Below are 115,343 nucleotides of genomic sequence, written 5' to 3' on the forward strand. Positions count from 1 at the left end.
TCGCGGCATATCTATTCCAAGCGTGTGCTGTTTCTGGACGAAGACAGCTGGGGCGCCGCACTGGTCGATCAATATGACGGGCGAGGGGAGTTGTGGCGGGTGTCGATGGCCTACCTGAAAAACTTCTACGACCTGCCGACCACCTGGAGCGCGCTGGACGTCTTCCACGATTTGCAGGCGCGCCGCTACTACGTGCAGAACCTGGATAACGAAGAGCCGGCCACCGTGGACTTCACCCAGCCAGTACCGGAAGACGCGTATTTCATGCCCTCGGCATTGCGTCAGCGCGGGACGCGGTGAGTGGGGCACAATAGCCGGCGTTTTCATTGATTGCAGGAGGCATCATGGCCAGCATCACGATTCGAAACCTTGACGACCAGATTAGCGAACAACTTCGTATGGCCGCCGCCCACCATGGGCATTCGATGGAAGAGGAGGCGCGCCTGATTCTGGAAAAAGCGTTGGCAACTGTCGACCGCGCAGGAGGACTTGGAAGCCGGATTCGCGACAGATTTGGCGCAAGTGGCGGTGCTGAGCTCAATCTGCCTTCGCGAGAAGAGAAAGCAACTGCTGCGGTGGCTTAAATAGCCTTCGTGAGAAGGCTCGCACATAGGGCCGGCGTCGACTACATCGCCGTGGTTGACGCCAATCAGTGGGGGCGTTACTCCGGCATCGAACGGAGGATGTCCGCCAAATCGTCCTTGGTGATTTGATTGGCTTTTACGGCGCCAGCGACATCTTCCTTGGACAGGGGGAAGCGCTTGAACATGTCCTTCAACGTGTCGGCATCGATATTCGATAGCCAAAGCGGATCAATCAACGCGCCACCGTACTCTGGCTTCATCGGCACTTCTTCGTGGGCGATAACGCCTTTGTGATTCAAATAAACCAGATAACGATCGAATCCATCGGGGTGGCTTTTATCGTAATAGAGCGTTGTTCCGAGGGGCAGCACGTAGTCATGTTCATCGCCGTTGCGCCCTTCGATCAGAAGAGGCTCGGTGGTTTTGATCATTTGCCGGCCATAGGCGCTCGATACATTGCTCAGCACAACAGCTGCCAGCACGGCCACATTCACCAGCACCAATACGGCCAGCCCTAGAAAGATTCGCTTGTTGGTAGACAGTCTTTTTGTCATGTAGCGCCTCGGGATTTTCTTCGAGCTTAGCGGGTGCCGGGCGGAGGGAGGTAATCGTCGGGTTTGATGTTGGCCGTCAGGGCCTCTTCGCGGGCAAGCCTCGCTCCTACAGGATTCGCGTCGACCACGCTGGTCGTTCCCACGCTCCGCGTGGGAATGCAGCCCGTGACGCTCTGCGTCACATTCAAAAGCGGACGCAGAGCGTCCATTGAGGCATTCCCACGCGGGAGCGTGGGAACGATCAGACGGTGAATGTCAAACGCGGAAGTGGCTGACCATCTGCTGCAGCTGACCACCCAGGCGTGCCAGTTCAACGCTGGACGCGGCGGTTTCGTCGCTGGCGGCGGCGGTCTGTTCGGAGACGTCGCGCACGTTGATGATGCTGCGGCTGATCTCTTCGGCCACGGCGCTTTGCTGTTCGGCAGCGGCGGCGATCTGCTGGTTCATCGACTGGATGTTGGACACCGTGCGGGTGATGTTTTCCAAGGACACGCCGGCCTTGCGGGTCAGGGCGACGCTGCTGTCGGTCAGGGCGCGGCTGTTGTTCATCACCGCTGACACTTGTTGCGTGCCGTTCTGCAAGCCAGCCACCAGGCCTTCGATTTCTTCGGTGGATTTCTGCGTGCGTTGGGCCAGGCCACGGACTTCGTCGGCGACCACGGCAAAACCACGACCGGCTTCACCGGCACGGGCCGCTTCAATTGCAGCGTTGAGCGCCAGCAGATTGGTTTGTTCGGCCACGGCCTTGATCACGTCCATGACGCTGCCGATCTTGTCGCTTTCCTGTTGCAGCACGCTCATGGCTTCAGTGGAACGCGCCACTTCGGTGGCCAGGCGTTCGATCTGGGCGATGGCTTCGTTGACCACCTTGTCGCCGGCGCGGGCTTCGCTGTCAGCGGCGGCGGCTGCCTGGGAGGCTTCTTCGGCGTTGCGCGCGACTTCCTGCACCGTGGCGGTCATCTCGTGCATCGCAGTGGCCACCTGATCGGTTTCGATCTTCTGGCTGTTGACCCCGGCGCTGGTTTGTTCGGTCACGGCGGACAACTCTTCGGCGGCGCTGGCAATCTGGGTAACGCCGTCGCGGATGCCGCTGATCAAGTCCCGCAGGGTCACGCCCATGCGGCCGATGCCTTGCTGCAACACACCGAGTTCGTCACGGCGGGTGACTTTGACGTCCTGGGACAGGTCGCCGCTGGCGATACGGTCGACCACGGTCATGGTTTCGCGCAGCGGGCCGGTGATCTGACGGGTGATGACCACGGCAGCAATCACGCCTACCAGCAACGCCAGCAAGGTGCTGATCAGCTGAAAGGTGCGGGCTTGAGTGCTTTCGATGTCACGACGGTCGAGCTGGAACTGGTAGAGCTTGTCGCTCAGGTCGACGATGGCGGCGCCCTGGTCGGTCATGTCCTTGCGCACCCGCACGGCGTCGGCGGTGGCGCTTTTAAACGCCAGCAAGGCGCTGCGGTAATTGGTCAGCGCAGTGTCCAGCTGGCGCAGGGCGTCTTGCTGGGTGTCGGCGAAATGCACGTTCAGTGGCTTCAGGCTGGCGATGGCCGCGTCCAGTTGGCCGACGGCTTTTTGCTCGGTCTCGGCATTGGTGGTGGCGGTGTAGCCGCGCACTTCGTAGCGGGCCAGCATGAACGCTTCCTTGGCCGCCGTAACTGCCTGGAACTGTTCGAAACGCTGATCGCTCAGGGGCATTTCCTGAACCCGTGTGCTGATCGTATTGATCAGCGTGTTGGCGGCTTCGGCGTTTGCGCCCATGGCGTCGCGGGCGCTGTTACCGGTGCGGTAAGCGTTGCGCATTTCCTTGAGCGAGGCCTGATAAGCGGCGATGACCGCGGCCTGCTCTTTAAGCATTTTGACGTTTTCAGGGTTTTTGAAGCTGCCCATCAGTGCGGTTTGTTGCGCCGCGAAACTGTCGAGGGTGGTCTGCACATTCTGCGCGGCGGTTTCGTCGCCGTTGGTCAGCATGTATTGCAGGCGCACCACGCGCAGCTTGGTCAGGCCGGCATTGAGCTGGGTGATGTCGCTCATCCAGTTGCTGCGGTCGATCAAGCCGCCCAGGCTGGTCCAGCCGGTGAGGGCCAGGACGCAGGTCAGTGCCAGGACCAGGCCGAACCCCAGGCCCAGTTTGAGGTTTACGCTGATGTTGCCGAACCAGCTATTCATCACAATTCCTCCAGGAACGTTGTGTTTCTTTATCGTCAGTTGGCTGGAAGATTGTTGTTTTTAGGTGCCAGCAAGGTGTGTTGCAGACCTGTATCGGCCGCAATCCCGAGAGCTGAAAGGATTTTGTCGGACAGAACCTGTAACAAGGTATTGGGAGGGGTTTAAGCTTTTTTTCACATGGGTTTCACTCGTTGGGGACGCTTGTCTCTCTACCCTCGCGGCATCTAGTGACAGGTGCGACATGCCGGCGAGGCGGCTTGATGTGGAATTGAGACTGAGTCTGTTCGGGATAAAACGCTCGATTGATCTGAGCCGTTTTGCCCGTTATCGCAACGCATTGGTGGTGCTCGCCTCGGCGCTGTTGGTCATTCCGCTGACCTTCTGGCTGCTGGCGCCCACCGCCGTGCCGGACCTGGCCCATGGCAACGTGGCTGGCGCCAAGGCGTTGATGTCTGGCTGGGCCAAGGGCGACATGATCGTACTGGTGCGCCACGTCGAGCGTTGCGATCACTCCAGGGCCGCCTGCCTGAGCGGCAACGATGGCATCACCGATCGCTCCCGTGGCGTCGCGGTGGCCGTCGGTTCACACTTCGAACGCCTGGGCCTGGCCAAGGCGGATATCTACAACAGCCCGATGGTGCGTACGGCTCAGACTGCCGGCTACATGTTCAATTCGGTTGGCGCTGGTGAAGACTGGTTGATCAGTTGCAAGGGCACCATGCTGCGCGATGCTCTGGCGCACAAAGTGCCGGGCCGCAACCTGATCCTGGTGACCCACAGCGAGTGCATGACGGAACTGGAAAAAAGCATGAACGTTTCGACGGACACGCTGGGTTATGGTGCTTCTCTGTTCGTTTCCACAGAAACACCTCAAGCGCCCACCATTCTTGGCTACATTGAGGCCTCCGACTGGCACTCGGTGACGACCCGATAATTTCCCTGACTCAGGATTTACGATGCAGACAGCTTCCTCTAATCGCTTTTACTGGGTGAACTTCGGTATTCCGCTGGCCTGCGCGGCGGTGGTGTTCCTGATGTTCGACATGACCAAAATCGACATCGCCTTCAGCAATCTGCTGTTTGACCCGGTCGCCCAGATCTTCCCGCTCGACAAGGTGCACTTCTTCGAGAAACTGACCCACAAGTGGGCGCGGATCATCCCGAACTGGACAGCGGAAATAGCCCTGATCGGCGCGATGCTGTCGTTTGTCTGGCCGCTGGTCAACCCGCAGAAGCACCCGCGACTTGGCGGTTTTCTGGAGCGCAGCAAAGCCGCACCCGTGCTGCGCTTTGCCAACGATCATCGTCGCGATTTTCTGTTCGTGGTGTTCGCGTTTGCCATTTGCACCGGGGTGATCCATTTCCTCAAGGCCCACACCAGCGTCTATTGCCCGATTGAAACGACCCTCTATGGCGGAAAACTGGCCCACGTGGAGTGGTACAACAACTTCCAGCTGTTCAAGGAAGCGGGCGACGGTCGCTGCTGGCCGGGTGGGCATGCCTCGGGCGGGTTCACCATGCTCGCGCTGTACTTCGTGGCCCGACGCTACCGCTGGCGCTTCTCGAAAGCCGTGATGTGGGGTTCGTTGCTGCTCGGTTTCATCTACGGCACCGCCCGGGTCCTGCAGGGCTGGCACTACATGTCCCACACCTTCTGGGCCGGGATCTTTGTGTGGCTGGCGTGTTTGCTGACGGCGCTGGCGTTTTATGGGCGGGTGCGGCTGGAGAAGCCGGTGCTGCAAAAGCTTGAGCGAGCTGAACAGGTTGCGCAGCCGCAGGTTGCTGGTTGATTTAGAGAGCCTTGAACGACAAAACCCGCCAGCCCTGATCCAGGGTGGCGGGTTTTTTGTTGTCTGGCTTGGGAGCAGGCGGTGGCTGGGAGATTACCTTCGCGAGCAAGCTCGCTCCCACAGTGGATCTTCGGTGTTCATGCGATCAGTGTGGGGGTGAGCTTGCTCGCGATGAACGATTACGCGGTGTCACTCCCCGACGAAGTAATACGGCTGCCGCCCGACCATCATGATTTTGAGCACCTTCAGCGGCGCGGCCGGTTCGCTTTCGCCAGACATCACCGCCACGTTGGTCGGCGATGCCTTCAGAAACTCATGCAACTGCGCCTCGGTGTCCAACCCCTTGAGCACCTTCTGCGTATAGAACACGGTGGCACCGCCGACCCGTTCATTGGCCTGGAACAAGGCGACTTGCTGCCCGTTGGCCTGTAGCGTCTGAATCTGCTCGGTCAGCGGCAGGAAGGACAACGCGACGTCAGCCCGGGGCATTGCCCATTGCGCGGCTGCCAGGTAGCTGGCGATCACCACCGCGAGCAAACCCGCGGCCAAGCCTTGTCGGTGTCGGGCGATACGGCCGACCAGGGTAGAGGCACCCTCGCGGGCCTTCAGCCTTTCAAGCAGGACACGGGCATACTCCGCCGCAATCACTGCCGCCGCAGGCGTCATCGACATCAAGTACACCGTGCGCTTGCTCGACGCCAACGTCAGCATGACGAACTGCGCCAGGATCCACAGGGTGAAAAACAGCAAGTAACGATTGGCCATCAGGCTTTTGCGAAAGTGCCACAACCCCAGGTACACCAGAATGTTCCAGGGCAGGAACGCTTCCGGCAACTTGGCCAGGTAATAGTAGAACGGCTCGTAATGTCCGGCTTCGACGAACGAACCGTTGAAACGACCGACGCTGTTGGTCAGCAGTACTTCGCCTACGGCATGTGCGCCGCCGCGTTGATAGAGCACGGCGAGCCAGATCATCAGCGGGATCAGCCCCACCAGCGTCAACAGGCCGGGACGTAGCCAGTCGGTGATTTTCAGGCGTTTGTCCATCAGGCTCTCGGCCAGTAAAAACGCGAAGATCACCACGCCGGGCATTGCCAGTCCCAGCACGCCTTTGCTCAGGGTCGCAATGGCAATCCCGACAGCGAACAACAAGGCGTTGCCCACCGTGGAATGCCGCTGTCCCTGAAAAAAAGCCAGCAGTGCCATGGTCACACCGAGAGCGAGCAAGGCGTCTTCACCGACACCACGCACGTTGCTCCAGTAACTGGCCATGGTCGCCAGCAAAATCCCGGCGGTCCAGGCAATGGCCTTAGGCCGACCAAACCGGCGCAGCATGCCGTACAACACCATCACGCTGAACAGCCCGGCAAATGCCGAGGCCAACCGCACTGCCCACGGCGTGCCGCCAAAGGCACGGATCGCCCCGGCATCGAGCCACAGGCTCAGGGGCGGTTTCTCCAGGAAAGGTTCGCCGAACAGGCGTGGCGTCACCCAGTCATCATCCAGGTGCATTTCCATAGCGATCCCGGCGACCCGGGCTTCGGTGGAGCCTTGCAGTTGATGATTGCCCAGGGCGAAGAAAAACAGCAGGACGGCCAGCAGAAACAGTGAAGAGGCGGCACGCGACATAGGCTTCTGTTACCGGACAAGGAAACGGGAAGCCCGAGCATACGGGGCGAATGCTTAACAAATTGTGAACGGATACGACTATTACGTGAGCGGTCGGGACCAGCGCTGTTCCAGGGCTTCAAAGCGCTCATTGATCAACGCTGTCAGCACATGATCCTGCCAGCGCCCGGCGATACTCAGGTAGGCCTTGGCGTAGCCCTCACGTTCAAATCCCAGGCGATCGAGCAACCGCGCACTGCGTTCATTGCCCGGGATGTAATTGGCCATGATCCGGTGCAGTTGCTGCTCTTCGAACATGTAGCGGATGCCCGCTTCCAGGGCTTCCTGCATCAAGCCCCGGCCCTGATGGGATTCGTCGATGTGGTAACCGAGATAGCAGGCCTGGAACGCCCCACGGGTGATACCGCTGAAATTGCAGGCGCCGATCATCTGGCCGTTGTCCGGGTCCAGCAGCGCGAAATGTACTGCCAGGCCGGCGGCAAGAGCGCTGGCTTGCACTTCAAGACGTGGGCGGATGCGTTCAGGGCTGTGGTAATCGGCGGGGCGAATCGGGGACCAGCGGGCGAGGTGCCTTTGATTGCGCCGGTAGAAGTCGCTTTCCAGTGCCGCCTGTTCAGGGTCGAGCACCGCCAGCGTCAGGCGTTTGCAGGGCAGGGACAACAGCGGCATACAGCGCTCCGGTTCGCGGGGATCGTCGCGCAAGCATTACGTGGCCAGCGGAAAAATTCAAACCACCAGCGGCAATGTCACGATAAAGGTACTGCCCTGGCCATCGCCGTCGCTCATGCCGACGACGGTGCCGCCATGGGCTTCGACCAGCTCGCGAACCACCGTCAGACCGATGCCCAGGCCGGCGCCGTTGAAGCCGATGGCATGCACGTCTTGCACAAATGGCTCGAAGATAAACGGCAAGGCCTGGGCGGAGATGCCGATGCCGTCATCGTAAATACTCATCTCCAGCACATCGGCTGTGGCCGTGACCGACAGCGTGACATGACCCCCGGGCGGTGTGTACTTGGCCGCATTACCCAGCAGGTTGCCGAGGATCTGCGTGAGGCGCACCGGGTCGCCGTCCACCGTCAGCGCGCACGAGGGCAGCACGGCGTTGAAATGCAGCTGTCGGGTGTTCATCACCGGGCTGCACACTTCGATAGCCCCCTGGATGATCTTGACCATGTCGACGATCTGGCGGTCGAGGCGCAGTTTACCGGTGCTGGCGCGGGACACGTCGAGCAAGTCGTCCACCAGCCGCGACATGTGCTGCACCTGGCCTTCGATCAGCGCCTGCATGCGCGGCAGCTCTTCGCTGGGTACCCGCACCAGCCGGCCGGCAATCATGCTGATGGGCGTCAGCGGGTTGCGCAGCTCATGGGCCACCAGCGTGAGGATGTTGCGTTGCTGCGCCAGCGTGTGTTCGGCCGAGGCTTGCAGGTTTTGTGCGCTGAGGGCGGCGATCACCAGCTGTGAGTTGGCCTCGCGCATCTCCAGGAACAGCCGTTGCTCCTCTTTCGAACGCAGGGGTTTTTCTGCGTCCGATTGCGCCAGGAGAATCGCCAGCACCAATTGCTGATTGGCTTCAACCAGTTGTTCGATTTGCTGGGCGTCCACCAACCGATTGTTGGTGTCGCTCATTTCTTTTTGCAGCGCCGCCAGCACCGCGCGCGCTTCGACGGTTTTCTGGCCGATCAGGAACAACTCGCGAGCGGCTGTCGCCATCGCTTGTGCGTTCGTGCCAGTGGCCTCAGTCATAGTCCTTGTTTACACCTTGTCTTGGCTGGCGAGCTGCCGTGTGGGGCGGCCCCCGAGCAACCCTTCCTGATCCGGCAACATATCACCGACTTGCAGGCCTTTATCGTCGATGCTGTAAAGGCGCAGTTCATCGGAGTGAGCGCTGGCGCGCACCTTGACCACGGCCATGATGCGCAGCAAACGGCTCTCTACTTCAATATAGCGCTGAACGATGATGGCGTCGGTCAGGAACGCCGTGCCGTAAGGGCTGAAACGCAAGTCGGTATAGCGGTCTTCCAGCTCCGACGTCATCAACACGCTGACCCCGGCACTGGTCAGTGCAGTGACCATGCGCGACAGCGACTCGCGGAAGTCTTCGCGGAAGGTCGGCGCCAGTGCCAGTTCGAAGCCCGACAGCGAATCGATCACCACGCGAGTGGCTTTCAGTCGGCTGATTTCGCTGAGCAGCAACTGGACGATTTCGTCGATGGACAGGTCCGGCGCGCGGCTGTCTACCAAACTGACCTGACCACTCTGGATCAGGTTGGCCAATGTGGCGTTTTGCGAGTGGTTGGGGCGTTGTTCGAACACCGCGATCACACCGGTTTCGCCATTGCGTGCGCCTTCGGCGAGGAAGGTCGCCGCCAGAATGCTTTTGCCCGAGCCCGATGGCCCTGCGACCAGCAACGAATAACCCCGGGGCAGACCGCCGCCGAGCATTTCGTCGAGCTGCGGCACGCCCATTTTCAGGCGTTTGATCGGGAATTCCAGCGGCGCTTCAACCAGGTTGAAGGGTGCTGGCGCAAAGACCTTGATCCCCGACGTGGCGATGCGGAAGGTGTGCAGCCCCGGCAATGTCGGCTGGCCGCGCATCTTCATGATTTCCATCTTGCGCACCATCGAGTTGCGCTGGACGCTCTGGCGCAGCCAGATCAGGCCGTCGGCCACGGTGAAAATCGGGTTAGTGTCGGTTTCGGTGAAATATTCGCCAATCAGGAAGGTCGTCGCCTGCCAGGTGGTCATCAACATGCCCAGTTGCTGAACGAACTGCGGCAGGTTGTTGTTGGGGTTGTCCTGGGTCTGGCTGGCCAGCACCACGGAGCGGAACGAGTCGACAAAGACCAGTGACGGAGAGTGAGCCTCGACCTCACTGACGATGCGCCGCAGCACCTCATCCAGATCCCCGGCCAGGGTATCGTCGGCCAGGTTGACGTAGCGAATCGACTGGTTGATCGCTTCGCTGTCGAAAAAGTCGAATTGCTGCTGGTAACGCAGCATCTTCAGCGGCGGCTCGCCGAGTACGGTAAAGAACAACGCCGGGCGTTCAGGCGTTGCCAGAGCAAACATCATCTGATGCGCCAGGGTGGTTTTGCCGCAGCCTGGGGGGCCGGCAATCAGGTTGAACGAAAACTCCGGCAAACCTCCGCCCAGCACCTCGTCCAGTCCTGGCACGCCGGTAGCCAGTCGGTTGATAGTCACTTTGGTGCTCATGGCGAATTTTCCTGCGAAAGGGTGTCGCTCAAAGAAGGTTCCCACATGCCACGAAGCAAACGTGCGGTGAGCGAAGGCCCGATCAGCGTTGTCAGTAACTCGTAAAACGTGGTCAGCAGTACTTCACCGAAGAACAGTGCTTCGACTTCGCTTTGCTCGACGAGTACGGATTTGAGGGCAATCAGATCCAGCGCGGCCTGCACACTGTCATAGGTGCCGGCCAGACGCGGATGGGTGGAGACGCAGAGGTGGAGGCTGCGACGAAAGAGCGCGACAACCCCTTGCTGGCCGATGATAGGCGTGAGGGCTGTGTTCATATCCTGCAAGGTGGAAACGATCGCCTGGGCGATTCTTGCAGTGTCAGCGTTGGGACCAACACGGTGCGCCAGAGAAGCTACGATCTGGCGGCTCTCTTCGCTTAGCGTGGACATGGCTAACTGATATCTGATTGACAGGTACTGATGGTACACCCTATGGAGGGTGGGGGAGTGATTTGCATCAGTGATTGCGCAAAGGTGGGTAAATCGGGCACTTCCAGGCTGTGGATCTATAAAATCCACGGATTTACCGCACAAACCTTTGAATCTCGTCGTGGTGGGCGAGCATGGAGGCTGTTTTAAGGATGAACATGGATTTTTCGTTTGCTACAGACCAGCCCCTGATGAGTTTGAGGGCGCCGGATCCCGCGTTGTATCGACTGAAACACTCGTAGGAGCTGCCGAAGGCTGCGATCTTTTGATCTTGATCTTAAAAAAACCAGATCAAAAGATCGCAGCCTTCGGCAGCTCCCATCGGGGGGCAATCGCCAGGCAAAAAAAAGCCCGCGGGAGGGCGGGCAAACCGTAGTTTCTTGAATGAGCGAGGGCACTGTACCGGTTGGCGCGGGGCGATTGGGTGAAGAAAAATTCATCTGCTGGGGCCCATCGCAATGTTTATGGCAAATGATCCGCCGCAAAGTCCGCCTCCGAGCGCGCCTGCAAGCGCCCCTTGCGACAGGCCTTCTGAAAAAGCTCGAAGTCCTGCTCGTTCTGTCGGGTATAGCCTTTGGCGTACTTGAACAGCGCATCGGCCAGCGCATCGCTTTTGCCGATGTAACCGCTGACCTGCGCGGCGTGCCCTGACGATTTGGCGTGGGCCCGGGCCAGGGCGCGGCCACAGGTCCGTCCGTAGGCGGCGAAGGTTTCTGCGTCGAACGTCTCGATTTCCGCCGAGACTTTCATGTCCCGAAGTTGGCGCACATAAAAGTGCCGACCACTGGGCCCGGTGGTCCAGCCGAGAAACAGGTCACTGGCCGATTGCATCAACCGTTGGCCATTCACCACGCGCTGACCCTCGTGCTGCCCCCGCGACTTGGTCTTGATGTAACCGGCGAGCACTGAGCGTCGTGCTTCCTTGAATTGCAGGAACAGCGGGTTCTCCTGTTCGTCGGTCAACAGCGCCACCAGGCAACGCGTGCCGACACTGCCCACGCCCACCACTTTGAACGCCATATCGTGGGCATGAAACCGCGACAACAACTCACGCCGATCCGCTTGCAGGGTGCCTCGATAGTCGCCCATGAACGTCTCGAAAAGCGGCTTCCAGTCCGAGAGTCGCAGCCAGTCATCATCGGCATCCAGCAGCGTGGTGTTTTTATGCAGGTGGAAGATTTCCGGCAAGTCATCGCGAATCGTCAGACGGCCATTGGCGTCACGCTCGCAGATTTTTGGCAGCAACTCGGCGTGGGTGCGTCGTTCGGCTTTCTCTATGGCCCGCTCCACATGTTCCAGCGTGGCTTTGCTCGCTTGCTCCAGCAAATCGTCATAGCTGATGGACTCGTACCAGGTTTCCATGGCGCTCTGCTCAGCGCACTCGGCCATGGTCTTTTGATAGGCCGCGACCACTTGGCGGCAGACCTCTTCCTCGACCGTGTCGCCGTGCCGCAGGTCCTTCGCCGCTATCAGGAAACTCGCCACCAACCTTTTAAGATCCCACTCCCAGTGCCCAGGGTACGCTTCGTCGAAGTCATTGAGGCTGAACAGCAGATTGCGCTCCGGCGTGGCGAAACCGCCGAAGTTCATCAAGTGACTGTCACCGCAAATGGGTGATATCAGCCCCATGCTGGAGGTCCCGGCCAGGTCGTGAGCCTGGAGCAGGGCGTTGCCACGATAAAAGGTGAAAGGCGAAACCAACATACGGCCGTAGCGCAACTCGATCAGCGACTTTATACGGCCCTCGCTGGACACCTTGATCAATGGCAGCGGGTCGCGGTTGATGTTGCCGAGGGACGACTGGGTGTTGCGGGGGCAGTTTTTCCGCGCGTCCTTGCCTTGCTTGAGGCGGTCTTTGAGGGTGGTCATGGGGGGCTCATCGGTTTGCGTTTTGGGGGCGGATGCGAAGTGAGTGTAGAAGGGCTTCAGGTGTTCATCCGAAGAGATGCTGCCTGAATCCCATATTCTTGATTTGGAGCCATTCCTGATCTGAAAGACCAATGGCGTTTGCAGTGACTCAACGATAAGTTACATTAAGTGAAACCTTCTGTAGGGTCATCGGCATGCAGCCACATTCAAACTCTAGTCAGCCAATGGGGCGCCTATTCCGCAAGCTGACCCATCTGGCCAGTGATGAACGGTATTTGTTCACTCCAGATGATCTTCGGGCGTTGGTGTCGGACATTTCCGATGGTGCCTATAAAACCTTGCTGAGCCGTGCGGCCTCGGAAGGTCATCTGACGCGAATATGTCGAGGGCTCTATTTGTTCGAAGCGGCCAAGCCTTCCAGCGGTCTGGTGCTGTTTCATGCGGCGGCGAGGCTGCGTGCCATGCAGTTCAACTACATCAGCCTTGAAACAGCATTGAGTGATAGCGGCGTCATCTCACAAATCCCCATCAACTGGATCACGCTCATGTCATCCGGGCGCAGCAGCACCATTTCCTGTGGGCGATGGGGCACCATTGAATTCGTACACACCCGTCAGCAACCTCAGAATCTGGTGGGACAGGTGCACTATGACGCTCGTTGTCGATTGTGGCGGGCAACACCGCAACAAGCATTGCGAGACATGAAAGTCGCGAAACGGAATATGGATTTGATCGATTGGAGTGTTGCCAATGAGTTTGTTTGATGAACTGGTAGATGAAGCATTAAAGAACCAGCAGGTCCTGGCGCCATTGCGAGTCGTGGTGGAAAAGGAATTGCTGCATCACGACATCATGCTTGCACTGAGTGCTGCGGGAATGCTCGCCAAACTGACGTTCATCGGTGGCACCTGTTTGCGCGCCTGTTATGGCTCCAATCGTTTGAGTGGAGACCTGGATTTTACCGGCGGCGCTGATTTCAATCGCGAAAGCCTGACTGAGCTTGCCCATGTATTAGTCACCACCCTTAAAACCAAATATGGTCTTGAGGTTGAAGTGAGTGAGCCTGTTCGTGAGGAAGGTAATGTCGATACCTGGAAGCTGAAGATTCAAACCCGCCCGGGACGCAAAGACCTCCCGGCACAGCGCATCAACATCGACGTGTGTTCTATACCCAGCTATCAACCCCAGCCTATGCAGTTGCTTAACCCGTATGGAGTAGACATGGGTACGAGTGGTCTGATCTTGCAGGCAGAATCCCGAGAAGAAATTTACGCTGACAAAATCGTGGCATTTGCCCTGCGTCCTGACCGGATCAAGAACCGTGATCTCTGGGATATGGTCTGGCTGCGTCAGCAAGGCATAACACCGCATTTGGATCTGATCGCCAAAAAGCTGATCGATCATCATTGCGAGCAGGTCGAGTTCCTGGCGTTGTTCAAGGCGCGCTCAACACAGCTTGATGCTGACCCGAAAGTGGTCGTCGAGTTTCGCAAGGAGATGAGTCGGTTCCTGCCCGGCGAGTTAGTGGCGCAAACCGTGAATGAACCGACGTTCTGGACGTTCCTGGTTGGGCATATCCATGCTTTGTATGTGATCACAGAGAAAGCGCTGCGGGGCGATGAGCGTGTTCAGGGCTTTGAATTCAAGATGTGACGCGCGATGTAGAAATCAAAAATGGACGACCTCGGTGAGGTCGCCCGCTCAGTGTCAGACCGGTCTGATCCTGGATTCAGGCGTGCCGATATTTTTCAGCGCTTGATTGACCAACAACTCTGCCAAAACAGCCAGCCGCTGAATCGCCAATGCCTTGTTGCGATGTGGACCTTCGAGCTGGGCGGCCAGATCGGTGGACATGGCTTTCATTGAGGCCAGGTTTTGACTGGCGTAAGCGAGCAGGGTAGGTGCGTCGACGTCGGGGTTAACCGCGAAAATACTTCCTGTTGGAACAGATCGTTTCGGGTCGCTCAAGCGAGCGCTGACGCGGCGTTGGATTTCCTCGGACAACTGGGTCAGATCGAGAGCGTCCGATGCTGGAGGGTTCGGATTTTTAATCAAGGTCAGGCGGGGCTTTTTCATGGAAGAACTCCGGAAGGTTGGGTGTCCCTATGCTTTACGGCCTGTCAAACCGTTCGCCGGGTTGCAACACAAATGGGAGGTTATCCACTCAGACCGCTGCTCGATACTTCATGGAGTTCGACAGAACTTGAGGGAAATGTCCTAGGACGTGGTGAGTAGGCCCCATCCACAGGGGTGGAACAGCAGCCCCATGTCAGCTTGACGTTGATTGCAACTCACTCGATCTCACCGTGTGCTTGAAATGATGCTCCCAAAGCCGCACCCCCAACCCACCCGTCCGATCCAGCGACGACCCCACGGTCAAATCCGTAATCAACGTCGGCTGCAACCCCGCATCGAACAACGCAAACCCCGCTGCCAGGCAACAGGTCTCGGTCTGTAGTCCGCAGACCAATACCCGATCCACTTTCAGGCTTTTCAGATATTCGATGGTTTCCGGCGACGGCGCATAACCGTGCTTGATGAAGATGCGATCAGCCTGGATCAGGCTGTCGTCGTCCGGCGCAGGGTGCCAGCCGAGCTGCCTTTGGAACGGGGTTTTGGATTCGTCGTGGCGCTCGACGGTGGCGACGCTGGGCAAGGTGCCAACGAGTGTCTGGATGCCGTCGATGAGCCATTGGGGTGGGGCGAAGCTGGGTTGGACGTCGATGATGAGGAGGGCTTGGTACATGGCTTCTCCGAGGAGGGGGGCGGCGATGGTTTGTCATACCCCAGATGCAACAAAACCCGCACTTGGCGGGTTTTGTTTGACTTCGTATTTGGTGGAGCCGGGGGGATTTGAACCCCCGTCCGCCAGTACTCCGCTGTCGGTACTACATGCGTAGCCGTTTCTATTAAGTTAACCCTCAGCGACCCGAAGGGCAGGGTGCTTTGGGCGAGTTGTGTAAGTTTTAGCCGCTTCGTCCACAACGTACTGCACGGCGATTCTGTTCTATATGACAATCACTTTGGGTTTACAGACATCCCCTGGTGATTGCTGGACCCGAAGGTACCAGAAGCTCAGGATCTAAAGCTGCTTACGCAGCGAGAGAGAATTCCTGGCCGTAGGTTTCGTCATTGGCAACTATAAGTAGTTGCAACAGTGGATTTACGAGTTCTGTTACCAACTCGGCATGCACCTAAAGTTTCGCGACCGGCGTCGAATCCTAAACGGCCCCGTGCCTGTTGCTCGGTGAATCAAGTGAGCAACAAGCCTGCGCAGTGTACGCCAACGCAGCTCAGAAGGCCAACCCGAAGGTTGGCCTCGACTGATTATGGGTTCGGTTCGTTGGACAGTTTGTCGGCGCGCGACAGCGCCTGCGTGGCTTCGGTGACACATTTCTTATCATCGCCGGCGGCTTGCGATGCCTGAGCGCTGGCGAGCAATCTATTGAGTTCCATCTTGGTGTTTTCGGACGTTGCCGGCAGTGAAGTCACTTTGTCTTTGAGTTCTTGCACCTTGGCGGTACAGAGGTTGTTGTCCGCAGCGAATACGGGAGAGGCCAACATTGCAGCGGAAATGAACAGACCAGCGAGTGCGGTACTTTTCATGGGTATCTCCTTGAGCTGATGGTCTCGGTGCCGCCGGGCTTTCTGGCTGCTCTGCCGAGGTCTTGATTAGCCACGTTCGTTGGGGCTTAACTAAAAGACTGCGGGCATGCTCAGGAATTCGGTTTTTTTAAAAAAGGCTATGAAAAGCCACTTAATCGGAGAAAAGAGCACTAAAAAGGGGCGCATTCGCCCCTTTTCACTAGTGAAAAGGCTTCAAGTCGATTTGGCTCGGGTAACCCGATCCACCAGATAGACCAGCCCGTGGTAGTCAATTCCACCGTGTTGCGTCAGACCAATCTCACAGGTCCGGCTGGTAGAAATCCCCTCGCTGCACTGCTGCACCGCATCCTTGAGCGTGCGCAGGGAATGAGCGTTCAGCTCAGGCGTGGTGAAGCCCTTGTCACCGGCAAATCCGCAGCAATGAATGCCTTCAGGGATGACTACGTTTTTGCTGCACTTGCGCGCCAGATCGATCAACGCCTGGCTCTCGCCAAGATGCTGGGTGCTGCAAGTGACGTGCACCGCAATCGGTGCTTCCTGCGGCGTGAAGTCGAGTCGATCCATCAGGTGAGTGCGGATGAATCGGACCGGGTCGTACAGGTCCAGGCGAACATCGCCCAAATCTTGAACAAGCCGTAACGTGCACGGACTGGTGTCGCAGTAAATAGGATCGAGTCCGCCGCGACTGGCGTGCAGCAACGCGCCGATCAGTTCCTGGCGTTTGTGTTCGGCTTGCTCGGCGTAGCCCTTGGAGGCGAACGGCTGGCCGCAGCAGAGGCTGTCCTGATTGTCGGGAAAGACCACTTGGTAACCGGCCTTTTCCAGCAGCCCACGGGTTTTGTCGTACAACGACATTTGCTCTTTATCACCGGCAGCGGGGCCCATGACCCGCGAGACACACGCCGCCAGGTACACCACACGAGGGCGTTCGTCCGACACGGTCGGGCTGAAGCGAATGGCTTTTTCCGGCTGCGGCATGGCGTTGGTCCATTGCGGGACGTGACCTTTGGACAGCTTCGTCAGCGTTGCCGAAAGTTTCGCCAACCGTGGCGCCCCCAGCAGCATCCGCGCGCCATTGGCGACGTGCAGGGTGAAGCGCGCACCTTGCAGCGCCGTAGCGAAATTGCCTTCCAGCCAGTTGGCAGTTTTCGTATGAGTCGCGTTACGGCCGCGGAGCTTTTTCACTAGCTCGCCAGTGTTAATTCCTACAGGGCAACGTTGAGCACAGAGTCCGGTCGCTGCGCAGGTGTCGATGCCCTGGTATTCGTAAGCGGCTTCCAGTTCCGAGGTGTCGACGCCGGCGCGTTTCTTCGCCTGAATGTCGCGCCAGATCACGATGCGCTGGCGTGGGCTCAGGGTCAGGCCTTTCGAGGGGCAGACCGGCTCGCAAAAACCGCACTCGATGCACTTGTCCACAATCTCGTCGGCCGCCGGCAGCGGCTTCAGGTGTTTGAGGTGGATTTGCGGATCGTCGCTGAGCACCACGTCCGGGTTGAGAATGCCGTTCGGATCGAGCAGGCGTTTGAGTTGCCACATCAATTGATAGGCGTCGCTGCCCCATTCCAGTTCGACGAAGGGTGCCATGTTGCGACCGGTGCCGTGCTCAGCCTTCAGCGAGCCGCCGAACTCCACGGCGACCAGTTGCGCCACGTCGTCCATGAACGCCTGGTAGCGTGCGACTTCTTCCGGGTTGTTGAAGCCTTGGGTGAAAACGAAGTGCAGATTGCCTTCCAGCGCGTGTCCGAAAAGGATCGCCTCGTCGTAGTGATGTTTGTCGAACAACTCGATCAAGCGGTTCACGCCGATGGCCAACTGTTCCACCGGAAAGGTCACGTCCTCGATGATCACCGTGGTGCCGGTTTTGCGCACCGCGCCGACTGCGGGGAAGGTGTCCTTGCGGATCGCCCAGAGCCGGGCGTTTTCCAGTGGGTCTTCGGTGAAGTCGACTTGTTTCTCCACTGGGAACAAGGCCACGGAAGCCATGATCTGCGCCAGTTGTTCGCGCAGTAAAGTGGACGAGGCGGCGCGGGATTCGATCAGTAGGGCGCAGGCATTATTCGACAGCTGTTGTACGAAAGCCGGCATGCCGGGTTTGTCCTGTACCGAACGCAGACTACGACGGTCCAGCAGTTCCACGGCCGACACCGGTTGGCTTTTCAGCACGGTGACAGCGTTGCAGCAGGTTTCCACGTCCGGGAAGACGATCAACGCCGAGGCTTTGTTCGGGTGGTCGATCACCGTGTCGTAGGTCACCGCGCTGATAAACCCGAGGGTGCCTTCGGAGCCCACCAGCAGGTGGCTCAAGATATCCACAGGCTCGTCGAAATCCACCAGGGCGTTGAGCGACAGGCCAGTGGTATTTTTCAGTCGATATTTGTGGCGAATTTTTGCAGCCAATTCGGAATTGGCGCGGGTCTCGCGGCCCAGCGTCGTCAAACGTTCCAGCAGCTCGGAGTGGCTCTTTCGAAACGCCGCGACACTGGCGGCATCTTCGGTATCGAGGCGGCTGCCATCGGCCAGTACCAGACGGATGCCAGCCAAGGTGTGATAAGTATTTTGCGCCGTGCCGCAGCACATGCCACTGGCATTGTTGGCGACGATGCCGCCGATTTTGCAGGCGTTGATCGAAGCCGGATCCGGGCCGATCTTGCGTCCGAACGGCGCGAGCCAAGCGTTAGCCTGGGCGCCGATTACGCCGGGTTGCAGGCGGATTTGCGTGCCTTGGCCACGGATTTCGCGACCGTTCCAGTTATCCCCCAACACGATCAACACCGAATCGCTGATGGCCTGCCCGGACAGGCTGGTGCCGGCCGCACGAAAGGTCACCGGGACCTGATCCCGTTGCGCCAGTTTCAGCAGGGCGACCACTTCGTCTTCTGACTCGACACGGATCACCAGTTGCGGAGTCAGCCGATAGAAACTGGCATCGGTGCCGAAGGCCAGCGTCGATAGCGGGTCGTCGAAACGCCGGTCTTGAGGAATCAGTTGCTGCGCATCACGCAGGAAAGCCGCCGGTAACGTCATTGGTCCTCCAGGATCAATACCACCAGGTCTTTCGGGCCGTGGGCGCCGTAAGCCAGTACTTGTTCGATGTCGGCGGTTTTTGATGGGCCGGACACCAGCAAAGCGTTGGTCGGCATGCCTTGGGCCCACTCGAATTCCTGCTGCACCTGATAGAAGTTGTCGCGGATTTCACTGGCCTTGAGTAGGGCGAAATGCACCGGCGGGACCAGGCTCATCAGGCGCGGTTCTTCCCGCGTCGGCCACAGAATAAGACTACCTGTCGCGGCGATTGCGCCGAGGGTGGTGGTCAGGCTGGCCGGCGTGTCGTTAAACAACTCGGCTTTCCATTCTTCTACCGGACGGTCGTAGGCTTTAAGCGTTGGCAGACCAGGATTTTTCGACCAGTGCAGAGTGACACGTTGCCCGTGAGGTGTGGTCGGCGCGATCAACAGGCTCGGCAACTGACGATCCCTTAAAAGTTGCGCCAGTAATTCGGGCCAATCTTCGCCCTTGGTCAGATGGATTTCGGTGTGCACTGCTTCCATCAATTTGCGCAGTTGCGGGATGCGTTGTTCAGGGGCGTAGGTGTAGGGAGCGGTCACCAGTTCGACGTCAAACTCGTCAGGCACCGGTGTAGTTCCGGTAAGACTATTCCTCAATTTCGCGAGGATATTTTGCTTGGCGCTCATCAACGATCTCCCTGTTTGGCCAGATGCTCGCGAGCCATGTCATGCAGCGAGCGGGCAGCGGGTTTTGGCGCGCTGTGGTTTTGCGTCCATGGGCCGACGTTGCTCGGTGCAAGCGCGCGCAGCCGTGTGGCGAAGAAGCCGAACAGACGATACAGCGTCGGCGAGCTGTTGAGCGTGGCCCAGGCGTTCCAGATAAAGCGTTCCTTGCGCGAGTACTTGCTGCCCTGGCCGCGCATGACTTGATGCAGGCTGTCCGGGGCTTTGACGTTCTCTTCCCGTAGGCGCCGCAGCAATGCCGGGATCGGTATTTTTACCGGGCAGACTTCACCGCAAGCACCACACAGCGACGACGCACTCGGATGATCCGGGACTTTCGCCAGGCCGACCATGTGCGGCGTGATGATTTTTCCGATAGGCCCAGGGTAAACCTCCCCATAGGCGTGGCCGCCGATTCGAGTGTAGACCGGGCAATGATTCATACAGGCGCCGCAGCGGATGCAGTTCAGGGTCTGGCGCAATTCGCTGTCGGCGAAGGCCTGGCTGCGACCGTTGTCGAGCAGTACCAGGTGCACTTCTTGCGGGCCGTCGAGTTCATGCTCCTTGCGTGGGCCGGAGATCATGTTGACGTAAGTGGTGATGGGTTGGCCGAGGGCCGAGCGGGTCAGCAGCGACAACAGAGGCACTACGTCCCGCAGGTTTTCAACGACTTTTTCGATACCGGTGACGGCGATGTGTACCGGCGGCACAGTAGTCGTCATGCGCCCGTTGCCTTCGTTTTCCACCAGCAGCAAGGTACCGGTTTCGGCCACGGCGAAGTTGACGCCGGAGACGCCGATGTCCGCTTCGAAGAATTTCTGTCGCAAGACTTTGCGACCGATCTGAATGAGTTGGTCAACGTCCTTGGTGTATTCCACGCCAAGTTTGTCGTGGAACAAGGACGCGACCTGACCGGCATTCTTGTGGATCGCCGGCATAATAATGTGTGAAGGCTTCTCGTGGTCGAGCTGGACGATGTACTCGCCCATGTCCGATTCCAAGCATTCAATGCCCTGTTCAGCGAGGAAATGATTCATCTCCATCTCTTCGCTGACCATCGATTTACCCTTGATCACTTGCCGCCCCTCGTGAGCGCGGATGATCGATAAGACGATGCCATTGGCCTCGTCCACCGTTTCCGCCCAGTGCACTGTCACACCGTTGCGGGTCAGGTTCTGTTCAAGCTGCTCGAGCAGGTCGGGCAACTTGGATAACGCACGGGCGCGGACAGCATTGCCCAGCACTCGCAGATGTTCTCTTTCATGGGCATCGCTGAAAGACGCTGCCCGTTTTGTCATCAGTGAATCCATCGCGCTGCGAAAGTTGTTTCGCAGTTGCGTGTCAGCCAAAGCCTCGTGAGCCCTGCTGCGAAAATCTTCTTCTACAGCAACCGTAGGAATAATCGCGGAAGCGTTCATCGAACACCCCCGGTACGTTGCCAAAGGAAACTGGCCAAGTGTTGGCCGCGCAACGCTTCCTTCTGCTTCTCCAGCGAGCCGTTGATGTTCATCAAACAGCCGCAATCGGCACTGAGTAACTGGTGCGCGCCGGATTCCTTCAACGCACGGGTCTTGTCAGCCACCATCGCCCCGGAAATGTCTGGCATACGGACGCTGAAAGTCCCACCAAAGCCACAGCATTCACTTTCGTGGCTGTGCTCGACCCGTTCCACGTTGCCCAACTGCGCCAACAACTCGCTGCCATGCAGGTGGGTGTTCATTTCGCGGCGTGCCGAACACGAGGTGTGCAGCGCCACTTTCACCGGTTTACCGCTGTCCTTGAGCTGCACCTTGCAGACAAATAGCAGGAACTCCGCCAGCTCGTAGGTCCGGCCCGCCAGGGCCTGAACCTGTTTCAACGTGTCCGGCTCGTCCTTGAACAAGTCGGCATAGTGTTCGCGCAACATGCCTGCGCAAGAACCCGAAGGCACCACCACCGGATAATCCCCGGCAAACAGCGCCAGTTGCGAGCGCGCCACGGTCCGGGCTTGTTCGGTGTAACCGGAGGTGTAGGCCGGTTGCCCGCAGCAGCTTTGCCCTTGCGGATACTCGACACGAATGCCTTCACGTTCCAACAGATGAATCGCGTCCATCCCGGCTTCGGGGTAGAACAAATCCACCACGCAAGTCCCGAACAGATAGACCCGTGACGGTTTTTCGCTGGGGTATTGCCGAGGTTCGGGCAGTGGCGGGGCAACGCGGGTCGCGTTCGGCACAGCGTTGTAAAAAAGCTCGCTCATCAGGCGTGTCTCCGGGTGGTCCCGGTTATCCGTCCGTTGAGGCTGCTGAATATAGAGCCGGAAGCTTTCAGCAGCCTTACAGACCGGGTTGTGAATAGCTGACACCGGAGTCGTAGTCCGGCGTCGGTTTTTTCGGCGCTGCCTGTAGTCCTTAGTGCACCAGCATCCCGGTGAGCCAGTAGGCCTGGACGTAGGTGATCAGGCCCACGATCGTTGCGAAGAACAGGCTGTGCTTGAGGGTGAAGCGGAACAGATCCGATTCCTTACCCACCAGTCCGGTCGCGGCGCAGGCCACGGCGATCGATTGCGGCGAGATCATCTTGCCGGTCACGCCGCCGCTGGTGTTCGCCGCCACCAGCAAAACATCGCTGACGCCGATCTGGTGCGCGGTGGTGGCTTGCAATGAACTGAACAGCGCATTGGACGAGGTATCGGAGCCGGTCAGGAACACGCCGAGCCAGCCGAGGAACGGCGAGAAGAACGGGAATGCCGCGCCGGTCGCTGCCAGCACCAATGCCATGGTCGAGGACATGCCCGAGTAGTTGGTGACGAAGGCAAACGCTAACACCATGCCGATGGACAGAATCGGCCAACGCAGTTCGTAGAAGGTCTCTTTCAAAGTGGTAAGACCAATTTTGAAATTGATCTTCAGCACCAGCATCGAGATCAGCGCCGAGAAGAAAATCGCCGTGCCGGTCGCGGAAATCGGATCAAGTTTGAACACCGCCGGGATCGCGGTCGGAGCCGTCACGATCGGCGCGACCTTGATCACCATTTGGTCCAGGTGCGGGATGGCGAAGTTAAATACCCAGCTGTACATCGAACCGCCAGCGGCGAACATGGCCTTGAACGGTTTCAGGGTCCAGATGGTGACCAGCACGGTGAGGATCAGGAACGGCGACCAGGCCTTGAAAATCTCCAGCAGACTGTAGGGCGAAGCCACGGTGGTGCGCTTCTGGCCGAAACCACCGACGCTGGCGCTGACCACGGACGCCGAGACAGCGCCGGCGATGTGTTGGCCGGCGGCGCGTTTCGGCTGCCAGACTTTCAGGAACAGCGTCAGGGAAATCAGGCTGGCCAGCGCCGAGGTGATGTCCGGCAGTTCCGGGCCGATGAAATTCGAGGTGAAGTACTGGGTCACGGCAAAGCTCAAACCCGCCACCAGTGCGGCTGGCCAGGTTTCCCGAACGCCGCGCAGGCCGTCCATCATGAACACCAGCCAGAACGGCACGAACAGCGACAGCAGCGGCAGTTGGCGACCGGTCATGGCGCCGATCTTGAACGCGTCGATACCGGTGACTTGCCCGGCGACGAGGATCGGGATGCCCAGGGCACCGAACGCGACGGGCGCGGTGTTGGCGATCAGGCACAGGCCGGCGGCGTACAGCGGGTTGAAGCCCAGTCCTACAAGCAGCGCGGCGGTAATCGCTACCGGCGCACCGAAACCCGCGGCACCTTCCAGGAAGGCACCGAAGCAGAAGCCGATCAGCAACACTTGCAAGCGCTGGTCGTCGGTGATCGACAGCACCGAGCTGCGGATCACCTCGAACTGCCCGCTCTTGACCGTCAGTTTGTAGAGGAACACCGCCGCGACGATGATCCAGGCAATTGGCCACAAGCCGTAGGCGAAGCCATACCCGGCTGCGGCGAACGCCATATCAACCGGCATCTGGAAGGCGAAGATCGCCACAGCAATCGACAGAGCAAGCGTGATGCTGCCGGCCACATGGCCTTTGAGGCGGAACACGGCCAAAGCCAGGAAGAAAAATACGATGGGAATGACGGCCGCGAGTGCGGACACGCCGAGACTGCCGAGCGGGCTGTAGAGCTGTTGCCAGGTTTGCATATGGGGTGGCCCCTAATTGTTGTTGGTCAGGCACTGTCAGCGTTCTTGGTTAATTGGTAATACCAATTTACAATCGCTGTTGGCTAGGGTAAAAGCCTTGTATGGGGTGTGTCAATTTGCCGCCCTAAAACTTTTGTCGAATAAGCGGTGCAGAACGCATCTGATCTGTTCGATCAAATGCCGTCTGGTAGGTGCTGGCACAGCGCCGATAGGCCAGAATAGAGAGCCCGGCGAGCTGCCGGGATCGTGGAGAATTGAGTTATGGGGTTTGATCAGATACGTCAGCGCCGTTTGTCTGACGATATTGTCGAGCGGCTCGAGGGGATGATTCTCGAGGGCACGCTGAAGTCCGGCGAGCGCTTGCCGGCCGAACGCGCGTTGGCCGAGCAGTTCGGCGTATCACGCCCATCGTTGCGCGAAGCGATTCAGAAACTGGCAGCCAAGGGCTTGCTGGTCAGTCGCCAGGGTGGCGGCAATTATGTGGTGGATTCCTTGGGCTCGACGTTCAGCGATCCGCTACTGCATCTGCTGGAAAGCAACCCCGAGGCCCAGCGCGATCTGCTGGAGTTTCGCCATACCCTGGAAGCATCCTGTGCCTATTACGCGGCATTGCGTGCCACCGATGTGGATCGCGAACGGCTGACGGCGGCGTTCGAAGAATTGCAGGATTGCTACACGCGTCACGATGAAGTGGGCCGAGCGGAAGAGGGCGCGGCGGATGCGAAATTCCACCTGGCAATCGCCGAAGCCAGTCACAACGCCGTGTTGCTACACACTATTCGCGGGCTGTTCGATCTGCTCAAGCGCAACGTGGTGACCAACATTGGCGGCATGTACAAGCAACGCACCGAGACGCGTGACATGCTGATCAGTCAGCACCGTGAGTTGTACCTGGCGATTATCGAAGGTCGGGCGGAGCAGGCGCGGGAGGTCTCCAGTCGCCACATTTTGTATGTGCAGGAAGTGCTGGAAGAAGTGCGTCAGGAAGTGCAGCGCATGGCTCGGGCGGAGCGGCGCAAGGGGATGTAGTCATGATCGTTCCCACGCTCTGCGTGGGAATGCATCCCGTGACGCTCCGCGTCACATAACGGCGGACGCAGAGCGTGGGAGCGATCAGGCCGGAAGATTAATCTTCCTTGCCCTTGTTCCGCACAGCGCGCTGCAACTCGCGACCGGCGTCGCGTTCGCGCTCGGTATCACGCTTGTCGTATTCCTTCTTGCCCTTGCCCAGAGCGATCTCGCACTTGACCATGTGCTTGCTCCAGTACCAGGACAGGCATACGCAGGCGTAACCTTTTTGCTGCACGGCGGTGGCGAGCTTTTCCAGCTCGCGACGGTTGAGCAGCAATTTGCGGGTGCGGGTCGGATCAGCGATGACGTGAGTGCTGGCAGTCATCAGCGGCGTAATGTGGCTGCCGAGCAGCCAGGCTTCGCCATCCTTGAGCAGGACATAACTGTCAACCAGTTGCAGCTTGCTTGCCCGCAGACTTTTTACTTCCCAGCCGGCCAGGACCAGACCAGCCTCGAACTTATGCTCGATGAAGTAATCGTGTCGCGCCTTTTTATTTTGCGCGATGGTCCCTGTTGGGTGTTTCTTCTGTTTAGCCATAGGGGCGGCATTATAGGGAGTTGCACGCAAGTCGGCTACGGTATCGCTACGTGCTTGAGCAGGTTGATTGAATCCCGGACAATGCGGCCTCTTTTTTGAACGCTTGGGCGTGATAACGATGTCGACAGACAAGGTTTCTGTCCACGGCAGTTGGGCTAGCCGCTGGGTCTTCATACTCGCCGCGACCGGTTCGGCCGTGGGCCTGGGTAGCATCTGGAAATTCCCGTACATGGTCGGCGTCTATGGCGGCGGCGCCTTCGTGCTCATGTTTCTGGCCTGCATCGCGCTGATTGGTGTGCCGGTCATGTTGGCGGAAACCCTGATCGGCCGCCGCGCCCGTCAAAGCCCGGCCAACGCCTTGAAGGTGTTGGCGCTGGAGGCGGGGCATTCAGGGAAGTGGTCCTGGGGGGCGTTCGCCGGGATGATCACGGCGTTGCTGATCCTGTCTTTCTATAGTGTCGTCGGCGGCTGGTCGCTGGATTACATCATCGACATGGGCCGTGGCGACTTCCAGGGTGTGACAGCGGATCAGGTCGGCGCTTATTTCGGTAACGTCATCTCCGATCCATGGCGTCTGACACTTTGGCACACGATTTTCATGCTGTTGTCCGCCGTGGTGATCGCCAAGGGCGTGGTCGCCGGGCTTGAGCGCAGCCTGCGGATCATGATGCCGCTGCTGTTCGTGATGGTGATTGTGCTGCTGGGTTACAGCATGACCACCGGCCATTTCATGGAAGGCGTGCATTTCATGTTCGACTTCCACCCGGAAAAAGTCCTCGACGGCTTGCTGCCTGCCATGGGCCACGCGTTCTTCTCGCTGAGCGTTGGCGTCGGTTCGATCATGATATATGGCGCTTATATGCCGAAGAACTCGTCGATTTCCGGCACCGTGGTCGGCGTGGCGTTGCTCGATACCTTCGTTTCTCTGGTGGCCGGCCTGGCATTGTTTCCGATTGTGTTTGCGGCGGGCCTGAACCCGAGCGAAGGCCCTGGCCTGATGTTCGTCAGCCTGCCATTTGCCTTCGGTAACGTAGCGTTCGGCCAGTTGATGGGCGTAGTGTTCTTCGTGCTGGTAGCGGTTGCTGCCTGGAGTTCGGCGATTTCATTGCTCGAACCAATGGTGGCTTACCTGGTTGAGCGCACCAAAATCAGCCGCGCCTGGGTCACGTTCTGGTTGGCATTTATCTGCTGGTTCGTCGGTTTGGGCACGGTGTTTTCCTTCAATATCTGGAAGGAAGCCAAGTTTTTCGTGAACGAAGGCGGGATGTTCCATCTCTACCAATGGGGTGCGGCCGGCGGCCTGGACTTCTTTGGTGTGATCGATTTCTTCACCTCGCGGATCATGTTGCCACTCGGTGGTTTGTGTTTCGTGGTGTTTGCAGGCTGGATCATGGGGCGTGAAGCGGTGCGCGACGAATTGTCGATCCGCAGCCCGATGTTGTTCGGCCTGTCCCTGTTTCTGATGCGCTATGTGGCGCCCATCGGCATTCTTGTAGTGTTTGCCGCCCAGCTGTGGAAGTGACGCTGACATGACGACACATATTCAACGCTCGGCCCTGCTGCCGTATCCGGCGCAAGCCCTCTATGACCTGGTCAACGACGTGGCGCGTTATCCGGAATTCCTGCCGTGGTGCTCCGCGGCGGAAGTCCTGGAAAGCTCCCCTGAGCATATGCGTGCCAGTGTTGGTGTGGCCAAGGGCGGTCTGAGCCAGCATTTCGTGACGCGCAACACGCTGGTCCCCGGGCATTCGATCGAGATGAATCTCGAGGAAGGACCGTTCAACCAGTTGCATGGCGTCTGGGTGTTCAAGCCATTGGGTGAAAAGGCCTGCAAGATCAGCCTGGACCTGTCTTTCGACTACGCCGGGCCGATCGTGCGCGCGACGCTGGGGCCGCTGTTCAATCAGGCCGCCAATACGCTGGTGGACGCGTTCTGTCAGCGCGCCAAGCAGATGCATGGTTGAGTCGGTGATTGAGGTTGAGGTGGTGTATGCCGCCATTGATCGTCAGGTGCTGCTGACAGTGGCGGTGCCGGTGGGGGCGACGGTTCGGGATGCTTTGCTCAGGTCTGGAGTAGGTGACGAGTTTCCTGAGTTGGATCTGATTAGTTGCCCGGTCGGGATATTCGGCAAGGTGATTGCTGATCCGTCCATTCGTACGGTACTGGCGGGGGATCGTATCGAGATCTACCGGCCATTATTGGCCGATCCAAAAGAAGTTCGCCGCTTGCGCGCCGCCAAGGCAGCCGAGGCCAAGGCGCGAAATCAATGATTCGATAATCGCCAGACAATAAAAAACCCGGACATGCCGGGTTTTTTATTGCGTCGCAAATTATTGCGGCGTGGTGTCCAGCGGTTCCGGACTTGGGACTGGAACGGTTTCTACACCGTCTACGTCCTTCTGGATCTGGTCCAGCAACGAACCTGGTTTCACCGGTTTTTCCGGTTTTGGCTTCTCGGTGTTTTCTGCAGGAGCGGTCACGGTCGTGCCGGGTTCCTTGCCGAGAATGGCTTCGTCGCGGCTCACGCCAGGCATAAAATCGCCCGACAGGCTGGTGAGCTGGTCATTTGGGTTGAAGATAACGCTTATGCGTTCCTGTTGGCGTTCACCACCACCCGGTTGCAGGCTATACAGGTAATCCCAGCGATCGGCATGGAACGTGTCGGTCAGCAGAGGGTTGCCCATGATAAACCGTACTTGCCGACGGGTCATTCCCGGGCGTAACTGGTCTATCATGTCCTGCGTGACGACATTGCCCTGCTGGATGTCGATTTTGTAAACCCCGGGGAATGAACAACCGGCGAGTGCGAGCAGTCCCACGAAGGTGAAACTGGTTAGCAAGAGCTTGGTGTTTTGCATCGGTGGGCGACTTCCACTATCTTGGCTGGGACAACGTAAACGCCGATCATACCCGCATTAAGAGAAGCTGCGAAGCAGCATCGCGAGAAAGCTGACCATGGTTGAAAATAGCGAACTACGAAAAGCCGGCCTCAAAGTGACCCTGCCACGGGTCAAAATTCTGCAAATGCTCGATTCCGCCGAGCAACGCCACATGAGTGCCGAGGATGTCTACAAGGCGCTGATGGAGGCTGGTGAGGACGTCGGTCTGGCCACGGTTTACCGTGTACTGACTCAGTTCGAGGCAGCTGGCCTTGTGGTGCGACACAACTTCGACGGCGGTCACGCGGTCTTCGAACTGGACGACGGCAAGCATCACGACCATATGGTCAACGTCGAAACCAGTGAAGTGATCGAATTCTTCGACGAAGAAATCGAGCGTCTTCAGAAGGCGATTGTCGATAAGTACGGTTTCGAGATGGTGGATCACAATCTCGTGCTGTACGTACGCAAGAAAAAGTAAGCATGTCGCGCGAACAGGATGTTCGCGAAACGAGCGAAGGCGACCCCAGGGTCGCCTTCGTGCTTTCTGCCGCGCTTAAATTTTGGCGATGATGACCATTTTCTTCGCGTGAGCCAGGGATTCCTTCGTCAGGTCGATGCCCCCCAGCATGCGTGCGACTTCTTCTACACGATGGGTTTTGCTCAGCTTGGACACGGCTGTATGGGTGGCATCCTCGCCGCGCACCTTGTGCACGAATAGATGCTGGTGACCCTGCGCCGCCACTTGCGGCAGGTGAGTCACCGTCAATACCTGTCCGCGCTCCCCTAGTCGGCGCAGCAACTGGCCGACGATCTCGGCGGTCGGGCCGCCGATGCCCACGTCCACTTCGTCGAACACCAGGGTTGGAACCCGGGAGGTCTGCGCGGTGATGACCTGAATCGCCAGGCTGATCCGTGATAGCTCGCCGCCGGACGCCACTTTCGCAAGGGCTTTCATCGGCTGCCCCGGGTTGGCGCTGACCAGCAGTTCTACCTGTTCAAGCCCATTGGGCAGCAGTTCGTTGCTGGTATTAGGGCGCAGTTCGATGGTGAAACGGCCGCCGGGCATGCCCAGGCGCTGGATTTCCTGTTCCACGGCGCTGGCCAGGCTGCCCGAGGCTTGATGGCGCAGGTCGCTCAGGTCGCGCGCTTTCTCTTGATAATGACGGGCATAGGACGCCAGCTCATCGCTCAGGCGTTCGATGGACTCGTCGTTGGCATTCAGGGTTTCGATTTCATCCAGCAGCTTTTGCTGCATCTCGGCGACTTCGGTTGGCTGGATGCGGTGCTTGCGCGCCAGGGTGTAGATCGCATCGAGGCGTTCTTCCAGGTATTGAAGGCGTGCCGGGTCGGCGTCGAAGTTGTCGAGGAAGCGGTTCAGTTCACCGACGGCTTCTTCTACTTGAATCTGCGCGCTGGTCAGCAGACTGCTGGCTTCGCCCAGGGCACCAATCGAATTGTTCACGCTCGACAAGCGATTGAGGCTGGCGGTCAGTGCATTCAGCACATTGCCGGAATCACTTTCACTGCATTGCTCGACCACTTGTCGGCAGATACCCAGAAGGGTTTCGGCGTTGGTCAGGTTTTTGTGTTCCTGCTCCAGTTGCTCCAGCTCGTTTTCGCCAAGGCCGAGGTTTTCCAGCTCTTCAAGTTGGTAGCTCAGCAATTGATGGCGTGCGCGCTGCTCGTCGCCGGAATTGGACAGGCGTTCCAGCTCCTGGCGGGTCTGGCGCCAGCGCTGGGCGGCCAGTTGAACCTGGCGGGCAAGATCGGTGGCGCCGGCATATTCGTCGAGCAGGCGGCGGTGGGTGTCGGTCTTGAGCAGGGATTGGTGTTCGTGCTGGCTGTGGATATCGATCAGCAATTCGCCCAAAGCCTTGAGATCGCCAAGCGGGCAGGGCGTGCCGTTGATATAGCCGCGTGAGCGCCCTTCAGCGGTGATCACCCGGCGCAGGATGCACGGGCCGTCGCTTTCCAGGTCTCGTTCGGCCAGCCAGGCACTGGCTTCCGGGATGTCGATCAGGTCGAAGGTTGCCAGGATGTCGGCCTTGTCAGCGCCGGGGCGAACCACGCCGCTGTCGGCGCGATCACCCAGGGTGAGGCCCAGGGCGTCGAGCATGATCGACTTGCCGGCGCCGGTTTCCCCTGTGATCACGCTCATCCCGCGATCGAGTTCGAGATCGAGATGTTCAACGATGGCGTAGTTATGTACGGACAGGTGCACCAGCATAAAGGCCGCTCCCAGGCTTTAGGTCTGGTTATTTATACAGTGTTTTATTTGTGGCTGACAATGCCCTCCCTTAGCTCGTTTTGCTTGATCCGACGAAATCGTTAGCGCACCGGGGAATGACAATGCAGCTCTTTTTGTAGGGTTAATCACCTCAAACCCCTTGAAGCTGAATTTTGCGGCCCCATATAGCTGGGCAGAAGCGCGAGTTGAGCTCGCGGACGATATTGAAAGGAGAAATTCTATGGCTGACGAACAGACAGTGGACACGCAAAATCTCGACGCCGATCAAGCTGCCCAGGATTCGGGCGATGAGCTGGCGGCGCGTGTACAAGTGCTCGAAGAGCAATTGGCGGGTGCTCATGATCAGGCTTTGCGTGTAGCGGCTGATCTGCAGAACGTCCGCCGTCGCGCCGAGCAGGATGTCGAAAAGGCTCACAAGTTCGCATTGGAAAAATTCGCCGGCGACCTGCTGCCGATCATCGACAGCCTGGAGCGTGGCCTGGAGTTGTCCAACCCGGATGACGAAAGCATCCGCCCAATGCGTGAAGGCATCGAGCTGACCCTGAAAATGTTCCAGGACACCCTGAAGCGTTATCAGCTGGAAGCGATCGATCCGCATGGCGAACCGTTCAACGCCGTTCATCATCAGGCGATGGCCATGCAAGAAAGCGCCGATGTCGAGCCGAACAGCGTGCTCAAGGTGTTTCAGAAGGGCTACCAGCTTAACGGTCGCTTGCTGCGCCCGGCCATGGTCGTGGTCAGCAAGGCGCCTGCGCCGGTTTCGCCTTCGATTGATGAGCAGGCTTGAAATTAGCCGCAAGGCCCCCATTTAGAAGTCAAGCGTTTAAGTGCTACCGCAGTTAGCCACCACTGCTGCGGCAACCAAATCCAAAGTTTCGGGAGAGTTAACATGGGCAAAATTATCGGTATCGACCTGGGGACTACCAACTCCTGCGTCTCCGTACTTGAAAACGGCGTAGCCAAAGTTATTGAAAACGCCGAAGGCACGCGTACCACGCCGTCGATCGTGGCTTATGCCAACGATGGCGAAATCCTGGTTGGTCAGTCGGCCAAGCGTCAGGCTGTGACCAATCCGCATAACACCCTGTACGCGGTGAAGCGTCTGATCGGTCGTAAGTTCGACGAAGAAGTCGTACAGAAAGACATCAAGATGGTCCCGTACAAAATCGCCAAGGCTGACAACGGCGACGCATGGGTTGAAGTGAACGGCCAGAAAATGTCGCCGCCACAGATCTCGGCTGAAATCCTGAAGAAAATGAAGAAAACCGCCGAAGACTACCTCGGCGAGCCAGTGACCGAAGCGGTGATCACCGTTCCGGCCTATTTCAACGACAGCCAGCGTCAAGCCACCAAAGACGCCGGCCGCATCGCGGGCCTGGACGTTAAACGCATCATCAACGAACCAACCGCAGCCGCTCTGGCTTACGGTATGGACAAGGCGAAAGGCGATCACACCGTGATCGTTTACGACTTGGGCGGCGGTACTTTCGACGTTTCCGTGATCGAAATCGCTGAAGTCGATGGCGAGCACCAGTTCGAAGTGTTGGCCACCAACGGCGACACGTTCCTGGGCGGTGAAGACTTTGACATTCGTCTGATCGACTACCTCGTTGACGAATTCAAGAAAGAAAGCGGCATGAACCTTAAAGGTGACCCGCTGGCCATGCAGCGCCTGAAAGAAGCCGCTGAAAAGGCCAAGATCGAACTGTCTTCGAGCAATTCGACCGACGTGAACCTGCCGTACATCACTGCAGACGCCACCGGTCCTAAGCACTTGAACGTAAAAATCTCCCGCGCCAAGCTCGAAGCGCTGGTAGAAGACTTGGTTCAACGCACCATCGAACCTTGCCGCATCGCTCTGAAAGACTCCGGTATCGACGTTGGCGCGATCAACGACGTGATCCTGGTCGGCGGTCAGACCCGTATGCCGCTGGTTCAGAAGCTGGTGACCGAGTTCTTCGGTAAAGAAGCTCGTAAAGACGTGAACCCGGACGAAGCTGTTGCCATGGGTGCTGCTATCCAGGGCGCGGTATTGGCCGGCGACGTGAAAGACGTTCTGCTGCTGGACGTCAGCCCGCTGACCCTGGGTATCGAAACCATGGGCGGCGTGATGACTGCGCTGATCGAGAAAAACACCACGATTCCTACCAAGAAATCGCAAGTGTTCTCGACTGCCGACGACAACCAGGGCGCTGTGACCATTCACGTGCTGCAAGGTGAGCGTAAGCAAGCGGCCCAGAACAAGTCTCTGGGCAAGTTCGACCTGGCTGAGATTCCACCAGCACCACGTGGCGTGCCACAAATCGAAGTGACCTTCGACATCGACGCCAACGGCATCTTGCACGTAGGCGCCAAAGACAAGGCTACTGGCAAGACTCAGTCGATCGTGATCAAGGCCAACTCCGGTCTGTCCGAGGAAGAAATTCAGCAGATGATTCGCGATGCTGAAGCCAACGTCGACGCAGATCGCCAGTTCGAAGAACTGGCCGCTGCCCGTAACCAGGGCGATGCACTGGTTCACTCGACGCGCAAAATGATCGCTGACGCTGGCGACAAAGTGACCGCTGAAGAGAAGACTGCAATCGAAGCTGCCGTAGTTGCCTTGGAAGCCGCCGTCAAAGGCGACGACAAGGCTGCTATCGACGCCAAGGTTGAAGAGCTGTCGAAAGTCTCCGCGCCAGTGGCTCAGAAAATGTACGCCGAGCAAGCCCAGCCAGCTGAAGGCGCGGCACCGCAAGGCGAATCGGCTGAGAAGGCTGACGACGTCGTCGACGCTGAGTTCGAAGAAGTCAAAGACCACAAGTAAGTTGTTGGTCGGCCGGTTGACTGCCTTTGGGCGGTGACTGGTAGGATGTCGCCGCGCGGGAGCTTGCTCCCGCGTTGGCGTGTCTGGAGTTAGCGAATTTTTACAGCATGCGACAACGCTCGGATGTTGGTGGTATGGCCGGAGATGCTCCTGCTTTTCGAGCCGAAAGTACCGCGATGAACAAAGACCAGGATCGTTGAATTGACGTGAGTTGGGTCCGGGCCTGTATTGGGGCTCAACGAGTTTGGCGAAGCTCAGGAGGGGTTTGCCGAACGTCCTTAAGAGTGCAAAGACTTATGGCAAAGCGTGACTATTACGAAGTATTGGGTGTTGAGCGCGGCTCAAGCGAAGCGGACCTGAAAAAGGCCTACCGTCGCCTGGCGATGAAGCATCACCCGGACCGTAATCCCGATGACAAAGCGTCGGAAGACATGTTCAAAGAGGCCAACGAGGCCTACGAAGTGCTGTCCGATTCCAGCAAGCGTGCGGCGTACGACCAGTATGGTCATGCTGGTGTCGACCCGAGCATGGGTGGCGGTGGTGCAGGTTTTGGCGGCCAGAACTTCTCCGACATCTTTGGTGATGTCTTCAGTGACTTCTTTGGTGGTGGTCGCGGCGGTGCTCGTGGCGGCGCTCAGCGCGGCAGCGATCTGCGCTACACCCTGGAGCTGAACCTGGAAGAAGCGGTGCGCGGCACGACCGTGAATATCCGCGTTCCGACACTGGTCAACTGCAAGCCGTGCGACGGTTCGGGCGCCAAGAAAGGCTCCTCGCCGATCACTTGCCCAACGTGCGGCGGTATCGGTCAGGTCCGCATGCAGCAAGGCTTCTTCTCGGTGCAGCAGACCTGCCCGCGCTGCCATGGCCAAGGCAAGATCATTTCCGATCCGTGCGATTCCTGCCACGGCGAAGGCCGCGTCGAAGAGTACAAAACTCTTTCCGTCAAAGTGCCAGCCGGTGTTGATACCGGTGACCGCATTCGTCTGTCCGGCGAAGGTGAGGCGGGTGCGCAGGGTGGCCCGACCGGCGACCTGTACGTGGTGATCAACGTGCGCGAGCACGCGATCTTCCAGCGTGACGGCAAGCACCTGTTTTGTGAAGTGCCGATCAGCTTCGTCGATGCGGCATTGGGCGGCGAGCTGGAGATTCCGACCCTCGATGGTCGGGTCAAACTGAAAATCCCGGAAGGGACTCAGACCGGCAAGCAATTCCGTGTTCGTGGCAAGGGCGTTGCGCCCGTGCGTGGCGGCGGTGCTGGTGACTTGATGTGTCGCGTTGCGGTGGAAACCCCGGTCAACCTGGGTCGTCGTCAGCGCGAATTGCTCGAAGAGTTCCGCAGTTCCCTGGCGGACGACAACAGCCATTCACCGAAAACCACCGGTTGGTTCGAAGGCGTGAAGCGTTTCTTCGGCGATCTGTAAGGAGTGAACATGCGACGTATTGCGGTGATGGGCGCTGCCGGGCGCATGGGCAAAATCCTGGTTGAGGCGGTGCAGCAACGCGCGCCACTGACCGGTCTGACGGCGGCCATCGTGCGTCCCGGCAGCACGCTGATTGGCGTGGATGCCGGTGAGCTGGCTTCGCTCGGGCGGATCGGCGTGCCGCTGTCCGGTCATGTGGAAGCGGTGGCTGAAGAGTTTGATGTGTTGATCGACTTTACGCTGCCGGAAGTCATGCTGAAAAACCTGGCGTTCTGTCGCAAGGCAGGCAAGGCCATGGTGATCGGCACGACCGGACTGGACGCGGCGCAGAAGCAGTTGCTGGCCGAGGCGGGCAAGGATATTCCGATCGTGTTCGCGGCTAACTTCAGTGTGGGTGTGAACCTGTCATTGAAGCTGCTCGACATGGCGGCTCGTGTGCTGGGCGATGAGGCGGATATCGAAATCATCGAAGCGCATCATCGGCACAAGATCGATGCGCCTTCCGGCACGGCGCTGCGTATGGGTGAAGTCATCGCCAGTGCTTTGGATCGTGATCTGCAGAAGGTCGCGGTTTACGGTCGTGAAGGTCATACCGGCGCTCGCGAGCGCGAAACCATCGGTTTTGCCACTGTTCGCGGTGGTGATGTGGTCGGCGATCATACGGTGCTGTTCGCCTGCGAAGGTGAGCGTCTGGAGATCACGCACAAGGCATCAAGCCGCATGACCTTCGCCAAGGGCGCGGTGCGTGCTGCATTGTGGCTGGATGGGCGTGAGCCAGGCCTCTACGACATGCAAGACGTGCTCGACCTGCGTTAAGATGCGCCCGAAATCGGGTTCAAACTCAGTGTTTGAGCCCGGTTTTACTCCGCCAAGCGACGTCCTGTCGCATTCCCCGGCCTTTAAGGCTCATTGGCGGTAGACCAAAAAAGCCTTTTTCTGTAAGCTACAGCTTTAGTGTGTCCACTAAAAGCGCGCAGAATAATTCAGTGAAGAAGCGGGGTGACGTGTCCATACGTCACTCCGCTTTTTTACAACCTGCGATCGCCCTTTCAGGCTTTATTTACGGGAGGTCTTCTTGACTAAGCCAGCCATACTCGCCCTTGCTGATGGCAGCATTTTTCGCGGCGAAGCCATTGGAGCCGACGGTCAGACCGTTGGAGAGGTGGTGTTCAACACCGCCATGACCGGCTATCAGGAAATCCTTACCGATCCTTCCTACGCCCAACAGATCGTTACCCTGACTTACCCGCACATTGGCAACACCGGTACGACACCGGAAGATGCGGAGTCCGACCGCGTCTGGTCCGCTGGCCTGGTCATCCGTGACCTGCCACTGGTTGCGAGCAACTGGCGTAACACGATGTCTCTGTCCGACTACCTGAAAGCCAACAACGTTGTGGCTATCGCCGGTATCGACACTCGCCGCCTGACGCGCATCCTGCGTGAAAAAGGCGCGCAGAACGGCTGCATCATGGCCGGTGACAACATTTCCGAAGAAGCCGCCATCGCCGCTGCTCAGGGTTTCCCTGGCCTCAAAGGCATGGACCTGGCGAAAGTCGTCAGCACCAAAGAGAAGTACGAGTGGCGCTCGACTGTCTGGGACTTGAAAACCGACAGCCACGCGACCATCGACGCCTCCGAGCTGCCTTACCACGTGGTGGCCTACGACTACGGCGTCAAGCTGAACATCCTGCGCATGCTGGTCGAGCGCGGTTGCCGCGTGACCGTGGTGCCGGCCCAGACCCCAGCCGCTGATGTACTGGCGCTGAAGCCGGATGGCGTGTTCCTGTCCAACGGCCCGGGTGACCCGGAGCCTTGCGACTACGCAATCCAGGCGATCAAGGACGTGCTCGAAACCGAGATTCCGGTGTTCGGCATCTGCCTCGGTCACCAACTGCTGGCCCTGGCCTCCGGCGCCAAGACCCTGAAAATGGGTCATGGCCACCACGGCGCCAACCACCCGGTCCAAGACCTGGACACCGGCGTTGTGATGATCACCAGCCAGAACCACGGTTTTGCGGTAGACGAAACGACCCTGCCAGCCAACGTCCGGGCGATCCACAAATCGCTGTTCGACGGCACCCTGCAAGGGATCGAGCGTACCGACAAGAGCGCCTTCAGCTTCCAGGGTCACCCTGAAGCCAGCCCTGGCCCGAACGACGTAGCGCCTCTGTTTGATCGCTTCATCAACGAAATGGCCAAGCGACGCTGATCGCTAGCACTGATGCAGCAAAGCTTGAGGGTGGTCCCGACACCGGCGACCCCCTCAAGGCTTCACAGATTGAACAAGACGGCTTGCCGACTGACCTGCGGATTTGAGTGACAAACCCATGCCAAAACGTACAGACATAAAAAGCATCCTGATTCTCGGCGCTGGCCCGATCGTGATCGGCCAGGCCTGCGAATTCGACTACTCCGGCGCCCAGGCCTGCAAAGCCCTGCGCGAGGAGGGTTATCGCGTCATCCTGGTGAACTCCAACCCAGCGACCATCATGACCGACCCGGACATGGCCGACGCCACGTACATCGAGCCGATCAAGTGGCAGACCGTTGCCAAGATCATCGAGAAAGAGCGTCCGGACGCGCTGCTGCCGACCATGGGTGGCCAGACCGCTCTGAACTGTGCACTGGACCTGGAGCGCGAAGGCGTTCTGGAGAAGTTCGGTGTAGAGATGATCGGCGCCAACGCTGACACCATCGACAAGGCTGAAGACCGTTCGCGCTTCGACAAAGCGATGAAATCCATCGGCCTGGACTGCCCGCGTTCGGGTATCGCCCACAGCATGGAAGAAGCCAACGCAGTGCTCGAGAAGCTGGGCTTCCCGTGCATCATCCGTCCATCCTTCACCATGGGCGGCACCGGTGGTGGTATCGCTTACAACCGTGAAGAGTTCGAAGAAATCTGCGCTCGCGGTCTGGACCTGTCGCCGACCAAAGAGCTGCTGATCGACGAATCCCTGATCGGCTGGAAAGAGTACGAGATGGAGGTTGTCCGCGATAAGAAGGACAACTGCATCATCGTCTGCTCCATCGAAAACTTTGACCCGATGGGTGTGCACACCGGTGACTCGATCACTGTTGCGCCAGCACAGACGCTGACGGACAAGGAATACCAGATCATGCGTAACGCCTCGTTGGCGGTACTGCGTGAAATCGGCGTGGAAACCGGCGGCTCCAACGTCCAGTTCGGCATTTGCCCGGACACTGGTCGTATGGTTGTGATCGAGATGAACCCGCGTGTATCCCGCTCTTCGGCACTGGCGTCGAAAGCCACTGGTTTCCCGATCGCGCGTATCGCTGCCAAGCTGGCGATCGGCTACACCCTGGACGAGTTGCAGAACGAAATCACCGGCGGCGCTACTCCTGCGTCCTTTGAGCCGTCGATCGACTACGTCGTCACCAAACTGCCCCGCTTCGCCTTCGAGAAATTCCCGAAAGCCGACGCGCGCCTGACTACTCAAATGAAGTCGGTTGGTGAAGTCATGGCCATCGGCCGGACCTTCCAGGAATCCCTGCAGAAAGCCCTTCGCGGTCTGGAAGTGGGCGTTTGCGGCCTGGACGAGAAGCTCGACCTGAGCAACCCGGAAAGCATGAGCGTGCTCAAGCGCGAACTGACCGTGCCGGGCGCCGAACGTATCTGGTACGTGGCTGACGCTTTCCGCGCCGGCCTGTCGGTCGAAGATATCTTCGGCATGAACATGATCGACCCGTGGTTCCTGGTCCAGATCGAAGATCTGATCAAGGAAGAAGAGAAGGTCAAGACCCTGGGTCTGGCCAGCATCGACCGCGACATGATGTTCAAGCTCAAGCGCAAAGGCTTCTCCGACATGCGTCTGGCCAAGCTGCTGGGCGTGACCGAGAAAAACCTGCGTCGCCACCGTCACAAGCTGGAGATCTTCCCGGTCTACAAGCGCGTTGACACCTGCGCGGCCGAGTTCGCCACCGACACCGCCTACATGTACTCGACTTACGAGGAAGAGTGCGAAGCCGCCCCGTCGGGCCGCGACAAGATCATGATCCTCGGCGGCGGTCCAAACCGTATCGGCCAAGGCATCGAGTTCGACTACTGCTGCGTACACGCGGCACTGGCGCTGCGCGAAGACGGGTACGAGACCATCATGGTCAACTGCAACCCGGAAACCGTATCGACCGACTACGACACCTCCGATCGCCTGTACTTCGAACCAGTGACCCTGGAAGACGTGCTGGAAATCTGCCGCGTCGAGAAGCCGAAAGGCGTGATCGTCCAGTACGGCGGCCAAACCCCGCTGAAACTGGCGCGTGCCCTGGAAGAGGCCGGCGTCCCGATCATCGGCACCAGCCCTGACGCGATCGACCGTGCCGAAGACCGTGAGCGCTTCCAGCAAATGGTTGAGCGTCTGAACCTGCGTCAGCCGCCGAACGCCACTGTGCGCAGCGAAGACGAAGCAATTCGTGCTGCAAGCAAGATCGGTTACCCGCTGGTGGTTCGTCCGTCCTACGTACTGGGCGGCCGCGCGATGGAAATCGTTTACGAAGAAGAAGAACTCAAGCGCTACCTGCGTGATGCGGTGAAAGTGTCCAACGACAGCCCTGTGCTGCTCGACCACTTCCTTAACTGCGCCATCGAAATGGACGTGGATGCAGTTTGCGACGGCACCGACGTGGTGATCGGCGCGATCATGCAGCACATCGAGCAGGCTGGCGTTCACTCCGGTGACTCCGCGTGCTCCCTGCCGCCGTACTCGCTGCCTGGACACATCCAGGACGAGATGCGCGAACAGGTCAAGAAAATGGCCCTGGAACTGGGCGTTGTCGGCCTGATGAACGTGCAGTTGGCGCTGCAAGGCGAAGACATCTACGTCATCGAAGTCAACCCGCGCGCTTCCCGTACCGTACCGTTCGTGTCCAAGTGCATCGGGGTTTCCCTGGCCATGATCGCGGCTCGTGTGATGGCCGGTAAAACCTTGAAAGAAATTGGTTTCACCAAGGAAATCATTCCGAACTTCTACAGCGTGAAAGAGGCGGTGTTCCCATTCGCCAAATTCCCTGGTGTGGACCCGATCCTGGGCCCAGAGATGAAGTCCACCGGTGAAGTGATGGGCGTGGGCGACACCTTCGGCGAAGCCTTTGCCAAGGCCCAGATGGGCGCCAGCGAAGTGCTGCCGACCGGCGGTACTGCGTTCATCAGCGTGCGTGACGACGACAAGCCTCTGGTTGCAGGCGTTGCCCGTGATCTGATCAACTTGGGCTTCGAAGTGGTTGCCACTGCCGGTACTGCCAAGCTGATCGAAGCCGCTGGCCTGAAAGTACGCCGTGTGAACAAGGTGACCGAAGGTCGTCCGCACGTGGTCGACATGATCAAGAATGACGAAGTCACCCTGATCATCAACACCACCGAAGGTCGTCAGTCGATCGCTGATTCCTATTCCATTCGTCGTAATGCCTTGCAGCACAAAATCTACTGCACCACCACCATTGCTGCTGGCGAAGCTATCTGCGAAGCGCTGAAGTTCGGTCCCGAGAAGACCGTGCGCCGCTTGCAGGACCTACACGCAGGATTGAAGGCATGATCAAATACCCAATGACCGTCCAGGGCGCCAAAGCCCTGGAAGAAGAACACGCTCACCTGACCAAGGTCGTCCGTCCGAAGCTCAGCCAGGACATCGGCACCGCCCGCGAGTTGGGTGACCTGAAGGAAAACGCCGAATACCACGCTGCTCGCGAGCAGCAGGGCATGGTCGAGGCACGGATCCGTGACATCGAAGGCCGCATGCAGAATGCGGTGATCATCGACGTCACGACCATTCCTCACACCGGTAAAGTGATTTTCGGCACCACCGTTGAAATCGCCAACGTCGAAACCGACGAAACCGTCACTTACCACATCGTGGGTGAGGACGAGGCTGACTTCAAACTGGGCAAGATCTCGGTGGGTTCGCCTCTGGCGCGCGCCTTGATCGCCAAGGAAGAGGGTGACGTGGTTGCCGTGAAAACGCCGAGCGGCGTTATCGAGTACGAGATTGTCGAAGTCCGCCACATCTGAAAGAAGGCGCCCGCTGCGTGCGGGCGCCATGCTTTGGCAGTTGACTCAGATGTTGTGGGTCGGCGGCTTGTGGTTGTTGCACATCGGTCTGCTGCCGGTGCTGGGCAGGATTGGCCTGGCACCGCTGCTGATTGACGAAATTACAGACATGATTGATGCGCTGATGGTCGGTTTCGCCACGGCGTGTGTGATTTTTCAGGCTTTGGTGCTGGTTCAGGCCGAGGGCCTTGCCAGTCTATGGCGGGATATTCGCGGGCAACTGCTGCTGATGGCGCTGTATGCGTGTGCGATGTTCTTCATCGTGCGCTTGGGCTGGCCGGAGGCGGTGCGCTGGGAAACGTTCAGCTATCTTGTTCTGGGATTTTCCGGGCTGGTGCTGGTGTTGCAGCCGGTGCCTGGATGGAGTGGCAGGGTGCGCGAAGCACACCCTTGACCCTTGCCATCACTTGAAGCGATGGACGTTCGACAGCTGCTTGTTGACGCTGAAGTTCTTGCGGTAAATCAGTGCCATCTTGCCGATGACCTGAACCAGGTCCGCTTTGCCGACCTTGCACAGTTCTGCAATGTTCGCCAGGCGTGACTCGCGATCGAGGATGTTGAGCTTGATTTTAATCAGCTCGTGATCCGCCAACGCGCGTTCAAGTTCGGCTAACACACCTTCAGTCAAACCGTTGTCAGCCACAGTCAAAACTGGTTTCAGATGGTGGCCAATGGATTTGTACTGTTTCTTCTGCTCTTGAGTGAGCGGCATAATCTGACCCCTGCGTCTGATCTTGTAAAAAGCGGCGGCCAGTTTACCCGAGCGAGTCCGGGACCGCCCAGTTAATCACGACCCGTTTTATTTTCGAGGTGGCCCGTGGCCCGTTCCAAGACAAGCCTTAAGTGGCTGCAAAGACATGTCAATGATCCCTATGTGAAGCAGGCGCAGAAGGATGGTTACCGCTCGCGTGCGAGTTATAAGCTTCTGGAGGTCCAGGAGAAATACAAACTGATCCGTCCAGGTATGAGTGTTGTTGACCTGGGAGCGGCGCCCGGCGGCTGGTCGCAGGTCACTAGTCGGCTGATCGGTGGTCAGGGGCGTCTGATCGCCTCGGACATCCTGGAGATGGACAGCATTCCGGACGTGACTTTCATCCAGGGGGACTTCACCCGGGACGACGTGCTCGCTCAGATCCTTGAAGCCGTTGGTAATTCGCAGGTGGACCTTGTGATTTCCGATATGGCCCCCAATATGAGTGGTACGCCTGAGGTGGACATGCCGAAAGCCATGTTTCTATGTGAGCTGGCTCTTGATCTGGCGGCTCGGATACTCAAGCCGGGTGGTAATTTCGTGATCAAGGTGTTTCAGGGCGAAGGGTTTGATGCTTACGTGAAGGACGCTCGTCAGAAATTCGACAAGGTCCAGATGATCAAGCCGGACTCTTCCCGTGGCAGTTCCCGCGAGCAATACATGCTGGCTTGGGGCTACCGCGGCCGTAGTGAGTAAATCGAGGTTTTTTAGCGGGTCGATAGGATTTTCGTATTTCGCCCCGTGACCATTAGCGAATATTGTGTAGAAAGTGTTTCACAAAGGGTTACAGACGGCGCCTGCCAGAGTCGTAGGTAATGTAGTAAGTTAGGCCGGTGAATATCATGCGAAGCACGCGCCAGTAGCGGAGCTTGCTTCAGAGGGTAGTTAATTGAACGATATGGCAAAGAATCTGATCCTGTGGTTGATCATCGCGGCTGTCCTTGTGACGGTGATGAACAACTTCTCCAGCCCTAACGAGCCGCAGACCCTCAACTATTCCGACTTCATCCAGCAGGTCAAGGATGGCAAGGTCGAGCGCGTAGCCGTGGATGGCTATGTGATTACCGGCAAGCGCAACGATGGCGACAGCTTCAAGACCATTCGTCCGGCAATTCAGGACAATGGCCTGATCGGCGACCTTGTGGACAACCACGTTGTGGTCGAAGGCAAGCAGCCTGAGCAGCAAAGCATCTGGACTCAACTCCTGGTCGCAAGCTTCCCGATCCTGGTGATCATCGCCGTGTTCATGTTCTTCATGCGGCAGATGCAGGGCGGTGCCGGTGGCAAGGGCGGGCCGATGAGCTTCGGCAAGAGCAAGGCACGCCTGCTCTCCGAAGATCAGGTGAAAACCACCTTGGGTGACGTTGCCGGTTGCGACGAAGCCAAGGAAGAAGTCGGTGAGCTGGTCGAGTTTCTGCGCGATCCGGGCAAGTTCCAGCGCCTGGGTGGCCGCATTCCTCGCGGTGTATTGATGGTCGGTCCTCCGGGTACCGGTAAAACCTTGCTGGCCAAGGCGATTGCCGGCGAAGCCAAGGTGCCGTTCTTCACCATCTCCGGTTCCGATTTCGTCGAAATGTTCGTCGGTGTCGGTGCCAGCCGTGTTCGCGACATGTTCGAACAAGCCAAGAAGCACGCGCCATGCATCATCTTCATCGATGAAATCGACGCCGTTGGTCGCCATCGTGGCGCCGGCATGGGTGGCGGTCACGATGAGCGCGAGCAGACTCTCAACCAGTTGCTGGTAGAGATGGATGGCTTCGAAATGAATGACGGTATCATCGTCATTGCTGCAACCAACCGTCCGGACGTCCTCGACCCTGCATTGCTGCGTCCAGGCCGTTTCGACCGTCAGGTCGTGGTCGGTCTGCCGGACATCCGCGGTCGTGAACAGATTCTCAAGGTTCACATGCGCAAAGTGCCGATGGGTGACGACGTCGCTCCAGCCGTGATCGCTCGTGGTACCCCTGGCTTCTCCGGTGCTGATCTGGCCAACCTGGTCAACGAAGCATCGTTGTTCGCTGCCCGTACCGGCAAGCGCATCGTCGAGATGAAAGAGTTCGAACTGGCCAAAGACAAGATCATGATGGGCGCCGAGCGCAAATCGATGGTCATGTCCGAGAAAGAGAAGCAGAACACCGCTTATCACGAGGCTGGTCACGCTATCGTCGGTCGCGTCGTGCCTGAGCATGATCCGGTCTACAAGGTGTCGATCATTCCGCGTGGTCGTGCGCTGGGTGTGACCATGTTTCTGCCGGAAGAAGATCGCTACAGCCTGTCCAAGCGTGCATTGATCAGCCAGATCTGCTCGTTGTACGGCGGCCGTATTGCTGAAGAGATGACCCTGGGCTTCGACGGTGTTACCACCGGCGCATCCAACGACATCATGCGTGCCAGCCAGATTGCACGGAACATGGTGACCAAGTGGGGTCTGTCGGAAAAACTCGGTCCGTTGATGTACGCCGAAGAAGAGGGTGAAGTGTTCCTCGGTCGTGGCGGCGGCGGTCAGAGCGCAAGCTTCTCTGGTGAGACAGCCAAGCTGATCGACTCCGAAGTGCGCAGCATCATTGATCAGTGCTACGGCACAGCCAAGCAGATCCTCACGGATAACCGTGACAAGCTCGACGCCATGGCCGATGCCTTGATGAAGTACGAAACGATCGATGCCGATCAGATCGACGACATCATGGCAGGCCGTACGCCTCGCGAGCCGCGTGACTGGTCGGGTGGTGGGACCGGTACCTCCGGAACACCTCCGGTGGCGCAGGATCCGCGTCCGGAAACACCGATTGGCGGTCCGGCTGCTGACGTTTAAGGTTTGAAATGACTTCTGTTCAGTCCCTGACCCGGTTGCCTTGCGGCAACCGGGTTCTTGATTTGGCCCATACGCATGTCATGGGTATTCTCAATGTCACTCCCGATTCCTTTTCCGATGGCGGTCGATACAGCCAGCTCGATGCAGCGTTGCGTCATGCCGAGGCGATGGTGGCGGCTGGTGCGACGCTGATTGATGTCGGTGGTGAGTCGACCCGGCCTGGCGCCAGGGTGGTTTCGCCGCTTGAAGAGCTTGAGCGTGTTGCGCCGATTGTAGAGCGCATCAATCGCGAGCTGGATGTGATTATCTCTGTGGATACCTCCACGCCGGCAGTCATGCGCGAAACCGCACGACTGGGGGCGGGATTGATCAATGACGTGCGCTCATTGCGGCGTGACGGTGCGCTGGATGCGGCGGCGGCCACCGGTCTTCCGGTGTGTCTGATGCATATGCTCGGCGAGCCGGGCGACATGCAGGACAATCCGCAGTATCGGGACGTGACGAAAGAAGTTGGCGAGTTTCTCGCCGAGCGCATGGCGCAATGTGCGTCAGCGGGGATCCCGGCCGAGCGGATCATTCTGGATCCGGGTTTCGGCTTCGCGAAAACACTGCAGCACAATCTAAGCTTGTTTAAACATATGAAAGCCTTGCACGCCTTGGGGCGGCCCCTGTTGGTCGGGGTTTCGCGAAAGAGCATGATTGGGCAGGCGTTGAATCGTCCGGTTGGAGAGCGCCTTTTTGGCGGTCTGGCGCTCGCAGCGCTGGCCTCGGTCAACGGTGCGCGTATATTGCGCGTCCACGATGTGGCTGAAACAGTCGATGTGATGCGGATGATCGCCGCAGTAGAATCAGCCGAATAAGAATGATGGAGCACTTATGACTAGGAAATACTTTGGTACCGACGGCATTCGTGGTCGGGTCGGGCAATATCCGATTACTCCGGACTTCATGCTCAAGCTTGGCTGGGCGGCCGGCATGGCGTTTCGCAAGATGGGTGCCTGCAAAGTACTGGTAGGCAAGGACACGCGTATCTCCGGATACATGTTCGAATCGGCGCTGGAGGCTGGCCTCACGTCGGCAGGCGCTGACGTGATGCTGTTGGGGCCGATGCCGACGCCGGCTATTGCCTATCTGACGCGCACGTTCCATGCCGAAGCCGGCATCGTGATCAGCGCTTCGCACAATCCTCATGATGACAACGGCATCAAGTTTTTCTCCGGCAAGGGCACCAAGCTTCCGGACGAAGTTGAGCTGATGATCGAGGAATTGCTCGATACCCCGATGACTGTCGTTGAGTCGAGCAAGATCGGCAAAGTGTCGCGTATCAACGACGCCTCGGGCCGTTACATTGAATTCTGCAAAAGCAGCGTCCCGACCGGCACCAGCTTCGCGGGCCTGAAGATCGTGATCGACTGCGCCCATGGGGCGGTCTACAAAGTGGCGCCTAGCGTGTTCCGTGAGCTGGGTGCCGATGTTGTCGTGCTGTCGGCTCAGCCGAACGGGTTGAACATCAACGACAATTGCGGTTCGACCCACATGGGGCCGCTGCAAGCCGCCGTACTGGCCGAGCATGCCGATCTGGGTATTGCCTTCGACGGTGATGGCGATCGGGTCCTGATGGTCGATCACACGGGCGCTGTCGTCGATGGTGACGAGTTGCTGTTTATCATTGCTCGCGATCTGCATGAGCGTGGCAAGTTGCAGGGCGGTGTTGTCGGCACGTTGATGAGTAACCTGGGGTTGGAGTTGGCTCTGGCGGATCTGGCGATTCCTTTTGTGCGTGCCAACGTTGGCGACCGCTATGTGATCGCTGACCTGCTGGAGCGCAACTGGCTGGTCGGTGGCGAGAACTCCGGGCATATCGTCTGCTTCAACCACACCACGACCGGTGATGCGATTATCGCTGCGTTGCAGGTGTTGATGGCGCTGAAGACACGCTCCGAAGGCCTGGCTCAAGCCCGGCAGGCGCTGCGCAAGTGCCCGCAGGTGCTGATCAATGTCCGTTTCGGTGGCGGGGCTAGCCCCCTGGATCATCCGTCGGTTATGGCGGCCAGCGAGCGTGTCACCCAGGCCATGGCGGGTCGTGGGCGTGTGTTGTTGCGCAAGTCCGGTACGGAGCCGCTGGTGCGGGTCATGGTCGAAGGCGAGGACGAAACACTGGTTCGTGGTTATGCCGAAGAGCTGGCAAAACTGGTTACTGAAGTTTCTGCCTGAATTCGGCTTGCCAGCCATGATTGTGTTGGGTAACATCTGCGCCCACTTTGACCGACGAGGTACAGCATGCGTCGCCCTATGGTAGCTGGTAACTGGAAGATGCACGGTACCCGCGCCAGCGTCGCTGAGCTGATCAAGGGCTTGCGTAATCTGGCCTTGCCGAGCGGTGTTGATGTAGCGGTATTCCCGTCTTTCCTGCATGTCAATCAAGTGATTGATGGTCTGGAAGGCAGGTCGATCAAGGTCGGCGCGCAGAACGCTGCGGTGGAATCCAAACAAGGTGCATTGACCGGTGAAGTTGCACCGAGTCAGTTGGCTGAAGAGGGTTGCTCACTGGTACTCGTGGGCCACTCCGAACGTCGTCAGATCATCGGCGAGAATGATGAAACACTCATTCGCAAGTTCGCAGCAGCACAGGCATGTGGCTTGATTCCGGTGTTGTGTATAGGGGAAACCCTTGAGCAGCGCGAAGCCGGTAAAACTCTTGAGGTTGTCGGGCATCAGCTGGGCAGCGTCATCGAGAAGCTGGGTGTAGAAGTTTTTGCAAAGGCAGTAATCGCTTACGAGCCGGTCTGGGCCATTGGCACCGGGCTGACTGCTTCGCCGCAACAGGCGCAGGATGTGCATGCAGCCATTCGCGCTCAGTTGGCGGCAAAGAATTCTGAGGTCGCACAAGGTGTGCGGCTTCTATACGGCGGCAGCGTGAAGGCGGCCAATGCGGTCGAACTGTTCGGCATGCCGGATATCGATGGGGGGCTCATTGGTGGAGCTTCCCTGAATGCAGATGAGTTCGGTGCGATCTGTCGCGCCGCGGGAAACTGAAAAAATGCTGGAAACAGTCGTAGTCGTTTTTCATCTGCTGGGTGCATTGGGCGTAGTTGCTCTGGTATTGCTGCAGCAGGGTAAAGGTGCGGATGCTGGCGCGTCTTTCGGAGCAGGTGCTTCAAATACTGTGTTCGGAAGCCAAGGTTCCTCTACCTTTCTTAGTAAGTTTACTGCTATACTTGCCGCAGGTTTTTTCATAACCAGCTTAGGGTTAGGTTACTTTGCTAAAGAGAAAGCTCATCAGCTGACTCAAGTAGGTTTGCCAAATCCAGCAGTGTTGGAAGTTCCAAAGCAACAACCGGCTTCTGATGATGTACCGGTGCTTCAAGAGCAAAAGTCGGCTACTCCAGCGACTGACGTGCCTCCAGCTCAAGAGCAAAAGTAAGAAGGGTTTCAAAACGTAGTATTGCCGAGGTGGTGGAATTGGTAGACACGCAACCTTGAGGTGGTTGTGCCCATAGGGTGTAGGGGTTCGAGTCCCCTTCTCGGTACCAATTATCAGGAGAGCCCGCTGTTGCGGGCTTTCTTGTAGGTGGAAGGTTACATTGACCCTGTCAGGGATCGGTCGTATACTTCCGCCCCAGCTTTGTCGCGGGGTGGAGCAGTCTGGTAGCTCGTCGGGCTCATAACCCGAAGGTCGTCGGTTCAAATCCGGCCCCCGCAACCAGTTTAAGGAGCCCCTTTTAAGGGGCTTTTTGTTAGCTGGACACTTTCAACGCCGCTGTTCGACGGCGTTTCAAGGATGGGCGTTTCGCCCATTTTTTTATTTTGCATAGCATGCACATACATGCACGAGGGGGTTCAGGTGTCGAGCAAGCTAGAAGAGTTGCAGGCCTTGCTGGCCCCGGTGGTCGTGGCCCTAGGCTATGAATGCTGGGGTATTGAGTTTTCGGCTCAAGGTCGCCACTCAATGTTGCGCGTTTATATCGATAAAGAAGGCGGCGTGCTGGTGGACGATTGTGCCATCGTCAGCCGTCAGATCAGCGGTGTGCTGGATGTTGAAGATCCGATCACCGTTGAGTACACCCTTGAAGTTTCCTCGCCTGGCATGGAACGCCCACTGTTCACTCTTGAGCAGTTTGCAAAATTTGCCGGTGAACAAGTGAAGATCAAGCTGCGCTCGCCTTTCGAAGGCCGACGCAACTTTCAGGGCCTTCTGCGCGGTGTAGAAGAGCAGGACGTCGTGGTGCAGGTAGAAGACCATGAGTTTCTGTTGCCGATCGATATGGTCGACAAGGCCAACATTATTCCCAGTTTTGACTGAGACGCGGATCCCGCGGATCCAATGGCTTGCGAAAGGCGAGGCGTACGATGAGCAAAGAAGTACTGCTGGTTGTTGAGTCGGTATCCAATGAAAAGGGCGTACCGGCAAACGTAATTTTTGAAGCGCTGGAGCTGGCTCTGGCCACTGCTACCAAGAAACGTTTCGAGGACGAAGTCGATCTGCGTGTGGAAATCAATCGCCACACCGGTGCTTACGAGACATTCCGTCGCTGGACGGTCGTCGAAGAAGCAGACCTGGACGATCCGGCCATCGAAACCTGGCCGAGCAAGGTTGCAGAAACGCATCCGGGTGCCCAGGTTGGTGATGTAGTCGAAGAAAAGATCGAATCCATCGAGTTCGGCCGTATCGCTGCACAGACTGCCAAGCAAGTCATCGTGCAGAAAGTTCGTGAAGCCGAGCGCGCACAGGTTGTTGACGCTTATCGCGAGCACCTGGGTGAAATCATCTCCGGCACCGTGAAGAAAGTGACTCGCGACAACGTGATCGTCGACCTGGGCAACAACGCTGAAGCGTTGCTGGCTCGTGAAGACATCATCTCTCGCGAAACCTTCCGGGTTGGCGTGCGCCTGCGTGCGCTGCTCAAGGAAATCCGCACCGAGAACCGCGGCCCGCAGCTGATCCTGTCGCGTACCGCGCCGGAAATGCTGATCGAGTTGTTCCGCATCGAAGTGCCGGAGATCGCTGAAGGCCTGATCGAAGTAATGGCTGCGTCCCGTGATCCGGGTTCGCGCGCCAAGATCGCGGTCCGTTCCAAGGACAAACGCATTGATCCGCAAGGCGCTTGCATCGGTATGCGCGGTTCGCGCGTCCAGGCAGTGTCGGGCGAGTTGGGCGGCGAGCGTGTGGACATCGTCCTGTGGGACGATAACCCGGCGCAGTTCGTGATCAATGCAATGTCGCCGGCTGAAGTGGCGGCAATTATCGTTGACGAAGATGCCCATGCAATGGACATCGCCGTTGGCGCAGACAATCTGGCTCAGGCCATCGGTCGCGGTGGTCAGAACGTGCGTCTGGCTAGCCAGTTGACTGGCTGGACCCTGAACGTGATGACCGAATCGGACATCCAGGCTAAGCAGCAAGCAGAAACCGGTGACATCCTGCGCAACTTCATCGACGAGCTGGAAGTCGACGAAGACCTGGCGCAAGTGCTGGTAGATGAAGGCTTCACCAGCCTGGAAGAGATTGCCTACGTACCGTTGGAAGAAATGCTCAACATCGACGGCTTTGACGAAGAAACCGTCAACGAGCTTCGCGCTCGCGCCAAGGATCGTTTGTTGACCAAAGCCATCGCTACTGAGGAAAAGCTGGCAGACGCCCATCCGGCCGAAGACCTGCTCTCACTTGAGGGTATGGACAAGGATTTGGCGATGGAACTGGCGGTGCGCGGCGTAATTACCCGCGAAGACCTGGCCGAGCAGTCTATTGACGACCTGCTCGACATCGACGGCATTGACGATGATCGTGCCGGCAAGTTGATCATGGCCGCCCGAGCCCACTGGTTCGAGTAATTAGGCGCGGCCTGAGGAGAGAAGTGCATGACGCAAGTCACGGTGAAACAACTGGCCGATGAGGTCAAAACACCGGTAGAGCGCCTGTTGCAGCAGATGCGTGAGGCAGGTCTGCCGCACACCGCCGCCGAAGAACATGTGACTGACAGTGAGAAGCAATCTTTGCTGACTCACTTGAAAAGCAGCCACAAGGCGAAAGTGGAAGAACCACGCAAGATCACGCTGCAGCGTAAAACCACCAGCACCCTGCGTGTTGCTGGCAGCAAAAGCATCAGCGTTGAAGTCCGTAAAAAGAAAGTTTTCGTACAGCGCAGCCCGGAAGAAATCGAAGCCGAGCGCAAACGCGAACTGGAAGAACGTCGTGCAGTAGAAAATGCTGCCCGTCAGAAGGCTGAAGAAGAAGCCAAGCGTCGCGCCGAAGACGAAGCGCGCCGCCAGCCTGCTACTGCGCAAAACGCTACTAACGATGCTGTCGCAGCGCCTGCTGCGGTTGCCGAGCCAGTTCGCGAAAGCGCACCGGTTGTGGCTGCTGCACCGGCTCCTTCTGCCGACCGCAAGCCGAACGATCAGCGTCGTCCGGACAAGCCACGTGCCGACGATAACAATCGTCGCAGCGGCGGTGGCGATGGTGAGCGCAAAAACGCTCCGCATCGTGCTTCGGTCAAAGAGAAAGCGCCTGCTCCACGTGTTGCGCCACGTACTACCGACGAAGAAAGCGATGGCTTCCGTCGTGGTGGTCGCGGCAAGGCCAAGCTGAAAAAACGCAACGCCCACGGTTTCCAGAGCCCAACCGGCCCTGTCGTGCGTGATGTGCAGATCGGCGAGACCATCACTGTTGGCGATCTCGCCAATCAGATGTCGGTCAAGGCTGCTGAAATCATCAAGTTCATGTTCAAACTGGGTACTCCAGCGACCATCAACCAGGTGCTTGATCAGGAAACTGCTCAACTGGTAGCCGAAGAACTGGGCCACAAAGTGACCCTGGTCAGCGACACCGCCCTGGAAGACTCCCTGGCCGAGTCCCTGAAGTTTGAAGGTGAGACGTTCTCCCGTGCGCCAGTCGTGACCGTAATGGGCCACGTTGACCACGGTAAGACGTCGCTGCTCGACTATATCCGTCGTGCCAAGGTAGCTGCTGGCGAAGCCGGCGGTATCACCCAGCACATCGGTGCGTACCACGTTGAAACTGATCGCGGCATGGTCACTTTCCTCGATACCCCGGGTCACGCCGCGTTTACCGCAATGCGTGCCCGTGGTGCCAAGGCGACTGACATCGTGATCCTGGTCGTTGCAGCGGACGACGGCGTAATGCCGCAGACCATTGAAGCGGTCCAGCACGCCAAGGCTGCCGGTGTTCCACTGGTTGTTGCAGTGAACAAAATCGACAAGCCGGGCGCTGATCTCGATCGCATCCGTAGCGAGCTGTCGGTTCACGGCGTGACTTCGGAAGAGTGGGGCGGCGACACCCCGTTCGTATCGGTTTCGGCGAAAGTCGGTACTGGCGTGGACGAGTTGCTCGAAGCTGTTCTGCTGCAAGCTGAAGTTCTGGAACTGAAAGCGACTCCTTCGGCTCCTGGCCGTGGTGTTGTGGTTGAATCGCGTCTCGACAAAGGTCGTGGCCCGGTTGCAACCGTTCTGGTTCAAGACGGTACCCTGCGCCAAGGCGACATGGTGCTGGTCGGTTCGAACTATGGCCGTGTACGTGCCATGCTCGACGAGAACGGCAAGCCAATCAAGGAAGCCGGTCCTTCCATCCCTGTCGAGATCCTCGGCCTGGACGGTACCCCGGACGCTGGCGATGAGATGAGCGTGCTGTCGGACGAGAAGAAAGCCCGTGAAGTGGCTCTGTTCCGTCAAGGCAAGTTCCGCGAAGTCAAACTGGCTCGCGCTCACGCCGGCAAGCTGGAAAACATCTTCGAAAACATGGGTCAGGCAGAGAAGAAGACGCTTAACATCGTCCTCAAATCCGACGTCCGTGGTTCGCTGGAAGCGTTGAACGGTGCCTTGAACGGCCTGGGTAACGACGAAGTGCAAGTGCGTGTTGTGGGCGGCGGCGTCGGTGGTATCACCGAGTCCGACGCTAACCTGGCACTGGCCTCCAACGCTGTACTGTTTGGCTTCAACGTGCGTGCCGATGCTGGCGCTCGCAAGATCGTCGAGCAGGAAGGTCTGGATATGCGTTACTACAACGTGATCTACGACATCATCGAAGACGTCAAGAAAGCCCTCACCGGTATGCTGGGCAGCGATGTTCGCGAGAACATCCTGGGTACCGCTGAAGTACGTGACGTGTTCCGTTCGCCGAAGTTTGGCGCGATTGCCGGTTGCATGGTTATCGAAGGTGTTGTTCACCGTAACCGTCCAATCCGTGTACTGCGTGAAGACATCGTTATCTTCGAAGGCGAGCTGGAATCCCTGCGCCGCTTCAAGGATGACGCTTCCGAAGTACGTGCCGGCATGGAATGCGGTATTGGCGTCAAGAGCTACAACGACGTCAAAGCTGGCGACAAGATCGAAGTCTACGAGAAGGTTCAGGTTGCTCGCAGCCTCTAACTCGCGCACTTCAAGGGCCACGGCGAGCCGCCGCATGCAAGTGCGCGGCACGGCGTCAGGACTCTAAACGCAACGCCCGGTCTGGCTTTTGTCAGGCCGGGCGTTTGCCGCTTTCAGACCCCACGGGTTTCACCGTGTGGCAGTAACAGGTAACAAGACATGGCAAAAGAATACAGCCGTACCCAACGTATCGGCGATCAGATGCAGCGTGAGCTGGCACAGCTGATCCGTCGTGAAGTCAAAGACCCGCGCGTCGGCCTGGTCACCATTACCGCTGTTGAAGTCAGCCGTGATGTCGGTCACGCCAAGATCTTCATCACCGTGATGGGGCAGGACAACGCCGAAGACATCGCGCAAAGCATCAAGGTGCTCAACTCCGCCGCCGGTTTCCTGCGCATGCAGTTGGCTCGCGAAATGAAGTTGCGCAGCGTTCCGCAGTTGCACTTCCACTACGACGAAAGCGTCGTGCGTGGCGCGCACCTGTCGGCCCTGATCGAGCGTGCGGTGGCTGAAGACAATCAGCACCCGGTTGCGGCTAAAGCCGAAGACACCAAGGAGTAATCGGTGGCTCAGGTCAAACGTATCCGTCGTAACGTCAGCGGCATCATCCTGCTCGACAAGCCGCTGGGGTTCACCTCCAACGCGGCGTTGCAGAAGGTCCGCTGGTTGCTGAACGCCGAGAAAGCCGGGCACACCGGCAGTCTCGATCCGCTGGCCACCGGCGTGCTGCCGTTGTGCTTCGGTGAGGCCACCAAGTTCTCGCAATACCTGCTCGACTCCGACAAGGCTTATGAAACCCTGGCGCAACTGGGCAAGACCACCACCACGGCAGATGCCGAGGGTGAAGTTTTGCAGGAGCGCCCGGTGACCGTTGGTCGCACCGATGTCGAAGCTGTTTTACCCGGTTTTCGCGGGCAAATCAGTCAGATACCGCCGATGTACTCGGCGCTCAAGCGTGATGGCCAGCCGCTGTACAAGCTGGCCCGTGCAGGCGAAGTAGTGGAGCGCGAACCGCGTTCTGTTACTATTGCGCGCTTGGAATTGCTGGCCTTTGAGGGTGATACTGCGCGCCTTGCAGTGGATTGCAGCAAAGGCACCTATATCCGCACCCTGGTGGAGGATATCGGTGAGCAACTCGGTTGTGGCGCTTACGTTGCAGAACTGCGACGTACCCAGGCCGGGCCTTTCACGCTGGCGCAGACGGTCACGCTTGAAGAGTTGGAAGCAGTACATGCCGAAGGCGGCAACGAAGCGGTCGACCGCTTCCTGATGCCATCGGACAGCGGCTTGCTGGATTGGCCGCTGTTGCAGTTCTCGGAGCACAGCTCGTTCTACTGGCTTAACGGCCAACCGGTACGAGCCCCGGATGCACCGAAGTTCGGCATGGTACGGGTACAGGATCACAACGGTCGCTTCATCGGTATCGGTGAAGTGAGCGAAGACGGGCGCATCGCGCCGCGTCGACTGATTCGGTCAGAATGACCGGAACCAGTTTGGTGTAAAAGCGTAGCGAGCGAAGGGAAGACAAGAAAAAAACAGGCGAGGAAGCGGAGTTGACTGCTGTCAATGAGCATTCCGAGCCGGTTTTTGACGCAGGATTACCGAGCGCAGCAGCTTTTGCACAAACTGGGACGAGGGTGGCTGTTAGCAGGCATGGTCACTACTCATTTTTAGATACAGGGATTTGTCCCTGGCCTGTTGAAGCTGTTTCTCTGAAACAGTTTCCTGATAAAAGGATTGCCTCATGGCTCTCGACGTTCAAGAAAAAGCTCAAATCGTAGCTGACTACCAGCAAGCTGTTGGTGACACTGGTTCGCCAGAAGTGCAAGTTGCACTGCTGACCCACAACATCAACAAGCTGCAAGGTCACTTCAAGGCCAACGGTAAAGATCACCACTCCCGTCGTGGTCTGATCCGCATGGTAAACCAGCGCCGTAAGCTGCTGGACTACCTGAAAGGCAAGGATCTGGGCCGTTACCAGGCTCTGATCGGTCGCCTGGGTCTGCGTCGCTAATAAGCGATTGCGCTAGAGGTTGGTTGTCTGTCGTGCGTCAGTGGGTTTCCCGCTGGCGCATGGCAGGCTCCCAGCCTCAAGTTTTATCTGGAAACACGTTTTACCCTGGACAGGCGTTGGGCCGATTCCCGACATTGCCCAAGAATTTCGCAAGAAGACAAGTTCCCCAAGAGCCACAAAGAAGGTAGGACACCGTGAACCCGGTAATCAAAAAATTCCAGTTCGGTCAGTCGACCGTTACCCTCGAGACTGGCCGTATCGCCCGTCAGGCCTCCGGCGCAGTATTGGTCACCGTTGACGACGACGTCAGCGTGTTGGTGACTGTCGTTGGTGCCAAGCAAGCCGATCCAGGCAAGGGCTTCTTCCCTCTGTCCGTTCACTACCAGGAAAAGACTTACGCTGCCGGTAAGATCCCTGGCGGTTTCTTCAAGCGTGAAGGCCGTCCTTCCGAGAAAGAAACCCTGACTTCCCGACTGATCGACCGTCCGATCCGTCCGCTGTTCCCAGAAGGCTTCATGAACGAAGTGCAGGTTGTCTGCACCGTCGTTTCCACCAGCAAGAAGACCGATCCGGACATCGCTGCGATGATCGGTACCTCGGCTGCCCTGGCCATCTCCGGCATTCCTTTCGATGGCCCTATCGGCTGTGCACGCGTTGCGTTCCACGAAAGCACCGGCTACCTGCTGAACCCGACTTACGAACAGCAGAAAGCTTCGAGCCTGGACATGGTCGTTGCCGGTACGTCGGAAGCCGTGTTGATGGTTGAATCGGAAGCCAAAGAGCTGACCGAAGACCAGATGCTGGGCGCGGTACTGTTTGCTCACGACGAGTTCCAGGTTGTGATCAACGCCGTTAAAGAACTGGCTGCCGAAGCGGCCAAGCCAACCTGGGCCTGGGCTCCACAGCCAGAAGCCACCGCTCTGCTGGGCGCTATCCGTGCCGAGTTCGGCGACGCGATCTCCCAGGCTTACACCATCACCATCAAGGCCGACCGTTACGCTCGCCTGGGTGAGCTGAAGGACCAGGTTGTTGCCAAGCTGTCCGGTGAAGAAGGCCAGCCTTCTTCCAGCGAAGTTAAAGCAGCATTCGGCGAAATCGAATACCGCACCGTTCGCGAAAACATCGTAAACGGCAAGCCACGTATCGACGGCCGCGACACCAAGACCGTACGTCCTTTGAACATCGAAGTCGGTGTTCTGCCCAAGACCCACGGTTCGGCACTGTTCACCCGTGGCGAAACTCAGGCTCTGGTAGTCGCGACTCTGGGCACTGCCCGTGACGCACAACTGCTGGACACCCTGGAAGGCGAGAAAAAAGACCCGTTCATGCTGCACTACAACTTCCCTCCGTTCTCGGTAGGTGAGTGTGGTCGCATGGGTGGCGCTGGTCGTCGCGAAATCGGTCACGGCCGTCTGGCCCGTCGTTCGATTGCAGCCATGCTGCCTGCCGCCGACGTGTTCCCGTACACCATTCGTGTTGTGTCGGAAATCACCGAGTCCAACGGTTCGAGCTCCATGGCTTCGGTCTGCGGTGCTTCCCTGGCCCTGATGGATGCCGGCGTTCCGATGAAGGCACCGGTTGCCGGTATCGCCATGGGTCTGGTTAAAGAAGGCGAGAAGTTCGCCATCCTGACCGACATCCTGGGTGACGAAGACCACCTCGGCGACATGGACTTCAAAGTAGCGGGTACCGCCAAAGGTGTTACCGCGCTGCAGATGGACATCAAGATCAAAGGCATCACCGAAGAAATCATGGAAATCGCTCTGGGCCAAGCCCTGGAAGCGCGCCTGAACATCCTCGGTCAGATGAACCAGATCATTGCTCAGTCCCGCACCGAACTGTCGGAAAATGCTCCGACGATGATCGCGATGAAAATCGACACCGACAAAATCCGTGATGTTATCGGTAAAGGCGGCGCGACCATTCGTGCGATCTGTGAAGAAACCAAGGCTTCGATCGACATCGAAGACGACGGCTCGATCAAGATCTTCGGCGAGACCAAAGAAGCGGCTGAAGCTGCACGTCAGCGCGTTCTGGGCATCACCGCAGAAGCTGAAATCGGCAAGATCTACGTCGGTAAGGTTGAGCGCATCGTCGACTTCGGCGCATTCGTCAACATCCTGCCTGGCAAGGACGGTCTGGTTCACATCTCCATGTTGAGCGACGCTCGCGTTGAGAAAGTGACCGACATCCTGAAAGAAGGCCAGGAAGTGGAAGTACTGGTACTGGACGTGGACAACCGCGGCCGTATCAAGCTGTCCATCAAAGACGTAGCAGCAGCCAAGGCGTCGGGCGTTTAATCACCCCCGCTTGATTGCTTCAACGTTATAAAAAAGGCCCCGCAGTGAAAACTGCGGGGCCTTTTTTTGTCTGCCGTAAACCAAGACGGGCTTGCGGTTGCGACTCGCGAAAGCTGTGCTAGGTTTAGCTCACCGCCCGTGTAGCTCAGCCGGTAGAGCAGCGCACTCGTAACGCGAAGGTCGCAGGTTCGATTCCTGTCTCGGGCAAAAAATTACGGCTATTTCACCTTCCGGCTCAGGTCTTCGACCGTGCGCTTGAGCTGATCCAGTTGATTGTCCTGGTCACTGACTTCCCGCTTCAGGTTGGACAGGTCGCTGGAGCTTGAGCTGGAACTTGATCCGGCGCTGCGCTTGAGATCTTCCACCTGGCTGGCCAGTTTCTTCAGGTCTTTGTCCTGTTCCTCGACGGTGCGCTTGAGGTTGGATATCTCATTGCTGCTCGAGCCGGTGCTGGTGCCGGTGTTGCGTCTGAGTTCCTCGATGAGGCGCGCTTGTTCACTGACGGTTGTCTTCAGCTTGTCGATGTCAGCCGTATTGGTTTTAACGGTGCCCTGTAACTTTTCCAGTTCATTGACATCCAGATTGGTTCTGACCAGTACGGTTTTGCCATACGAATTGTGAGTGGCAGTGAGGGTATCGTTATACGAAGGGCTGTCGGAGCTAAGCTCGATAGCCTGAGCTGTACCGGCCAGTGCCAGGTTGCCGAGCAGCAGGGCGGCCATGCCGGTTGCAAACAGGGTAGACGAAAGCTTTGGGAAATTGCGCATCACCTGAGTTCCTTGTGAAGTGCCTATATGGCACATCGCTATGACTTCGGTTTTTGAAACATGTTCCTGAGAGGGCGCAAAAATGGTGTGGCCGGGGAGGGCATCCGGTTTTTTGTAGATTTGATGTAAACATTCGTATAAATCGTCAGCCAAAGGTCCTATATTCGGAGCTTGCATGAGCACCACCGAAGCTGTTTTCAGATGATCCCGAATGGTTCTGAAGGCCAGACAAACCGGGCTTTACGCGGTTTTTTGCGTCAGAGAGATCCTTGATGATCCAGATCCATCTTCCATTCCCCAGATCAGCGAGAACGACATGACCGTTAAAGAATTGACCCAAGAAGCCAGACACGAAGAAGCGCTGAAGAAGTACTTGCTGGAATCGCCCCAGCTAGCCGCAGAGATCAAGGATTTGCCCGCTGATGATCAGAAAGACCAGATCCAGTGGGCGTTCGAGGATGAAGCGGAATCCCAGGGCTTGCAGCCGTGGGAGCTGACGCTCAAGTACACCTCGACCCCGGAAGAGTTTGAGGCGGCGCGCCTGGTTCTGCACAAGGAGGCGGCCGAAGTGTTGGGCGTCGAATGGGAAGAGTACTGCGAGATGAATAATCTGGTGGTTTAAAGGCAGCTTCAAGTTTCAAGCGGCAAGCTACAAGTCAAAGCAGAATTGCTTGAAACTTGTAGCCTGCCGCTTGTAGCTGCTCAGAGGCTCAGACGCATCGACAGGTCCACTGCCTTCACATCCTTGGTCATCGCACCAATCGAAATGTAATCCACCCCGGTTTCTGCAATCGGCAGCAACGTGCTTTCGTTGATCCCGCCACTGGCCTCCAGTTTGGCCTTGCCGCCGTTCAGGCGCACCGCTTCGCGCATATCATCCAGGCTCAACTCGTCGAGCATGATGATGTCTGCACCGGCCGCCAGGGCCTCTTTGAGCTCATCCAGGCTTTCTACTTCGATTTCCACCGGCTTGCCCGGGGCAATCTTATGTGCGGCCTTGATCGCTTCAGGGATGCCGCCACAGGCCGCGATATGGTTTTCCTTGATCAGGAAGGCGTCGTACAGACCGATGCGGTGGTTGTGGCAGCCGCCGCAGGTCACGGCGTACTTTTGCGCCAGACGCAGCCCCGGCAGGGTTTTGCGGGTGTCGAGCAGCTTCACCTGAGTCTCGGCGACGAAATCCGCCAGGAACTGCGCACGAGTCGCCACGCCGGAAAGCAGTTGCAGGAAATTCAACGCACAGCGCTCACCCGTCAGCAGCGAGCGCGCCGGGCCTTCGAGGTGAAACAGCGCCTGATTGGGTTGCACCCGTTCGCCATCGCGTACTTGCCAGTGCACCGCGACCCGTGGGTCCAGTTGCCGAAAGACGGCATCGACCCAAGCGGTGCCGGCAATGACGGCCGCGTCGCGGGTGATGATGGTGGCTTTGGCCAGGCGTTCGGCCGGGATCAGCTGCGCGGTGATGTCGCCGCTGCCGATGTCTTCGAGCAACGCACGGCGCACGTTGGCTTCGATTTCGGCGGTCAAATCGGCGAGACGTAGATTCGGCATAACGGGCTCCACAAACAAAGTGGCCCGATTATAGGGCCATGGCGCGAACCAACCCAAGGCATGCCGAGTGCCCGGATCGCTCTGAAACCTGCATTTGGTCGATTCGCGTGAGCATTTAGCGCTAAGCGGGGGTCTGCCCTGTACGTCTATTTCAATGTGAGGCGCAGAGTCTGCTGGCACAAGGGGCGTGTTTTGCTGATAATCCGCCTTGCATTTGACGTCATAGCTTTGACGTTCCTTTGGGTCCCCGATTATTGAATGACAGCGGTTGGGCAGGGTTCCCCGTTGAGCGCCGGCTGTGAGGCTTGCGCAGCCGATCTTTCTTACCGAACCGAAGAATCACCGTTTCAGGAGGCTTGGATGCACAACGACGGGAATGTAGTGCCTTTGCACAAGGCGGCTACCGACCAGGCGACTCACTCGCCGCTCGCCCGCCTGCCTGTGATTCTGCTTCAGGTTCGCGACAAGGCTGCGCAACAGCTCAGGCATGGTTTGCAGGAACTGTTCGATAACGCCGACGACACCCTGTTCGAAATGGCTGACCGGGCTCGCAATGACGTCGAGCAGAACATCTTTTTCGAAGCCATGCGCGATTTGCGCCTCAAGCGTAAAAGCATTGAACGCGGGTTTCTCGAGCAATTCTTCGAGGCTTTCGCCACCCTCACTCAGTACGACAACAGCCAGTCAGCCTTGCCCCAGGCATTGGCGTTCGATACCAGCGCATTGCTTCTCAATGACGACCTGGAACGCAATGTCGCGGTGGAGGCCATGGTCAGCAAAGTGCTGAGCCGCGAGGGGTTCGCCCTCGATCAATTGACCACCCGGCTCAGCGTTCTGTTGGGCAAAGAACTGCTCGAACAGCACAACCCGATCGGCCCGGCGATGCTTTGCGGGTATTTCCTGCAGTCCGGGCGAAATCTGGGCGTGGAGATCAAGGTCAAGCTGATCATCCTCAAACTGTTCGAGCGCTACGTGCTCAGCGGCGCCGATCAGCTTTACGCCGAAGCCAACCAACTACTGATCGCCACCGGCGTGTTGCCCGAGCTCAAACCGGCCCCGGCAAGACGTGTGACTGACCGTGCGGCGGCCAGTGCCCATGCCGAACCTGCCGAAGCGGTTATCCGGTCCGGCAGTACGCAGATTGATGACAGCGTGCAGGAAGTCTTCGCCGCGTTACAGGAACTGCTGTTCCACGTGCGCGGCAGTGTCGCGCCGACGCTCGAGGCCAGTGCCCCGGCCCAGCCGATTTCCACCCGTGACTTACTGCGTCTGCTCTCGCATTTGCAGCAATACGTCCCGGCCCTGGCGGCTCAGGACGACTTCGACCTGCGCAACCAGCTCGAACAACTGCTGACCCGGGTCAGCGTCAAAAGCGGCAAGTCACGGGTGGTCGGGGTCGCTGACGAAGACGTGATCAACCTGATCGCCATGCTCTTCGAGTGCATTCTCGATGACCGCAATCTGCCGGACTCCCTCAAGGCGCTGATCGGGCGCTTACAGATCCCGATGCTGAAAGTCGCGGTGCTCGATAAGAGTTTCTTCAGCCGCAGTAGTCATCCAGCGCGGCGTCTGCTCAATGAAATCGCCGCCGCGGCCATGGGCTGGGGCGAGTGCGACGATCATGAACGCGACACGCTGTACTTGCGCATCGAGCAAGTGGTGCAACGGCTGTTGAACGACTTCGTCGATGATCCGGCGATTTTCTCTGAGTTGCTGGCGGATTTCCTGGCGTTTACCAGTGACGAGCGCCGTCGCAGCGAGCTGCTGGAGCAGCGTACGCGCGACGCCGAAGAAGGTCGGGCCAAGACCGAACTGGCGCGCCAGCGGGTCGAACAAGCGCTCAATGAGGCGCTGTTAGGCAAGCTGCTGCCGCAAGGGGTGGTGGCTTTCGTCCAGGAGGCCTGGAGCAAGGTGCTGTTGCTGACCTGCCTCAAGCACGGCGATCAGTCCGCCGAATGGCACGCCGATGTGCAAACCATGGCGCAATTGATCTGGAGCGTGCAGCGTCACGATGAAGCCGATGCGAGCCTGCGCCTGTTGTCTCTGGTTCCGGCGTTGCTCAAGTCATTGCGCGACGGCCTGAGCAGCTCGGCGTTCGATCCGTTCGCCACCAGCGAATTCTTCAGTGAACTGGAAACCTTGCACGTTCAACTGTTCGAGCGGCCGGCCCAGGAGCTGGCGCCTTCGAGCGATGCGCCGGTGATGGTCGAAGTGGTTGAGGAAATCGTTCTGCGCACAGCCGATGAAGGCCCAGTAGAAACGGCCTCGGTACGTTTGCCAGAGGACGATGTCGGCCTGCTCCAGGTCGATCAACTGCGCGTGGGTGGCTGGGTGGAGTTTCAGGAAGACGAAGAAAACACCCTGCGCTGCAAGTTGGCGGCGATCATTGAAGCCACCGGCAAGTACATTTTCGTCAACCGCACTGGCATGAAAGTGCTGGAGCGCAGCCGCACCGGGCTGGCGCTGGAGTTTCGCCGTGGTGCGGTGCGTACCCTGGACGATACGTTGCTGTTCGATCGGGCGTTGGAATCGGTGATCGGCAACCTGCGGCGGCTCAATCACGCCAAATGATCGCGCGCAGAGGGTCTATCGCGGCATACTGGGGCCAACACGGTCGTCGTTGAAGGAACCTGTATGCAGTTGGACCCCGCGAGCGGTTGGTGCCAGGGCGTAGATATCTGCCCCTCACCCAACTTCAATGCGCGCCCCTCGGATGAAATCTCCCTGCTGGTGATCCACAACATCAGTCTGCCGCCGGCGCAGTTCGCCACCGGCAAGGTGCAGGAATTTTTTCAGAATCGCCTGGATGTCACGGAGCACCCCTACTTTGAAGGGATCGCTGACCTGCGGGTGTCTGCGCATTTTCTGATCGAACGTGACGGCACTGTCACTCAGTTTGTCTCTTGTCTTGAGCGCGCCTGGCATGCCGGCGTCTCGAGTTTTGACGGGCGAGAAGTCTGCAATGATTTTTCCGTGGGCATCGAGCTCGAAGGTACGGATGATCTGCCGTTCACCGACGCGCAGTATCAGGCCTTGACGGCTCTGACCCGACAGCTGCAAAGCACTTTCACCGGCATTACCGCGCAACGCATCTGCGGGCATAGCGACATCGCGCCCGGGCGCAAGACTGATCCGGGACCGGCGTTCGACTGGGCACGCTATCGCGCCGCTTTGGCTAAAGAGGAACAACAATGAGTTTTCTGGTGTTGCTGTTGGCGGTCTGGATCGAGAAGTTCTCGGCCCTGCGCCATCGGGTTCAACGTGATGGCGGTTGGGTGCGGGAGTTGCACAAACTTGAAGCCAGCTCGCGCCTGAAGGACCGTCCGTGGCTGGTGTTGGTGCTGTTGGTGTTGTTGCCGGTGGCGCTGCTCGGTTTGTTGTTAGTGGTGCTGGAGCCCGTGGCCTATGGCTTGCTGGCGCTGCCGGTGCACCTGTTGGTGGTGATTTACAGTTTGGGCCGCGGCGATCTGCTGGGCGAGCTCGGGCCGTTTCGCGACGCCTGGCGCCGGGAAGACTTGCAAGCCGCCGCGCATGTGGCCAAGCGCGACCTCGACATCTGCGCCGACAATGGCGAGCAACTGCTGGAACGGGTTCAGGCGCATCTGCTGTGGCAGGCCTACCAGAGCTTTTTCGCGGTGATTTTTTGGTACTTCCTGCTGGGGCCGGTGGCGGCGCTGAGTTATCGCTTGCTGGCGCTGGCCGAAGAGCACGGGCAGAACCCGGCAGTGGTCGAGCGCGCCGCACAACTGCGCCACGCCTTCGATTGGGTGCCGGTACGTCTGCTGGCGGCGAGTTTTGCCTTGGTCGGCAACTTTGTCGCGGTCGGTCGCGTGATGCTGCATGAATTGCTGAACTGGAACATCACTGCCGCGCAGTTGATCGAGAAAGTCGGGCTGGTGGCTGGGGAGATTCCGGCCCCGGTGGTCGGGCCGGATGGTATCAACAGCCTGGATCGTATCTGGGAACTGCTGTTGCGGGCGGCGGTGCTCTGGTATGCCGGGTTTGCGTTGTGGACGGTCCTGCCCTGACTACGACCCTGTAGCAGCTGGCGAAGCCTGCGTTCGGCTGCGAAGCAGTCGCCAATCCAGGCACCGCGGTGTTTCAGCCCCATCGCGAACTCAGGATTTACGGCTGCTTCGCAGCCGAACGCAGGCTTCGCCAGCTGCTACAGGGACGAATGCGGAGCTACAGGGCTGTGTGTCTTGCCGTTAACCTTAAGTTACAAAACCTCCCTCCGATTTGAGCTATACAGAGATAGCGCCCAATAGTGGCTATCTGCTGTATCTGTGCGCCTGCCAATAAAAATAAGAAATCCAAGGGAGACTTCACAGTGAAGAGCTTGCTCTATCCCGCTGTCGCGCTGATGAACCGCCTGAGCTTCGGCATGAAGTTCAGCCTGATCAGCGTGCTGTTCCTGGTGCCGATGCTGGTGACCAACTTCTATCTGGTGCGCGATTCCTATCGGGAATTCCAGGGCACCCGCGTCGAGTTGCAAAGCCTCGACCTGCTGGGCAGCAGCCTGACCCTGCGCCGGGATCTGGAAACCCTGAACAACCTGGTGCAGATCAACGTCACCCTCGGTCAGTCCGGCAAGGCCGGCGACGTCGAGACGAAGATCAGCGCACTGGAGCAAAGCGTGCTGGCCCGTCTGCAAGGCTTGGCGGCAATGAGCACCGACCCGGAACAGGTCACGGTCTTCGATGGCAAGCGCGATGAAATGATCGCCGCGTTCAAGGCTCAGCAAGCGGAAAACTCCCTGCAAAGCAAAAGTGCGCTGATCGGCAAGTTGCTCGGTAGCGCGCAGATTTTCAGCCAGATCATCACCAGTCAGGCCGGCCTGAGTCGCGACAATCAGAGCGACATGCGTCAGCTCAGCGAACTGATCACCAACGTCACCCCACCGGTTACCCAGATTCTTGGCGAAGGCCGTGCCATGGGTTCGCTTTCCCTGGGGCAGGGTTTCCTCAACTCGGCCTCGAGCACCCGTTTCGATGAGTTGCTGGTGCAGATTGAAAAGATTCAGGCCGAGTACGGGCTGAAGTTGCACGACGCGTTGGGCTCAAGCCGAGCCGCCAACGAAACCCTGGCCGCCCAGGCCGAGAGCAGCAAGGCATCGCTGAAGAAGGCCAGCGAACTGTTCGAAGAACAGGTGGTGATGGTCGACACGCTCGATGCGCCGTGGCAGGCGTTTTACGATCAGGTCACCGGCCTGATGGACCAGACCTACCAGCTTAATGAAGCCACTCTGAAGTTTCTCGGCACTCAGTTGCAGCAGCGCCTGGAGCAGAACCGCACCCACATGGTCATGCAGGCCGTGGCGCTGTCGGTGGTGTTTGTGCTGATCTTTTACCTCTACGGCGGTTTCTACGCCTCGACCCGCACCACCCTCAAGCGCCTGGGCGCGATGATGGACAAAGTGGCGGCGGGCGACATGACCGTGACCTTCAGCGCCAACAGCCGCGATGAACTGGGCGAGTTGGGCGAGGTGTTCAACGGTACTGTGAAGAAAATCCACGACTTGATCGAGCGGGTCGGCCAGACCGTTGGCGAAGTCGAGCGCCAGGCCGGCCAGGTGGAAAGCGTTTCCGCCCAGAGCAATCAGGCGGTGGCCGGGCAGCGCAGTCAGATCGAACAGGTCGCCACCGCCATGAACCAGATGTCAGCCACCTCCCTGGAAGTGGCACGCAGCGCTGCGGCGGCCGTCAGCAGCGCCCACAGCGTCAATGACGAAACCCTTAACGGTCGCGGGCTGGTGGAGTCCCAGCAGGGCAGCATTGCGGCACTGGCCACTGAGATCGATCAATCGGTGCTGGTGATCAATCAACTGGCCAGCGACAGCCAGTCCATCAGCCGTGTGCTGGACGTGATCAAAAGTATTGCCGAACAGACCAACCTGTTGGCCCTCAACGCGGCCATTGAAGCGGCGCGGGCGGGCGAGCAGGGCCGTGGTTTTGCGGTGGTAGCGGACGAGGTTCGCACCTTGGCCAAGCGCACCCAGCAATCGACCGAAGAAATCGAACAGATGATCGCCAAGTTACACGGCGGTGTCGGCGCGGCAGTGAAAGCCATGGGCGTCAGCCATCAAATGGCCAATGGCACGGTGGGGCAGTCGGAAAAGGTCCAGCAAGCCCTGGAAAATATCCTCGGCGCCGTCGGCATGATCGTCGATCAGAACCAGCAGATCGCCGCCGCAGTGGAGCAGCAAACCGCCGTGGCCCACGACATTGACCAGAACATCGTCGAAATCAACCGTGCCGGCGAACGCACGGCCGAGGGCGCGCATCAAACCGAGCATGCGAGCCGGGCGCTATCGGCGCAGGTGATGGAGCTGAAACAGTTGATCAGTGCGTTCCGGGTCTGACACCGCAGATCCCAGTAGGAGCGAAGCTTGCTCTCGAAGAGGCCCTGTCATCCAACCACGGTGTTGAATGTCAGACCGCTATCGCGAGCAAGCTTTGCTCCTGCAGGATCGATGTGGTGCGCACAATCCGTAGTACTTATTCCCGTTGCCGGTACGGTGTTTCCTGATTTCCTGCGGGCTCTGGTTTTTGGTCTTCAATGAAGGAAGATCCATCTCTCTAACCTGCCCTGAGGAAGCCCGGTTATGTCTGCCACTACGCTTGGAATCCTGGGCCGCTGCGCCCATTGCCAACGCACCCTGTTGCTTGAACCCTGGCAACTCAACGCGATCGCGATAAACGAGGCGTTTACCTGTTCCAGCTGTGAGAAAACCCTGCAGCTGCGCGATCCGAAGCAGATCAAGCGCTTCAAGTCGCTCGATTCCCTGACCTGGTTGCGGGCGAGCACGCTGATCATGGTCTGCACCGCGTTGTTGGTCGCGTTGGTGATGGAGTGGGTCGGGTTGCTCAGCGTCGTGGAGCAGCTCAATTTCTCGCTGTTGGCGATTCTCGTCTACTTCGCCGTCGTCCGGTTTGCCCGGTATCGGCAACACATCACGCTGACGTTGGAGGCCGCCAAGGCCCACGTCGACTGACTACCAGTTGAACAGCTCGCAGGCATTGGCCGTGCTCACATCGGCCAATTGCTCCGGACTGATCGCCATGATTTGCGCCAGTGCCGCACAGATCGCCGGCAAGTGCGCCGGGCTGTTGCGTTGGCCGGGGAACATGGCGGGCGCCATGTCCGGTGAGTCGGTTTCCAGTACCACCGAATCCAGTGGCAGCTCGGCGAGAACGCGGTGCATACGCAGCGCCTGAGGCCAGGTCGCAGCACCGCCCAAGCCAAGTTTGAAGCCGAGTTTGATGTATTCGCGCGCTTCTTCCTTGCTGCCGGCGAAGGCGTGGATGATCCCCGCGCGTTTCAAGCGAAACCGTTTGAGCGTGGCAATCACCGCCGCATGGCTGCGGCGCACGTGGATCAGCGCCGGCAAATTGAAGTCCACCGCCAGTTGCAGCTGCGCGTCGAACAACGCCTGCTGGCGCTCGCGATCAAGCGTTTCGATGAAGTAATCCAGACCAATTTCGCCCACCGCACACAGCTGCCGATGGCCGGCCAGCCGCGTTAGCCAATCGCCAAGAGCCGTCAGGTCCTCGGGGCGATGGTCGTCCAGATACACCGGGTGTAAGCCGAACGCCGCATGCAGATCGGGATCGCTCAATACGAGATCCCAAACCCGCTGCCAATTCCCCTGATAAACCCCCAGCACCACCATCCGCCGCACCCCGAGGGCACGGCTTTCGGCCAGCAACGCCGAGCGATCGGCGTCGAAGTCCGGGAAGTCCAGATGCGTGTGGCTGTCGATCAGCTCCACGGTTCAGTCCTGCAGAATGCGCTGTTTGAAGGTCCGCGCGATGGCCTGCACGCCGGGTTGATAATCCGACTGTTCGATGGCTGCCAGGGCCAGTTCCAGGGCTTTGTCAGCGATCAACTGATGCTGCTGGGCCATGGCGTTGACCGGCAACGGCAGGAAATCCAGCAACTGCGTGTCACCGAATGTGCCGAGGCGCAGAGGACGGGTTTTCAACGGGAAGTCATGCAAAGCATCGAACACGCCTTGCAGCAGCACGTAAGACGTGGTCACCAGCGCATCCGGCAAATGACCCAGACGCTGTAGTAATTCTTCCATCAGCTGCTTGCCGCACTCGCGACTGAACGACTCGCCGTGTTCGATCAGGATTTCTCCTTTGAACCCGGCCAACGCCTCTTTGAAACCGGCGGCACGTTCCTGACTGATGCTCAGCTCAGGACGGGCGCCGATCAGGGCGATCTGCTTGGGCAACGGGTCGAGCAGGCTACGGGTCAGTTGCAGACTGGCTTCGCGGTCATCACTGATCACCGAGCAGAAATGCTCGGGTTCCATGACCCGGTCGATAGCGATGATCGGCATGCCTTTGGCCTGCAACTGGCGATAACTGTCATCATCGGTTGGCAGGCAACTGGCGACGATCAAAGCGTCGCAGCGCCGGGCCCGGAACAGTTTCAGCAGTTGCCGTTCACTGTCCGGGGCATCATCGGAGCTGGCGATCAACAATTGATAGCCGCGCGCCCGAGCGCCTTGCTCCAGGAGCTTGGCGATCCGTGCGTAACTGGGGTTTTCCAGATCCGGCAGGATGAACCCCAAAGTGCGGGTGTGCCGACTGCGCAGCCCGGCGGCCTGAGGGTTGGGTGTAAAGCCATGTTGCTCGACCACGGCACGCACACGCTCGACGGTCGCGGCGCTGATGCGTTGCTGTGCGGCTTTGCCATTAATGACATAACTGGCGGTGGTAACGGACACACCGGCCAACTGTGCGATATCACTGAGTTTCAACTCGGGATTTCCTTGTTTTTTCGAGCTTGCCCCGACATTTTCGCCAATCCTACCCGATTCGAGCAGACGACTATTGTCGCAACGCATCCGACAAGTTGGACTTCAAGGATGAGACATTATCGAGTAACGTGCCAAACATTCTAGATTAAACGTTTCAGCAAGCGTATTTTCTGCGTTATAGGTTCCTTTGGCCGGTTCTGCCGCGAAACCGCCAAAAGTCATCATCAAGGGCCTAAGCTGAATCATTCAAAACAATACCTGGCGTCCCAAGGCGCCAAAAAGGAGAAAGCATGCTCGAGCTCACCATAGAGCAGATATCCATGGGCCAGTCGGCTGTGGATAAGTCAGCCGCGTTGCAATTGCTGGCCCAGCATCTGGTCGCCGACGGATTGGTAGCAGAAGGTTATCTCGCCGGTTTGCAGGCGCGCGAAGCGCAGGGCTCGACCTTTCTCGGTCAAGGTATTGCAATCCCCCACGGTACCCCGGAAACCCGCGATCAGGTGTTTTCCACCGGCGTGCGCCTGATGCAATTCCCCGAAGGCGTGGACTGGGGCGACGGCCATATCGTCTACCTGGCGATCGGTATCGCCGCCAAATCCGATGAACACTTGCGTTTGCTGCAACTGCTGACCCGCGCCCTCGGCGAGACGGACTTGGGCCAGGCCCTGCGTCGCGCCAGTTCCGCCGAAGCGCTGCTGAAACTGCTGCAAGGCGCGCCGCAAGAATTGGCGCTGGACGCGCAAATGATCGGCCTCGGTGTGTCCGCCGATGACTTCGAAGAACTGGTCTGGCGCGGTGCGCGTCTGCTGCGCCAAGCCGATTGCGTGAGCAACGGCTTTTCCGCGGTGCTGCAACAAGTCGAAGCGCTGCCCCTGGGTGATGGCCTGTGGTGGCTGCACAGCGAGCAAACCGTGAAGCGTCCGGGGCTGGCTTTCGTCACGCCGGATAAACCGATGCGTTACCTCGGTCAGCCATTGAGCGGTCTGTTCTGCCTGGCCAGTCTCGGTGAAGCGCATCAGGCATTGCTCGAACGCCTCTGTGCCTTGCTGATCGAAGGTCGTGGCCACGAATTGGGTCGCGCCACCAGCAGCCGCAAAGTCCTCGAAGTGTTGGGCGGTGAAGTGCCCGCCGACTGGCCGAGCGCGCGTATTGCCCTGGCCAACGCCCACGGTTTGCATGCGCGCCCGGCGAAGATTCTCGCGCAATTGGCGAAAAGTTTTGAAGGCGAGATTCGCGTGCGTATCGTCGATGGCCAGGACAGCGCGGTGTCGGTGAAGAGCTTGAGCAAACTGCTGAGCCTCGGCGCCCGTCGCGGTCAGGTGTTGGAATTCATCGCCGAACCGAGCGTCGCCGCCGATGCGTTGCCGGCCTTGCTGGCGGCCATCGAAGAAGGCCTCGGTGAAGAAATCGAGCCGTTGCCGGCGGTCAGTCAGCAACGCGAAGTGTTCGCCGACGTTGCCGAGGTACTGCTCGCACCGAAGTCCGGCAGCCTGGTTCAGGCCATCGCCGCTGCCCCTGGCATCGCCATTGGCCCGGCGCATATTCAAGTGCTGCAAGCCATCGATTACCCGCTGCGCGGTGAGTCCGCCGCCATCGAGCGCGAGCGTCTCCAGCAAGCGCTGACCGATGTCCGTCGCGACATCGAGGGCTTGATCGAACGCAGCAAATCCAAGGCGATTCGCGAGATCTTCATCACGCACCAGGAAATGCTCGACGACCCGGAATTGACCGATGAAGTCGACACCCGCCTCAAGCAAGGCGAAAGCGCCGAAGCGGCGTGGATGGCCGTGATCGAAGCCGCCGCCAAACAACAGGAATCGTTGCAGGACGCCTTGCTCGCCGAGCGCGCCGCTGACTTGCGTGATATCGGTCGTCGGGTGCTCGCGCAGTTGTGTGGCGTCGAAACCCCGAGCGAACCGGAGCAACCGTACATTCTGGTGATGGACGAGGTCGGTCCGTCCGACGTGGCCCGTCTCGATCCGGCGCGTGTCGCCGGCATTCTCACCGCCCGTGGCGGCGCCACGGCCCACAGCGCCATCGTCGCCCGTGCCTTGGGCATTCCAGCCTTGGTCGGCGCTGGCGCGGCGGTGTTGCTGCTGGCGCCGGGCACGCCGTTGCTGATCGACGGTCAACGCGGTCGCCTGCATGTGGACGCCGATGCTGCAACCTTGCAGCGTGCCACCGAAGAACGCGACACCCGCGAACTACGCCTGAAAGCCGCCGCCGAGCAACGCCATCAACCGGCGCTGACCACCGACGGCCATGCGGTCGAAGTGTTCGCCAACATCGGCGAAAGCGCGGGCGTCACCAGCGCAGTGGAGCAGGGCGCTGAAGGCATTGGCCTGCTGCGCACCGAACTGATTTTCATGGCGCACTCGCAAGCGCCGGACGAAGCCACCCAGGAAATCGAATACCGTCGCGTCCTTGATGGCCTGGCCGGTCGCCCGTTGGTGGTTCGCACCCTCGATGTCGGTGGTGATAAACCGCTGCCGTATTGGCCGATCGCCAAGGAAGAAAACCCGTTCCTTGGCGTGCGCGGCATTCGCCTGACCCTGCAACGTCCGCACATCATGGAAGCGCAGTTGCGCGCGTTGCTGCGTGCCGCCGACAACCGTCCATTGCGGATCATGTTCCCGATGGTCGGCAGCGTTGATGAATGGCGCCAGGCCCGGGACATGACCGAACGCCTGCGTCTTGAAATCCCCGTGGCGGATCTGCAACTGGGGATCATGATCGAAGTGCCGTCGGCGGCCTTGTTGGCGCCAGTACTGGCCAAGGAAGTCGATTTCTTCAGCGTCGGCACCAACGACCTGACCCAATACACCCTGGCCATCGACCGTGGCCACCCGACGTTGTCGGCCCAGGCGGACGGCTTGCACCCGGCGGTGCTGCAACTGATCGACATCACCGTGCGTGCGGCCCATGCCCACGGTAAGTGGGTTGGCGTGTGCGGCGAACTGGCGGCCGATCCGCTGGCGGTGCCGGTGCTGGTCGGCCTCGGTGTGGACGAACTCAGCGTGTCGGGCCGCAGCATCGCCGAGGTCAAGGCGCGCATCCGCGAACTTAGCCTGGCCCAAACGCAAATTCTCGCCCAACAGGCCCTGGCCGTGGGCAGCGCCAATGAAGTGCGCGCATTAGTGGAGGCCCTGTAATGGCCAAGATTCTAACCCTGACCCTCAACCCGGCGTTGGACCTCACCGTCCAGTTGCCGGTGCTTGCGCCCGGTCAGGTCAACCGCAGCGACGAAATGCACACCCACGCCGCCGGAAAAGGCGTGAACGTGGCGCAGGTGCTGGCCGATCTCGGGCATCAACTGACCGTCAGCGGTTTCCTCGGCGAAGACAACCTTCAAGCCTTCGAAACCCTGTTCGCCAAGCGCGGTTTTGTCGACGCGTTCATTCGTGTGCCCGGCGAGACTCGCAGCAACATCAAACTGGCGGAAAGCAACGGGCGTATCACCGACATCAATGGTCCAGGCCCGCAGGTCGATGAAGCGGCGCAACAGGCGTTGCTGGATCGACTGGATCAGATCGCGCCGGGGCATGACGCGGTCGTGGTCGCCGGTAGTTTGCCGCGAGGCGTCAGCCCGCAGTGGTTGCAGGCCTTGATCGCTCGTCTGAAAAACCTCGGCTTGAACGTGGCGCTGGACACCAGCGGCGAAGCCTTGCGTGCAGGGCTGGCGGCCGGTCCGTGGCTGATCAAGCCCAACACCGAAGAACTCGCCGATGCCCTCGATTGCGAAGTGGTGTCGGTGACGGCCCAGGCTGAAGCGGCGAGCCGTTTGCACGCTCAAGGCATCGAGCACGTGGTGATTTCCCACGGCGCCGATGGTGTGAATTGGTTCAGCGTCGGCGCGGCGATGCATGCCACGCCGCCGCGGGTCAGCGTGGTCAGCACGGTGGGCGCCGGTGATTCGCTGCTGGCGGGAATGCTCCACGGTTTGCTCAGCGCCGACACGCCTGAACAGACCCTGCGCACCGCCACGGCAATTGCCGCGATGGCGGTCACACAAATCGGTTTCGGCATCAGCGATGTTGCGCAATTGACGCAACTCGAACAGGGCGTGCGCGTGCGCCTCCTGACAGAACAATAAGAGGGGATGTCATGAAGTTAGCCATTGTTACGGCCTGCCCGAACGGCATGGTCACCAGTGTGCTGTGCGCGCGGCTGCTCGATGCAGCGGCCCAGCGCCAGGGCTGGAGCACCAGCGTCGAAGTCAACGACGCGGCGCACCCGGAGCGTCAGTTGTCAGCGGCGACGATTGAGTCCGCCGAATGGGTGTTGCTGGTGACCAGCGCGCCTGTGGATATGTCGCGATTCGTCGGCAAACGCGTGTTCCACAGCACCCCGGCCCAGGCCCTGCAAGATGTTGAAGCGGTGCTGCGTCGCGGCGCTGAAGAGGCCGAAGTCTACGTTGCCGTCGAAGCTGTCGCCGAACCTGCCGTGGCCGCAAAAAGCGCCCCGCGTCTGGTCGCAATTACCGCCTGCCCGACCGGCGTTGCCCATACCTTCATGGCTGCCGAAGCCTTGCAACAAGCGGCCAAGCGTTTGGGCTACGACCTGCAAGTGGAAACCCAGGGCTCGGTTGGCGCGCGTAATCCCCTGAGCGCAGCGGCGATTGCCGATGCCGATGTGGTGCTGCTGGCGTGCGATATCGAAGTCGCCACCGAACGTTTCGCCGGCAAAAAGATTTACCGTTGCGGCACCGGCATCGCGCTGAAACAGGCCGAAGCCACGCTCAACAAAGCCTTGGCTGAAGGCAAGCAGGAAACCGCTTCGAGCGGCGCCAAAGGCCCAGCCAAGCAAGAGAAGACTGGCGTCTACAAACACCTGCTGACGGGTGTGTCGTTCATGCTGCCGATGGTGGTGGCGGGCGGGTTGATGATCGCCTTGTCGTTCGTGTTCGGCATCACCGCGTTCAAGGAGCCGGGCACACTCGCCGCTGCGCTGATGCAGATCGGTGGCGAGACCGCGTTCAAGTTGATGGTGCCGTTGCTGGCGGGGTACATCGCTTACTCCATCGCCGACCGTCCGGGCCTCGCGCCGGGGATGATTGGTGGTTTGCTGGCGAGTACGTTGGGCGCCGGTTTTATCGGCGGGATCCTGGCCGGGTTTATTGCGGGTTACGCGGCCAAGGCGATCAATCGTTATGCGCGGTTGCCGCAAAGTCTTGAAGCGCTGAAACCGATCCTGATCATCCCGTTGCTGGCGAGTCTGTTCACCGGTCTGGTGATGATCTATGTGGTCGGAAAACCGGTGGCCGGCATGCTCGAAGCGCTCACGCACTTCCTCGACAGCATGGGCACCACCAACGCGATTCTGCTCGGTGTGTTGCTCGGCGGCATGATGTGCGTCGACCTCGGCGGGCCGATCAACAAAGCCGCTTATGCGTTCTCCGTGGGGCTGTTGGCGTCGCAGAGTTACGCACCGATGGCCGCAACCATGGCCGCCGGTATGGTGCCGCCGATTGGCCTGGGCATCGCGACATTTATTGCTCGTCGCAAGTTTGCCCAGACCGAACGCGAGGCCGGTAAAGCGGCGCTGGTGTTGGGGCTGTGCTTTATCTCCGAAGGCGCGATTCCGTTTGCGGCGAAGGACCCGTTGCGAGTGATTCCGGCGAGCATCGCCGGTGGAGCACTGACCGGTGCGTTGTCGATGTATTTCGGCTGCAAGCTGATGGCGCCGCACGGTGGGTTGTTCGTGTTGATGATCCCGAATGCGATCAACCATGCGCTGCTTTATTTACTCGCCATCGTGGCCGGGAGTTTGCTGACGGCGGTGGCGTATGCGCTGCTCAAGCGGCCGGAAGTGGTGGAGTTGGCGCTGGAACCAGCCAAGGCCTGACCCCGCAATACCTGTAGGAGCGAGGCTTGCCCGCGATTGCGGTTTAACATTCAACAAAAATGGTGACTGTCAGGTCGCTATCGCGGGCAAGCCTTGCTCCTACAAGGATTGTGTTTTCACACGGACGTCATGCGCACGTGCTTTAGTTTCCCTTTTTCAGGGAGAACCCCATGAGCGAATTCAACCTCGGTCGCCGGCGTGTCATGCAAGCGGTCGGCGCCGGTTTGTTGCTGCCCGGTCTGGCCCCCGCAGTCATCGCCTCGGTCCAGGATCGCCCGCAACTCACCGACGGCGTGCAGTCCGGCGACTTGCTGGGCGACCGGGCGATGGTCTGGAGCCGCAGCGACCGTCCCGCACGGATGGTGGTGGAATGGGACACCCGCAGCCTGTTCACCAACCCGCGTCGTTTCGTCTCGCCCTTGGCTGATGCTCGCACCGATTTCACCGCCCGCGTCGAACTCACCGGCTTGCCCGCCGACCAGGCGATTTTCTACCGTGTGCACTTTGAAGATGCCCAGAACGGCACGAGCAGCGAACCTTGGTTCGGCCACTTGCGCAGCGTGCCGACGGCCCGTCGCGACATTCGTTTTGTCTGGAGCGGTGACACCGTCGGCCAAGGCTTTGGCATCAACCCGGACATCGGCGGCATGCGCATCTACGAAGCCATGCGTCTGCGCTTGCCGGACTTTTTTATCCACAGCGGCGACACCATCTACGCCGACGGCCCGGTGCCGGCGCAACTCACCACCGAGAGCGGCCGGGTGTGGCGCAACATCACCAGCGAAGCCAAGAGTAAAGTTGCCGAAACCCTCGACGAGTATCGCGGCAACTACCGCTACAACCTGATGGACGAAAACATCCGCCGCTTCAACGCCGAAGTGCCGCAGATCTGGCAGTGGGACGACCACGAAGTGGTGAACAACTGGTCTCCGGGCAAGCAACTCGATGAGCGCTACAAGAGCAAAGATATCCACAGCCTGGTGGGCCGCGCGCGTCAGGCCTGGCTCGAATATGCGCCGATGCGTTTGCAGAGCGCCGACAACGGCGGGCGGATTTATCGCAAGCTCAGCTATGGGCCGATGCTTGATGTGTTTGTGCTGGATATGCGCAGCTATCGCGGGGCGAATGATGACAACCTGGGCGCTGCCAAACCCTTCCTTGGCCGCGAACAACTCGACTGGCTGAAGGCTTCATTGAAAGCCTCAACTGCGCAATGGAAAGTCATCGCCGCCGACATGCCGATTGGTCTCGGTGTGCCGGACGGTGAAGTCAGTCCGGGTGTCGCTCGCTGGGAGGCGGTGGCCAATGGCGATCCGGGGCCGGCTCAGGGGCGTGAGCTGGAGATCGCCGAGTTGCTGGGCTTTTTACGCAAGCAACAGGTACGCAATTTCGTGTTCCTGACGGCGGATGTGCACTACTGCGCGGCGCATCACTATCACCCGGATCGTGCGGCATTTCAGGATTTCGAGCCGTTCTGGGAGTTTGTCGCCGGGCCGTTGAATGCCGGGAGCTTTGGCCCGAATCCGTTGGATAAAACCTTCGGGCCTGAGGTGGTGTTCGAGAAAGCACCACCTGCGCAGAACACCTCGCCGTTTGCCGGGTTTCAGTTTTTTGGCGAGGTGAATATTGAAGGGCAGACGGGGGAGATGAGTGTGGTGTTGCGGGATCTGGATGGGGTGAGTGTGTTTGAGCAGACGTTGCAGCCGGTTTGACGGGGAGATCGTTCCCACGCTCAGCGTGGGAATGCCTCAACGGACGCGCTGCGTTCGGCTCTTGATGGGACGCGGAGCGTCCCGGGCTGCATTCCCACGCGGAGCGTGGGAACGATCTGGCTTGAGGTGTCAGTAGACGTCGCGCCGGTAGCGGCCTTGTTCGATCAACCGGTCGACCTCTTCGATCCCGAGTATTTCATTGAGCGCATGGTCCACCCCCGAAGCCATGCCCTGCAAGCTGCCGCAGATATAGATCACGGCGCCATCGGCCAGCCATTTTTTCAACTCTTCTGCGGATTCACGCAGGCGATCCTGGACGTAGATTTTCTCCGCCTGATCCCGTGAAAACGCCAGGTCCAGGCGCTCCAGATCACCCTCGATCAACCATCCTTCCAGCTCATCGCGACACAGGAAGTCATGTTGGCGATTGCGCTCGCCAAACAACAACCACTGCCGTTGCTGCCCATCGGCAATCCGCGCCTTGAGCAAACTGCGCAGCCCCGCCAGACCGGTGCCGTTACCCAGCAGGATCATCGGCAGCGGTTCGGTCGGCAGGTGGAAACCGCTGTTGCGCCGCACCCGCAGGCTGATGCTGCCGCCTACCGGCGCATGTTCGGTCAGCCAGCCGGAGCCGATGCCGAGGCTGCCGTCGGGGTGCAGTTCCTGACGCACGATCAGTTCCAGTACGCCGTCGGCGGCGATCGAGGCGATGGAGTATTCGCGCATCGCCAATGGCACCAACGCCTGCACCAGCGCCTGGGCATGCAGGCCGACCAGATGTGCGCGGTTCTCGGGCAGCTGTCGACTGGCGAGGGCCTGGTCCAGCGGTTGCGAGAGGCCGTCGAGTTCAACGCTGGCCCGACCATCAATCCCCAGGCCATCGAGGAAATGCTCGATCGCCCAAGGGCAATTGCGCGGCATGACCTCCACTAGGTCACCGGCCAGCCAACTGCTGGTGGTAGGGGCCATGAGGCCGATCATGTACACCGGCGAACCGCTGCTGTCCGGGTTCATCAGCTCGCGCCGGGCCAGGGTCCAGTTGTCGTAGCTGGGCGCTTGCCAGGTGTCCACGGGCGCCTGTCCGGTCAGCAGGCCGAGTTGCTGTTGCCAGTGACGCAAGGCGTAAGGGTCGCCGCTGTCGACTTCCACCGGGGCAAACAGGGTCTTGCCGCCGTGTTCGCCGAGCCAGGTGTGCAAGCGGCGGGCGAAGCCGCAGAAGTGCTGATACTGGCGATCACCCAGGCCGAGCACCGCGTAGTTGAGGCTTTCCAGGCTCAACGCCCGGCCCAGCACTTTGCGTTCGAAACCACGGGCACTGTCCGGTGCTTCGCCGTCGCCGAACGTGCTGACCACGAACAACGCATTGCTCGAATCACGCAGATCCTGCTCGCTGACATTGGCCAACGGCTGAACCTTCACAGGCAACCCGGCGGCCTGAAGTTGCCCGGCGGTTTGCCACGCGAGTTGTTCGGCAAACCCGCTCTGACTGGCGAAACCGATCAGCCACGCCGGTGCATTGCTGCCCGGTTGCGCCAGGCCTTTACGCGCATCCTTGATCTGGCGTTTCTTGCGTCGACGGTCCAGGTACAGCAACCAGCCAGTGACAAAAAACAGCGGCATGGTCAGCGCGGTGATGGTCAGGATGATCCGCCCGACGATGCCGAAGTAGCTGCCCGTGTGCAGCGCGTAAATGCTGGTCAGCAGTTGCGCCTTGAGGCTCTTGTCGCTGTAGCGGTCGTGGCGTTTGACGATGCCGGTGGCCGGGTCGAGGCTGATCTCGTTGAGCGCACGATCATGGGGCGAGGTGTTCAGCAGGTAATAAACAGTCGCCGGTTGGCCGGCCAGCGGCGGCATACGAATGTTGTAGGCGGACAGGTTCGGGCCGGCGGCGCTGTAGATGCTGCTCCACATCGCCGCGTAATCGGCGCTCGGCGCTGGGCCGGTCGGGGCCGGACCCCGGTTGCGCACCCGCTCGTTCTGCGGCGCGTCGGAGAGCAATTGAGTCAGGCCCTTGTTGTACCACTCGTAGGACCAGGACAACCCGGTCAGCGCGGCCAGCAGGTAAAACAACATGCACCAGGTGCCCGCCACCGAGTGCAGGTCCCAATTAAAGCTGCGCCCCTTTTTCTTCCAGTCGAGGGTCAGCCAGGCGCGCCATTTATTCCACTGGCGCGGCCAGCGCAGGTAGAGGCCGGACAGGCAGAAGAACAGCAGGATCAGGGTGCAGGCGCCAGTGATCTGCCGGCCGGTATCACCCATGGCGAGGAAGCGGTGCAACTGCAACACAAAGCCAAAGAAGTCCTGGCCCGTGGCGTCGCCCAGGAACTCGGCGGTGTACGGGTCGAAGTAACGCATCTCACCGCGACGCTCGCCTGGTGGCGGGGTGAAGATCACCCGCGCGGCGTTGCCGCTGTCGGTCTCGACCCAGAGCATCGAGACTTTCTTGCCGGAGGCGGCTTCGATGTGTTCAACCAGTTCCGCCGGCGGCAGCACACCGGCGACCTGCTTTTCGACCTGCAGCACCGAAGGATTCAGCGCCCGCAGGATTTCGTCCTGAAACGATACCGTTGCCCCGGTGATGCCCATCAGGGCCAGGACCAGCCCGGCGCTGATGCCAAAGAACCAATGCAACTGGAACAGGGTTTTCTTCAACACGTCGCTCGCCTTGTTCGTTCAAAAGTAATCATCACGGCGCGCATTATGCCGTGGGTTGTCGAGAAACATTCTTTATTACGCACAAAAGCCCCGTTCAATTCAATGAACGGGGCCATAACCCGATGCCAACGTAGGAGCTGGCGAAGCCTGCGATCTTTTGATCTTTGGCGATTTCAGTGCCGCCAAAATCAAGATCAAAAGATCACAGCCTTCGGCAGCTCCTACAGGGTTTGGGTTAGAAGTGGAAATTGGCACTCAGCAGGGCAGTACGACCCGCCGCCACGTGGGCGTAATGCGTCTGGAACACCTGGTCGAAATAACGCTTGTCGGTCAGGTTCTGCACGTTGAGTTGCAGGTCGACGTTCTTGGTCAGCGCGTAGCTGGCCATGGCGTCGTAGCGCCAGTAGGACGGGATCTCTACCGAGTTTGCGACGTTACCGAACTGCGAGTCGACGAAGGTCGCGCCGCCGCCAATGGTCAACTTTTCCGGGATCAGGTCGTAGGTCGACCAGAGGGTGAAGTTGTTCCGTGGCGTGCTCGGCATGTGGTTGCCTTTGTCGGCGGCGAGGGTGGTCTTGACCACTTCGCTTTCCATGTAGGTGTAGCCGCCGAAGACTTTCCAGTTACGGGTCAGCTTGCCGGTGTAGGTCAGCTCCAGGCCGTTGACGGTTTGCTCACCGTCCAGCACTTGGGTGGTGGCGCCGTCGGGATCGTCGATCCGCGCGTTGGTTTTCTCGGTGCGGAACAGGGCGGCGGTCAGCGACAGGTCGTCACCGAAGAAGTCCCACTTGGTGCCGATCTCGTAGTTGCGGTTCTTTTCCGGGTCCAGGTCACTGTTGTTCGCCGCCAGTTCCAGGCCGCCGTTACCGCTGGTTTCGCCAGCCGGGTTGCTGGAGGTGGAGTAGGCCGCATACACGCTGCCATTAGGCAACGGGTTGTAGACCACACCGATCTGGTAGTTGACCAGGTCGCTGGTGTTCTCCCGGGAGAAACTGCCCGCTGGCGAACTACGGCCAGCGTTGGCATAGCCGCTGGATTCGGTCTGGTAGTTGTCGTAGCGCAGGCCCAGGTTCAGGGACCATTGCTCGTTGAATTTCAGGGTGTCGAACACGTAGGCCGCAGCGGTCTTGGTGTCGGTGTCGGTGAAGGCATTGCTGTCTTTGATGGAGCCCGACCAGTTATCCCCAGGCGTCGGCTTGTACAGATTGGTGCAGTCGCCGGAGTTGAACAGCGCGCGGTTGCAGGTGGTACCGCTGGCGGTCGAGGTCAGGATGTACGGGCGGTTGTGGGTGTCCTGATAGGAAAACTCCAGACCGGTGACCAGGCTGTGTTCGATAGCGCCGGTGTTGAACTTGGCGCTCAGGTCGGTCTGGTTGACCCAGCCGCTGGACGTCGAGTTACGGTTTTTCGAGCCACGGTACACGCTGCCGTTAGCCACGTTGCCCTTGCTGTCGTCCGGGTTGGTGACGATGTAGTCGAGGGTCGAGCGGGACATGCGGAAGCTGTTGGAAACGGTCAGGTCGTCATTCAGATCGTGTTCGATCTTGATCGTGCCGCTGTCGTTTTCGGTCTGGCGATAGTCGCGACCGGTGAGGCCGTAGAAGTTGTCTTTATTGACGTTGGCCGGCTTGTCGACGTGGTACTTGCTGCGATTCGGGCTCAAGGTCAACGGCACGCCGTAGTCCGGCATGTCATCGGTTTCGACGTGGTAGTAACCGACGGTCACTCGGGTGTCGGTGCCCAGGCCGAAGGAGAAGGTCGGCGCCACGCCCCAGCGGCTGACGTCCACGGCATCACGGCCGGCGACGTTGGCTTCGTGTTTCATCAGGTTCAGGCGGAAGGCCGAAGTGTCATTAATCTGCTGGTTCAGGTCGAGGGTGGTGCGCTTGGTCTGGTCCGAGCCCCAAGTGAAGCCGCCGTTGTAGAAGTTGCCCAGTTTGGCGGTCTTGCTCACCAGGTTCAGGCTGCCACCGGTGGAGCCGGCGCCGGTGAAGGCCGAGCCTGGGCCCTTGCTGATCTCGATCGATTCAACGTTGAAAATCTCGCGGCTCTGGGACGCCGGGTCGCGCATGCCGTCGACGAAGGTGTCGCTTTCGGCGTTGAAGCCACGAATGATCGGACGGTCGCCGGCCGGGTTACCGCCTTCACCGGCACCGAAGGTGATGCCCGGTGTGGTGCGCAATGCGTCGACCAGACTGGTAGCGCCGGTATCGCGGATCACCTGTTGCGGGATCACGGTGACGCTTTTTGGCGTTTCGCGCAGTGGCGCGGTGTACTTCTTGGAGGCCGACGTATCGGTCTTGTAGGAGGTGTCTTGCTGCTCGCCAACAACGCTGGTGGCGTCGAGGGAAATCGCATTGCCCGGTGCTTTTTCGTCGGTCTTTTCAGCCGCGAAAACCATGTGGCCTGCGGAGCCGGCAGTGATCGCCATACCAATGGCAGACGCGAGCAAACGTGGTGAACTGACCGGTAATTGTGGTTGTTGGCGTGACATGTGAATTCCCCTCCCCAAGGATTTGAGGCCGCGGAATATAGGGTAAATAGGTATTTGTATCAATTGCAAAACGTTACTATTCGCGAAGAATTTACATTCTTTTCAATTTAACCTTACGGTTTTTGCTGGCTCGTTCGTCTGTGAGGTTTTACACGGGCAATAAGAATCAATACCATTGGCGTCTCTTTGAAACCAGGTGTCGTCCTCATGTTGCTGCACATTCCCGGCGTGTTCGCGAAAGAAGAAGTGCAGCGCATCCGCGAAGCCCTGGAGCAGGCCGATTGGGCGGACGGCAAGATCACCGCCGGTTTCCAGTCGGCCAAGGCCAAGCACAATCTGCAACTGCCTGAAGGTCATCCGCTGGCCAAGGAAATCGGTGCGGCGATGCTTGAGCGGCTGTGGAAAAATCCGCAATTCATGTCGGCCGCGTTACCGCACAAAGTCTTCCCGCCGTTGCTGAACTGTTACACGGCGGGCGGCAGTTTCGACTTTCACATCGACAACGCCGTGCGCCAGCCCCAGGGCAGCATCGAGCGGGTACGCACCGACCTGTCGGCCACGCTATTCTTCAGCGAGCCGGACGACTACGACGGCGGCGAACTGGAAATCCAGGACACTTTCGGCACCCAACGGGTTAAGTTGCCCGCCGGCGATATGGTCCTCTACCCCGGCAGCAGCCTGCACAAGGTCAACGCCGTCACGCGCGGCACGCGTTATGCGTCGTTCTTCTGGACCCAAAGCCTGGTCCGCGAAGACAGCCAGCGCGCCTTGCTGTTCGAGATGGACGGGGCGATCCAGCAACTGACCCGCGACCTGCCCGACCACCCTTCGCTGATCCGCCTCACTGGCACCTATCACAACCTGTTGCGCCGCTGGGTCGAGGTATGAGTTATCAACTGCGCCGCGAAGAAGTGCTCGACGGTGACCGGCTCAAAGCCATGCTCGAGGAAAGTCCGGCGCGGGCAGCCCAGGCGATTCTGATCGCGGCGCGCGAAGGTGTGCTTGATGCCCAGGCGCTGCTCGGGCAGATCCTGCTGGACGGGCAGGGAATCGAACAGGATCAGTCGCTGGCTGTGCGCTGGTTCGAGATTGCGGCCAAGGTCGGGCACTTGATGGCGCGCAACATGCTCGGTCGTTGTCATGAGCATGGCTGGGGTTGTGCGGCGGATGCTTCGGTGGCGGCGGGGCATTATCGACTGGCGGCTGAACAGGGGCTGGATTGGGCGATGTACAACTACGCCAATCTGTTGGCCACCGGGCGCGGCGTGGAGCAAGACCAGGTGCAAGCATTGAGCCTCTATCGCCGTGCGGCTGAAGCGGGCCACGCGAAATCAATGAACTTACTGGGGCGGTATATGGAGGAGGGGCGCTATTGCCCGGTTGATCCTGTGACGGCTGTTGACTGGTATCGACGCTCGGCACTCGGCGGCGATTTTCGTGGGCAGTTCAGTTATGCGGCGGTGCTGGCGGACGAAGGGAACATAGACGCGGCGTTAGGTTGGCTGCACAAGGCGCGGGAGGGAGGGAATATCAACTTTCTGCAAGTCAGCAGCGAGTCATTGCTGGGCGCACGGCATCCGCAGATTCGCGCCGTGGCCCAGCTTTATCGGCAGCGACTGGCCGAGCTGGCCAGTCACCGGGTCTAAGGCCCCCGCACCGTCCCATCGCCAGACGGGCCGGTGCGTAGCAAGGGCTGACAATCAGCCGCGCGTCCAGCGACCTTGCAGGACAGTCATGTACTCGCGCAGCGCGTGGCATTGCTCGATGAGTCGATTGCCGATGTTCAGCATGTCTTCATTCCTGGATGGCATGACCGCCTTCAGGAACGCCGCCAACGAATCGACCAGTTTGCCGGCTTCACGGACATAGGCCTGTTGGTGCGGCACGACTTTCTGAGTGTCATCCAACTGTCGGGTCTTGTCGTTGACGTCTTGCAGTTGGGTTTTCAGCGAATTGACGCGCGTCTGACGCTGGTCGATCCGGGTCTGGATGATTTGGCGGGCCTTGAGCAAATCCCTGTACTTGGTCAGTTCGTTGGCTTCATCGAGGAATTTGTTCGCCACAATCAGCCCGGCCTTAATGGCGGCGGTTTCCGGCGTTTCGGGCTTGTCACCGATCAGCGCCGTGAGTTGTTCCAACAACGGCTTGAGGCGATCGATAAAGCTCAACTTTTCGAAGACCTTGATGGCTTCGTTCAAGATATCTTCATCGCCACGCAGGGTGTCCAAGGGCACTTGCTCTGCGCTCAGCTCTTTGTCCAGGCTGACCTGTTTGTCTGCCAGCTCTGCCAGCCTGAAGCGGTTGTTGCTGATGCTGATGCTCTGGACATCGAACACGCCGTTCTGCAGTTGCGTGTGCAATTTCGTAATGTGGCCGGTGCACATTTCCATCAGTTGATTGGTCGTTTTCGAATACATCTTGATGGCGTTTTTTACACCTTCATCGGCTTCACGGCCGGTCAATACCGCCAGGGCTTCCAGGTTATCTTGAAGGTCTTCGGTTTCCAACGCGGTGATGGCCGAGGTAATGGTATTGGCGAATAGTTGGTCGGTACTGCTGACGGCAGCATTAAGCCCAATCAGTTCATCGCTCAAGGCTTTGATGTACAGGTTGGCGGAGCCGACAATCGATTGGTAACGAATGGATTCACGGCTGTCCCGAATCAAGGCGAAGTCCGGGGCGACATAAGATGGAGTGGTCATGGGGAAATCCTTTTTCCTGTTTGTAGATGGGTTGTTTAGTCGAACGCGGTAATAAGAGCGTTTGCATTGTTTTGAATGCTTTTCCAGTTTTTCAAGATAACTTTAAGGCTGGAAACAAAGCTTCTGAGCGTGAGGAAGTCATTAATGCCGGCGAGCTTGTTTTTCGAGGCGTTAATGTATTCGGACGTTGAGATCCACAGGGTTTCAAGTTGCGAGGTACTGGTAATGGCGCCTTCAACGTAAGTGATCAGGCTGTCCAGTTCGCTATGAAGTTCGAGCAGTGTGCCCGAGAGAATGCTTTTCTGTTTGACTTGCTCGGTGAGTTGTTCGCGTTCCTTAATCAACGGTGATAGATGGATCTTTTGTAAGTCAGCAACAAGCTTGTAGTGAACAGAGCCCAATGGGTTGACAAACCCCATGACATGATCAAAAAACGTGGGCGAAGTTTCTCGGGTTTTTTCATCAATGCGTTTCTGGGTTTCGTCGATTTTTTGATTGATCTGGGTAATTTGACGATTGATTTCATCACTGCTGGCCAGTTTCAGTTTTGCGCCGATACCGACATGGACTTCATCGTTGAGTTCTGTCTTGAAATACTTCAAACGCGCCAGGATGTCCATGCTGCTCAGCTTCTTGTCATCGATCGAGCGGCCAATGAACTCCAGGGATTCCTTGATGGAACCGAAGCGATTCTTCTCGGCTTTGCCGATTTCCAACGGTCGCAGGCTGTTGATCTCTTCTTCGCTCATGTTTTCGATCGTGCCGAGGAAGTTTTGATAGCCCGGCATGGTAACGATGGCGTCGATAATGTCCTGGCCGAAACTTTCCAGGTCTTCGGAGAATGTCGAAAGACTGCCACCTACGCGTTTCATGGAAGACTCGATGTCCTTCCAGGCGTTAGCGTTATTGATAATCTTGTGATAGAGGCTGACAACGTCAAACGGTTCCAGACCCACAATATTGGTCTTTTTGGTTTTCAGTTGTTGTTCAACTTCTTCAAGTGTAACGGGCAGCGCTTTCGCGGTCGCAATATAATGTTTAATCTTGCGAATGTCGTCTTTTGTAATGATAGGGGTTGAGGTGTTGTAACTCATCTGCATTGTTCTAATTCCGTTTAGAGTGTGCGTTGAGTTTTTAGAGTAAATGCATTTTCCCGATTGTTGTATGTTTTCTCTGTAACCTGTTCTTTCTTTGAGTTGTTGTAAGGTTAAGAGCCTCTAGAGAAATATTAATCATAAAAAACCCGCGAATCATCGCGGGTTCTTTTGAGGCGTTTGCGCTTACACGTAAAACGACTTCAGCGGCGGGAAGCCATTGAATTCAACGGCGCTGTAACTGGTGGTGTAAGCACCGGTCGACAACCAGTACAAACGATCACCGATGGCCAGGTTCAGCGGCAAACCGTACTTGTAGTTTTCATACATGATGTCGGCACTGTCACACGTCGGGCCGGCGATGACCACTTCTTCCATCTCGCCTTTCTTCTCGGTCCAGATCGGAAACTTGATGGCTTCGTCCATGGTTTCGATCAGGCCGGAGAACTTGCCCACATCCGTGTACACCCAGCGCTCAACGGCGGTGCGGGATTTACGCGCCACCAGTACCACTTCGCTGACCAGGATGCCGGCGTTGGCGATCAACGAACGGCCCGGTTCCAGGATGATTTCCGGCAGGTCGTCACCGAAGTCTTCCTTGAGGAAGCGGATGATCTCTTCAGCGTAGGTTTCCAGGCTGTTGGTGCGGGTGATGTAGTTGGCCGGGAAGCCGCCGCCCATGTTGATCAGCTTCAGGTGAATGCCGTCTTCTTCTTTCAGGCGTTCGAAGATCACTTTGACCTTGGCGATCGCCGCATCCCAGACGCTGATGTCGCGCTGTTGCGAGCCGACGTGGAACGAGATGCCGTAAGGCACCAGGCCCAGGTCGCGGGCGAGGATCAGCAGGTCCATGGCCATGTCGGTCTGGCAGCCGAATTTGCGCGACAAAGGCCAATCGGCCGTGGTCGAGCCTTCGGTGAGGATGCGCACGTAGACTTTCGAACCCGGTGCAGCCTTGGCGATGTTGCGCAGGTCGGCTTCGGAGTCGGTGGAGAACAGACGCACGCCCTTCTCGTAGAAGTAGCGGATGTCCTTGGATTTCTTGATGGTGTTGCCGTAGCTGATACGGTCGGCGCTGACGCCGCGGTCCATCACTTTGTCCAGTTCGTAGATCGAGGCGATGTCGAAGCTCGAACCTTTTTCTTTGAGCAGGTCGATGATTTCGACGGCCGGGTTGGCCTTGACTGCGTAGTAGACCTTGGCGAATTCGAAACCGGCGCGCAGGTCGTCATAGGCCTGGCTGATCATCGCGGTGTCGATGACCACGAACGGGGTTTCTTGCGTGTCGGCGAAGGCCTTCAATCTCTGGAAGGTTTCGCGCGCGTAATAGTCTTCGACGTTGATCGACATGCTGGGATCTCCTACTGGCAAACTAGATTAATCAATGGGTGCAAATGAACGTCCTCCGTATCCCCACTTTGGTTCGCCTACTTCCCAAGGCATGTCGCCGAAAGCAAAAAGGCCACGGGAGGCGGTGCTGCCCTTGGCCTTGCTGTCTCGTCGTCAGTACTTGAGCCGGATGGATCGTTTCCAGCATGGACGTTCGGCGCGAACTTTAGGGCGTGAGGGGCTTGAGATCAACAAAAAATGTCGCGTTTTTGCACGCTTCCGTCGTGCGGTCCCGGACAGCTACTGATGTAACCGACCTGCATGACAGTGTGATGTTCCCTCAAATGCTCGTTCCCACGCTCTGCGTGGGAATGCATCCAGAGACGCTCTGCATCTCAAAGGGCGGACGCAGAGCGTCTTGGGCGGCATTCCCACGCAGAGCGTGGGAACGATCAGTAGAAAGAGATCAGGCGACGGCAGCCTCGGCTGGCGAAACAATGCTGGTCTTGCCACCACGGGACTTGCCGGAGCTCAGGTACTCGGCAATCGATTCCTGGGTCACTTCCCCGAGGAACACCCGCTCGGCGTCCATCACCGGCAGCCACGAGCGGTTGAACTCGTACATGCGCGACAGCAGGATGCGCAAATGCTCGTCGTACGCCGCCGTGGCGTTGAACTCGCGCAAATACTGAGCGCAAGTGCCGGTCTGACGGTGCAAGTCGCGACGTCGTACGTAACCGAGGGCCTTGTTCTCACCATCCGTGACCACCACATAACGACGGTCCAGTTCGTCCATCAACTCCAGGGCCTCGGCCACCGGGGTTTCCGGGCTCACCGACGGCGCGTTGTCCGCCGCGTCTTCGGCTTTCACCAGCAACAGACGCTTGAGCGTACTGTCCTGGCCGACGAAGTTGCTGACAAAGTCGTCCGCCGGGTGCGCCAGCAGCGTATCCGGGTGATCAATCTGCAGCAGCTTGCCGGCGCGGAAGATCGCAATCTTGTCGCCGAGCTTGATCGCTTCGTCGATGTCGTGGCTGACCATGATTACGGTCTTGTTCAGCGCCCGTTGCATCTCGAAGAACTCGTTCTGGATCATCTCGCGGTTGATCGGATCGACCGCGCCGAACGGTTCATCCATCAACAACAGCGGGGCATCCGCCGCCAAGGCACGAATTACGCCGATCCGCTGCTGCTGACCGCCCGACAACTCACGCGGGTAGCGAGTCAGGTACTGCTTGGGTTCGAGCTTGATCATGCTCATCAACTCGCGGGCGCGGTCGTGGCATTTCTGTTTGTCCCAGCCCAGCAGGCGCGGAACGATGGTGATGTTTTCCTCGATGGTCATGTTCGGGAACAGACCGATTTGCTGGATCACATAACCGATGTTGCGACGCAGGGTCACCGCGTCAAGGTCGGTGGTGTCTTCGCCGTTGATCAGGATCTTGCCCGAGGTCGGCTTGATCAGGCGGTTGATCATTTTCAGCGTGGTGCTTTTGCCGCAGCCCGATGGCCCGAGGAACACACAGATTTCGCCTTCATTGACGGTCAGGCTTACCGAGTCCACGGCTTTCACATCTTTGCCGTTGCTTTGGAAGGTCTTGCTGAGGTTTTGAAGTTCGATCATTTCAGGAGTCCTTTTGGAGTCAGCGTGCGTTGCAGCCATTGCAGAAGCAGGTCGGCGAAGATGGCCAGGAGACTGACCAGCACGGCGCCGACGATCAGCATCGACATGTCGCTGCGGCTGATTGAAGCGAGAATAAGTACACCGAGGCCACCGGCACCGATGGTTGCGGCGATGGTCATGACACCAATGTTCATGACCACGGCGGTGCGCACACCAGCGAGGATCACCGGCACGGCAATAGGCAGTTCGACCATGCGCAGGCGCTGGCCGAAGGTCATGCCGATGCCGCGGGCGGCTTCGCGAATGCCAGGCTCGACGCCAGTTAGCGCCAGATAGGTGTTGCGCATGATCGGCAGCAGTGAGTACAGAAACACGGCAGTGATCGCCGGCATTGGGCCCAGGCCCTGGCCGAACTTGGAGTAGAACGGCAACAGCAGGCCGAACAGGGCAATCGACGGCACCGTCAGCAGCACGGTGGCGCTGGCTTGCAGCGGGCCGGCCAGCGACGGGAAGCGCGTCATCAGGATGCCCAACGGCACGCCCACGAGGATCGCCAACGTCACCGCGATGCCGACCAGGGTGATGTGCTGCAAGGTCAGGTGCAGGACCAGCGGCCAGTCGAGATGGGAAAAGGCGTTTAGAAATTCCATGTCTTCTCCTCAGTTCAGTGGATGCTGGCGCAGGAAATCTGCGGCAACGGATGAAGGGCTTTCGTGATCGACATCGACCCGCGCATTGAGCTGGCGCATGGTGGCGTCGTCGAACAGTTCGGCCAGCGGCTTGAGTTCTTCCGCGAGTTTCGGATGGGCGTCGAGGTAAACCTGACGCACCACCGGCGCGGCGGTGTAGTCCGGGAAGTAGTGCTTGTCGTCTTCCAGCAGTTTCAGCTTGAAGGCGTTCAAACGACCGTCGGTGGTGTAGACCAGACCGGCAAACACCTGGCTATTACGCAGGGCGGTGTAGACCAGCCCAGCGTCCATCTGCCGGATGTTCTTGCGGGTCAGGTTCATGCCGTAAAGGTCGACCATGCCGTCCAGACCGTCGGAACGGTTGGCGAACTCGGTGTCCAGCGCGACCAGGTGATTGGTCTTCGCCTCCGCCTGCATCACCGTATTCAGCTCGCTGATGGTGTTGATCTGCGGGTAGGCCTGCGCGGTTTTTTCCGGCAGGGCCAGGGCGTAGGTGTTGCTGAATTTCGACGGCGTGAGCCAGACCAGGCCTTTTTTCGCGTCGACTTCTTTCACCTTGGCGTAGGACTGAGCGCTGTCGAGCTTGTCAGTAATGTGGTTGTAAGCCACCAGCGAGACGCCGGTGTATTCCCACATCAGGTCCAGTTGGCCACTTTCGTGGGCGCTGCGGGCCAGGTTACTGCCCAGACCGCCGGTCACCTGGGTGTCGTACCCCTTGGTGCGCAGGTATTGGGAAGTGATTTCCGCCAGCAGGGTTTGTTCGGTGAACACCCGGGCGCCGATGCGGATCACTGGTTTTTCAGCGGCTTGGGCAAATCCTGCGAACAGCAGAACGCAGCCCATGATTAAGGTCAGTCTTTTCATAAATATTCCTTTGCCGAGGCTTAAGACGGGCGTAGGCCGCGTTCGAGCCAGAGGCGGCTGGCGAGTGTCACCAGGCCGTCGAGCAGCAAGGCCAGCAGGGCGGTACAAGCCGCGCCGAGCAGCAGTTGCGGCTGATTGTTCAGGGCGATGCCAGGGAAAATCAGGCTGCCCAGGCTGTTGGCGCCAATCAGGAACGCCAGTGGTGCGGTGCCGACGTTGATCGCCAGGGCCACGCGCACGCCACCGATAATGATCGGCACGGCGTTCGGCAGTTCGACCCGCCACAGCACTTGAGTCGGGGTCATGCCGATGCCGACGGCCGCTTCCTTGAGCGAACCCTGGACGTTTTTCAGGCCTTCATAGGTGTTGCGCACGATCGGCAACAGCGAGGCGAGGAACAGGGCGAAGATCGCGGGGCCGCTGCCGATGCCCAGAATCCCCAGGGCGATGGCGAGTACGGCGAGAGGCGGGACAGTGTTGCCGATGTTGAAGATCTGCATGAAGCGTTCAGCGCGACCCACCATGGTCGGGCGGCTGAGGAAGATACCGGCGGGGATGCCCACAACGAGGGCGGCCAGCATGGAAACAAGGACGAGGATCAAGTGAGCTTGCAGGTAAAACAACAAATCGTCGCGGTAATGTTCGATCGTGTTGATGCCAATCCAGTGGACCAGCAGGGCCAGGAGTGCGACGACAACCGCACCTCCTATAAGCCCCTTGCCATAGCGAATAGCCACAGGCGGACTCCTTTTTTTCTTGGTCGGCGAACGCAGTCCTTTGTGGCATGCCATTGCTGGCTGCCGGGATATCGACGTTCGCGAGAAGCAGCTCTTCATGCTGGTAAAACCGCATGAGATCAAGCCATAAGCGCAGCCTCGTCAGGCTAACTTGCTGATTTTTCAGCCCCTGGTACGAGTGCAGTAACAGGGGAGTGGACGTCTGCACCTTTTAAAAGGTTCCATATTTAGCAGCAATTAGCCACCCTTGATCTCGATTACCCGACGTAGCTGCTACCGAGCCCGCGAGGCTGCGTTCGGCGACGAAGTCGTCGTAGAGTCACCCATCGCGGTGTGCCTGATGCACCGCGGCGTCTGGTTTTACGGCGGCTTCGCCGCCGGACGCAGCCTCGCGGGCTCGGCAGCTGCTACAGGCGAACGGTGGTCCGTGGCGCTCGGTTTGCGCTATACTCGCCGCCCTTTTTTGAATCACCTGCCAGGCGATTTCCCATGACCAAACAGGCCGCCGAAGTCGCGAAACGCCGCACTTTCGCCATTATTTCCCACCCCGATGCCGGTAAAACCACCATCACCGAGAAGCTCTTGCTGATGGGCAAGGCGATTGCGATTGCGGGCACGGTGAAGTCTCGTAAGTCCGACCGCCATGCCACCTCCGACTGGATGGAAATGGAAAAGCAGCGTGGTATCTCGATTACCACGTCGGTCATGCAGTTCCCGTATCGCGACCACATGATCAACCTGCTCGACACCCCGGGCCACGAAGACTTCTCCGAAGATACCTACCGCACCCTGACGGCGGTGGACTCGGCCTTGATGGTCCTCGACGGCGGTAAAGGTGTTGAGCCTCGGACCATCGCGCTGATGGACGTCTGCCGTCTGCGTGACACGCCGATTGTCAGCTTCATCAACAAACTCGACCGTGACATCCGCGACCCGATCGAACTGCTCGACGAAATCGAAGCGGTCCTGAAGATCAAGGCGGCGCCGATCACCTGGCCGATCGGTTGCTACCGCGACTTCAAGGGCGTTTATCACCTCGCCGACGACTACATCATCGTCTACACCGCCGGTCACGGCCACGAGCGCACCGATGTGAAAATCATCGAGAAGCTCGACTCCGATGAAGCCCGCTCGCACCTCGGTGACGAGTACGATCGCTTCGTCGATCAACTGGAACTGGTGCAGGGCGCCTGTCACGAATTCAATCAACAGGAATTCCTCGACGGCCAACTGACCCCGGTGTTCTTCGGGACTGCACTGGGCAACTTCGGTGTCGATCACGTGCTCGACGCCGTGGTCAACTGGGCGCCGAAACCGCTGGCCCGTGTTGCCAACGAGCGTACCGTGGAACCGGTTGAAGAGAAATTCGCCGGCTTCGTGTTCAAGATCCAGGCGAACATGGACCCGAAACACCGCGACCGTATCGCCTTCATGCGTATCTGCTCCGGCAAATACGAAAAAGGCATGAAGATGCGCCATGTGCGCACCGGCAAAGACGTGCGGATCGGCGATGCGCTGACCTTCTTCTCCTCCGAACGTGAGCAACTGGAAGAAGCCTTCGCCGGCGACATCATCGGCTTGCACAACCACGGCACCATCCAGATTGGCGACACCTTCACCGAAGGCGAAGTCCTGGGCTTCACTGGCATCCCGCACTTCGCCCCGGAACTGTTCCGTCGCGTGCGTCTGCGCGATCCGCTGAAATCCAAGCAGCTGCGCCAGGGCCTGCAGCAATTGGCCGAAGAGGGCGCGACCCAGGTGTTCTTCCCGACCCGCAGCAACGACATCATCCTCGGCGCCGTCGGTGTGCTGCAGTTCGATGTGGTCGCCAGCCGCTTGAAAGAGGAATACAAGGTCGAGTGCTCCTACGAGCCGATCACTGTCTACTCCGCACGCTGGATCGATTGCAGCGATAAGAAGAAGCTCGAAGAGTTCAGCGTCAAGGCTGTGGAAAACCTCGCCATCGACGGCGGCGGTCACCTGACCTACCTCGCTCCGACCCGGGTCAACCTGGCGTTGATGGAAGAGCGTTGGCCGGATGTGAAATTCCGCGCGACGCGTGAGCATCATTAAGCGCTGATCGGTTACACCCAAAACCCCGTTGCGAAAGCTGCGGGGTTTTTTAATGTCCCGATTTTGGACAGTTGGATCGTTCCCACGCTCTGCGTGGGAATGCAGCCCGGGACGCTCCGCGTCCCAAGAGCGGACGCAGAGCGTCTATTGAGGCATACCCACGCAGAGCGTGGGAGCAATCAGGGTGACTTTCGGCATAACCCTTATTCCAAACCAATCTGCCCATCAGCGGCAATTACCGCCGTTCGTTAGCGTCCTATCTGGAGAACCCGGCCAATCGGAACTAGATTTCATTCAGCGCCACGGCAATCGGGTCATGCGCCGCCAGGCACCCATGCTGCATCTCAGAAAGGATGGAATCGGCTATGAGCATTTTTCAACGCATTGTGTTGTTGCTGAAGGTTTTGGTGATGCTGTCCGTGGGTATGTCGGCGGCGTGGGCCGATTGCCCGGCACACGGTGAGCAGGCTTCGAGTGGGCAGGTGATGCACACGGGCATGATGATCGCCGCGTCGGAATCGGAGGGCGGTGATAAAGGGCAGGGCGGCAGCGCCGATGATGACGACTCGACCACCGAGGAGCCTGATACCGACGATGACGACGAAGGCGATAGCCAGAGCTGAGCGATAGCCTGAAAGAAGACCTCCTGCCAGATGTGCATTTGGTAACAGGTCTAAAAGTTCTAAAAGCGCCTCTTTTATGGGGCGTTTTTTAAATATTTATTTGAATGCAAGTCGGTTAGTTGCGAAGCTCATGTTGTCGGCGATTAGTCAACTGTCAGGTCTTACAGTGGACGGAATTATTTATTCATTCTAAAAACTACTCGCGCAGTTGTTTTTTTGGCATCCATTAAACGCGAGGACTTCATCATGAATCTGGAAGCGAATGATAAGTTATTGGCAAGTCAGCAGCTTTTTCTCAAAACGGATAAGGCGGGTGACTTTCATGCAAGGTTTCTGTCTTTTACAGTGAGCGAGTCAGGTTTTATCAGAATGGAAGGGCAGGGTGATGAGAACAGCACGCTTGTCTTTTTTCTGACTTCTAAGCCGGAACTCCATAAAGATCTGAAGTTGTCTTATAACGGAGTCGGCGACATTCACGGCTGGTACGTTGACCGTAACGGGCTGTTCTGGGAACCCGTCGACGGCTCAATTACTTTTGATAGTTTTAATGCGGAAGAGGGCAAGGCGATATTTTCGTTCAGGTTTACAGGGCATCCGGGAAATGAGGACCAAGAAGACTTTAAAGCGGTAGGCGGCGGTCATTTCAATGCATTGACCAAGCCCAATGTTCCGCACTCCTTTCACCATAAATAATATAAAGATGACTCTTTGTTTTTAGCGAGCATTAAAAAACCCCTTCTACCGGACTGATGCGCAATCCAGGAGAAGGGGTTTGGTTAACGGGTAAAGCTGTAATCCCTGTGGGAGCGAGCCTGCTCGCGAAAGCGGTGTGTCATTCAACATTAATGTCGACTGACACGGCCTCTTCGCGAGCAAGCCCGCTCCCACATTTTTATGCCGCGCCGTCGAGGAACTGCTCGGCGTAGTGGCAAGCCACCTGGCGACTGTCGAGCAGGCGCAGGGCCGGCTCTTCGGTGCTGCAGCGCTCGGTGGCGTACGGGCAGCGCTTGTGGAACGCGCAGCCGGACGGTGGGTTTAGCGGGTTGGGCAACTCGCCGACGATCTTGATTTTCGGCTTGTTCGGGTCCGGGTGAATGGTCGGGGTGGCCGACAGCAACGCCTGGGTGTACGGGTGCAGCGGACGCTCGTAGATGTCGTTCTTCGGGCCCATTTCCACCGGGCGGCCGAGGTACATCACCATCACGTCATCGGCCACGTGCTGGACGACTGCCAGGTTGTGGGAGATGAACACGTAGGCCGTGTTGAACTCTTGCTGCAAATCCATGAACAGGTTCAGCACCTGCGCCTGGATCGACACGTCCAGCGCCGAAGTCGGTTCATCCGCCACCAGCACTTTCGGTTGCAGCATCATCGCGCGAGCCAGGGCGATCCGCTGGCGCTGACCGCCGGAGAACATGTGCGGATAACGCTGGTAGTGCTCAGGACGCAAACCCACCTGCTTCATCATCGCCTGGACTTTTTCGCGACGTTCAGCTGCGGAAAGGTTGGTGTTGATCAGCAGCGGTTCGCCGAGCTGGTCACCGACTTTTTGCCGTGGGTTCAACGAGGCGTAGGGGCTCTGGAACACCATCTGCACGTCTTTGCGCAGTTGCTTGCGCTGAGCCTTGTCGGCGCCGGTGACTTCTTGCCCGGCGATTTTCAAGGAACCGGAGGACGGCTCTTCGATCAGCGTCAGGGCACGGGCCAGGGTGGATTTGCCGCAACCCGATTCACCGACGACCGCGAGGGTCTTGCCGGCTTCCAGTTCAAACGACACACCGTTCAGGGCGCGGACGGTCGCATGGCCCTTGAACAGGCCACGGGACACTTCGTAGTGACGGGTCAGGTCGCGGGCGGTAAGTACGACGGCCATTACGCCACCTCCTGATTCAGCGGGTAGAAGCAGCGGGCGAGGCTGTTGCTTTTCGGGTCAAGGCCAGGACGTTGCTGACGGCAGGAATCCTGCACGTACGGGCAACGCGGCGACAGCAGGCAACCCTGCGGACGGTCATAACGACCGGGGACGATGCCCGGCAGCGTGGCCAGGCGCGTGGCGCCAAGGCTGTGTTCCGGAATCGCCTTGAGCAGCGCTTCGCTGTACGGGTGCGCCGGGATGTCGAACAGTTGCGGCACCTGACCGACTTCGACCGCTTGGCCGGCGTACATCACGCACACGCGCTGGGCGGTTTCGGCCACGACCGCGAGGTCGTGAGTGATCAGCACTAGGCCCATGTTTTGCTCTTTCTGCAGAGCCAACAGCAGGTCCATGATCTGCGCTTGAATCGTTACGTCCAACGCAGTGGTCGGTTCGTCGGCGATCAGCAGTTTCGGTTCGCCGGCAATCGCCATGGCAATCGCAACACGCTGGCTCATACCACCGGACAGTTGATGCGGGTAAGCATCCATGCGGCTGGCGGCGCCCGGGATTTCTACTTTTTCCAGCAGCTCGATGGCACGCTTGCGCGCTTGCTTGCTGGACATCTTCAGGTGAAGACGCAGCACTTCTTCGATCTGGAAACCGACGGTGTAGCTCGGGTTCAGCGCGGTCATCGGATCCTGGAAGACCATGGCCAGGTCTTTGCCGACGATTTGCCGGCGCTGACGGTTGCTGAGCTTGAGCATGTTCTTGCCGTCGAAATTCAGGGCGTCGGCAGTGACGATCCCCGGATGCTCGATCAGGCCCATCAGCGCCATCATGGTCACGGATTTACCGGAGCCCGACTCGCCAACGATGGCCAGGACTTCGCCCTTGTCCACGGTAATGTCGAGCCCGTCGACCACCGGAACGGCGTTCTTGTCGCCAAAGCGAACGTTGAGATTCTTGATTTCTAACAGTGACATTTGAATCTCCTCAGGCGGCGTTCTTGAGTTTCGGGTCCAGCGCATCGCGCAGGCCGTCGCCCATCAAGTTGATTGCCAGCACGCTGAGCAAAATGGTCAAACCAGGCAGACTCACCACCCACCAGGCGCGTTCGATGTAGTCGCGAGCCGAAGCCAGCATGGTGCCCCACTCAGGGGTTGGCGGTTGAACGCCAAGGCCCAGGAAGCCCAGGGCGGCGGCATCGAGAATCGCCGAGGAGAAGCTCAAGGTCGCTTGAACGATCAGCGGCGCCATGCAGTTAGGCAGCACGGTGACGAACATCAGGCGTGGCAGGCCGGCACCGGCGAGGCGCGCGGCGGTCACGTAGTCGCGGTTCAGTTCGCCCATTACCGCGGCGCGGGTCAGACGAACATAGGACGGCAACGAAACCACGGCGATCGCAATAATGGTGTTGATCAGGCCAGGGCCGAGGATGGCGACAATCGCCACAGCCAGCAGCAGGGATGGCAGGGCCAGCATGATGTCCATCAGGCGCATGATGGTCGGGCCGAGCATTTTCGGAAAGAAACCGGCGAACAGACCCAAAAGGATGCCCGGAATCAGCGACATCACCACCGACGACAAGCCGATCAGCAGGGACAGGCGCGAACCGTTGATCAGCCGCGACAGCAGGTCGCGACCCAGTTCATCGGTGCCGAGCAGGAACTGGATTTGCCCACCTTCCAGCCAGGACGGCGGGGTCAGCAGGAAGTCACGGTATTGCTCGCTCGGGTTGTGCGGGGCGACCCACGGCGCGAAGATCGCGCAGAAAACCACCAGCAGCATGAACATCAGGCCGGCAACGGCACCTTTGTTCTTGGAAAACGCTTGCCAGAATTCTTTGTACGGAGACGGGTACAGCAGGCTTTGATCGACTGCTACCGATGGAATTGGAGTGCTCATGGTCATGATGATCTCAGCGCTGGTGACGAATGCGTGGGTTGGCAAAGCCGTAGAGGATGTCCACTACGAAGTTGACCAGAATCACCAGGCAGGCGATTAACAGGATGCCGTTTTGCACCACGGGATAATCCCGTGCGCCAATGGCTTCGATCAGCCATTTGCCGATGCCGGGCCAGGAGAAGATGGTTTCGGTCAGGACCGCACCGGCCAGCAACGTGCCGACTTGCAGGCCGACTACGGTCAGTACCGGAATCAGCGCGTTGCGCAGGCCATGGACGAATACCACGCGCGCTGGCGACAGGCCTTTGGCGCGGGCGGTACGGATGTAGTCTTCACGCAGCACTTCGAGCATCGAAGAACGGGTCATCCGCGCAATAACGGCCAGCGGGATGGTGCCGAGCACGATGGCCGGCAGGATCAAGTGGTGCAGGGCATCGAAGAAGGCGCCAACGTCATCGGCCAGCAAGGTGTCGATGAGCATGAAACCGGTGCGCGGCTCGATGTCGTAGAGCAGGTCGATTCGCCCGGACACCGGGGTCCAGCCCAGGCTCACCGAGAAGAACATGATCAGGATCAGGCCCCACCAGAAGATCGGCATCGAATATCCCGCCAGGGAGATGCCCATCACCCCATGGTCGAACAGGGATCCTCGCTTGAGTGCCGCGATCACCCCGGCCAAAAGGCCAAGGATGCCGGCGAACAACAGCGCGGCCATGGACAGTTCCAGGGTCGCAGGGAATAGAGAACTGAACTCGGTCCAGACACTTTCACGTGTACGCAGGGATTCGCCAAGGTCGCCGTGGGCCAACTTGCCGATGTAATCCAGGTATTGGGCATACAGAGGTTTGTTCAGACCTAGGCGTTCCATTGCCTGGGCGTGCATTTCGGGGTCGACCCGACGTTCGCCCATCATTACTTCCACGGGGTCGCCCGGAATCATGCGAATCAACGCGAAAGTCAGCAAGGTGATGCCGAAAAACGTGGGGATCAACAACCCCAGTCGGCGGGCAATAAAACTAAACATCTTGTGTGGTACCTCATCAGCCGGTTAGGCGTGCCTGGCGTCCCTGGGGTCAGGGACGCCGGGAGTTTTCTTATCTACTTCACCTGGGTGGTGGCGAAGTTATTAGTGGTGAGGGGGCTAATGTGGTAGCCCTCTACGTTGTTGCGCATTGCGGTGAACATACGGGTGTGGGCCATGCTGATCCACGGTTGGTCCTGGTTAAAGACCTCCTGGGCTTGCTCGTACAACTTGGCGCGTTCGGCTGGATCTACTTTAGCGCGGGCTTCATCGATCAGCGCCTGGAATTTCTCGCTGCACCAGCGCGCGTAGTTTTCGCCGTTTTTGGCCGCCTCGCAACTGAGCATAGGCGTCAGGAAGTTATCCGGGTCGCCGTTGTCGCCCGCCCATCCGGCGGAAACCATGTCGTGCTCGCCGTTTTTGGCGCGCTTGAGCATCTCGCCCCATTCCATGACGCGAATGTCGATCTTGATCCCGACCTTGGCCAGGTCAGCCTGCATCATCTGCGCGCCGAGCATCGGGTTCGGGTTGGTTGGACCGCCGCCGTTACGGGTGAACAGAGTAAACGTGGTGCCTTCCGGTACGCCGGCTTCCTTGAGCAGGGCGCGCGCCTTGTCGAGGTCACGTGGCGGGTTGGTCAGCGTGTGGTTGTAGCCCAGCAGGGTGTCCGGGTACGGGTTGACCGCCACGGTCGCATTGCCTTTGCCGAACAGCGCGTTGACGTAAGCCGCCTTGTCGAAGGCGATGTCGATGGCTTTGCGTACCCGCACGTCGCTCATGTACTTGTGGGTGGTGTTCATGGCGATGTACGAAACGGTCATCGCGTTCAGTTCATCGACTTTCAGGTTGGTGTCTTTCTTGATGCTCGGGATGTCATCCGGTTTCGGATACAGCGCGATCTGGCACTCGTTCGCCTTGAGCTTTTGCAGGCGCACGTTGTTGTCGGTGGCGATGGCCAGGATCAGCGCATCAGCCGGAGGCTTGCCACGGAAGTACTCCGGGTTGGCCTTGAAGCGGACCTGAGCGTCCTTGGCGTAACGCTGGAAGATGAACGGGCCGGTGCCGACTGGCTTGTTGTTCAGGTCGCCAGTCTTGTTGGCCTTGAGCAACTGGTCGGCGTACTCGGCGGAGTAGATCGAGGAGAAGGCCATGGCGATGTCGGCCAGGAATGGCGCTTCGCGACGGGTCAACGTGAACTTGACTGTGTTGTCGTCAACTTTCTCGACGCTTTTCAGCAGTTCCTTGAAGCCCATGCTTTCAAAGTACGGGAAGCCCACACTCGACAGTTTGTGCCACGGGTGATTCGGGTCCAGCTGACGCTGGAAGCTCCAGACCACGTCGTCGGCGTTCATGTCGCGGGTCGGCTTGAAGTAATCGGTGGTGTGGAACTTGACGCCTTTGCGCAGGTGGAACGTGTAGCTCAGACCGTCTTCGCTGATGTCCCAGGAATCGGCTAGTGCCGGAACCACTTCGGTGGTGCCGGGCTTGAAGTCCGCCAGACGATTGAAGATGGTTTCGGCCACCGCATCGGCTGTGACTGCAGTCGTGTACTGGACCATGTCGAAGCCTTCCGGACTGGCTTCGGTGCAGACCACCAGGGGTTTGGCCGAGACGCCAACAGCGACACTCAGCAACGCGGCAGCGATGGCCGCACGTAGGGGAAGCATTTTCATCAAGAACCCTCTGCAATCGGTTGAACAGGAAAAAACCAAACGGCCGACTCGTCATGAGTCGGCCGTCGGCTGGCGGTTTTACAAAATCTTGAACGGGATGGTGGTCACGAGACGGAACTCGTTGATGTTGCCGTCAGCCTGTTGATCGCTGGCGCGGTGAGTGGTGTAGGTCGCACGCACGGTGGTCGCTTTAAGCGGGCCGCTCTGCACGGCGTACGAAGAACCGATGCCGTATTCATAGTGGTTTTCGCCGTTCATGTTGCGAACGTCGTAGGCAGTGCCGGTGTAGTGCGTACCGTCGATGCCCCAGCCGCGAGCCTGGTAGATGTTGAACTTCAGGCCTGGCACGCCGTATTCGGCCATGTTCAGGCCGTAGGCGATCTGGAACGATTTCTCATTCGGGCCGTTGAAGTCGGACAGCAGGGAGTTGGCCAGGTAGATGCCGTTGGTTTCGTGCAGGTAGTCGAAGTACTCGTTACCGTTCACTTCCTGGTACGAGAAGGTCAGGCTGTGGGCCTGGTGAGTCAGACCGAGCGACAGCGAGTAGGTGTCGTTGTCGATCTCACCCATCAACTTTTTGCCTTCGTCGACGGTTTTGTAGTAGTTCAGGCCGGTGGTCAGGCTCAGGACCGAGCTGTCGCCCAATTCGTGAGTAGCGCCGAAGTAGTACTGGTTCCAGAAGTCTTCGACGTTGGTCGCGTACAGGCTGGTCTTCAGGCTTTTGAACGGCTGATAGTTCAGGCCAGCAGTGTTCACGTGGTCAGTTTCGACGCCGGTGGCGCTGTATTCACTGCGGAATTTCGACAGGCTCTGCTCGGTACGTGGCGACACGCGGTCGAAGGTGCCGAGGTCGAACGACAGGTTGTCGAACTCTTCGCTGTGAATGGCCACACCTTCAAAGCTCGAAGGCAGCGGACGGTTGCCGATGACGTCGACGATCGGGCTGCTGAAATTCATGCGGCCGGCGGTCAGGGTGGTGTTGGAGATGCGCGCCTTGACGTTGGCCAGGCCGAGTTTGCTCCACTGATCCACGGCGTCGCCGTTGGTGTGAGCCAGGGTACGGTTGGAACCGCCCTTGATGTCTTCGCGGCTGCGATCCAGCGCAATGGCGTTGTAGGCCGCCACTTCGGTGCTGAAACCCACGGTGCCTTGGGTGAAGCCCGAGGTGTAGTTCAGGATGGTGCCCTGAACCCAGTTGATGCGACGCGAGCCGTTCAGTGTTTCGCCATGGCGTTCGTAATTGAAAGTACCGCCACGTTGCTTGTCTTCGTTGGCATACCAGTTACGGGTAGAACCCGACAGGCTTTGGCCTTCGATGAAGCCTTTGGCTTCCGACTGGGAATTGGTGCTGGCCAGTTGGGTCGGAACGAAGTCCTGGCTTTGGGTTTCTGCGTAAGCCGTGGCGGTTACGCTGCTGATGGCCATAGCCAATAACGCAGTGCTGCTCAGTTTCATGGGTGAAGCTCCTTTCTTTCTTTTTTTTAATGCCGGTCTTTTTTGGTGATCCGGCTATTGGTTTAGAACTCAATCAAGGCATCGCAAACGTTTGCTGTAGGCCTGATCGGCGAATTACGGCAATACGCTTGCGTGAGGACGGAATCCGCCCTCAGCGTTTCTGGCTAATCGGTTATTTTTCTATGCTGACACCCGAGAACACGTTGCGACCAAAGGGGCTTACCTTGAACCCTTCGATTTTGGCGCTTAACGGCTGGTTGACCGTCGAGTGAGCGATAGGCGTGATCGGCACTTGCTGCTTGAGCAATTGCTGCGCCTGTTTGTAAAGCACGGTCCGCTGGTCACGGTCAGTAACGACCTTGGCCTGCTTGACCAGCTTGTCGTAAGCCGGATCACACCACATGGAGTAGTTGTTGCCGCCAATGGCGTCGCAGCTATAAAGCGTGCCGAGCCAGTTGTCCGGGTCCCCGTTGTCACCGGTCCAGCCGATCAGGCTGATGTCGTGTTCGCCATTTTTGGTGCGCTTGATGTACTCGCCCCATTCGTAGCTGACGATCTTGACCTTGAGGCCGATCTTCGCCCAGTCAGCCTGGAGCATTTCGGCCATCAACTTGGCGTTGGGGTTGTACGGGCGCTGGACCGGCATGGCCCAGAGGGTGATTTCGGTGCCTTCTTTCACGCCGGCAGCCTTGAGCAGTTCCTTGGCTTTTTCCGGGTTGTAGGCGGCGTCTTTAATGGTGTCGTCGTAGGACCACTGGGTCGGCGGCATGGCGTTGACCGCCAACTGCCCGGCGCCCTGGTACACGGCGTTGAGAATGCTTTGCTTGTTCACCGCCATGTCCAGCGCCTGACGCACTTCGAGCTGGTCGAACGGCTTGTGCCGTACGTTGTAGGCGATGTAGCCGAGGTTGAAACCAGGCTTCTCGATGAGCTTGAGTTTCGGGTCGTTCTTTAGTGCCGTCACATCGGCAGGGCGCGGGTGCAGAGTGATCTGGCACTCGTCGGCCTTGAGTTTCTGCACGCGCACCGACGCGTCGGTGTTGATGGCGAAAATCAGGTTGTCGAGCTTGACCCGGCTCGGGTCCCAGTACTGCTTGTTGCCGGTGTAGCGGATGTTGGAATCTTTCTGGTAGCTCTTGAATACGAACGGCCCGGTGCCGATCGGCTTCTGGTTGATCTCGCTCGGTTTGCCTTCGGCCAACAGTTTGTCGGCGTATTCGGCGGACAGGATGGCGGCGAAGCTCATGGCGATGTTCTGGATGAACGCGGCGTCCACGCTATTGAGCGTCATGACCACGGTCAGCGGCCCGGTCTTCTCGACCTTGGCGATGTTCTTGTTCAGGCTCATCCCGTTGAAATACGGGAACTCAGTCGGATAAGCCTTACGGAAAGGTTGCTGGGGATCGAGCATGCGATTGAACGTGAACAGCACGTCATCGGCGTTGAAATCACGGGTCGGCGTGAAGTAAGGCGTGGTGTGGAACTTCACCCCTTCGCGCAGGTGAAAGGTGTACGTAAGGCCGTCTTCGGAAATATCCCACTTAGTGGCCAGGCCTGGAACTACGTTGGTGGCGCCTTTTTCAAACTCTGCCAATCGGTTGTACAGCGGTTCGGCGACGTCGTTATCGGTCGCAGTGGTGTACTGCGCCGTATCGAAACCGGCGGGGCTGCCCTCAGAGCAGAACACCAGGCTGTTGGCGGCCTGGCTGATGGAAGTGGCGGCCAACAGGCCGGTGCCCAGCAATGCGGATAAAACCAAGGTATGGCGCATGACGCTCCCTCTTTTTAGTGTTTAACAATGAGCCACCGTCCCGTCCAGGGACGTGGGGGCTTCATTGATCTCAAACCATGTGCAGCAAACCGAGGGCCCACGCATGAACTGGTCAGAACCCGACGGTATGGGCCGTGGGTCTGGCAGTAAATGCGGAAAGGCCTGAAAAACGCGTAGGAAAAGCCGACAGGTCCCAAACCTCTGCTGTGGTACGCAGTGGATTTGGCTGTCAGTTAATTCCTACATTCCCGGCAGATAAAGCAACGGCGACGTTAAACACGTCGCCGCTGCCAAATCTCATTTGCTGACGCTGACGCCGTAGAAGGAGTTCAAGCCGAATGGGCTGATCTTGAAGTCCTGCACGGTGGTGCGCATGGGTTGATACACCGTCGAGTGTGCGATAGGTGTCATTGGAACTGCATCTTTGAGGACGTGTTGCGCCTGTTTGTACAGTTCGGTGCGCTTGCCCTGGTCGGTCGTGCGCTTGGCTTCTTTCACGAGGCCATCGAACTTCTTGTCGCACCACTTGGAGAAGTTGTTGCCGCTCAGCGAGTCGCAGCCGAACAGAACATTGAGCCAGTTGTCCGGATCACCATTGTCGCCGCTCCAGCCAATGATCATGGCCTGGTTCTCGCCGCCTTTGGAACGCTTGATGTACTCGCCCCACTCGTAGCTGGTGATCTTCACGTTCAGGCCGATTTTCTTCCAGTCGGACTGCAGCATTTCAGCCATCAGCTTCGCGTTCGGGTTGTACGGACGCTGTACCGGCATCGCCCACAGGACGATCTCGGTGCCTTCCTTGACGCCGGCTTCCTTGAGCAGCTCCTTGGCTTTCTCAGGGTCGTACTTGGCGTCCTTGATGGTGGTGTCGTAGGACCACTGGGTCGGCGGCATGGCGTTGACGGCCAGTTGGCCCGCGCCCTGGTAAACCGAATCAATGATCTGTGGCTTGTTGACAGCCATGTCCAGCGCCTGACGAACGCGCAGGTCAGCCAGCGGGTTCGCTTCGTTGCTGCCCTTGACCTTGTCCATCACGTTGTAGGCGATGTAGCCCAGGTTGAAACCGGCCTGGTCAGGCATCTTCAGGGTTTTGTCTTCTTTCAGCGCTTTCAGGTCGGCTGGACGAGGGAACAGGGTGATCTGGCACTCGTTCTTCTTCAGCTTCTGGATGCGCACCGACGGGTCGGTGGTGATGGCGAAGATCAGGTTGTCGATCTTGACGTCGTCAGGCTTCCAGTAGTCCTTGTTCCCGGTGTAGCGGATGTTGGAGTCTTTCTGGTAGCTCTTGAACACGAACGGGCCGGTGCCAATCGGCTTCTGGTTGATGTCGGCAGCCTTGCCTTCCTTGAGCAGCTGGGCAGCGTACTCGGCGGATTGCAGGGAGGCGAAACTCATGGCCATGTTCTGGATGAACGCGGCATCAACTTCTTTGAGGGTGAACTTGACGGTGTGGTCGTCGACTTTATCGATCTTGGTGATGTTGGTGTCCATCCCCATGTCGGTGAAGTACGGGAATTCGGTCGGGTACGCTTTGCGGAACGGATCATCCTTGTTAATCATGCGATTAAAGGTGAACAGTACGTCGTCAGCGTTGAACTCACGAGTTGGCTTGAAGTACGGCGTGGTGTGGAACTTGACGCCTTCACGCAGGTGGAAGGTGTACGTCAGGCCGTCCTGGGCGATATCCCAGCTGGTCGCCAGACCAGGAATGACAGCGGTGCCGCCCCGTTCGAACTGGGTCAAACGGTTGAACATGGTTTCTGCAGAGGCGTCGAAGTCGGTTCCGGTGGTGTACTGACCAGGATCAAAACCGGCCGGGCTCCCTTCGGAGCAAAACACCAGGTTAGTCGCCGCTTGGGCGAAAGGTGCGGCAGCTAACAAGCTGGCGCCGACTAAAAACGGAATGACCGCGTGTTTAAGCATGGTGGCCTCATGATTTGTTGTCATTTTTGGAATTAGAGGACGACCTCGTGAGTCGTGCCTGCGGATACTTATGCAGGGGCCATACCCATTGCAAGATCCAGAACGGCCACAAGTCTTAAACAGTGGCACGAACGTACCTTAATGTCGCATATGTATAAATATTGACGCATTTGACCGTTTGCGCGCGTTTTTTACGGTGCAAACGGCGCCCCATGAGGGGGCAGCGGGCGCGTATGGCGCACCCGCTTGGAGCGCGGTGTTACTTATTTATACCCACGCCATAGAAGGGCGTGAGGCCAAATGGGCTGATCTTGAAGTCGGTGACTTCCTTGCGCAAAGGCTGGAACACCGTCGAGTTGGCGATCGGTGTGATAGGCACTTGTTGCTTCAGGATTTTTTGCGCCTGTTGGTAGAGTTTGACCCGTTCGTCACGGTCGGTTGAAACCTTGGCCTGCTGGACCAGTTTGTCGTACGCCGGGTCGCACCACTTGGCGTAGTTGCTACCTTTCACCGCAGCGCAGCTATACAGCACGCCGAGCCAGTTATCCGGGTCGCCGTTGTCGCCAGTCCAACCATAGATCATCGCGTCGTGTTCGCCATTCTTGGCGCGCTTGATGTACTCGCCCCACTCATAGCTGACGATGTTGGCCTTGATCCCGACCTTTTCCCAATCCTGCTGGATCATCTGCGCCGACATCCGCGCATTCGGGTTGGAGGCACGCTGCACGGTCATGGCCCACAAATTAATGGTCGTACCGGGTGCAACCCCTGCTTCTTTCAGTAGCGCCTTGGCCTTGGTCGGATCGTGGGGCGCATCCTTGATATTCGGATCAAAGGACCATTGCGCCGGTGGCAGGGCGTTTTGCGCGAGCTGGCCGGCGCTCTGGTAGACAGCTTTGATGATCGCGGGCTTGTCGATGGCCATGTCCAACGCCTGGCGAACCTTGAGCTGGTCCAGCGGCGGATGGGTCACGTTGTAGGCGAGGAAGCCGAGGTTGAAACCGGCCTGCTTGAGCACCGTCAGGTTCGGGTCCTTTTCCATGACTTCGATGTCGGCCGGGCGCGGGTAGCCGCTGACCTGGCATTCACCGGTCTTGAGCTTCTGCAAGCGCACGGCAGCGTCCGGAGTGATCGAGAACACCAGGTTGTCGATTTTCACATCCTCGGGTTTCCAGTACGCCTTGTTACCGGCGAAGCGGATCTGCGAGTCCTTCTGATAGCGCTTGAACACGAACGGCCCGGTACCGACCGGCTTCTGGTTGATATCAGCCGCTTTGCCTTCCTTTAATAGCTGCGCGCCGTACTCGGCGGACTGCACCGAGGCGAAACTCATGGCCAGGTTCTGGATGAACGCGGCGTCGATGTTGTTCAGGCTGAAACGCACAGTGTGCTCGTCGATCTTGTCGACGCTCTTGATCGTCTTGTTCAGGTCCATGTCGGTGAAGTACGGCGACTCGGCGGGGTAGGCCTTGCGGAACGCATTCTCCGGGTCGAGCAGGCGCTGGAAGGTGAACAGCACGTCGTCGGCGTTGAAATCCCGGGTCGGAGTGAAGTAGTCGGTGGTGTGGAATTTCACGCCGTCGCGCAGGTGGAAGGTGTAGGCGAGGCCGTCCTTGCTCACATCCCAGCTCGTCGCCAGTCCCGGTTCGACTTCCGTGCCGCCGCGCTTGAACTGAGTGAGACGGTTGAAGACGGTTTCGGCCGAAGCGTCGAAGTCTGTGCCGCTGGTGTATTGGCTCGGGTCGAAACCGGCAGGGCTGGCTTCGGAGCAGTAGACCAATGTTGTGGCGGCTTGGGCGAATGGCGCGGTGGTCGCCAGGGCGATAGCGAGCAGGAGAGGTTTGACGGTGGTTCTTTCCATGGAGTCCCCGGGGGATTTGGGTAGCGGTATCTCCTGAGAGTAGCGTTGTTGACGGGTTGCGCGGAAATATCGTTTTTTGAGGGCTACCCCTCTATATGGGCATAGTTGGTTGTTTTCCTTCCGATGTACTTGGTTAAAACTGTGGGAGCTGGATTGTCTGCGAAGGCGGCCTGGCAGCCGACCTGTTTCTTGTTGACCGAGTACATATCCATTCCTGCGGTAACGGCGGCTTAGGGTTTCGCCCTTACGGCGAGGCACTTTTTTCAAACGCCAAAAAAGTACCCAAAAAGGCTCGCCCCGGCGTCCGGCCCCTCGCCTAGGCTCGGCGTGCCTTCGTTCCGGTATTCATCTGGGGGCATCGCCTCCGGTCGGCTTCGCTTCGACCTCCTCTCGATGTGTGCGGCTTCGCCGCACGGCGCTGCGCGCCTGCCCCCCAGATGAACACCTCCACTCAGCCTCCCGAAGGGGCGGGTAGAGCAAGATCAAGAGCTGCAGGCGAGCTAACGCTCGGCCTGTTGAGTGGTGAGGAGCAGGGCGGTGTAGGCCGCTTTGCTTTCTTTTGATTTTGATTTTGTAGGAGCAAGGCTTGCCCGCGAAGGCGTCCTGACAGACGACCTGCTTCTTCCGGCTGTACTCGGTCAAACTGTAGAAGCGAGGCTTGCCCGCGAAAGCGGCCTGACAGCCGACCGATTTCTCACTGAGGCACTCGGTCCAACTGTGGGGCGAGCCTGCTCGCGAAGGCAACGGATCAATCTTTGCAAAACCCGACTGGCTCACCTCGGGCAATAAAAAACGGCGATCACTCCAAGTGATCGCCGTTTCTATTTACGGGACTATCGAATCAAGGCGTCATCAGCACTTCAATCGACCCATCCGCCGTCATGCTGACCTGGCTGGTGCCGGCCTCGACTTCAGGCGTCACCGGCGCCGAGTCCATGCCCGCCGCTTTCATCATCATTGGTGCGCGCATGTACGGTTGTGGATAGCCGTTGCTGTTCAGGTTCAGGTTAACGATTTTGTAACCCTTGCCACCCAACGCATCGGTAGCCAGTTGGGCACGAGCCTTGAACGCGGTGACGGCTTCTTTGAGCAGCGCGTCTTCGCTGGCCTTGCGGGTTGGCGTGGCGATGGCGAAGTCCATGCCGCCCATTTTCAGGTCGGTGAGCAATTCGCCGGTCAGTTTCGACAGGGCGGCAAAATCCGAGCTTTCCAGGCGCAGTTCGGCGCGTTCACGCCAGCCGGTGATTTTCTGGCCCTTGGTGTCGTAGATCGGGTAGCTGTTGCGGCTGCCCTGGCGCAGGGTGATGTCTTTGACTTGCTTGGCCTGGCCCAGCGCCTTGTTCATGGTGGTGCTGACGTCGGCGGCGAGTTTGGCCGGGTCGGCGTTTTGTTCTTCGGTATAGAGGGTCACGATCATCAGGTCGCGGGCCACTTCCTGGCTGACTTCGGCGCGCAGGGAAATCTGGTTGTAATGCAGTTCGTCGGCGGCCAGGGCCGGGAGGCTGGCGACGGTGCCCACGCTGAGGGCGAGGAGGGCGGCGCTGCGGCGCATTGTGTGCATGAAAAGCTCCTTGGAAGGGGCGCAGGGGTTAAGGTCCGAGCCTGCGTGAAACTATCAGACTCTAGCTTTTATGATCCGGTTCGCCCAGTTACAACTTCTATACAGATGAACAGCAGGTGGCTGTGTAGCAGCTGCCGAGGTACGAGGCTGCGTTCGCTTGTAGCAGCTGGCGAAGCCTGCGTTCGGCTGCGAAGCAGTCGTGTAATCAGGCGGCGCGGTGTTTCAGGAAGACGGCGTGCTCAGGTTTTACGACTGCTTCGCAGCCGAACGCAGCCTCGTACCTCGGCAGCTGCTACAAGTGGACGCAGGCTCGTACCTCGGCAGCTGCTACAAGTGGACGCAGGCTCGTACCTCGGCAGCTGCTACAAGTGTTTTGTTGGGCGTTGACATGTGGCCGTTTGCCGCACTTTTGCCTGCCAGCCCCCGTGCTTGGTTATACTCCCGGCGATCCGCCTGGAGCGCTCATCAGGAGAGCTCATGCTCGCCCCCGTTCAAATCACTTCCGCGACTCGCCAGAATCTCTGGCGGCTGACGTTCATCCGCACTTTGGTGCTCGCCGCCCAGGCCGGTTCAGTCGGGCTGGCTTACTGGTTCGATTTGCTGCCATTGCCCTGGTTTCAACTGGCGATGACCCTCGGCTGTTCGATGCTGCTGTGCGCCTTCACCGCCATTCGCCTGCGCACTTCGTGGCCGGTCACCGAACTCGAATACGCCGTGCAACTGGCCTGCGACCTGTTTATCCACAGTGCCTTGCTGTATTTCTCCGGTGGCTCGACCAACCCGTTCGTCTCTTATTACCTGGTGCCGTTGACCATCGCCGCCGTGACCTTGCCGTGGCGCTTTTCGCTGATTTTGTCCGGCATCGCCCTGGCCATGTACACCTTGCTGCTGGCGCGGTTCTACCCGCTGCAAACCTTCCCGATTGCTCGGGAAAACCTGCAGGTCTACGGGATGTGGCTGAGCTTCGCGCTCGCCGCGGCAGTCATCACGTTTTTCGCTGCACGCATGGCCGAAGAGTTGCGGCGTCAGGATGAACTGCGCGCCATCCGCCGCGAAGAGGGCCTGCGCGATCAGCAGTTGTTGGCCGTTGCGACGCAAGCCGCCGGTGCTGCTCATGAGCTGGGCACGCCCCTGGCGACCATGAGCGTGCTGCTCAAAGAGATGCAGCAGGATCATCCAGACCCGATGTTGCAGGATGATCTGAAAGTGCTGCAGGATCAGGTCAAACTCTGCAAGGAAACCTTGCAACAACTGGTGCGCGCTGCCGAGGCTAATCGCCGCTTGGCCGTGGAGATGCAGGACGTCACCGACTGGCTCGACGAAGCCCTGAACCGCTGGCACCTGATGCGCCCGGAAGCCAGTTACCGCTTCCAGCGCCTCGGCCAAGGCACGGTGCCACGCATGGCGCCGCCGCCGGACCTGACCCAGGCGCTGCTGAATTTGCTCAACAACGCCGCCGATGCCTGCCCCGAAGGGCTGCAAGTGACGCTCGATTGGAATGCCGAGGATTTGACCATCAGCATTCGCGACCACGGCGCCGGTGTGCCGCTGGCCATCGCCGAACAGATCGGCAAACCGTTTTTTACCACCAAGGGCAAAGGTTTCGGCCTGGGCCTGTTTTTGAGCAAGGCCAGCGTGACACGCGCCGGCGGCTCAGTGAAACTCTACAGTCATGAGGAAGGTGGCACGCTTACCGAGCTGCGCCTGCCCCGTGTCGCCCGAGGAGACGAACATGAGTGACGAGATCCAAGTAGAAGGCGAAGAACTGCCGCATTTGTTGTTGGTAGACGATGACGCCACCTTCACCCGCGTAATGGCCCGTGCCATGGCTCGCCGGGGTTTTCGCGTCAGCACCGCCGGCTCTGCCGAAGAAGGCCTGACCATCGCCCAGGCCGACCTGCCGGATTACGCCGCGCTCGACCTGAAAATGGACGGCGATTCCGGCCTGGTATTGCTGCCGAAACTGCTCGAACTCGACCCGGAAATGCGCGTGGTGATCCTCACCGGTTACTCGAGCATCGCCACCGCCGTCGAGGCGATCAAGCGCGGCGCCTGCAATTACCTGTGCAAACCGGCCGACGCCGATGACGTGCTGGCCGCGCTGCTGTCCGAGCACGCTGACCTCGACACCTTGGTGCCGGAAAACCCGATGTCCGTGGACCGCTTGCAGTGGGAGCATATCCAGCGAGTGTTGACCGAGCACGAAGGCAACATCTCCGCCACGGCCCGCGCCCTGGGCATGCACCGCCGCACGCTGCAGCGCAAACTGCAGAAGCGCCCCGTTCGTCGCTGAACCTGCGCTGAATGAATGCAGGCCGCTCCTCGCGGGGAACCGAACCGATCATCTATGATCGGTTCGTGTGTGTTCATTTCTCTATCGAGCCTTATCCATGAATCAGAACGCTGAATATTCCGCGGTCAATGATGCTGTGCGCGGGCAGTTTTTTCGCAAAGTCTGGGCGATGACCACGCCCTACTGGCGCAGCGAAGAGAAGGTCAAGGCATGGACGCTGCTGATCGCCGTGATTGCGCTGTCGCTGATCAGCGTCGGGATCTCGGTGTGGTTCAACACCTGGTACAAGGACTTCTACAACGCCCTGCAAAAGAAAGACGAGGCGGCGTTCTGGACGTTGATTCTGTATTTCTGCGCGATTGCCGCAGTGGCGATTGTCGGCGCGGTGTACCGGCTCTATCTGACCCAGATGCTGACCATCCGCTGGCGGGCCTGGCTTACCGAAAAGCACTTCGCCCGTTGGCTCGGCAACAAGAATTACTACCAGCTGGAACAGGGCGGTTACACGGATAACCCGGACCAGCGGATTTCCGAAGACCTGAACAACTTCACCTCGAACACGCTGGAACTGGGCATTGGTTTGCTGCGCAATGTCGTCAGTCTGGTGTCGTTTTCGATCATTCTGTGGGGCGTGTCGGGCAGTATTGAAGTGCTTGGTTTCACCATTCCCGGCTATATGTTCTGGTGTGTGCTGGTCTATGCGGTGATCGGTAGCTGGCTGACCCATTTGATCGGTCGTCGCCTGATCGGCCTCAACAACCAACAACAACGTTTCGAGGCCGACCTGCGTTTCTCCATGGTCCGGGTTCGTGAAAACGCCGAAAGTATTGCGTTGTACAACGGCGAGCCGAATGAAAATCGGCGCTTGAGCAGCCGTTTCGGCCTGGTCTGGCACAATTTCTGGGACATCATGAAAGTGTCCAAGCGCCTGACTTTCTTTACCGCCGGTTACAGCCAGGCCGCCATCATCTTTCCGTTCATGGTCGCCGCGCCACGTTATTTCGCGGGCAAGATCGAGCTCGGAGAGCTGATGCAAATCAGTTCGGCGTTCGGCAACGTGCAGGAGAGTTTCAGCTGGTTTATCAGTGCGTACCAGAACCTTGCCGCGTGGCGCGCCACCTGTGATCGTCTGCTGAGTTTCCATCAGGCCATGCGCGATAACGAAGAGCGTGCGCCGGCCATCGACGTGCAAAACCAGGGCTCGGACTTGAAGATCCACAACCTGGGCCTCGACCTGGCGGACGGTCGTCACTTGCTGACCAACGCCGACATGACTGTGGAGGAGGGCGAGCGCGTCATGCTCAGCGGGCGTTCCGGCAGCGGCAAATCCACTTTGCTAAGGGCAATGGGGCATTTGTGGCCCGCGGGTCACGGCAACATCCGCCTGCCGGCGGCGCGTTATCTGTTCTTGCCGCAGAAGCCGTACCTGCCGATTGGCACGTTGCGTGAGGCGTTGAGTTATCCACAGCCCGGCGACACCTATGCGCCTGAGCGTTATGTAGAAGTGTTGGAAACCTGCCGCTTGCCGCACCTGGTGGCGCGACTGGATGAAGCCAATCACTGGCAGCGCATGTTGTCGCCGGGTGAGCAGCAACGATTGGCCTTCGCCCGGGCGCTGCTTTACGCACCGCAATGGCTGTACATGGACGAAGCCACGTCGGCGATGGATGAAGAGGACGAAGCGTCGCTGTATCAGGCGTTGATCGATGAAATACCGGGGCTGAGTATTGTCAGCGTCGGCCATCGCAGCAGCCTGAAACGTTTCCACCCACGACACATCCGCATCGACAATGGCCATCTGGTGGATCAAGCCGTGACCGCCTAAACACCATAGTCCCCCGTAGGAGCTGCCGAAGGCTGCGATCTTTTGATCTTGAAAATCAAAGTCAAAAGATCGCAGCCTTCGACAGCTCCTACAGGGGGGGAACGTGATCCACAGCTCAACGGTGATCGTACAACCCGCTTGCGCTATGATGCGCTTTCAGCCGAATTCTTCGAGACAGACGTTCACCATGGAAAACCCGATCGACGCACCTCGCCTCCCTCGCAAGCGCCGCAGCCTCGCTCAGGAACTGGTGACGGTGCTGTCCGAGCAGATCCGCGACGGTCAGCTCAAGCGTGGCGACAAGTTGCCCACCGAGTCGGCGATCATGGACGCCCATGGCGTCAGCCGCACCGTGGTGCGTGAAGCGATTTCCCGTTTGCAGGCCGCCGGGCAGGTGGAAACCCGTCACGGTATCGGCACCTTCGTGCTGGATACGCCGAGCCCGAGCGGTTTCCGCATCGACCCGGCCACCGTCGTCACCCTGCGTGACGTGCTGGCGATCCTGGAACTGCGCATCAGCCTCGAAGTGGAATCCGCCGGCCTCGCCGCGCAACGCCGCAGTGCCGAGCAGCTTGGTCTGATGCGGGCGGCACTGGATGCGCTGAACGAAAGCGCTTCCCACGCCAGCGATGCCGTGGCCTCGGACTTCCAGTTCCACCTGCAAATCGCCCTGGCCACCGGTAACCGCTACTTCACCGACATCATGACCCACCTGGGCACCAGCATCATTCCGCGCACACGGCTGAACTCCGCGCGCCTGGCCCATGATGACCAGCAGCACTACATGAACCGTTTGAGTCGTGAGCACGAAGAGATTTACGACGCGATTGCCCGCCAGGATTCCGATGCGGCGCGGGCGGCGATGCGGTTGCATTTGACCAACAGTCGCGAGCGGCTGCGCCATGCCCATGAAGAGGCAGAGGCGCAACGCGGGTAAGTACTGAGATCGTTTTTTAGATCGTTCCCACGCTCTGCGTGGGAATGCAGCCCGGGACGCTCCGCGTCCCAAGAGCGGACGCAGAGCGTCCATTGAGGCATTCCCACGCAGAGCGTGGGAACGATCGAGCGATCGGGTCAGGCCTTCAATATCGACCGATCGACCCGCACCGCCAACTCGGCCGTCCCAGGCTTTGCATCAAAAACCACCAGCCCCTGAGCATCTATCACCGCCCGCGCAATCGGCTGCCCCTTGGACAACAATTCCAACGGCGCACCCTTGAGCGACTGGCCCGAAGCCAATTCCAGTTTCACTTTAATCGTCATCTTTAGATCTCCTTATCAGGCAACATTGCCGGTTGGGTGGTAGTCCTTGAGCAGCAAATACGTGCTCCAGCCCCACCAGTCATCCACGGTGGCGGTGTCATTCAAGTTGTTCACATCCTTGCGCCGCAGCACCTTGCCGCCCTCGACCCGGAACAGCGGCGAAAAATTGCTCGCCAGGTTCAGCACCGCTTGCAGGTCCGGCAACTGTTTCAACGCGGCGAAGTTGTTGAATGCCGGAACCGTTCCGCTGAGGTAAGCCGCGAACACTTCATCCGCCGACGTCTGAACCGCTTGGTTGACGTGCAGCCGATTGGCGCTGTCGATGGCGTCGAAATAGCGTTTGTCGCCATAGGCGCGCCATTGCTCACCGTTGGCATTGCGCACATTGAGGCCGAACTTGCTGTCTTCGTCGTGCATGAAGCGGGTGATCAGCGAGCCCAGGTCACTCGGCGTCACGGCTGCCGCCATGGCTTTACGCGGCACTCGCAAGTGGCCGGCGGAAAACAGGTCGGTGAGATAGTGATCGGCAAAGGCGTTCATCGCGTAGGCGACTTCCAGCTGTTTTTCATCACGGCTGGTGTGAGCCGCCGCTGCGTGCTGAAGCGCGGCGGTGTGACCGGCGATGTAAGCCTGCTGCGCCCATTCGCCAAAGTGGTCGGCGTTGTTCGCCGCCAGTTTCAGATAACGGCCCAACGGGAACAGCGCCGAGACGAAACTGCCGCCGCCGGTGATCTTGTTCCACTCTTCCGACAACGTATCACCCAGGGCGTCATAGGCTTCGTGGGGTTGTTTGCCGTCCTTGATCGCCTGTTTAACGGCATCGATTTCTTTCTGCATGACGGCGAGGATTTTCTCGGCCTCGACTTTTGAAGCGGACAACACCGCCAAGGTGTCAAACGCAGCGATAAAACGGTTCAGGCGATCCACCGGAGTGGCGCCGTCGCTCACTGGCTGATCCGGGATGCCGTAGAAATCACCGCCCAATGCCAGCACCTGGCCGTAGGTTGGTGCCAGCCCGTTGGTCAGGTGCAATTGCACGTTCTGGGCGAGGACTGGCTCGGCGTTTTCGACGAAGCGCAGCAGGGTGTTGTCGCCAATGGCGGTGTGTTCGCCGCCCTCGAACTTCAGCACCGGCTTGCCTTTCACGGCTTTTGCGGGGGCAGGAGTCGGCTGATGGCTGTGATGCTCGGCGATGTGGAGCACCAGGTGATCGTTGTCCCCGGCAACGGCGATGCCGTGCTCGGTAAAAAGATCATCGAAACGCGCAATGACCTGCTTCGGTTGTTCCTTCGGTTGCATGTGTAGACCTGACATTTCTAGCTCCTTGATATGTCGTAGGTAGGTTCTGATTTAGCTGTATGTATATACAGTTAAATCGAGCTTAGTCGAGAATCTTCCTACGTCAAGAAATCTGCTCGTCTGACTCGAATTTTGCGGCCGGCGATGAAATGCAGTTGACGGTTGTATTTTAAGTTGTACGATGACTTACAACTTCGGCCAAGGCTGAACGGTTTTCTCACACACAAGCGTTGCTACCCAGGGTGTTCGAATAATGAATCCACAAGAACTGAAGTCCATCCTCTCTTCCGGTCTGCTGTCCTTCCCGGTCACCGACTTCAATGCCCAGGGCGATTTCCATCGCGCGGGCTACATCAAACGTCTCGAATGGCTGGCCCCATACGGCGCCTCGGCACTGTTCGCCGCGGGTGGTACCGGTGAGTTCTTCTCTCTGGCGGCCAGCGAATATTCGGAAATCATCAAGACCGCTGTCGACACCTGCGAAACCAGCGTGCCGATTCTGGCCGGCGTGGGCGGTTCGACCCGTCAAGCCATCGAATACGCACAGGAAGCCGAGCGTCTGGGCGCCAAAGGCCTGTTGCTGCTGCCGCACTACCTGACCGAAGCCAGCCAGGACGGTGTTGCCGCCCACGTTGAAGCCGTGTGCAAATCGGTGAAAATCGGCGTGGTGGTCTACAACCGCAACGTGTGCCGCCTGACCGCGCCATTGCTGGAACGCCTGGCCGAGCGCTGCCCGAACCTGATCGGCTACAAGGATGGCCTGGGCGATATCGAATTGATGGTGTCGATCCGTCGTCGTCTCGGCGATCGCTTCAGCTACCTGGGTGGCTTGCCGACCGCCGAAGTTTACGCCGCGGCTTATAAGGCGCTGGGCGTACCGGTCTACTCCTCGGCGGTGTTCAACTTCATCCCGAAAACCGCGATGGATTTCTACCACGCCATCGCTCGCGAAGATCACGCCACCGTTGGCAAGATCATCGACGACTTCTTCCTGCCGTACCTGGACATCCGTAACCGCAAGGCCGGTTACGCGGTGAGCATCGTCAAGGCCGGGGCAAAAATTGCCGGTTATGACGCAGGTCCTGTGCGTGCACCGCTGACCGAT

97 protein-coding genes, 3 tRNA genes, 1 other RNA gene and 1 pseudogene (2 of these 102 running past the window's edge) are annotated in these 115,343 nt (G+C 58.8%); 55 read left to right on the forward strand and 47 right to left on the reverse strand.

Annotation, left to right across the window (positions count from 1 at the left end; translation table 11 throughout):
* Both ACA071_RS03915 and ACA071_RS03920 read left to right on the forward strand, forming a co-directional pair.
* Positions 1–300 carry the final stretch of a DUF1329 domain-containing protein gene (locus ACA071_RS03915; RefSeq protein ID WP_497643222.1) on the forward strand. The gene continues 1,074 nt to the left of window position 1, outside the view, so only the last 300 of its 1,374 coding nucleotides appear in the window; the start codon falls outside the window, past its left edge; it ends in the stop codon at positions 298–300.
* Positions 301–344: 44 nt separating this feature from the next.
* Positions 345–584 carry a FitA-like ribbon-helix-helix domain-containing protein gene (locus ACA071_RS03920; protein WP_497643223.1) on the forward strand — a complete coding sequence of 80 codons (240 nt, stop codon included), beginning with the start codon at positions 345–347 and terminating at the stop codon, positions 582–584.
* Between the two features lie 77 nt (positions 585–661).
* Here ACA071_RS03920 and ACA071_RS03925 read toward each other — a convergent pair whose 3' ends face one another.
* From ACA071_RS03925 to ACA071_RS03935, 3 genes and pseudogenes are all read right to left on the reverse strand, one after another.
* A complete protein-coding gene (locus ACA071_RS03925) occupies positions 662–1,138 on the reverse strand; it encodes a hypothetical protein (protein ID WP_497643224.1) in 477 nt (158 codons plus the stop codon).
* 255 nt (positions 1,139–1,393) lie between these two features.
* Positions 1,394–2,257 carry a methyl-accepting chemotaxis protein gene (locus tag ACA071_RS03930; RefSeq protein WP_497645266.1) on the reverse strand — a complete coding sequence of 288 codons (864 nt, stop codon included), beginning with the start codon at positions 2,255–2,257 and terminating at the stop codon, positions 1,394–1,396.
* A gap of 42 nt (positions 2,258–2,299) precedes the next feature.
* Positions 2,300–3,313, reverse strand: a pseudogene (locus tag ACA071_RS03935) (methyl-accepting chemotaxis protein); the annotation flags it as partial.
* A gap of 262 nt (positions 3,314–3,575) precedes the next feature.
* On the opposite strand from ACA071_RS03935, the gene pmrG reads away from it, so the two are divergent.
* On the forward strand, positions 3,576–4,247 hold the full coding sequence (pmrG, locus tag ACA071_RS03940) for a lipopolysaccharide core heptose(II)-phosphate phosphatase PmrG (protein WP_497643225.1): 672 nt from the start codon (positions 3,576–3,578) through the stop codon (positions 4,245–4,247).
* A 22-nt stretch (positions 4,248–4,269) separates the two neighbouring features.
* Entirely contained in the window at positions 4,270–5,103 is an 834-nt protein-coding gene (locus ACA071_RS03945) for a phosphatase PAP2 family protein (RefSeq protein ID WP_497643226.1), read from the forward strand.
* Between the two features lie 189 nt (positions 5,104–5,292).
* Here the strand turns inward: ACA071_RS03945 and ACA071_RS03950 are convergent, their stop codons facing one another.
* The 6 genes from ACA071_RS03950 to ACA071_RS03975 all read right to left on the reverse strand — a co-directional run bounded on the left by ACA071_RS03950 (position 5,293) and on the right by ACA071_RS03975 (position 12,290).
* A complete protein-coding gene (locus ACA071_RS03950) occupies positions 5,293–6,732 on the reverse strand; it encodes an ArnT family glycosyltransferase (RefSeq protein WP_497643227.1) in 1,440 nt (479 codons plus the stop codon).
* Positions 6,733–6,813: 81 nt separating this feature from the next.
* The gene (rimJ, locus tag ACA071_RS03955; protein ID WP_497643228.1) at positions 6,814–7,401 is read right to left on the reverse strand and encodes a ribosomal protein S5-alanine N-acetyltransferase; all 588 of its coding nucleotides are present in this window, start codon (positions 7,399–7,401) and stop codon (positions 6,814–6,816) included.
* A 57-nt stretch (positions 7,402–7,458) separates the two neighbouring features.
* Positions 7,459–8,481 (reverse strand): sensor histidine kinase, encoded by a 1,023-nt coding sequence (locus tag ACA071_RS03960; protein WP_497643230.1) that lies wholly within the window; start codon positions 8,479–8,481, stop codon positions 7,459–7,461.
* A gap of 9 nt (positions 8,482–8,490) precedes the next feature.
* Entirely contained in the window at positions 8,491–9,951 is a 1,461-nt protein-coding gene (locus tag ACA071_RS03965; RefSeq protein WP_497643231.1) for an ATPase domain-containing protein, read from the reverse strand.
* Positions 9,948–10,382 carry a hypothetical protein gene (locus ACA071_RS03970; protein ID WP_497643232.1) on the reverse strand — a complete coding sequence of 145 codons (435 nt, stop codon included), beginning with the start codon at positions 10,380–10,382 and terminating at the stop codon, positions 9,948–9,950. Before ACA071_RS03970 ends, ACA071_RS03965 begins: the two co-directional genes overlap by 4 nt.
* A 501-nt stretch (positions 10,383–10,883) precedes the next feature.
* Positions 10,884–12,290: a DUF2252 domain-containing protein gene (locus ACA071_RS03975; protein WP_497643233.1), complete on the reverse strand. Its 1,407-nt coding sequence runs from the start codon at positions 12,288–12,290 to the stop codon at positions 10,884–10,886.
* A 194-nt stretch (positions 12,291–12,484) separates the two neighbouring features.
* Here ACA071_RS03975 and abiEi point away from each other — a divergent pair, with 194 nt between their 5' ends.
* Together abiEi and ACA071_RS03985 are read left to right on the forward strand one after the other, a co-directional pair.
* Entirely contained in the window at positions 12,485–13,054 is a 570-nt protein-coding gene (gene abiEi / locus ACA071_RS03980) for a type IV toxin-antitoxin system AbiEi family antitoxin (protein ID WP_497643234.1), read from the forward strand.
* Positions 13,041–13,943 carry a nucleotidyl transferase AbiEii/AbiGii toxin family protein gene (locus ACA071_RS03985; RefSeq protein WP_497643236.1) on the forward strand — a complete coding sequence of 301 codons (903 nt, stop codon included), beginning with the start codon at positions 13,041–13,043 and terminating at the stop codon, positions 13,941–13,943. Before abiEi ends, ACA071_RS03985 begins: the two co-directional genes overlap by 14 nt.
* Positions 13,944–13,997: 54 nt before the next feature.
* On the opposite strand, the gene ACA071_RS03990 is transcribed toward ACA071_RS03985, so the two are convergent.
* The 9 genes from ACA071_RS03990 to ACA071_RS04030 all read right to left on the reverse strand — a co-directional run bounded on the left by ACA071_RS03990 (position 13,998) and on the right by ACA071_RS04030 (position 23,709).
* The gene (locus ACA071_RS03990) at positions 13,998–14,366 is read right to left on the reverse strand and encodes a DUF6124 family protein (RefSeq protein ID WP_497643237.1); all 369 of its coding nucleotides are present in this window, start codon (positions 14,364–14,366) and stop codon (positions 13,998–14,000) included.
* Positions 14,367–14,559: 193 nt separating this feature from the next.
* Positions 14,560–15,036 carry an isochorismatase family protein gene (locus ACA071_RS03995; protein WP_497643238.1) on the reverse strand — a complete coding sequence of 159 codons (477 nt, stop codon included), beginning with the start codon at positions 15,034–15,036 and terminating at the stop codon, positions 14,560–14,562.
* A gap of 89 nt (positions 15,037–15,125) precedes the next feature.
* Positions 15,126–15,523: a transfer-messenger RNA gene (ssrA, locus tag ACA071_RS04000) on the reverse strand.
* Positions 15,524–15,617: 94 nt separating this feature from the next.
* The gene (locus ACA071_RS04005) at positions 15,618–15,896 is read right to left on the reverse strand and encodes a PA2433 domain-containing protein (RefSeq protein ID WP_497643239.1); all 279 of its coding nucleotides are present in this window, start codon (positions 15,894–15,896) and stop codon (positions 15,618–15,620) included.
* Between the two features lie 213 nt (positions 15,897–16,109).
* Positions 16,110–18,920: an FAD-binding and (Fe-S)-binding domain-containing protein gene (locus tag ACA071_RS04010; RefSeq protein WP_497643240.1), complete on the reverse strand. Its 2,811-nt coding sequence runs from the start codon at positions 18,918–18,920 to the stop codon at positions 16,110–16,112.
* A complete protein-coding gene (locus ACA071_RS04015; RefSeq protein ID WP_497643241.1) occupies positions 18,917–19,588 on the reverse strand; it encodes a LutC/YkgG family protein in 672 nt (223 codons plus the stop codon). The genes ACA071_RS04010 and ACA071_RS04015 overlap by 4 nt, the downstream gene beginning before the upstream one ends.
* Entirely contained in the window at positions 19,588–21,042 is a 1,455-nt protein-coding gene (locus ACA071_RS04020) for a LutB/LldF family L-lactate oxidation iron-sulfur protein (protein ID WP_497643243.1), read from the reverse strand. Before ACA071_RS04020 ends, ACA071_RS04015 begins: the two co-directional genes overlap by 1 nt.
* The gene (locus ACA071_RS04025; protein WP_497643245.1) at positions 21,039–21,863 is read right to left on the reverse strand and encodes a (Fe-S)-binding protein; all 825 of its coding nucleotides are present in this window, start codon (positions 21,861–21,863) and stop codon (positions 21,039–21,041) included. The genes ACA071_RS04020 and ACA071_RS04025 overlap by 4 nt, the downstream gene beginning before the upstream one ends.
* 151 nt (positions 21,864–22,014) lie before the next feature.
* The gene (locus ACA071_RS04030) at positions 22,015–23,709 is read right to left on the reverse strand and encodes a lactate permease LctP family transporter (RefSeq protein WP_497643247.1); all 1,695 of its coding nucleotides are present in this window, start codon (positions 23,707–23,709) and stop codon (positions 22,015–22,017) included.
* Positions 23,710–23,970: 261 nt separating this feature from the next.
* On the opposite strand from ACA071_RS04030, the gene ACA071_RS04035 reads away from it, so the two are divergent.
* Positions 23,971–24,738 (forward strand): FCD domain-containing protein, encoded by a 768-nt coding sequence (locus tag ACA071_RS04035; RefSeq protein WP_497643249.1) that lies wholly within the window; start codon positions 23,971–23,973, stop codon positions 24,736–24,738.
* A gap of 97 nt (positions 24,739–24,835) precedes the next feature.
* On the opposite strand, the gene smpB is transcribed toward ACA071_RS04035, so the two are convergent.
* Positions 24,836–25,318, reverse strand: a complete 483-nt coding sequence (smpB, locus tag ACA071_RS04040) for an SsrA-binding protein SmpB (RefSeq protein WP_008149046.1) — start codon at positions 25,316–25,318, stop codon at positions 24,836–24,838.
* Between the two features lie 118 nt (positions 25,319–25,436).
* On the opposite strand from smpB, the gene ACA071_RS04045 reads away from it, so the two are divergent.
* Genes ACA071_RS04045 through ACA071_RS04055 form a run of 3 tightly spaced genes read left to right on the forward strand, consistent with a single transcriptional unit; the run spans position 25,437 to position 27,589 of the window.
* On the forward strand, positions 25,437–26,840 hold the full coding sequence (locus tag ACA071_RS04045; protein WP_497643250.1) for a sodium-dependent transporter: 1,404 nt from the start codon (positions 25,437–25,439) through the stop codon (positions 26,838–26,840).
* 7 nt (positions 26,841–26,847) lie between these two features.
* The gene (locus tag ACA071_RS04050) at positions 26,848–27,282 is read left to right on the forward strand and encodes a type II toxin-antitoxin system RatA family toxin (protein ID WP_054050071.1); all 435 of its coding nucleotides are present in this window, start codon (positions 26,848–26,850) and stop codon (positions 27,280–27,282) included.
* Positions 27,275–27,589, forward strand: a complete 315-nt coding sequence (locus ACA071_RS04055; RefSeq protein WP_497643251.1) for an RnfH family protein — start codon at positions 27,275–27,277, stop codon at positions 27,587–27,589. Before ACA071_RS04050 ends, ACA071_RS04055 begins: the two co-directional genes overlap by 8 nt.
* A gap of 60 nt (positions 27,590–27,649) precedes the next feature.
* Here the strand turns inward: ACA071_RS04055 and ACA071_RS04060 are convergent, their stop codons facing one another.
* On the reverse strand, positions 27,650–28,177 hold the full coding sequence (locus ACA071_RS04060) for an outer membrane protein assembly factor BamE (protein WP_497643252.1): 528 nt from the start codon (positions 28,175–28,177) through the stop codon (positions 27,650–27,652).
* Between the two features lie 97 nt (positions 28,178–28,274).
* Here ACA071_RS04060 and fur point away from each other — a divergent pair, with 97 nt between their 5' ends.
* The gene (gene fur / locus ACA071_RS04065) at positions 28,275–28,679 is read left to right on the forward strand and encodes a ferric iron uptake transcriptional regulator (protein ID WP_003197684.1); all 405 of its coding nucleotides are present in this window, start codon (positions 28,275–28,277) and stop codon (positions 28,677–28,679) included.
* Positions 28,680–28,754: 75 nt separating this feature from the next.
* Here fur and recN read toward each other — a convergent pair whose 3' ends face one another.
* On the reverse strand, positions 28,755–30,428 hold the full coding sequence (recN, locus tag ACA071_RS04070; RefSeq protein ID WP_497643253.1) for a DNA repair protein RecN: 1,674 nt from the start codon (positions 30,426–30,428) through the stop codon (positions 28,755–28,757).
* 241 nt (positions 30,429–30,669) lie between these two features.
* Between recN and grpE the strand changes: the two genes are divergently transcribed.
* From grpE to ACA071_RS04110, 8 genes are all read left to right on the forward strand, one after another.
* Complete coding sequence (gene grpE / locus ACA071_RS04075; RefSeq protein WP_133838473.1) at positions 30,670–31,236, forward strand: nucleotide exchange factor GrpE; 567 nt, start codon at positions 30,670–30,672, stop codon at positions 31,234–31,236.
* A 102-nt stretch (positions 31,237–31,338) separates the two neighbouring features.
* A complete protein-coding gene (gene dnaK, locus ACA071_RS04080; protein WP_497643254.1) occupies positions 31,339–33,255 on the forward strand; it encodes a molecular chaperone DnaK in 1,917 nt (638 codons plus the stop codon).
* 296 nt (positions 33,256–33,551) lie between these two features.
* Positions 33,552–34,676 carry a molecular chaperone DnaJ gene (gene dnaJ / locus ACA071_RS04085; protein ID WP_030128088.1) on the forward strand — a complete coding sequence of 375 codons (1,125 nt, stop codon included), beginning with the start codon at positions 33,552–33,554 and terminating at the stop codon, positions 34,674–34,676.
* Positions 34,677–34,685: 9 nt separating this feature from the next.
* Positions 34,686–35,492 (forward strand): 4-hydroxy-tetrahydrodipicolinate reductase, encoded by an 807-nt coding sequence (gene dapB / locus ACA071_RS04090; protein ID WP_133838474.1) that lies wholly within the window; start codon positions 34,686–34,688, stop codon positions 35,490–35,492.
* Between the two features lie 259 nt (positions 35,493–35,751).
* On the forward strand, positions 35,752–36,888 hold the full coding sequence (gene carA, locus ACA071_RS04095; RefSeq protein WP_497643255.1) for a glutamine-hydrolyzing carbamoyl-phosphate synthase small subunit: 1,137 nt from the start codon (positions 35,752–35,754) through the stop codon (positions 36,886–36,888).
* A gap of 118 nt (positions 36,889–37,006) precedes the next feature.
* Positions 37,007–40,228, forward strand: coding sequence for a carbamoyl-phosphate synthase large subunit (carB, locus tag ACA071_RS04100; RefSeq protein WP_169371659.1), 3,222 nt, complete (start codon positions 37,007–37,009; stop codon positions 40,226–40,228).
* Positions 40,225–40,701 (forward strand): transcription elongation factor GreA, encoded by a 477-nt coding sequence (gene greA / locus ACA071_RS04105; RefSeq protein WP_054050053.1) that lies wholly within the window; start codon positions 40,225–40,227, stop codon positions 40,699–40,701. Before carB ends, greA begins: the two co-directional genes overlap by 4 nt.
* 28 nt (positions 40,702–40,729) lie before the next feature.
* Positions 40,730–41,134, forward strand: coding sequence for an MFS transporter (locus ACA071_RS04110; RefSeq protein ID WP_497643256.1), 405 nt, complete (start codon positions 40,730–40,732; stop codon positions 41,132–41,134).
* Positions 41,135–41,143: 9 nt separating this feature from the next.
* Here the strand turns inward: ACA071_RS04110 and ACA071_RS04115 are convergent, their stop codons facing one another.
* A complete protein-coding gene (locus ACA071_RS04115) occupies positions 41,144–41,452 on the reverse strand; it encodes a YhbY family RNA-binding protein (RefSeq protein WP_008005472.1) in 309 nt (102 codons plus the stop codon).
* Between the two features lie 105 nt (positions 41,453–41,557).
* Here ACA071_RS04115 and rlmE point away from each other — a divergent pair, with 105 nt between their 5' ends.
* The 16 genes from rlmE to ACA071_RS04195 all read left to right on the forward strand — a co-directional run bounded on the left by rlmE (position 41,558) and on the right by ACA071_RS04195 (position 57,209).
* Complete coding sequence (gene rlmE / locus ACA071_RS04120) at positions 41,558–42,187, forward strand: 23S rRNA (uridine(2552)-2'-O)-methyltransferase RlmE (RefSeq protein WP_020299918.1); 630 nt, start codon at positions 41,558–41,560, stop codon at positions 42,185–42,187.
* 202 nt (positions 42,188–42,389) lie between these two features.
* Positions 42,390–44,303, forward strand: coding sequence for an ATP-dependent zinc metalloprotease FtsH (gene ftsH, locus ACA071_RS04125; protein ID WP_213940890.1), 1,914 nt, complete (start codon positions 42,390–42,392; stop codon positions 44,301–44,303).
* Between the two features lie 8 nt (positions 44,304–44,311).
* The gene (gene folP / locus ACA071_RS04130; protein WP_497643257.1) at positions 44,312–45,163 is read left to right on the forward strand and encodes a dihydropteroate synthase; all 852 of its coding nucleotides are present in this window, start codon (positions 44,312–44,314) and stop codon (positions 45,161–45,163) included.
* 16 nt (positions 45,164–45,179) lie between these two features.
* The gene (glmM, locus tag ACA071_RS04135) at positions 45,180–46,517 is read left to right on the forward strand and encodes a phosphoglucosamine mutase (RefSeq protein ID WP_497643258.1); all 1,338 of its coding nucleotides are present in this window, start codon (positions 45,180–45,182) and stop codon (positions 46,515–46,517) included.
* Positions 46,518–46,583: 66 nt separating this feature from the next.
* Positions 46,584–47,339 carry a triose-phosphate isomerase gene (tpiA, locus tag ACA071_RS04140; protein ID WP_497643259.1) on the forward strand — a complete coding sequence of 252 codons (756 nt, stop codon included), beginning with the start codon at positions 46,584–46,586 and terminating at the stop codon, positions 47,337–47,339.
* 4 nt (positions 47,340–47,343) lie between these two features.
* The gene (secG, locus tag ACA071_RS04145) at positions 47,344–47,727 is read left to right on the forward strand and encodes a preprotein translocase subunit SecG (RefSeq protein ID WP_017336473.1); all 384 of its coding nucleotides are present in this window, start codon (positions 47,344–47,346) and stop codon (positions 47,725–47,727) included.
* A gap of 23 nt (positions 47,728–47,750) precedes the next feature.
* A tRNA-Leu gene (locus tag ACA071_RS04150) sits at positions 47,751–47,836 on the forward strand.
* Positions 47,837–47,932: 96 nt separating this feature from the next.
* A tRNA-Met gene (locus ACA071_RS04155) sits at positions 47,933–48,009 on the forward strand.
* A 138-nt stretch (positions 48,010–48,147) separates the two neighbouring features.
* A complete protein-coding gene (rimP, locus tag ACA071_RS04160) occupies positions 48,148–48,606 on the forward strand; it encodes a ribosome maturation factor RimP (RefSeq protein ID WP_166656037.1) in 459 nt (152 codons plus the stop codon).
* Positions 48,607–48,653: 47 nt separating this feature from the next.
* Entirely contained in the window at positions 48,654–50,135 is a 1,482-nt protein-coding gene (gene nusA, locus ACA071_RS04165) for a transcription termination factor NusA (protein ID WP_497643260.1), read from the forward strand.
* 27 nt (positions 50,136–50,162) lie between these two features.
* Positions 50,163–52,688, forward strand: a complete 2,526-nt coding sequence (infB, locus tag ACA071_RS04170) for a translation initiation factor IF-2 (RefSeq protein WP_497643261.1) — start codon at positions 50,163–50,165, stop codon at positions 52,686–52,688.
* A 159-nt stretch (positions 52,689–52,847) separates the two neighbouring features.
* On the forward strand, positions 52,848–53,249 hold the full coding sequence (rbfA, locus tag ACA071_RS04175) for a 30S ribosome-binding factor RbfA (protein ID WP_497643262.1): 402 nt from the start codon (positions 52,848–52,850) through the stop codon (positions 53,247–53,249).
* Between the two features lie 3 nt (positions 53,250–53,252).
* Positions 53,253–54,170: a tRNA pseudouridine(55) synthase TruB gene (truB, locus tag ACA071_RS04180; protein ID WP_497643263.1), complete on the forward strand. Its 918-nt coding sequence runs from the start codon at positions 53,253–53,255 to the stop codon at positions 54,168–54,170.
* 262 nt (positions 54,171–54,432) lie between these two features.
* Positions 54,433–54,702, forward strand: a complete 270-nt coding sequence (gene rpsO, locus ACA071_RS04185; protein WP_003176135.1) for a 30S ribosomal protein S15 — start codon at positions 54,433–54,435, stop codon at positions 54,700–54,702.
* Positions 54,703–54,896: 194 nt separating this feature from the next.
* Complete coding sequence (gene pnp, locus ACA071_RS04190) at positions 54,897–57,002, forward strand: polyribonucleotide nucleotidyltransferase (protein WP_201194350.1); 2,106 nt, start codon at positions 54,897–54,899, stop codon at positions 57,000–57,002.
* 134 nt (positions 57,003–57,136) lie between these two features.
* Positions 57,137–57,209: transfer RNA gene (locus tag ACA071_RS04195), tRNA-Thr, on the forward strand.
* An 11-nt stretch (positions 57,210–57,220) separates the two neighbouring features.
* Here the strand turns inward: ACA071_RS04195 and ACA071_RS04200 are convergent.
* Complete coding sequence (locus tag ACA071_RS04200) at positions 57,221–57,769, reverse strand: hypothetical protein (RefSeq protein ID WP_497645267.1); 549 nt, start codon at positions 57,767–57,769, stop codon at positions 57,221–57,223.
* 316 nt (positions 57,770–58,085) lie between these two features.
* Between ACA071_RS04200 and ACA071_RS04205 the strand changes: the two genes are divergently transcribed.
* Complete coding sequence (locus ACA071_RS04205) at positions 58,086–58,391, forward strand: DUF6388 family protein (protein ID WP_265043123.1); 306 nt, start codon at positions 58,086–58,088, stop codon at positions 58,389–58,391.
* 80 nt (positions 58,392–58,471) lie between these two features.
* Here the strand turns inward: ACA071_RS04205 and nadC are convergent, their stop codons facing one another.
* Positions 58,472–59,320 (reverse strand): carboxylating nicotinate-nucleotide diphosphorylase, encoded by an 849-nt coding sequence (gene nadC, locus ACA071_RS04210; protein WP_497643264.1) that lies wholly within the window; start codon positions 59,318–59,320, stop codon positions 58,472–58,474.
* 360 nt (positions 59,321–59,680) lie between these two features.
* Between nadC and ACA071_RS04215 the strand changes: the two genes are divergently transcribed.
* The 5 genes from ACA071_RS04215 to ACA071_RS04235 all read left to right on the forward strand — a co-directional run bounded on the left by ACA071_RS04215 (position 59,681) and on the right by ACA071_RS04235 (position 66,314).
* Positions 59,681–61,891 carry a DUF1631 domain-containing protein gene (locus ACA071_RS04215; protein ID WP_497643265.1) on the forward strand — a complete coding sequence of 737 codons (2,211 nt, stop codon included), beginning with the start codon at positions 59,681–59,683 and terminating at the stop codon, positions 61,889–61,891.
* Between the two features lie 63 nt (positions 61,892–61,954).
* The gene (gene ampD / locus ACA071_RS04220; protein ID WP_497643266.1) at positions 61,955–62,515 is read left to right on the forward strand and encodes a 1,6-anhydro-N-acetylmuramyl-L-alanine amidase AmpD; all 561 of its coding nucleotides are present in this window, start codon (positions 61,955–61,957) and stop codon (positions 62,513–62,515) included.
* Positions 62,512–63,348, forward strand: coding sequence for a regulatory signaling modulator protein AmpE (gene ampE / locus ACA071_RS04225; RefSeq protein WP_497643267.1), 837 nt, complete (start codon positions 62,512–62,514; stop codon positions 63,346–63,348). Before ampD ends, ampE begins: the two co-directional genes overlap by 4 nt.
* Positions 63,349–63,650: 302 nt before the next feature.
* Entirely contained in the window at positions 63,651–65,681 is a 2,031-nt protein-coding gene (locus ACA071_RS04230) for a methyl-accepting chemotaxis protein (protein ID WP_497643268.1), read from the forward strand.
* A 243-nt stretch (positions 65,682–65,924) separates the two neighbouring features.
* Complete coding sequence (locus ACA071_RS04235) at positions 65,925–66,314, forward strand: hypothetical protein (RefSeq protein ID WP_497643269.1); 390 nt, start codon at positions 65,925–65,927, stop codon at positions 66,312–66,314.
* Here the strand turns inward: ACA071_RS04235 and ACA071_RS04240 are convergent, their stop codons facing one another.
* Both ACA071_RS04240 and cra read right to left on the reverse strand, forming a co-directional pair.
* Positions 66,315–67,091: a TatD family hydrolase gene (locus ACA071_RS04240; protein ID WP_497643270.1), complete on the reverse strand. Its 777-nt coding sequence runs from the start codon at positions 67,089–67,091 to the stop codon at positions 66,315–66,317.
* A 3-nt stretch (positions 67,092–67,094) separates the two neighbouring features.
* Entirely contained in the window at positions 67,095–68,090 is a 996-nt protein-coding gene (gene cra, locus ACA071_RS04245) for a catabolite repressor/activator (RefSeq protein ID WP_497643271.1), read from the reverse strand.
* A 290-nt stretch (positions 68,091–68,380) separates the two neighbouring features.
* Here cra and ptsP point away from each other — a divergent pair, with 290 nt between their 5' ends.
* The 4 genes from ptsP (at position 68,381) to ACA071_RS04265 (ending at position 75,646) form a co-directional block, all read left to right on the forward strand.
* Entirely contained in the window at positions 68,381–71,242 is a 2,862-nt protein-coding gene (ptsP, locus tag ACA071_RS04250) for a phosphoenolpyruvate--protein phosphotransferase (protein WP_497643272.1), read from the forward strand.
* Complete coding sequence (pfkB, locus tag ACA071_RS04255; RefSeq protein ID WP_497643273.1) at positions 71,242–72,183, forward strand: 1-phosphofructokinase; 942 nt, start codon at positions 71,242–71,244, stop codon at positions 72,181–72,183. The genes ptsP and pfkB overlap by 1 nt, the downstream gene beginning before the upstream one ends.
* 11 nt (positions 72,184–72,194) lie before the next feature.
* On the forward strand, positions 72,195–73,934 hold the full coding sequence (locus ACA071_RS04260) for a PTS fructose-like transporter subunit IIB (RefSeq protein WP_497643274.1): 1,740 nt from the start codon (positions 72,195–72,197) through the stop codon (positions 73,932–73,934).
* Between the two features lie 170 nt (positions 73,935–74,104).
* A complete protein-coding gene (locus tag ACA071_RS04265; protein ID WP_497643275.1) occupies positions 74,105–75,646 on the forward strand; it encodes an alkaline phosphatase D family protein in 1,542 nt (513 codons plus the stop codon).
* Positions 75,647–75,775: 129 nt separating this feature from the next.
* Here ACA071_RS04265 and ACA071_RS04270 read toward each other — a convergent pair whose 3' ends face one another.
* Both ACA071_RS04270 and ACA071_RS04275 read right to left on the reverse strand, forming a co-directional pair.
* Positions 75,776–78,301 (reverse strand): PepSY domain-containing protein, encoded by a 2,526-nt coding sequence (locus ACA071_RS04270; RefSeq protein WP_497643276.1) that lies wholly within the window; start codon positions 78,299–78,301, stop codon positions 75,776–75,778.
* 235 nt (positions 78,302–78,536) lie between these two features.
* Complete coding sequence (locus ACA071_RS04275) at positions 78,537–80,795, reverse strand: TonB-dependent receptor (RefSeq protein WP_497643277.1); 2,259 nt, start codon at positions 80,793–80,795, stop codon at positions 78,537–78,539.
* Positions 80,796–81,002: 207 nt separating this feature from the next.
* Here ACA071_RS04275 and ACA071_RS04280 point away from each other — a divergent pair, with 207 nt between their 5' ends.
* Positions 81,003–81,683, forward strand: coding sequence for a Fe2+-dependent dioxygenase (locus ACA071_RS04280; protein ID WP_497643278.1), 681 nt, complete (start codon positions 81,003–81,005; stop codon positions 81,681–81,683).
* Complete coding sequence (locus ACA071_RS04285; protein WP_497643279.1) at positions 81,680–82,441, forward strand: tetratricopeptide repeat protein; 762 nt, start codon at positions 81,680–81,682, stop codon at positions 82,439–82,441. Before ACA071_RS04280 ends, ACA071_RS04285 begins: the two co-directional genes overlap by 4 nt.
* 54 nt (positions 82,442–82,495) lie before the next feature.
* Here ACA071_RS04285 and ACA071_RS04290 read toward each other — a convergent pair whose 3' ends face one another.
* The 7 genes from ACA071_RS04290 to ACA071_RS04320 all read right to left on the reverse strand — a co-directional run bounded on the left by ACA071_RS04290 (position 82,496) and on the right by ACA071_RS04320 (position 89,834).
* Positions 82,496–83,497, reverse strand: coding sequence for an alpha-xenorhabdolysin family binary toxin subunit B (locus ACA071_RS04290; protein ID WP_497643280.1), 1,002 nt, complete (start codon positions 83,495–83,497; stop codon positions 82,496–82,498).
* Between the two features lie 35 nt (positions 83,498–83,532).
* A complete protein-coding gene (locus ACA071_RS04295) occupies positions 83,533–84,591 on the reverse strand; it encodes an alpha-xenorhabdolysin family binary toxin subunit A (RefSeq protein WP_497643281.1) in 1,059 nt (352 codons plus the stop codon).
* A 186-nt stretch (positions 84,592–84,777) separates the two neighbouring features.
* On the reverse strand, positions 84,778–85,941 hold the full coding sequence (locus tag ACA071_RS04300; protein WP_497643282.1) for a type III PLP-dependent enzyme: 1,164 nt from the start codon (positions 85,939–85,941) through the stop codon (positions 84,778–84,780).
* Positions 85,942–86,386: 445 nt separating this feature from the next.
* Positions 86,387–87,544: an osmoprotectant ABC transporter ATP-binding protein OsmV gene (locus ACA071_RS04305; protein WP_497643283.1), complete on the reverse strand. Its 1,158-nt coding sequence runs from the start codon at positions 87,542–87,544 to the stop codon at positions 86,387–86,389.
* The gene (locus tag ACA071_RS04310; RefSeq protein WP_282480007.1) at positions 87,541–88,194 is read right to left on the reverse strand and encodes an ABC transporter permease; all 654 of its coding nucleotides are present in this window, start codon (positions 88,192–88,194) and stop codon (positions 87,541–87,543) included. The genes ACA071_RS04305 and ACA071_RS04310 overlap by 4 nt, the downstream gene beginning before the upstream one ends.
* A gap of 9 nt (positions 88,195–88,203) precedes the next feature.
* Positions 88,204–89,097 carry a glycine betaine ABC transporter substrate-binding protein gene (locus ACA071_RS04315; RefSeq protein ID WP_497643284.1) on the reverse strand — a complete coding sequence of 298 codons (894 nt, stop codon included), beginning with the start codon at positions 89,095–89,097 and terminating at the stop codon, positions 88,204–88,206.
* A 20-nt stretch (positions 89,098–89,117) separates the two neighbouring features.
* Positions 89,118–89,834, reverse strand: a complete 717-nt coding sequence (locus ACA071_RS04320; protein WP_054049992.1) for an ABC transporter permease — start codon at positions 89,832–89,834, stop codon at positions 89,118–89,120.
* A 489-nt stretch (positions 89,835–90,323) separates the two neighbouring features.
* Between ACA071_RS04320 and ACA071_RS04325 the strand changes: the two genes are divergently transcribed.
* From ACA071_RS04325 to ACA071_RS04335, 3 genes are all read left to right on the forward strand, one after another.
* A complete protein-coding gene (locus tag ACA071_RS04325; protein WP_497643285.1) occupies positions 90,324–91,907 on the forward strand; it encodes a peptide chain release factor 3 in 1,584 nt (527 codons plus the stop codon).
* Between the two features lie 365 nt (positions 91,908–92,272).
* A complete protein-coding gene (locus ACA071_RS04330) occupies positions 92,273–92,530 on the forward strand; it encodes a hypothetical protein (RefSeq protein WP_497643286.1) in 258 nt (85 codons plus the stop codon).
* A 246-nt stretch (positions 92,531–92,776) separates the two neighbouring features.
* Positions 92,777–93,223: a hypothetical protein gene (locus ACA071_RS04335; RefSeq protein WP_497643287.1), complete on the forward strand. Its 447-nt coding sequence runs from the start codon at positions 92,777–92,779 to the stop codon at positions 93,221–93,223.
* Positions 93,224–93,422: 199 nt separating this feature from the next.
* Here ACA071_RS04335 and ACA071_RS04340 read toward each other — a convergent pair whose 3' ends face one another.
* The 10 genes from ACA071_RS04340 to ACA071_RS04385 all read right to left on the reverse strand — a co-directional run bounded on the left by ACA071_RS04340 (position 93,423) and on the right by ACA071_RS04385 (position 107,558).
* Entirely contained in the window at positions 93,423–94,403 is a 981-nt protein-coding gene (locus tag ACA071_RS04340; RefSeq protein WP_046045819.1) for a peptide ABC transporter ATP-binding protein, read from the reverse strand.
* The gene (locus ACA071_RS04345) at positions 94,403–95,371 is read right to left on the reverse strand and encodes an ABC transporter ATP-binding protein (RefSeq protein ID WP_497643288.1); all 969 of its coding nucleotides are present in this window, start codon (positions 95,369–95,371) and stop codon (positions 94,403–94,405) included. Before ACA071_RS04345 ends, ACA071_RS04340 begins: the two co-directional genes overlap by 1 nt.
* A 10-nt stretch (positions 95,372–95,381) precedes the next feature.
* Positions 95,382–96,293 carry an ABC transporter permease subunit gene (locus ACA071_RS04350; protein ID WP_497643289.1) on the reverse strand — a complete coding sequence of 304 codons (912 nt, stop codon included), beginning with the start codon at positions 96,291–96,293 and terminating at the stop codon, positions 95,382–95,384.
* Between the two features lie 13 nt (positions 96,294–96,306).
* Positions 96,307–97,317 carry an ABC transporter permease subunit gene (locus ACA071_RS04355; protein WP_054049982.1) on the reverse strand — a complete coding sequence of 337 codons (1,011 nt, stop codon included), beginning with the start codon at positions 97,315–97,317 and terminating at the stop codon, positions 96,307–96,309.
* Positions 97,318–97,391: 74 nt separating this feature from the next.
* Positions 97,392–98,987 (reverse strand): ABC transporter substrate-binding protein, encoded by a 1,596-nt coding sequence (locus ACA071_RS04360; protein ID WP_497643290.1) that lies wholly within the window; start codon positions 98,985–98,987, stop codon positions 97,392–97,394.
* A gap of 78 nt (positions 98,988–99,065) precedes the next feature.
* Positions 99,066–100,442 (reverse strand): OprD family porin, encoded by a 1,377-nt coding sequence (locus ACA071_RS04365; RefSeq protein WP_497643291.1) that lies wholly within the window; start codon positions 100,440–100,442, stop codon positions 99,066–99,068.
* A 172-nt stretch (positions 100,443–100,614) separates the two neighbouring features.
* Positions 100,615–102,213: an ABC transporter substrate-binding protein gene (locus ACA071_RS04370; RefSeq protein ID WP_497643292.1), complete on the reverse strand. Its 1,599-nt coding sequence runs from the start codon at positions 102,211–102,213 to the stop codon at positions 100,615–100,617.
* Between the two features lie 297 nt (positions 102,214–102,510).
* Positions 102,511–104,136: an ABC transporter substrate-binding protein gene (locus tag ACA071_RS04375; RefSeq protein WP_497643293.1), complete on the reverse strand. Its 1,626-nt coding sequence runs from the start codon at positions 104,134–104,136 to the stop codon at positions 102,511–102,513.
* Between the two features lie 259 nt (positions 104,137–104,395).
* Entirely contained in the window at positions 104,396–105,997 is a 1,602-nt protein-coding gene (locus tag ACA071_RS04380; RefSeq protein WP_497643294.1) for an ABC transporter substrate-binding protein, read from the reverse strand.
* 841 nt (positions 105,998–106,838) lie between these two features.
* Positions 106,839–107,558: an SIMPL domain-containing protein gene (locus ACA071_RS04385; protein ID WP_497643295.1), complete on the reverse strand. Its 720-nt coding sequence runs from the start codon at positions 107,556–107,558 to the stop codon at positions 106,839–106,841.
* Positions 107,559–108,035: 477 nt separating this feature from the next.
* Between ACA071_RS04385 and ACA071_RS04390 the strand changes: the two genes are divergently transcribed.
* The 4 genes from ACA071_RS04390 (at position 108,036) to ACA071_RS04405 (ending at position 112,613) form a co-directional block, all read left to right on the forward strand.
* On the forward strand, positions 108,036–109,298 hold the full coding sequence (locus ACA071_RS04390; RefSeq protein ID WP_497643296.1) for an ATP-binding protein: 1,263 nt from the start codon (positions 108,036–108,038) through the stop codon (positions 109,296–109,298).
* On the forward strand, positions 109,291–109,851 hold the full coding sequence (locus tag ACA071_RS04395; RefSeq protein WP_007942792.1) for a response regulator transcription factor: 561 nt from the start codon (positions 109,291–109,293) through the stop codon (positions 109,849–109,851). Before ACA071_RS04390 ends, ACA071_RS04395 begins: the two co-directional genes overlap by 8 nt.
* A 97-nt stretch (positions 109,852–109,948) precedes the next feature.
* Positions 109,949–111,676 (forward strand): ABC transporter ATP-binding protein/permease, encoded by a 1,728-nt coding sequence (locus ACA071_RS04400; RefSeq protein ID WP_497643297.1) that lies wholly within the window; start codon positions 109,949–109,951, stop codon positions 111,674–111,676.
* A 187-nt stretch (positions 111,677–111,863) separates the two neighbouring features.
* Positions 111,864–112,613 carry a FadR/GntR family transcriptional regulator gene (locus ACA071_RS04405; protein WP_054616145.1) on the forward strand — a complete coding sequence of 250 codons (750 nt, stop codon included), beginning with the start codon at positions 111,864–111,866 and terminating at the stop codon, positions 112,611–112,613.
* 137 nt (positions 112,614–112,750) lie between these two features.
* Here ACA071_RS04405 and ACA071_RS04410 read toward each other — a convergent pair whose 3' ends face one another.
* Both ACA071_RS04410 and ACA071_RS04415 read right to left on the reverse strand, forming a co-directional pair.
* Entirely contained in the window at positions 112,751–112,939 is a 189-nt protein-coding gene (locus ACA071_RS04410; RefSeq protein WP_497643298.1) for a hypothetical protein, read from the reverse strand.
* Between the two features lie 15 nt (positions 112,940–112,954).
* Complete coding sequence (locus tag ACA071_RS04415) at positions 112,955–114,253, reverse strand: phospholipase (protein ID WP_497643299.1); 1,299 nt, start codon at positions 114,251–114,253, stop codon at positions 112,955–112,957.
* Positions 114,254–114,491: 238 nt separating this feature from the next.
* Here ACA071_RS04415 and kdgD point away from each other — a divergent pair, with 238 nt between their 5' ends.
* Positions 114,492–115,343, forward strand: the 5' portion of a protein-coding gene (kdgD, locus tag ACA071_RS04420) for a 5-dehydro-4-deoxyglucarate dehydratase (RefSeq protein WP_497628051.1). It continues 60 nt past the right edge of the window; the window shows 852 of its 912 coding nt (coding positions 1–852); it begins with the start codon at positions 114,492–114,494; its stop codon lies beyond the right edge, outside the window.

Source organism: Pseudomonas sp. LBUM1646, from assembly GCF_059716165.1.

Coding starts and splice junctions, on each gene's coding strand:
- ACA071_RS03920 (WP_497643223.1), top strand. CDS start 345: ATGGCCAGCATCACGATTCGAAACCTTGACGACCAGATTAGCGAACAA.
- ACA071_RS03925 (WP_497643224.1), bottom strand. CDS start 1,138: ATGACAAAAAGACTGTCTACCAACAAGCGAATCTTTCTAGGGCTGGCC.
- ACA071_RS03930 (WP_497645266.1), bottom strand. CDS start 2,257: ATGGGCGTGACCCTGCGGGACTTGATCAGCGGCATCCGCGACGGCGTT.
- ACA071_RS03945 (WP_497643226.1), top strand. CDS start 4,270: ATGCAGACAGCTTCCTCTAATCGCTTTTACTGGGTGAACTTCGGTATT.
- ACA071_RS03950 (WP_497643227.1), bottom strand. CDS start 6,732: ATGTCGCGTGCCGCCTCTTCACTGTTTCTGCTGGCCGTCCTGCTGTTT.
- rimJ (WP_497643228.1), bottom strand. CDS start 7,401: ATGCCGCTGTTGTCCCTGCCCTGCAAACGCCTGACGCTGGCGGTGCTC.
- ACA071_RS03960 (WP_497643230.1), bottom strand. CDS start 8,481: ATGACTGAGGCCACTGGCACGAACGCACAAGCGATGGCGACAGCCGCT.
- ACA071_RS03965 (WP_497643231.1), bottom strand. CDS start 9,951: ATGAGCACCAAAGTGACTATCAACCGACTGGCTACCGGCGTGCCAGGA.
- ACA071_RS03970 (WP_497643232.1), bottom strand. CDS start 10,382: ATGTCCACGCTAAGCGAAGAGAGCCGCCAGATCGTAGCTTCTCTGGCG.
- ACA071_RS03975 (WP_497643233.1), bottom strand. CDS start 12,290: ATGACCACCCTCAAAGACCGCCTCAAGCAAGGCAAGGACGCGCGGAAA.
- abiEi (WP_497643234.1), top strand. CDS start 12,485: ATGCAGCCACATTCAAACTCTAGTCAGCCAATGGGGCGCCTATTCCGC.
- ACA071_RS03985 (WP_497643236.1), top strand. CDS start 13,041: ATGAGTTTGTTTGATGAACTGGTAGATGAAGCATTAAAGAACCAGCAG.
- ACA071_RS03990 (WP_497643237.1), bottom strand. CDS start 14,366: ATGAAAAAGCCCCGCCTGACCTTGATTAAAAATCCGAACCCTCCAGCA.
- ACA071_RS03995 (WP_497643238.1), bottom strand. CDS start 15,036: ATGTACCAAGCCCTCCTCATCATCGACGTCCAACCCAGCTTCGCCCCA.
- ACA071_RS04005 (WP_497643239.1), bottom strand. CDS start 15,896: ATGAAAAGTACCGCACTCGCTGGTCTGTTCATTTCCGCTGCAATGTTG.
- ACA071_RS04010 (WP_497643240.1), bottom strand. CDS start 18,920: ATGACGTTACCGGCGGCTTTCCTGCGTGATGCGCAGCAACTGATTCCT.
- ACA071_RS04015 (WP_497643241.1), bottom strand. CDS start 19,588: ATGAGCGCCAAGCAAAATATCCTCGCGAAATTGAGGAATAGTCTTACC.
- ACA071_RS04020 (WP_497643243.1), bottom strand. CDS start 21,042: ATGAACGCTTCCGCGATTATTCCTACGGTTGCTGTAGAAGAAGATTTT.
- ACA071_RS04025 (WP_497643245.1), bottom strand. CDS start 21,863: ATGAGCGAGCTTTTTTACAACGCTGTGCCGAACGCGACCCGCGTTGCC.
- ACA071_RS04030 (WP_497643247.1), bottom strand. CDS start 23,709: ATGCAAACCTGGCAACAGCTCTACAGCCCGCTCGGCAGTCTCGGCGTG.
- ACA071_RS04035 (WP_497643249.1), top strand. CDS start 23,971: ATGGGGTTTGATCAGATACGTCAGCGCCGTTTGTCTGACGATATTGTC.
- smpB (WP_008149046.1), bottom strand. CDS start 25,318: ATGGCTAAACAGAAGAAACACCCAACAGGGACCATCGCGCAAAATAAA.
- ACA071_RS04045 (WP_497643250.1), top strand. CDS start 25,437: ATGTCGACAGACAAGGTTTCTGTCCACGGCAGTTGGGCTAGCCGCTGG.
- ACA071_RS04050 (WP_054050071.1), top strand. CDS start 26,848: ATGACGACACATATTCAACGCTCGGCCCTGCTGCCGTATCCGGCGCAA.
- ACA071_RS04055 (WP_497643251.1), top strand. CDS start 27,275: ATGGTTGAGTCGGTGATTGAGGTTGAGGTGGTGTATGCCGCCATTGAT.
- ACA071_RS04060 (WP_497643252.1), bottom strand. CDS start 28,177: ATGCAAAACACCAAGCTCTTGCTAACCAGTTTCACCTTCGTGGGACTG.
- fur (WP_003197684.1), top strand. CDS start 28,275: ATGGTTGAAAATAGCGAACTACGAAAAGCCGGCCTCAAAGTGACCCTG.
- recN (WP_497643253.1), bottom strand. CDS start 30,428: ATGCTGGTGCACCTGTCCGTACATAACTACGCCATCGTTGAACATCTC.
- grpE (WP_133838473.1), top strand. CDS start 30,670: ATGGCTGACGAACAGACAGTGGACACGCAAAATCTCGACGCCGATCAA.
- dnaK (WP_497643254.1), top strand. CDS start 31,339: ATGGGCAAAATTATCGGTATCGACCTGGGGACTACCAACTCCTGCGTC.
- dnaJ (WP_030128088.1), top strand. CDS start 33,552: ATGGCAAAGCGTGACTATTACGAAGTATTGGGTGTTGAGCGCGGCTCA.
- dapB (WP_133838474.1), top strand. CDS start 34,686: ATGCGACGTATTGCGGTGATGGGCGCTGCCGGGCGCATGGGCAAAATC.
- carB (WP_169371659.1), top strand. CDS start 37,007: ATGCCAAAACGTACAGACATAAAAAGCATCCTGATTCTCGGCGCTGGC.
- greA (WP_054050053.1), top strand. CDS start 40,225: ATGATCAAATACCCAATGACCGTCCAGGGCGCCAAAGCCCTGGAAGAA.
- ACA071_RS04110 (WP_497643256.1), top strand. CDS start 40,730: ATGCTTTGGCAGTTGACTCAGATGTTGTGGGTCGGCGGCTTGTGGTTG.
- ACA071_RS04115 (WP_008005472.1), bottom strand. CDS start 41,452: ATGCCGCTCACTCAAGAGCAGAAGAAACAGTACAAATCCATTGGCCAC.
- ftsH (WP_213940890.1), top strand. CDS start 42,390: ATGGCAAAGAATCTGATCCTGTGGTTGATCATCGCGGCTGTCCTTGTG.
- folP (WP_497643257.1), top strand. CDS start 44,312: ATGACTTCTGTTCAGTCCCTGACCCGGTTGCCTTGCGGCAACCGGGTT.
- glmM (WP_497643258.1), top strand. CDS start 45,180: ATGACTAGGAAATACTTTGGTACCGACGGCATTCGTGGTCGGGTCGGG.
- tpiA (WP_497643259.1), top strand. CDS start 46,584: ATGCGTCGCCCTATGGTAGCTGGTAACTGGAAGATGCACGGTACCCGC.
- secG (WP_017336473.1), top strand. CDS start 47,344: ATGCTGGAAACAGTCGTAGTCGTTTTTCATCTGCTGGGTGCATTGGGC.
- nusA (WP_497643260.1), top strand. CDS start 48,654: ATGAGCAAAGAAGTACTGCTGGTTGTTGAGTCGGTATCCAATGAAAAG.
- infB (WP_497643261.1), top strand. CDS start 50,163: ATGACGCAAGTCACGGTGAAACAACTGGCCGATGAGGTCAAAACACCG.
- rbfA (WP_497643262.1), top strand. CDS start 52,848: ATGGCAAAAGAATACAGCCGTACCCAACGTATCGGCGATCAGATGCAG.
- rpsO (WP_003176135.1), top strand. CDS start 54,433: ATGGCTCTCGACGTTCAAGAAAAAGCTCAAATCGTAGCTGACTACCAG.
- ACA071_RS04200 (WP_497645267.1), bottom strand. CDS start 57,769: ATGCGCAATTTCCCAAAGCTTTCGTCTACCCTGTTTGCAACCGGCATG.
- ACA071_RS04205 (WP_265043123.1), top strand. CDS start 58,086: ATGACCGTTAAAGAATTGACCCAAGAAGCCAGACACGAAGAAGCGCTG.
- nadC (WP_497643264.1), bottom strand. CDS start 59,320: ATGCCGAATCTACGTCTCGCCGATTTGACCGCCGAAATCGAAGCCAAC.
- ACA071_RS04215 (WP_497643265.1), top strand. CDS start 59,681: ATGCACAACGACGGGAATGTAGTGCCTTTGCACAAGGCGGCTACCGAC.
- ampD (WP_497643266.1), top strand. CDS start 61,955: ATGCAGTTGGACCCCGCGAGCGGTTGGTGCCAGGGCGTAGATATCTGC.
- ampE (WP_497643267.1), top strand. CDS start 62,512: ATGAGTTTTCTGGTGTTGCTGTTGGCGGTCTGGATCGAGAAGTTCTCG.
- ACA071_RS04235 (WP_497643269.1), top strand. CDS start 65,925: ATGTCTGCCACTACGCTTGGAATCCTGGGCCGCTGCGCCCATTGCCAA.
- ptsP (WP_497643272.1), top strand. CDS start 68,381: ATGCTCGAGCTCACCATAGAGCAGATATCCATGGGCCAGTCGGCTGTG.
- pfkB (WP_497643273.1), top strand. CDS start 71,242: ATGGCCAAGATTCTAACCCTGACCCTCAACCCGGCGTTGGACCTCACC.
- ACA071_RS04260 (WP_497643274.1), top strand. CDS start 72,195: ATGAAGTTAGCCATTGTTACGGCCTGCCCGAACGGCATGGTCACCAGT.
- ACA071_RS04265 (WP_497643275.1), top strand. CDS start 74,105: ATGAGCGAATTCAACCTCGGTCGCCGGCGTGTCATGCAAGCGGTCGGC.
- ACA071_RS04275 (WP_497643277.1), bottom strand. CDS start 80,795: ATGTCACGCCAACAACCACAATTACCGGTCAGTTCACCACGTTTGCTC.
- ACA071_RS04280 (WP_497643278.1), top strand. CDS start 81,003: ATGTTGCTGCACATTCCCGGCGTGTTCGCGAAAGAAGAAGTGCAGCGC.
- ACA071_RS04285 (WP_497643279.1), top strand. CDS start 81,680: ATGAGTTATCAACTGCGCCGCGAAGAAGTGCTCGACGGTGACCGGCTC.
- ACA071_RS04290 (WP_497643280.1), bottom strand. CDS start 83,497: ATGACCACTCCATCTTATGTCGCCCCGGACTTCGCCTTGATTCGGGAC.
- ACA071_RS04295 (WP_497643281.1), bottom strand. CDS start 84,591: ATGAGTTACAACACCTCAACCCCTATCATTACAAAAGACGACATTCGC.
- ACA071_RS04300 (WP_497643282.1), bottom strand. CDS start 85,941: ATGTCGATCAACGTCGAAGACTATTACGCGCGCGAAACCTTCCAGAGA.
- ACA071_RS04305 (WP_497643283.1), bottom strand. CDS start 87,544: ATGATCGAACTTCAAAACCTCAGCAAGACCTTCCAAAGCAACGGCAAA.
- ACA071_RS04310 (WP_282480007.1), bottom strand. CDS start 88,194: ATGGAATTTCTAAACGCCTTTTCCCATCTCGACTGGCCGCTGGTCCTG.
- ACA071_RS04315 (WP_497643284.1), bottom strand. CDS start 89,097: ATGAAAAGACTGACCTTAATCATGGGCTGCGTTCTGCTGTTCGCAGGA.
- ACA071_RS04325 (WP_497643285.1), top strand. CDS start 90,324: ATGACCAAACAGGCCGCCGAAGTCGCGAAACGCCGCACTTTCGCCATT.
- ACA071_RS04330 (WP_497643286.1), top strand. CDS start 92,273: ATGAGCATTTTTCAACGCATTGTGTTGTTGCTGAAGGTTTTGGTGATG.
- ACA071_RS04335 (WP_497643287.1), top strand. CDS start 92,777: ATGAATCTGGAAGCGAATGATAAGTTATTGGCAAGTCAGCAGCTTTTT.
- ACA071_RS04340 (WP_046045819.1), bottom strand. CDS start 94,403: ATGGCCGTCGTACTTACCGCCCGCGACCTGACCCGTCACTACGAAGTG.
- ACA071_RS04345 (WP_497643288.1), bottom strand. CDS start 95,371: ATGTCACTGTTAGAAATCAAGAATCTCAACGTTCGCTTTGGCGACAAG.
- ACA071_RS04350 (WP_497643289.1), bottom strand. CDS start 96,293: ATGAGCACTCCAATTCCATCGGTAGCAGTCGATCAAAGCCTGCTGTAC.
- ACA071_RS04355 (WP_054049982.1), bottom strand. CDS start 97,317: ATGTTTAGTTTTATTGCCCGCCGACTGGGGTTGTTGATCCCCACGTTT.
- ACA071_RS04360 (WP_497643290.1), bottom strand. CDS start 98,987: ATGAAAATGCTTCCCCTACGTGCGGCCATCGCTGCCGCGTTGCTGAGT.
- ACA071_RS04365 (WP_497643291.1), bottom strand. CDS start 100,442: ATGAAACTGAGCAGCACTGCGTTATTGGCTATGGCCATCAGCAGCGTA.
- ACA071_RS04370 (WP_497643292.1), bottom strand. CDS start 102,213: ATGCGCCATACCTTGGTTTTATCCGCATTGCTGGGCACCGGCCTGTTG.
- ACA071_RS04375 (WP_497643293.1), bottom strand. CDS start 104,136: ATGCTTAAACACGCGGTCATTCCGTTTTTAGTCGGCGCCAGCTTGTTA.
- ACA071_RS04380 (WP_497643294.1), bottom strand. CDS start 105,997: ATGGAAAGAACCACCGTCAAACCTCTCCTGCTCGCTATCGCCCTGGCG.
- ACA071_RS04385 (WP_497643295.1), bottom strand. CDS start 107,558: ATGCACACAATGCGCCGCAGCGCCGCCCTCCTCGCCCTCAGCGTGGGC.
- ACA071_RS04390 (WP_497643296.1), top strand. CDS start 108,036: ATGCTCGCCCCCGTTCAAATCACTTCCGCGACTCGCCAGAATCTCTGG.
- ACA071_RS04395 (WP_007942792.1), top strand. CDS start 109,291: ATGAGTGACGAGATCCAAGTAGAAGGCGAAGAACTGCCGCATTTGTTG.
- ACA071_RS04400 (WP_497643297.1), top strand. CDS start 109,949: ATGAATCAGAACGCTGAATATTCCGCGGTCAATGATGCTGTGCGCGGG.
- ACA071_RS04405 (WP_054616145.1), top strand. CDS start 111,864: ATGGAAAACCCGATCGACGCACCTCGCCTCCCTCGCAAGCGCCGCAGC.
- ACA071_RS04410 (WP_497643298.1), bottom strand. CDS start 112,939: ATGACGATTAAAGTGAAACTGGAATTGGCTTCGGGCCAGTCGCTCAAG.
- ACA071_RS04415 (WP_497643299.1), bottom strand. CDS start 114,253: ATGTCAGGTCTACACATGCAACCGAAGGAACAACCGAAGCAGGTCATT.